113 protein-coding genes (1 of these 113 running past the window's edge) are annotated in these 115343 nt (G+C 39.4%); 72 read left to right on the top strand and 41 right to left on the bottom strand.

Annotated elements, in window-relative coordinates; translation table 11 throughout:
- The 21 genes from der to RMB06_RS11845 form a co-directional block, all read left to right on the top strand.
- On the top strand, window positions 1-466 hold the final stretch of the coding sequence (gene der, locus RMB06_RS11945) for a ribosome biogenesis GTPase Der (protein ID WP_199997429.1). 944 nt of this gene lie to the left of the window's left edge; only the last 466 of its 1410 coding nucleotides appear in the window; its start codon lies off the left edge, out of view; its stop codon occupies window positions 464-466.
- Between the two features lie 196 nt (window positions 467-662).
- A complete protein-coding gene (locus RMB06_RS11940) occupies window positions 663-1277 on the top strand; it encodes a beta-ketoacyl synthase chain length factor (protein ID WP_311079628.1) in 615 nt (204 codons plus the stop codon).
- Window positions 1262-2065, top strand: coding sequence for a lysophospholipid acyltransferase family protein (locus tag RMB06_RS11935; protein ID WP_311079626.1), 804 nt, complete (start codon window positions 1262-1264; stop codon window positions 2063-2065). The genes RMB06_RS11940 and RMB06_RS11935 overlap by 16 nt, the downstream gene beginning before the upstream one ends.
- A gap of 1 nt (window position 2066) precedes the next feature.
- Window positions 2067-2327: a phosphopantetheine-binding protein gene (locus tag RMB06_RS11930; protein WP_000067033.1), complete on the top strand. Its 261-nt coding sequence runs from the start codon at window positions 2067-2069 to the stop codon at window positions 2325-2327.
- A 5-nt stretch (window positions 2328-2332) separates the two neighbouring features.
- Window positions 2333-2587 carry an acyl carrier protein gene (locus RMB06_RS11925; protein ID WP_001987856.1) on the top strand — a complete coding sequence of 85 codons (255 nt, stop codon included), beginning with the start codon at window positions 2333-2335 and terminating at the stop codon, window positions 2585-2587.
- Window positions 2584-3138 (top strand): septation protein IspZ, encoded by a 555-nt coding sequence (locus tag RMB06_RS11920; protein ID WP_000668777.1) that lies wholly within the window; start codon window positions 2584-2586, stop codon window positions 3136-3138. Before RMB06_RS11925 ends, RMB06_RS11920 begins: the two co-directional genes overlap by 4 nt.
- Before the next feature lie 9 nt (window positions 3139-3147).
- Window positions 3148-4806 carry an AMP-binding protein gene (locus RMB06_RS11915; RefSeq protein ID WP_311079624.1) on the top strand — a complete coding sequence of 553 codons (1659 nt, stop codon included), beginning with the start codon at window positions 3148-3150 and terminating at the stop codon, window positions 4804-4806.
- 2 nt (window positions 4807-4808) lie between these two features.
- On the top strand, window positions 4809-5549 hold the full coding sequence (locus RMB06_RS11910; protein WP_304396406.1) for a glycosyltransferase family 2 protein: 741 nt from the start codon (window positions 4809-4811) through the stop codon (window positions 5547-5549).
- Between the two features lie 2 nt (window positions 5550-5551).
- The gene (locus RMB06_RS11905; RefSeq protein WP_033849417.1) at window positions 5552-6478 is read left to right on the top strand and encodes an acyltransferase; all 927 of its coding nucleotides are present in this window, start codon (window positions 5552-5554) and stop codon (window positions 6476-6478) included.
- A gap of 1 nt (window position 6479) precedes the next feature.
- Window positions 6480-8015: a histidine ammonia-lyase gene (hutH, locus tag RMB06_RS11900; RefSeq protein ID WP_033849416.1), complete on the top strand. Its 1536-nt coding sequence runs from the start codon at window positions 6480-6482 to the stop codon at window positions 8013-8015.
- 9 nt (window positions 8016-8024) lie between these two features.
- On the top strand, window positions 8025-8453 hold the full coding sequence (locus RMB06_RS11895; protein ID WP_000542808.1) for a thioesterase family protein: 429 nt from the start codon (window positions 8025-8027) through the stop codon (window positions 8451-8453).
- Window positions 8453-9082 carry an outer membrane lipoprotein carrier protein LolA gene (locus tag RMB06_RS11890; protein ID WP_311079623.1) on the top strand — a complete coding sequence of 210 codons (630 nt, stop codon included), beginning with the start codon at window positions 8453-8455 and terminating at the stop codon, window positions 9080-9082. Before RMB06_RS11895 ends, RMB06_RS11890 begins: the two co-directional genes overlap by 1 nt.
- Entirely contained in the window at window positions 9057-11372 is a 2316-nt protein-coding gene (locus RMB06_RS11885; protein WP_311079622.1) for a hypothetical protein, read from the top strand. Before RMB06_RS11890 ends, RMB06_RS11885 begins: the two co-directional genes overlap by 26 nt.
- 29 nt (window positions 11373-11401) lie before the next feature.
- Window positions 11402-12697, top strand: a complete 1296-nt coding sequence (locus tag RMB06_RS11880; protein WP_276124328.1) for an NAD(P)/FAD-dependent oxidoreductase — start codon at window positions 11402-11404, stop codon at window positions 12695-12697.
- Window positions 12698-12699: 2 nt separating this feature from the next.
- Complete coding sequence (locus tag RMB06_RS11875) at window positions 12700-13245, top strand: DUF3261 domain-containing protein (protein WP_064785509.1); 546 nt, start codon at window positions 12700-12702, stop codon at window positions 13243-13245.
- Window positions 13242-14444 carry a beta-ketoacyl-[acyl-carrier-protein] synthase family protein gene (locus tag RMB06_RS11870; protein WP_311079621.1) on the top strand — a complete coding sequence of 401 codons (1203 nt, stop codon included), beginning with the start codon at window positions 13242-13244 and terminating at the stop codon, window positions 14442-14444. The genes RMB06_RS11875 and RMB06_RS11870 overlap by 4 nt, the downstream gene beginning before the upstream one ends.
- Window positions 14444-14869 (top strand): 3-hydroxylacyl-ACP dehydratase, encoded by a 426-nt coding sequence (locus RMB06_RS11865; protein ID WP_039764348.1) that lies wholly within the window; start codon window positions 14444-14446, stop codon window positions 14867-14869. The genes RMB06_RS11870 and RMB06_RS11865 overlap by 1 nt, the downstream gene beginning before the upstream one ends.
- Window positions 14870-14892: 23 nt before the next feature.
- Window positions 14893-15618, top strand: coding sequence for a 3-ketoacyl-ACP reductase FabG2 (locus RMB06_RS11860; protein WP_014208360.1), 726 nt, complete (start codon window positions 14893-14895; stop codon window positions 15616-15618).
- Window positions 15618-16844, top strand: a complete 1227-nt coding sequence (locus tag RMB06_RS11855; RefSeq protein WP_311079618.1) for a beta-ketoacyl-ACP synthase — start codon at window positions 15618-15620, stop codon at window positions 16842-16844. The genes RMB06_RS11860 and RMB06_RS11855 overlap by 1 nt, the downstream gene beginning before the upstream one ends.
- Window positions 16845-16855: 11 nt before the next feature.
- Window positions 16856-17290, top strand: coding sequence for a hypothetical protein (locus tag RMB06_RS11850; RefSeq protein WP_044101216.1), 435 nt, complete (start codon window positions 16856-16858; stop codon window positions 17288-17290).
- Between the two features lie 23 nt (window positions 17291-17313).
- On the top strand, window positions 17314-17970 hold the full coding sequence (locus tag RMB06_RS11845; protein ID WP_311079616.1) for a 4'-phosphopantetheinyl transferase superfamily protein: 657 nt from the start codon (window positions 17314-17316) through the stop codon (window positions 17968-17970).
- Window positions 17971-18041: 71 nt separating this feature from the next.
- Here RMB06_RS11845 and secB read toward each other — a convergent pair whose 3' ends face one another.
- From secB to rsgA, 4 genes are all read right to left on the bottom strand, one after another.
- A complete protein-coding gene (gene secB / locus RMB06_RS11840) occupies window positions 18042-18500 on the bottom strand; it encodes a protein-export chaperone SecB (RefSeq protein ID WP_002115005.1) in 459 nt (152 codons plus the stop codon).
- A gap of 27 nt (window positions 18501-18527) precedes the next feature.
- Window positions 18528-18785 carry a glutaredoxin 3 gene (gene grxC, locus RMB06_RS11835; protein ID WP_002114715.1) on the bottom strand — a complete coding sequence of 86 codons (258 nt, stop codon included), beginning with the start codon at window positions 18783-18785 and terminating at the stop codon, window positions 18528-18530.
- A gap of 11 nt (window positions 18786-18796) precedes the next feature.
- Entirely contained in the window at window positions 18797-19213 is a 417-nt protein-coding gene (locus tag RMB06_RS11830; protein WP_000443006.1) for a rhodanese-like domain-containing protein, read from the bottom strand.
- Between the two features lie 98 nt (window positions 19214-19311).
- Window positions 19312-20373, bottom strand: coding sequence for a ribosome small subunit-dependent GTPase A (gene rsgA / locus RMB06_RS11825; protein ID WP_005066188.1), 1062 nt, complete (start codon window positions 20371-20373; stop codon window positions 19312-19314).
- A gap of 125 nt (window positions 20374-20498) precedes the next feature.
- Between rsgA and orn the strand changes: the two genes are divergently transcribed.
- The 3 genes from orn (at window position 20499) to RMB06_RS11810 (ending at window position 22892) form a co-directional block, all read left to right on the top strand.
- Window positions 20499-21065 (top strand): oligoribonuclease, encoded by a 567-nt coding sequence (gene orn, locus RMB06_RS11820; protein ID WP_000099436.1) that lies wholly within the window; start codon window positions 20499-20501, stop codon window positions 21063-21065.
- Between the two features lie 154 nt (window positions 21066-21219).
- The gene (locus RMB06_RS11815) at window positions 21220-21951 is read left to right on the top strand and encodes a Bax inhibitor-1/YccA family protein (protein ID WP_206261216.1); all 732 of its coding nucleotides are present in this window, start codon (window positions 21220-21222) and stop codon (window positions 21949-21951) included.
- A 137-nt stretch (window positions 21952-22088) separates the two neighbouring features.
- A complete protein-coding gene (locus RMB06_RS11810) occupies window positions 22089-22892 on the top strand; it encodes an enoyl-ACP reductase (protein ID WP_023274323.1) in 804 nt (267 codons plus the stop codon).
- Between the two features lie 68 nt (window positions 22893-22960).
- Here the strand turns inward: RMB06_RS11810 and RMB06_RS11805 are convergent, their stop codons facing one another.
- The 6 genes from RMB06_RS11805 to leuS form a co-directional block, all read right to left on the bottom strand.
- Window positions 22961-24355 carry an efflux transporter outer membrane subunit gene (locus tag RMB06_RS11805; RefSeq protein WP_080631010.1) on the bottom strand — a complete coding sequence of 465 codons (1395 nt, stop codon included), beginning with the start codon at window positions 24353-24355 and terminating at the stop codon, window positions 22961-22963.
- 22 nt (window positions 24356-24377) lie between these two features.
- On the bottom strand, window positions 24378-26372 hold the full coding sequence (locus RMB06_RS11800; RefSeq protein ID WP_311079610.1) for a MacB family efflux pump subunit: 1995 nt from the start codon (window positions 26370-26372) through the stop codon (window positions 24378-24380).
- A gap of 2 nt (window positions 26373-26374) precedes the next feature.
- Complete coding sequence (locus tag RMB06_RS11795) at window positions 26375-27715, bottom strand: MacA family efflux pump subunit (RefSeq protein WP_017482042.1); 1341 nt, start codon at window positions 27713-27715, stop codon at window positions 26375-26377.
- A 107-nt stretch (window positions 27716-27822) separates the two neighbouring features.
- Window positions 27823-28812 (bottom strand): DNA polymerase III subunit delta, encoded by a 990-nt coding sequence (holA, locus tag RMB06_RS11790; protein ID WP_002114918.1) that lies wholly within the window; start codon window positions 28810-28812, stop codon window positions 27823-27825.
- Between the two features lie 18 nt (window positions 28813-28830).
- On the bottom strand, window positions 28831-29340 hold the full coding sequence (lptE, locus tag RMB06_RS11785; protein ID WP_002115142.1) for an LPS assembly lipoprotein LptE: 510 nt from the start codon (window positions 29338-29340) through the stop codon (window positions 28831-28833).
- Window positions 29341-29367: 27 nt separating this feature from the next.
- The gene (gene leuS, locus RMB06_RS11780; protein ID WP_311079606.1) at window positions 29368-31992 is read right to left on the bottom strand and encodes a leucine--tRNA ligase; all 2625 of its coding nucleotides are present in this window, start codon (window positions 31990-31992) and stop codon (window positions 29368-29370) included.
- A gap of 534 nt (window positions 31993-32526) precedes the next feature.
- Between leuS and RMB06_RS11775 the strand changes: the two genes are divergently transcribed.
- The 4 genes from RMB06_RS11775 (at window position 32527) to RMB06_RS11760 (ending at window position 38171) form a co-directional block, all read left to right on the top strand.
- Window positions 32527-34251: an acetolactate synthase 3 large subunit gene (locus RMB06_RS11775; RefSeq protein ID WP_002115026.1), complete on the top strand. Its 1725-nt coding sequence runs from the start codon at window positions 32527-32529 to the stop codon at window positions 34249-34251.
- On the top strand, window positions 34251-34742 hold the full coding sequence (ilvN, locus tag RMB06_RS11770) for an acetolactate synthase small subunit (protein WP_002114824.1): 492 nt from the start codon (window positions 34251-34253) through the stop codon (window positions 34740-34742). Before RMB06_RS11775 ends, ilvN begins: the two co-directional genes overlap by 1 nt.
- 31 nt (window positions 34743-34773) lie before the next feature.
- The gene (ilvC, locus tag RMB06_RS11765; RefSeq protein WP_002115094.1) at window positions 34774-35790 is read left to right on the top strand and encodes a ketol-acid reductoisomerase; all 1017 of its coding nucleotides are present in this window, start codon (window positions 34774-34776) and stop codon (window positions 35788-35790) included.
- 326 nt (window positions 35791-36116) lie between these two features.
- Window positions 36117-38171: an EAL domain-containing protein gene (locus RMB06_RS11760; RefSeq protein WP_005066201.1), complete on the top strand. Its 2055-nt coding sequence runs from the start codon at window positions 36117-36119 to the stop codon at window positions 38169-38171.
- A gap of 438 nt (window positions 38172-38609) precedes the next feature.
- Here the strand turns inward: RMB06_RS11760 and RMB06_RS11755 are convergent, their stop codons facing one another.
- Window positions 38610-39182 carry a TetR/AcrR family transcriptional regulator gene (locus RMB06_RS11755; protein ID WP_311079605.1) on the bottom strand — a complete coding sequence of 191 codons (573 nt, stop codon included), beginning with the start codon at window positions 39180-39182 and terminating at the stop codon, window positions 38610-38612.
- A gap of 326 nt (window positions 39183-39508) precedes the next feature.
- Between RMB06_RS11755 and RMB06_RS11750 the strand changes: the two genes are divergently transcribed.
- From RMB06_RS11750 to RMB06_RS11720, 7 genes are all read left to right on the top strand, one after another.
- Window positions 39509-40372, top strand: coding sequence for a hypothetical protein (locus RMB06_RS11750; RefSeq protein ID WP_019767990.1), 864 nt, complete (start codon window positions 39509-39511; stop codon window positions 40370-40372).
- Window positions 40373-40604: 232 nt separating this feature from the next.
- Window positions 40605-42197 carry a peptide chain release factor 3 gene (locus RMB06_RS11745; RefSeq protein WP_005066204.1) on the top strand — a complete coding sequence of 531 codons (1593 nt, stop codon included), beginning with the start codon at window positions 40605-40607 and terminating at the stop codon, window positions 42195-42197.
- Window positions 42198-42266: 69 nt separating this feature from the next.
- Window positions 42267-43109 (top strand): hypothetical protein, encoded by an 843-nt coding sequence (locus tag RMB06_RS11740; RefSeq protein WP_005066206.1) that lies wholly within the window; start codon window positions 42267-42269, stop codon window positions 43107-43109.
- Between the two features lie 90 nt (window positions 43110-43199).
- Window positions 43200-44141: an RsiV family protein gene (locus RMB06_RS11735; RefSeq protein ID WP_081320320.1), complete on the top strand. Its 942-nt coding sequence runs from the start codon at window positions 43200-43202 to the stop codon at window positions 44139-44141.
- A complete protein-coding gene (locus RMB06_RS11730; RefSeq protein ID WP_069141781.1) occupies window positions 44141-44953 on the top strand; it encodes a TatD family hydrolase in 813 nt (270 codons plus the stop codon). The genes RMB06_RS11735 and RMB06_RS11730 overlap by 1 nt, the downstream gene beginning before the upstream one ends.
- 124 nt (window positions 44954-45077) lie before the next feature.
- Window positions 45078-47834, top strand: coding sequence for an aconitate hydratase AcnA (gene acnA, locus RMB06_RS11725; protein ID WP_311079604.1), 2757 nt, complete (start codon window positions 45078-45080; stop codon window positions 47832-47834).
- 332 nt (window positions 47835-48166) lie between these two features.
- Window positions 48167-48928 carry a ThiF family adenylyltransferase gene (locus RMB06_RS11720; RefSeq protein ID WP_068565093.1) on the top strand — a complete coding sequence of 254 codons (762 nt, stop codon included), beginning with the start codon at window positions 48167-48169 and terminating at the stop codon, window positions 48926-48928.
- A 63-nt stretch (window positions 48929-48991) separates the two neighbouring features.
- Here the strand turns inward: RMB06_RS11720 and RMB06_RS11715 are convergent, their stop codons facing one another.
- Window positions 48992-49114, bottom strand: coding sequence for a hypothetical protein (locus RMB06_RS11715; RefSeq protein WP_081320321.1), 123 nt, complete (start codon window positions 49112-49114; stop codon window positions 48992-48994).
- A gap of 96 nt (window positions 49115-49210) precedes the next feature.
- Between RMB06_RS11715 and RMB06_RS11710 the strand changes: the two genes are divergently transcribed.
- Window positions 49211-50110, top strand: coding sequence for a LysR family transcriptional regulator (locus tag RMB06_RS11710; RefSeq protein ID WP_081320322.1), 900 nt, complete (start codon window positions 49211-49213; stop codon window positions 50108-50110).
- 10 nt (window positions 50111-50120) lie between these two features.
- Here the strand turns inward: RMB06_RS11710 and RMB06_RS11705 are convergent, their stop codons facing one another.
- From RMB06_RS11705 to RMB06_RS11680, 6 genes are all read right to left on the bottom strand, one after another.
- On the bottom strand, window positions 50121-50516 hold the full coding sequence (locus tag RMB06_RS11705) for a hypothetical protein (protein ID WP_311079751.1): 396 nt from the start codon (window positions 50514-50516) through the stop codon (window positions 50121-50123).
- A 169-nt stretch (window positions 50517-50685) separates the two neighbouring features.
- Window positions 50686-51204 (bottom strand): hypothetical protein, encoded by a 519-nt coding sequence (locus RMB06_RS11700; RefSeq protein ID WP_032005238.1) that lies wholly within the window; start codon window positions 51202-51204, stop codon window positions 50686-50688.
- Window positions 51205-51539: 335 nt separating this feature from the next.
- Complete coding sequence (dusA, locus tag RMB06_RS11695; protein ID WP_069141786.1) at window positions 51540-52544, bottom strand: tRNA dihydrouridine(20/20a) synthase DusA; 1005 nt, start codon at window positions 52542-52544, stop codon at window positions 51540-51542.
- Between the two features lie 142 nt (window positions 52545-52686).
- Window positions 52687-53877 carry an MFS transporter gene (locus RMB06_RS11690; protein ID WP_017387602.1) on the bottom strand — a complete coding sequence of 397 codons (1191 nt, stop codon included), beginning with the start codon at window positions 53875-53877 and terminating at the stop codon, window positions 52687-52689.
- A gap of 15 nt (window positions 53878-53892) precedes the next feature.
- Window positions 53893-54303 carry a RidA family protein gene (locus tag RMB06_RS11685; protein ID WP_069141787.1) on the bottom strand — a complete coding sequence of 137 codons (411 nt, stop codon included), beginning with the start codon at window positions 54301-54303 and terminating at the stop codon, window positions 53893-53895.
- 68 nt (window positions 54304-54371) lie between these two features.
- Entirely contained in the window at window positions 54372-55298 is a 927-nt protein-coding gene (locus RMB06_RS11680; protein WP_017387604.1) for a DMT family transporter, read from the bottom strand.
- Between the two features lie 238 nt (window positions 55299-55536).
- On the opposite strand from RMB06_RS11680, the gene RMB06_RS11675 reads away from it, so the two are divergent.
- The 3 genes from RMB06_RS11675 to RMB06_RS11665 are packed head-to-tail and all read left to right on the top strand — an operon-like array spanning window position 55537 to window position 58457.
- Window positions 55537-56664: a Re/Si-specific NAD(P)(+) transhydrogenase subunit alpha gene (locus RMB06_RS11675; RefSeq protein WP_069141788.1), complete on the top strand. Its 1128-nt coding sequence runs from the start codon at window positions 55537-55539 to the stop codon at window positions 56662-56664.
- Between the two features lie 11 nt (window positions 56665-56675).
- Window positions 56676-56990 (top strand): proton-translocating transhydrogenase family protein, encoded by a 315-nt coding sequence (locus tag RMB06_RS11670; RefSeq protein ID WP_000230434.1) that lies wholly within the window; start codon window positions 56676-56678, stop codon window positions 56988-56990.
- A gap of 12 nt (window positions 56991-57002) precedes the next feature.
- Window positions 57003-58457 (top strand): NAD(P)(+) transhydrogenase (Re/Si-specific) subunit beta, encoded by a 1455-nt coding sequence (locus RMB06_RS11665; protein ID WP_005079030.1) that lies wholly within the window; start codon window positions 57003-57005, stop codon window positions 58455-58457.
- A gap of 55 nt (window positions 58458-58512) precedes the next feature.
- Here RMB06_RS11665 and RMB06_RS11660 read toward each other — a convergent pair whose 3' ends face one another.
- The 6 genes from RMB06_RS11660 to RMB06_RS11635 all read right to left on the bottom strand — a co-directional run bounded on the left by RMB06_RS11660 (window position 58513) and on the right by RMB06_RS11635 (window position 65405).
- A complete protein-coding gene (locus RMB06_RS11660; protein WP_069141789.1) occupies window positions 58513-59334 on the bottom strand; it encodes an SDR family NAD(P)-dependent oxidoreductase in 822 nt (273 codons plus the stop codon).
- A 207-nt stretch (window positions 59335-59541) separates the two neighbouring features.
- Complete coding sequence (gene rsfS / locus RMB06_RS11655; RefSeq protein WP_001047580.1) at window positions 59542-59943, bottom strand: ribosome silencing factor; 402 nt, start codon at window positions 59941-59943, stop codon at window positions 59542-59544.
- An 81-nt stretch (window positions 59944-60024) separates the two neighbouring features.
- Window positions 60025-60819 (bottom strand): TIM barrel protein, encoded by a 795-nt coding sequence (locus RMB06_RS11650; protein WP_311079593.1) that lies wholly within the window; start codon window positions 60817-60819, stop codon window positions 60025-60027.
- Between the two features lie 16 nt (window positions 60820-60835).
- Complete coding sequence (locus tag RMB06_RS11645; RefSeq protein ID WP_311079591.1) at window positions 60836-61702, bottom strand: NAD(P)-dependent oxidoreductase; 867 nt, start codon at window positions 61700-61702, stop codon at window positions 60836-60838.
- Between the two features lie 12 nt (window positions 61703-61714).
- Window positions 61715-62503, bottom strand: a complete 789-nt coding sequence (locus RMB06_RS11640) for a crotonase/enoyl-CoA hydratase family protein (RefSeq protein WP_019767978.1) — start codon at window positions 62501-62503, stop codon at window positions 61715-61717.
- Window positions 62504-62597: 94 nt separating this feature from the next.
- Window positions 62598-65405 carry an ATP-binding protein gene (locus RMB06_RS11635; protein WP_311079588.1) on the bottom strand — a complete coding sequence of 936 codons (2808 nt, stop codon included), beginning with the start codon at window positions 65403-65405 and terminating at the stop codon, window positions 62598-62600.
- A 172-nt stretch (window positions 65406-65577) separates the two neighbouring features.
- Here RMB06_RS11635 and cysM point away from each other — a divergent pair, with 172 nt between their 5' ends.
- The 4 genes from cysM to RMB06_RS11615 are packed head-to-tail and all read left to right on the top strand — an operon-like array spanning window position 65578 to window position 71079.
- Window positions 65578-66510: a cysteine synthase CysM gene (gene cysM / locus RMB06_RS11630; RefSeq protein ID WP_057077550.1), complete on the top strand. Its 933-nt coding sequence runs from the start codon at window positions 65578-65580 to the stop codon at window positions 66508-66510.
- 12 nt (window positions 66511-66522) lie between these two features.
- Complete coding sequence (locus tag RMB06_RS11625; protein WP_039764269.1) at window positions 66523-67341, top strand: 3'-5' exonuclease; 819 nt, start codon at window positions 66523-66525, stop codon at window positions 67339-67341.
- 9 nt (window positions 67342-67350) lie between these two features.
- Complete coding sequence (gene rlmD / locus RMB06_RS11620; RefSeq protein WP_311079583.1) at window positions 67351-68742, top strand: 23S rRNA (uracil(1939)-C(5))-methyltransferase RlmD; 1392 nt, start codon at window positions 67351-67353, stop codon at window positions 68740-68742.
- 30 nt (window positions 68743-68772) lie between these two features.
- Complete coding sequence (locus RMB06_RS11615) at window positions 68773-71079, top strand: bifunctional (p)ppGpp synthetase/guanosine-3',5'-bis(diphosphate) 3'-pyrophosphohydrolase (RefSeq protein WP_002117181.1); 2307 nt, start codon at window positions 68773-68775, stop codon at window positions 71077-71079.
- Between the two features lie 46 nt (window positions 71080-71125).
- Here the strand turns inward: RMB06_RS11615 and RMB06_RS11610 are convergent, their stop codons facing one another.
- Window positions 71126-71899 carry an SDR family oxidoreductase gene (locus RMB06_RS11610; RefSeq protein WP_017399923.1) on the bottom strand — a complete coding sequence of 258 codons (774 nt, stop codon included), beginning with the start codon at window positions 71897-71899 and terminating at the stop codon, window positions 71126-71128.
- A 112-nt stretch (window positions 71900-72011) separates the two neighbouring features.
- Here RMB06_RS11610 and mazG point away from each other — a divergent pair, with 112 nt between their 5' ends.
- The 9 genes from mazG to yjgA all read left to right on the top strand — a co-directional run bounded on the left by mazG (window position 72012) and on the right by yjgA (window position 78646).
- Entirely contained in the window at window positions 72012-72818 is an 807-nt protein-coding gene (gene mazG / locus RMB06_RS11605) for a nucleoside triphosphate pyrophosphohydrolase (RefSeq protein WP_068565060.1), read from the top strand.
- A complete protein-coding gene (locus tag RMB06_RS11600) occupies window positions 72787-73191 on the top strand; it encodes a ComEA family DNA-binding protein (protein WP_311079579.1) in 405 nt (134 codons plus the stop codon). Before mazG ends, RMB06_RS11600 begins: the two co-directional genes overlap by 32 nt.
- A gap of 125 nt (window positions 73192-73316) precedes the next feature.
- Window positions 73317-74780: a polynucleotide adenylyltransferase PcnB gene (gene pcnB / locus RMB06_RS11595; RefSeq protein ID WP_311079577.1), complete on the top strand. Its 1464-nt coding sequence runs from the start codon at window positions 73317-73319 to the stop codon at window positions 74778-74780.
- Window positions 74777-75259, top strand: a complete 483-nt coding sequence (folK, locus tag RMB06_RS11590) for a 2-amino-4-hydroxy-6-hydroxymethyldihydropteridine diphosphokinase (RefSeq protein WP_014208398.1) — start codon at window positions 74777-74779, stop codon at window positions 75257-75259. Before pcnB ends, folK begins: the two co-directional genes overlap by 4 nt.
- 45 nt (window positions 75260-75304) lie before the next feature.
- The gene (panB, locus tag RMB06_RS11585) at window positions 75305-76114 is read left to right on the top strand and encodes a 3-methyl-2-oxobutanoate hydroxymethyltransferase (protein ID WP_002117298.1); all 810 of its coding nucleotides are present in this window, start codon (window positions 75305-75307) and stop codon (window positions 76112-76114) included.
- Between the two features lie 3 nt (window positions 76115-76117).
- On the top strand, window positions 76118-76966 hold the full coding sequence (gene panC, locus RMB06_RS11580) for a pantoate--beta-alanine ligase (RefSeq protein ID WP_002117191.1): 849 nt from the start codon (window positions 76118-76120) through the stop codon (window positions 76964-76966).
- A gap of 23 nt (window positions 76967-76989) precedes the next feature.
- Entirely contained in the window at window positions 76990-77841 is an 852-nt protein-coding gene (gene rapZ, locus RMB06_RS11575; RefSeq protein ID WP_005066272.1) for an RNase adapter RapZ, read from the top strand.
- Complete coding sequence (locus RMB06_RS11570) at window positions 77838-78107, top strand: HPr family phosphocarrier protein (protein ID WP_000567533.1); 270 nt, start codon at window positions 77838-77840, stop codon at window positions 78105-78107. The genes rapZ and RMB06_RS11570 overlap by 4 nt, the downstream gene beginning before the upstream one ends.
- 2 nt (window positions 78108-78109) lie before the next feature.
- On the top strand, window positions 78110-78646 hold the full coding sequence (yjgA, locus tag RMB06_RS11565; protein ID WP_002117241.1) for a ribosome biogenesis factor YjgA: 537 nt from the start codon (window positions 78110-78112) through the stop codon (window positions 78644-78646).
- Window positions 78647-78690: 44 nt separating this feature from the next.
- Here yjgA and RMB06_RS11560 read toward each other — a convergent pair whose 3' ends face one another.
- Window positions 78691-80328 carry an acyl-CoA synthetase gene (locus RMB06_RS11560; protein WP_057069913.1) on the bottom strand — a complete coding sequence of 546 codons (1638 nt, stop codon included), beginning with the start codon at window positions 80326-80328 and terminating at the stop codon, window positions 78691-78693.
- A gap of 393 nt (window positions 80329-80721) precedes the next feature.
- Here RMB06_RS11560 and thrS point away from each other — a divergent pair, with 393 nt between their 5' ends.
- The 4 genes from thrS to RMB06_RS11540 all read left to right on the top strand — a co-directional run bounded on the left by thrS (window position 80722) and on the right by RMB06_RS11540 (window position 84533).
- Window positions 80722-82644: a threonine--tRNA ligase gene (gene thrS / locus RMB06_RS11555; RefSeq protein ID WP_002117224.1), complete on the top strand. Its 1923-nt coding sequence runs from the start codon at window positions 80722-80724 to the stop codon at window positions 82642-82644.
- A 5-nt stretch (window positions 82645-82649) separates the two neighbouring features.
- Window positions 82650-83201: a translation initiation factor IF-3 gene (infC, locus tag RMB06_RS11550; RefSeq protein WP_075383312.1), complete on the top strand. Its 552-nt coding sequence runs from the start codon at window positions 82650-82652 to the stop codon at window positions 83199-83201.
- Window positions 83202-83430: 229 nt separating this feature from the next.
- Window positions 83431-84051: a glutathione S-transferase N-terminal domain-containing protein gene (locus RMB06_RS11545; protein ID WP_002117212.1), complete on the top strand. Its 621-nt coding sequence runs from the start codon at window positions 83431-83433 to the stop codon at window positions 84049-84051.
- Between the two features lie 53 nt (window positions 84052-84104).
- On the top strand, window positions 84105-84533 hold the full coding sequence (locus RMB06_RS11540) for a YqaA family protein (RefSeq protein ID WP_068565056.1): 429 nt from the start codon (window positions 84105-84107) through the stop codon (window positions 84531-84533).
- A 40-nt stretch (window positions 84534-84573) separates the two neighbouring features.
- Here RMB06_RS11540 and nreB read toward each other — a convergent pair whose 3' ends face one another.
- Window positions 84574-85824, bottom strand: a complete 1251-nt coding sequence (nreB, locus tag RMB06_RS11535; RefSeq protein WP_130119452.1) for a nickel resistance MFS transporter NreB — start codon at window positions 85822-85824, stop codon at window positions 84574-84576.
- Between the two features lie 38 nt (window positions 85825-85862).
- Here nreB and RMB06_RS11530 point away from each other — a divergent pair, with 38 nt between their 5' ends.
- The 5 genes from RMB06_RS11530 to RMB06_RS11510 all read left to right on the top strand — a co-directional run bounded on the left by RMB06_RS11530 (window position 85863) and on the right by RMB06_RS11510 (window position 87838).
- Window positions 85863-86075, top strand: a complete 213-nt coding sequence (locus RMB06_RS11530; protein WP_174725073.1) for a hypothetical protein — start codon at window positions 85863-85865, stop codon at window positions 86073-86075.
- Complete coding sequence (rpmI, locus tag RMB06_RS11525; RefSeq protein WP_002054552.1) at window positions 86063-86257, top strand: 50S ribosomal protein L35; 195 nt, start codon at window positions 86063-86065, stop codon at window positions 86255-86257. The genes RMB06_RS11530 and rpmI overlap by 13 nt, the downstream gene beginning before the upstream one ends.
- A gap of 11 nt (window positions 86258-86268) precedes the next feature.
- Complete coding sequence (gene rplT / locus RMB06_RS11520; RefSeq protein ID WP_000124858.1) at window positions 86269-86628, top strand: 50S ribosomal protein L20; 360 nt, start codon at window positions 86269-86271, stop codon at window positions 86626-86628.
- Window positions 86629-86719: 91 nt separating this feature from the next.
- Window positions 86720-87277: an NADAR family protein gene (locus RMB06_RS11515; protein ID WP_311079566.1), complete on the top strand. Its 558-nt coding sequence runs from the start codon at window positions 86720-86722 to the stop codon at window positions 87275-87277.
- A gap of 57 nt (window positions 87278-87334) precedes the next feature.
- Window positions 87335-87838 carry a GNAT family N-acetyltransferase gene (locus tag RMB06_RS11510; protein WP_276124900.1) on the top strand — a complete coding sequence of 168 codons (504 nt, stop codon included), beginning with the start codon at window positions 87335-87337 and terminating at the stop codon, window positions 87836-87838.
- Window positions 87839-87841: 3 nt separating this feature from the next.
- Here the strand turns inward: RMB06_RS11510 and RMB06_RS11505 are convergent, their stop codons facing one another.
- Window positions 87842-88834: a hypothetical protein gene (locus tag RMB06_RS11505; protein WP_311079564.1), complete on the bottom strand. Its 993-nt coding sequence runs from the start codon at window positions 88832-88834 to the stop codon at window positions 87842-87844.
- 158 nt (window positions 88835-88992) lie between these two features.
- Between RMB06_RS11505 and pheS the strand changes: the two genes are divergently transcribed.
- Genes pheS through RMB06_RS11490 form a run of 3 tightly spaced genes read left to right on the top strand, consistent with a single transcriptional unit; the run spans window position 88993 to window position 92680 of the window.
- Complete coding sequence (gene pheS, locus RMB06_RS11500) at window positions 88993-89973, top strand: phenylalanine--tRNA ligase subunit alpha (protein ID WP_002117277.1); 981 nt, start codon at window positions 88993-88995, stop codon at window positions 89971-89973.
- Window positions 89974-90005: 32 nt separating this feature from the next.
- The gene (pheT, locus tag RMB06_RS11495; protein WP_311079562.1) at window positions 90006-92387 is read left to right on the top strand and encodes a phenylalanine--tRNA ligase subunit beta; all 2382 of its coding nucleotides are present in this window, start codon (window positions 90006-90008) and stop codon (window positions 92385-92387) included.
- The gene (locus RMB06_RS11490) at window positions 92384-92680 is read left to right on the top strand and encodes an integration host factor subunit alpha (RefSeq protein ID WP_000126166.1); all 297 of its coding nucleotides are present in this window, start codon (window positions 92384-92386) and stop codon (window positions 92678-92680) included. Before pheT ends, RMB06_RS11490 begins: the two co-directional genes overlap by 4 nt.
- Window positions 92681-92821: 141 nt before the next feature.
- Here RMB06_RS11490 and RMB06_RS11485 read toward each other — a convergent pair whose 3' ends face one another.
- Window positions 92822-93055, bottom strand: a complete 234-nt coding sequence (locus RMB06_RS11485) for a hypothetical protein (protein WP_262457009.1) — start codon at window positions 93053-93055, stop codon at window positions 92822-92824.
- A gap of 94 nt (window positions 93056-93149) precedes the next feature.
- Between RMB06_RS11485 and RMB06_RS11480 the strand changes: the two genes are divergently transcribed.
- Window positions 93150-93275: a hypothetical protein gene (locus RMB06_RS11480; protein ID WP_002117184.1), complete on the top strand. Its 126-nt coding sequence runs from the start codon at window positions 93150-93152 to the stop codon at window positions 93273-93275.
- Window positions 93276-93466: 191 nt separating this feature from the next.
- Here RMB06_RS11480 and rho read toward each other — a convergent pair whose 3' ends face one another.
- Both rho and trxA read right to left on the bottom strand, forming a co-directional pair.
- Complete coding sequence (gene rho / locus RMB06_RS11475; RefSeq protein ID WP_002117304.1) at window positions 93467-94735, bottom strand: transcription termination factor Rho; 1269 nt, start codon at window positions 94733-94735, stop codon at window positions 93467-93469.
- Between the two features lie 322 nt (window positions 94736-95057).
- Window positions 95058-95384 (bottom strand): thioredoxin, encoded by a 327-nt coding sequence (gene trxA, locus RMB06_RS11470; protein ID WP_002054512.1) that lies wholly within the window; start codon window positions 95382-95384, stop codon window positions 95058-95060.
- A gap of 275 nt (window positions 95385-95659) precedes the next feature.
- On the opposite strand from trxA, the gene ppx reads away from it, so the two are divergent.
- Genes ppx through RMB06_RS11445 form a run of 5 tightly spaced genes read left to right on the top strand, consistent with a single transcriptional unit; the run spans window position 95660 to window position 100759 of the window.
- Window positions 95660-97180: an exopolyphosphatase gene (ppx, locus tag RMB06_RS11465; RefSeq protein WP_032005308.1), complete on the top strand. Its 1521-nt coding sequence runs from the start codon at window positions 95660-95662 to the stop codon at window positions 97178-97180.
- 18 nt (window positions 97181-97198) lie between these two features.
- A complete protein-coding gene (locus RMB06_RS11460; RefSeq protein WP_005066304.1) occupies window positions 97199-98020 on the top strand; it encodes an acetyl-CoA carboxylase carboxyltransferase subunit alpha in 822 nt (273 codons plus the stop codon).
- Window positions 97957-99357: a tRNA lysidine(34) synthetase TilS gene (tilS, locus tag RMB06_RS11455; RefSeq protein WP_262451842.1), complete on the top strand. Its 1401-nt coding sequence runs from the start codon at window positions 97957-97959 to the stop codon at window positions 99355-99357. The genes RMB06_RS11460 and tilS overlap by 64 nt, the downstream gene beginning before the upstream one ends.
- A complete protein-coding gene (gene proC / locus RMB06_RS11450) occupies window positions 99332-100168 on the top strand; it encodes a pyrroline-5-carboxylate reductase (RefSeq protein WP_080591745.1) in 837 nt (278 codons plus the stop codon). Before tilS ends, proC begins: the two co-directional genes overlap by 26 nt.
- A gap of 21 nt (window positions 100169-100189) precedes the next feature.
- Window positions 100190-100759, top strand: a complete 570-nt coding sequence (locus RMB06_RS11445; RefSeq protein ID WP_000501183.1) for a YggT family protein — start codon at window positions 100190-100192, stop codon at window positions 100757-100759.
- Window positions 100760-100809: 50 nt separating this feature from the next.
- Here the strand turns inward: RMB06_RS11445 and polA are convergent, their stop codons facing one another.
- Window positions 100810-103581: a DNA polymerase I gene (gene polA, locus RMB06_RS11440; protein ID WP_311079553.1), complete on the bottom strand. Its 2772-nt coding sequence runs from the start codon at window positions 103579-103581 to the stop codon at window positions 100810-100812.
- A gap of 154 nt (window positions 103582-103735) precedes the next feature.
- Between polA and RMB06_RS11435 the strand changes: the two genes are divergently transcribed.
- Entirely contained in the window at window positions 103736-106540 is a 2805-nt protein-coding gene (locus RMB06_RS11435) for a DUF2339 domain-containing protein (RefSeq protein WP_262451838.1), read from the top strand.
- On the opposite strand, the gene RMB06_RS11430 is transcribed toward RMB06_RS11435, so the two are convergent.
- Both RMB06_RS11430 and RMB06_RS11425 read right to left on the bottom strand, forming a co-directional pair.
- On the bottom strand, window positions 106530-107447 hold the full coding sequence (locus RMB06_RS11430) for a mechanosensitive ion channel family protein (protein ID WP_005066312.1): 918 nt from the start codon (window positions 107445-107447) through the stop codon (window positions 106530-106532). The two genes, RMB06_RS11435 and RMB06_RS11430, sit on opposite strands and share 11 nt — an antisense overlap.
- A gap of 9 nt (window positions 107448-107456) precedes the next feature.
- Window positions 107457-108278, bottom strand: coding sequence for a hypothetical protein (locus tag RMB06_RS11425; protein WP_002117309.1), 822 nt, complete (start codon window positions 108276-108278; stop codon window positions 107457-107459).
- Window positions 108279-108374: 96 nt separating this feature from the next.
- On the opposite strand from RMB06_RS11425, the gene gspE reads away from it, so the two are divergent.
- Window positions 108375-109865, top strand: coding sequence for a type II secretion system ATPase GspE (gene gspE, locus RMB06_RS11420; RefSeq protein WP_005066314.1), 1491 nt, complete (start codon window positions 108375-108377; stop codon window positions 109863-109865).
- Window positions 109866-109921: 56 nt separating this feature from the next.
- On the opposite strand, the gene RMB06_RS11415 is transcribed toward gspE, so the two are convergent.
- From RMB06_RS11415 to RMB06_RS11385, 7 genes are all read right to left on the bottom strand, one after another.
- The gene (locus tag RMB06_RS11415) at window positions 109922-110353 is read right to left on the bottom strand and encodes an organic hydroperoxide resistance protein (RefSeq protein WP_002117290.1); all 432 of its coding nucleotides are present in this window, start codon (window positions 110351-110353) and stop codon (window positions 109922-109924) included.
- A gap of 88 nt (window positions 110354-110441) precedes the next feature.
- Window positions 110442-110879, bottom strand: a complete 438-nt coding sequence (locus RMB06_RS11410) for a MarR family winged helix-turn-helix transcriptional regulator (protein ID WP_016803111.1) — start codon at window positions 110877-110879, stop codon at window positions 110442-110444.
- 165 nt (window positions 110880-111044) lie between these two features.
- Window positions 111045-111419: a DUF4951 domain-containing protein gene (locus RMB06_RS11405; RefSeq protein ID WP_005804300.1), complete on the bottom strand. Its 375-nt coding sequence runs from the start codon at window positions 111417-111419 to the stop codon at window positions 111045-111047.
- Between the two features lie 14 nt (window positions 111420-111433).
- A complete protein-coding gene (locus RMB06_RS11400) occupies window positions 111434-112258 on the bottom strand; it encodes a carbon-nitrogen hydrolase family protein (protein ID WP_311079551.1) in 825 nt (274 codons plus the stop codon).
- Window positions 112259-112284: 26 nt separating this feature from the next.
- Window positions 112285-112806: an anti-anti-sigma factor GigB gene (gigB, locus tag RMB06_RS11395; RefSeq protein WP_311079550.1), complete on the bottom strand. Its 522-nt coding sequence runs from the start codon at window positions 112804-112806 to the stop codon at window positions 112285-112287.
- A 102-nt stretch (window positions 112807-112908) separates the two neighbouring features.
- A complete protein-coding gene (gene gigA, locus RMB06_RS11390) occupies window positions 112909-113877 on the bottom strand; it encodes an RsbU family protein phosphatase GigA (RefSeq protein ID WP_311079549.1) in 969 nt (322 codons plus the stop codon).
- 111 nt (window positions 113878-113988) lie between these two features.
- On the bottom strand, window positions 113989-114867 hold the full coding sequence (locus tag RMB06_RS11385; protein ID WP_016803114.1) for a VacJ family lipoprotein: 879 nt from the start codon (window positions 114865-114867) through the stop codon (window positions 113989-113991).
- Between the last annotated feature and the right edge of the window lie 476 nt (window positions 114868-115343).

Genomic DNA, 115343 nt, shown 5'->3' with positions numbered 1-115343 from the left:
TTTTGACTTTATTCCATGGGCAAAAATCCATTTAATTTCTGCTTTACATGGAACCGGGGTAGGTGATTTATATCCTTCTATCCACCGTGCTTATGAGTCTGCGAACTTAAAGGTATCACCAGCTAAATTGACTCAAATTTTGAGTGATGCGACAGAAGCTCATCAACCACCAATGATTAGCGGTCGTCGTATTAAAATGCGTTATGCGCATATGGGTGGACAGAACCCACCGACTATTGTGATCCATGGTAATAAGGTTGATAAGACACCTGCCGATTATCGCCGTTATTTAGAAAATGTGTTCCGTAAAGTGTATAAACTCGAAGGTACACCAGTTCGTATTGACTTTAAAACTTCTGAAAACCCGTTTGAAGGTCGTAAGAGTCAGGTTGATGAACGTACTGCTGCACGTCGCCGTCGTTATATTCAGAAATTTAAGAAAGCAGAGAAAAAATTTAACCGTTAAGTTTTTTACTGTTCAAAAACCCAAAGTTTTCTTTGGGTTTTTTTTGCAAATAAATGAGCTACTCCGAAGAGTTGTGAAAAAGTGTGAGTGATAAACGTAATTTTTTGTAAATTTTATAACGAATGCTATAATCAGCATCTTTATAAAATAATTTATATTTCGACAGAATAACGCGGCTTAGGGTTCATTTTTTAGCATGGTAACATTACATCTTGCTCAGCTTATATTTACACATGCTCAGCCCTCCTATACTGCGCTCGACTGCATCCCAGCTATGCAGCGTAGACGTTTATCACCATTGGCTAAACTTGCTTTAAATAGTGCGATCGGCGCATTAGAAGGTAATAAGGCCGATTATATTGTTTGGGTATCAAAATATGGTGATGAGGCCAAAACATTAAATATCTTGCAAGATGTTTTAAATGATCAAACCCCATCGCCAACACAATTTTCAACGTCTGTTCATAATGCAATTTCTGGCCTCTATTCAATTTTATGTCAGGATGATACTCCCTCTACCAGCTTAAGCTGTTCATGGACTGAAGGTTTGATTGAGGCTTATGCACTTTTAAAGTCAATGCCTGAGATTAACCGGGTCTTAGTCATCGCTTATGATGAGCCATTACCTAATATTTATGCTGAGGCAATCAATTTTCCTGCCTATGCGATGGCTGCTGTCGTTACTTTAGAGCAACCTAATTTACAAATTACTGCGTGGACGCATATAGATGAAGCAGATGCTCCTGCTTTTGCACATTTTTGGCAGGATGCTGACCAGTTAACATCTGCATTTGGGTGGAACAAATGCTAAATCTTAAAAATCTCAAGCAAAAAAGTAATTATTGCTGGCGTGTGGCTGCTACTGGCTTTAGTTTTGCCAGTTTTGGGCTGGGTGGTATGGCAATTGCCTCAGTGATTGCACCCGTACTCAATGCAACCACTTCTGTTCCGCAAAAGCGACAGCAACGTGCGCAAAATGTGATTAAACATAGTTTTAAAGGCTTTACCGACATGATGGTCAAACTCGGCATCATGACTTATTCGGTAGAGGGGCTGGAAAAACTACAAAATAGTCGCCAAGAGCTGGTGATTGCCAATCATCCGACTTTGATTGATGTTGTAGTACTAATTGGTATGATGCAGCAGGCTAATTGTGTTGTGAAGCAGTCTCTTTGGTCGAACCCATTTACCAAAGGACCCGTACAAAGCGCAGGCTATATTTTAAATGCAGGTTCTCAGCAGTTTGTTGAAGACTGTGTAAAGCGTCTAAAAGAAAATAATGCGGCTTCTCTTTTAATTTTTCCGGAAGGAACGCGCACTGAAAAAGGGATGACCCTAAACGAGTTTCAGCGAGGCGCAGCCAATATTGCCATTCGTGCAAATGTACCAATTCGCCCAGTAATTATTACTTGTACACCATCAACTTTAACCAAGAATGAAAAATGGTACCACGTACCATCTCAACCATTTCATATCGAGGTCAAGGTATTAGATGCTGTGCAAGTATCAGATCTGTTAGATGATTTAACAGTAGGACCTAAACAAGTTCGTCAGTTAAGTCGTAGTTTTTATAAAATTTTTGATGAAGAGTTATCTTGAAATGAGCAATCTTGCTGATGAACTAAAGCAAATGATTATTGATGTTCTAGCACTAGAAGATATTACTATTGCCGATATTGATACAGAAGCTCCATTATTTGGAGAAGGTTTAGGATTAGACTCGATTGATGCACTTGAGTTGGGACTGGCTTTGAAAAAGCGTTACAACATTCATTTAAATGCAGAATCGGATGAAACCAAACAGCATTTTAAGTCAATCCAGAGCTTGGTTGCTTTAGTTGAAGCACAACAGAAGTCATAAGGAGCATGATGATGTTATCTCAAGAGCAAGTACTAACTAAACTCCGCGAATGGATGGAAGATTTGTTTGAAATTGAACCGGAGACTGTTCAACTCGATTCGAACCTTTATTCAGACCTTGATGTCGACAGTATTGATGCGGTTGATTTAGTTGTAAAAATTAAAGAGTTAACAGGTAAGCAAGTAAAGCCTGAAGACTTTAAAAATGTGAGAACCGTACTTGATGTGGTGACGGTTATTCAAAACATGACTGCTGAATGAAGTTTATTCTTAAAGGGATAATGACGGCACTTTTTGTGCTATATCCCTTTATTGTGGGTTGGAGTTTGAGTCACGGCCAATTTGTCTGGGTGAGTGCTTTACTCATCGGGTTGGGTGTCATCAGACTTTTTAGCAAAGGCAACTCGTTATTATGGCCATTAACGGGTTTTGCCATCGTTTGCGGTAGCCTTAGTTTATTGTCACATGATCATGCTTGGCTAAAGCTATATCCAGTGGGTATGAGTTTAGGTGCATTAATTATTTTTGCGCTGACGCTCATTAAGCCGCCGTCTATGATTGAGCGCTTTGCCCGACTCGTTGAACCTGATTTACCTGCTTCTGGCGTACAGTGGACCAGACAGGTCACTAAAGTTTGGTGTGTTTTCTTTTTTTGTAATGCACTGATTGCTTTAAGCACTGTGCTTTTTACCTCAACTCAGGTTTGGGTCATTTATAATGGCTTTATTTCTTATGTGCTGATGGGCATCTTGTTCCTTGGTGAATTTATTTTACGTAAGCGACATCAGCGTTTACATTCTTCAAATCATTAATTAAAAACTATGTATTGCCATTTTCAGAAATTCATCGATTCATCTCAGCCACTTTGTATAGACGGTACTCTAAACTCGACCAGTTTTAATCAATTTTGGCAAGATGTGGCGGTACAAGCTGCTGCAATTGCTCAAATGGAAAATCTAACTTGGGCTTTATGGGAAGCAGATAGTTATGAATTTCTGGTTTTATTCTTTGCTGCTTTGTTAGCGAAAAAGCAAATACTTTTGCCATCCAATCGAGTGCGTGAATTAGAACAGGATTTTTCAGCACAGCAGATCTATTTTTTAAAGCGTCAAGAAATTGGAGAGGTTGTTCCTTTATCTTTAATGTTAGACGATACTTTTTTAGAGCAGGCTCAACTCTATTTTTATACTTCGGGTTCAACTGGGGAACCTAAAAAAATTCCAAGAACACTTAGACAATTACTTAACGAAGTCCAAGGGTTGAGTCAGAGTTTTAGCTTTGATGAACATGCAACTGCGATTGCAACAGTTAGTCATCAACATATTTATGGATTACTGTTTAAATTACTACTACCACTTGCTACAGGTCGAAGTTTTTATAATCCTCAAATGGCATTCCCTGAAGATGTGGTACAAGCCCAAAAACAATTAGAAACAATGGGATTAAGCAATTATTTGATCTCAAGTCCTGCTTTATTAAAACGCTGGACAACCGATGTTATTTTACAACACTGCCAGATGGTCTTTAGTTCCGGGGGCAAGCTAGAAAGTGGTGTTCGCCCTTTACTAAATCGTCCGATTATTGAAGTTTTGGGAAGTTCGGAAACTGGTGGTATTGCCCATCGCGCTAAAGATGAAGATGCTTGGACTGCATTTAGTAATGTGGCTATTCGTATTGAAGATCAACAGCTTATGGTCAAGAGTAATCATGCCTTCGAGAATGATTGGATTACCACAGGTGACGGTGCGGCATGGACAGATGCAACATGTCAGATCTTTAAGCTGCTGGGGCGTACAGATCGAATTGTAAAACTTGAAGAAAAGCGTTTAAGTCTAGATGCGATCGAGCAAAGTATCCAAGCTTTAGATGTCGTAAAGCAATGCCATGTATTGGTATTTGAACATGAGCAACGCCAAATGTTGGGTTGTATTGTCGTTCTAACAGAACAAGCTCATGAACAATTACAGCAACAGGGTAAGTCCGCTTTTGTCAGCCATTTAAAACAACAGTTAAAAGACAGCTTGGAAACGATCGCAATTCCTCGTCAATGGCGTTTCCTCAGTCAGTTACCACAAAATACTCAGTCCAAACTCAATAAAAACTATTTGAAAACTCTATTTAAGCCTATGTTACAACCCGTGGTGCTGTCACAGTCTCAAAATTCAGATAATCACATTTGGGAGTTAGAATTTCCACCTGAGTTGGCTTGTTTTAAAGGGCATTTCCCAACACAGCCCATTTATCCTGGGGTTGGGCAAATAGGGTTTTTACAACAATTTGCTAAATCAATTTGGTCTGATTTGAGCTGGTGTCAGGGGTATGAGCAGTTAAAATTTCAAAACCTAATTCGTCCGTATGCCGTGGTACAACTCAAGCTTGCTCGAAAAGAGCATAAAGTGAGTTTTGAACTACGTGTTTCAGAACAGATTCTGGCTTCAGGCCGATTATTATTTGCCTTGCAAATAGAGGTAGAGGATTAAAAATGCAGTCCAATTACGGCTTTGTTGTTCCGGTTTATAATCATCCACATTATTTAGCAGATTTAATTTCTTATCTGGACAGTTTTGATCTACCGATTGTGTTGGTCAATGATGGAAGTGATGATGCTTGTAGCCAAATTTTAAAAGCATTGGCAGAGCAATATTCTCAAATTCATCTTATTGAACATGAGGTGAATAAGGGTAAGGGACAAGCCGTAATGACTGGTTTACGTGCAGCCTATGAGCTTGGTTTAAGCCATGCATTACAACTCGATTCAGATGGTCAACACTGCTGGGATGACATTCCAAAATTTATTGAGCAGTCTCGACAACATCCAGATGCGATGGTAATTGGTCAGCCATACTTTGATGCCTCTATTCCTAAAAAGCGCTTATATGGCCGTTACATCACCCATTTTTGGGTCTGGTTAAACAGTTTGTCTTTTGAAATTAAAGACAGCATGTGCGGGTTTCGCGTGTATCCGCTTGAGAGCACAATAAATGTTTTAAATAGTGCTAAATTTCAGCCACGTATGGGCTTTGATAGTGAAATTTTAGTACGTTTAAAATGGGAAAATACTCCTTTCATTAATGTACCAACACCTGTGGTTTATCCAGAGCAGGGTATTTCTCATTTTCATGCTTGGCGAGATAACTTAGGGCTAAGTAAAGCGCATGCAACCTTGTTTATGGGGATGCTGGTTCGCTTACCAAAGCTATTAAAACAAAAGCTGCAAGGTTAATTATGACAAATTCAGCTTCACCAAAATGGAACGACATTAAAGAGCGAGGCGGTATGTTGCCCCTCATGCTGATGTTGTGGTTTTACCGTTTTGGTGGACGTTGGTTATGCAAGTTTGTGATGTACTTCGTCATCATGTGGTACTGGTTATTTGCTGTCGCAGCAAGACAGGCCTCCTTACTTTATTTACAAAAACTGCATCATTTTGCTGGATCGCAGTCTCCCTTTAGCCTCCAACCAAATTGGACAAATAGCTATGCGCATTTCATGCAATTTGGCGAATGTATTTTAGATAAGATTGAGGGCTGGCTAGGTAATATTCCCGAACAGGAACTGCAAGTTTTTGGACATGAAAACTTCTCTCAGCATTATCAAAAAGGTGCTCTGATTATTGTCTCTCACTTTGGCAATATTGAGTTGCTTCGAGCTATTAAGTCAGAGCATCCGCAGAAAATTAATGTGTTGGTTTACCAAAAGCACGCGACAAAATTTAATGAGTTTTTGAAAAAGATAAATGATAAGGCAGATGTCTGTCTTTTATCAGTTGATGAGCTGGGTATTGAAACTGCAATGCTGCTGCAAGACAAAATGCAGCAAGGTGAGTGGGTCATTGTGGCGGCAGATCGAGTACCTGTGCAGTCAGATCGTGTACAGCATGTTGATTTTTTAGGGGAGTCAGCAGCTTTCCCACAAGGTGCATGGATTTTAGCAAATTTACTCAAAGTGCCTGTTATTGCGGTATTTTGCTATCGAGTACAGCAGCAGTTTCAAGTGCATATTCACTCAATTGCTGAGCAGATAAATTTACCTCGTGCTAACCGTATTGAAAGTATGCAAACCATCACTAAAACATACGTTGCCGTACTAGAACAGCATTGTCTGCGTGCCCCTTATCAATGGTTTAATTTTTATAATTTTTGGACGAAATAACATGCGTGTGTTAACCGTAGGTGAACAGCCACTGAGTATTGAAGATGTTGTTTCTGTAGCCAGAGGCGAATGTCAGGTTGCTTTACCTGAAACGTCTGAGTGGCGTGAACTAATTCAGAAAGGCGCTGATTTTCTCGATCAACTCCTTGAAGAAGAAGGCGTGATCTACGGTGTGACTACGGGTTATGGTGACTCATGTTTGGTTGAAGTGCCATTGCATCAGGTTAATGAATTACCGCTGCATCTTTCACGTTTTCATGGTTGTGGTTTAGGTGAAAATTTAGATGTCATCACTGCTCGTGCAGTAGTTGTGACGCGTCTATGTTCATTGGCTCGTGGTTATTCTGGTGTGTCGATAGCACTACTTGAACGTTTGGTTTGGTTGCTGAACGAAAATGTAATTCCAGTCATTCCCTCTGAAGGTTCAGTCGGGGCAAGCGGGGACTTAACGCCTTTGTCTTACATTGCGGGAACTTTAGTCGGTGAGCGTGATGTGTATGTTGATGGGAATATTGTTCCAGTTGCTCAGGTGTATGCTGAAAAAGGCTTGCAGCCTTTAACGCTCAGACCAAAAGAAGGTTTGGCGCTTATGAACGGCACTGCGGTGATGACAGCAATTGCGTGCTTAAACTATAAAAAAGCAGAGCAGATTGCTCTTGCAAGTACCTTAATTACCGCGCTGAACGTGTTGGCTTTGGAAGGAAATCCAAGTCATTTTGATGAAGTGCTATTTGCCCAAAAACCACATCCGGGGCAGCAACAGATCGCCAAGCAATTACGTGAATGGCTGAACAGTGAAGTACAAACAGCACATCAAAGCCCACGTTTGCAAGACCGTTATTCGCTTCGTTGTGCACCGCATATTATTGGTGTGTTTGAAGACTCAAAAGTATGGTTGCGTCAGTTTATTGAAAATGAGCTGAATTCAAGTAATGACAATCCACTGATTGATCCAGTCGGTATGCGTGTATTACATGGCGGTCATTTTTACGGTGGGCACATTGCACAAGCAATGGATAGCTTAAAAATTATGATCGCTAATATTGCTGACTTGATGGATAGACAGATTGCACAGCTAGTCGACCATAAAATGAATCATGGTTTACCGCGTAATTTAACAGGTGCAACGGCTGAACGTTTGCCGCTAAATCATGGTTTTAAAGCGGTACAAATCGGAGTATCAGCGTGGACAGCTGAAGCTTTGAAAAATACTTTAGCAGCTTCAATTTTTTCACGTTCAACCGAATGTCATAACCAAGACAAAGTGAGTATGGGTACCATTGCTGCGCGTGATGCGAGCCGTGTGATTACCTTGACACAGCAAGTCATTGCAGCACTTTGCTGCGCGAGTGTGCAGGCGATTCATTTAAAAGGTTTAACGGCACAGTTAAGTCCAACATTGCAAACGTTTATGCAATGGACCTTACAAAGCTTTGCATTTGTCGAAGAAGACCGACCATTACAAACCGAATTACAACAGATTGTTGATCGTTTAGACCAACTTGAATTGTTTAATCAACCAGAATTTATGGGATAAGGTGAGCCAATGCATGCAGATGTAATCATTGAAATTCCATTTCATGATGTCGATACCATGAATGTGGTTTGGCATGGACACTATTTAAAATATTTTGAGATTGCGCGCTGCAAATTGCTCGATCAATTTCATTACAACTATATGCAGATGAAAGAATCAGGCTATGCATGGCCTGTGATTGAAAGCCATGTTCGCTATGCATACGGTATTGAGTTTGAACAAAAGATTCGGGTTCGGGCCATTTTAAAAGAATGGGAAAACCGTTTGAAAATTGATTATTTGATTTTTGATGCTGAGTCAGGAAAACGTTTAACCAAGGGTTATACCACACAGGTGGCGGTGAATATTGAAGCTCGTGAAATGTGTTTTCAATCGCCACAGGTTTTGTTTGATCGTTTAAATGCATGGTCTGAGTTTCAACCGAAGAGGAATGCGTGATGTCTCAATTCATCAAAACTTTAGGTTTAGGTGCTGCTGTTTGGATGAGCAGTTTAAGTGCGGTCTATGCAGCGCCAACACAGATCACTCAAATTTTTCAGCAATTGTCACAATCTCCTACGGTTCGTGCTGATTTCGAACAGCAAAAAAAATTGCCATCGTTGAATAAAACTTTTGTATCGAACGGCTCTTTGTTGTTCTCAAAATCTTATGGTGTAGCGTGGCAAATCAAACGACCTGTGCAAGCAGATTTGATCGTTACCCCAACCAAATTGGTACAGAAAACTCAGCGTACATTTAGCCAAATACAAGTTGATCAATCGCCATATAGTTCGGTCGCGACTTTATTCTTACAGCTCATGTCTGGTAATGAACAGGCTTTGGCAAAGAATTTTAATGTAGTAAGTGCGAATTATAGTCCAGCGGGTTGGAGCATGAGCTTAACTCCGAAAAGTAACTTGTTTAAAAAGTTATTTGTGCGTGTTGATGCTCAAGGGCAACAGTACGTCAGCCAAATCGTGATTACCGAAAAAGCGAATAATTTAACGACTATTCGTTTTAGTCACCAGACTTCTCAACCGACGACTCTAACGGCTGCTGAGCATGCGCTTTTCCAACTGGCAAAATAAGTTCACTGTACTTTGGTTAATTGCTCTGCTGCTGATTGCTGTGGGGCTTGGCGTAACGTGGCTGAATAAAGATATTCATATTCAGACCAATATTTTTGCGTTATTGCCTAAGGTTCAGCAAGACCTAGAACTTGCAAGTACTCAGCAGTACATGAATGAGCAACTCAACAATAAAGTATTTGTGGTGATAGATGCCAAAGATGAAGCTGCGATACAACAAGCGACTCATTTCTTAACAGCGCAGGCCAAGCAAAGCCAGTTGTGGCAACCGCTGAAGCCACAACTTGATTTTGATCATTTTGCAAAACAGTTGTATCAACATCGAGCAGGTTTGTTGAGTGCTCAAGATCAAGCCTTATTGCAAAAAAAGGACTATGCTGCGCTGACTGAACAAAGCCTGATGCAGATGATGAGTCCAGGCATGCCTGTCACTGCTGAATCACTTAAGCAAGACCCGCTATTATTGTTCCCTCGTTATGCCATGCAGTTGGCAAACCCGTCACAACAAGATATTGAAATGGAGCAGGGCTTTGCCACGATTCATCATGAACAAGGTATCTCTCGGCTTTTCGTATTACAGTTGACGCAAAGTCCATACAATATTGATTACCAAGAACAGACCTCTACTTGGATTGAACAAACTAAGCAAAAACTAGCGGCAATGGGATTAAAATCTCATTGGACTGGAACTATTTTATTTTCAAATTTTGGTACGCAATCGGCCAAACAGGAAATCTCAACCATTGGTGTTGGCTCGACACTGGGCTTAATTTTTCTGGTTTGGTTCGGCTTTCGCTCACTGCGACCTTTGGCAACCGAGTTTATTGCAGTTTCGACTGGAAGCTTTGTGGCGTTTGCAGTCACACATTGGGTGTTTGGTGAAATTCACCTGATGACATTGGTATTCGGTGCGAGTCTGATTGGTGTCTGTGTCGACTTTTCATTTTATTTTATGGCGATGCAATCGCAGCATAGAAAGCTTGGTGGTTTTCAAATTTTAAAACCGCTATTACCAAGTTTGTTTATGGGCTTAATGACCACATTAGTTGCATACATCTTTTTGAGTTTTACCCCATTCCCAGGATTTAAGCAGATTGCGGTCTTTTCAATTGTGGGATTAACTGCGGCGTGGATCAGTAGTGTACTACTATTACCAAGATTACCTGCACTCAATGCCCAGCCAGCAATAAAAGCTTTATCGTGGATTGGACAAGCACGCTTATGGTTTCAACAGCGTGCTAAGATACGTTATGGCTTGATTGTAGTCATTTTAGCAGTAGGTACAGTGAGTCTTTTCTATCTTAAAAGTAACGATGATATTCGTAACTTACAAGGTATGGACGCGAGCTTAAAACAGCAGGACCAAGCAGTTCGTGAGCAATTTGGTCAGCAGCAAAGTAGTGATTACTTTGTGGTGCGTGCAGCATCTGCAAATGAAATGCAGCAACAAGAGCAGCAACTGATTGGGCAATTACAACAGTTGCAAACAAACGGAAAAATCAGTGCATTTCAAGCTTTAGGTCAATGGATTCCACCATTGGCAGACCAGCAAAATAATCTACAACTATTAAGAAATATTCCAAAAGTGACTTTGCAGCAATATGCACAAAGCATGGGCCTAAATGTTAATGATATTTTACAGTGGCAACAGCAACTGGCGACACAACCGTTATTAGATTTTTCTGTATTTAAAGATCACCCTCTAGCTTTTTTACAGCCTCAAACCAATGAACGATTAGTCATGGTGACAGGGGTGAAGCAACCTAACGTGTTAAGGCAGCTTCAGAATGAGCATATACATTTTCAGCAACCGATTACCGAAATGTCGCAAATGTTTGCTGAACATCGAGTACAGGCTCAACATCTTCTGATTTATGCCTTAATTGGTCTGGCAGTTGGTTTGGCGCTTATTTATGGATTAAGTTCGATTGTGCCTTTGATCCTGCCAGTCAGCTTGGCTTTACTAAGCACTTTTGCTGTTCAGGCATGGTTAGGTGTCGAGATTAACCTGTTTAGTATTATGGCGACTTTTCTGATTATCGGAATTGGAGTCGACTATGCAATTTTCTACCGACATGGACATGATCACCCGCAAGTAGTTGGAATGGCGTTATTTTTATGTATGATGTCGACCTTACTCGGCTTTGGATTACTTTCATTTAGCCATACTTATGCAATTCATTGTTTTGGTTTAACGGTTTTATTCGGGGTTATTTTCTCGTTTATCTATGCGACTTTGTTAACCCCTGCAGATGAAAAACATATTGTAAATTTACAAGACCATTCATAATTTGAATAAATTAAAAAGGAAGTTGTGCTATGAGCACTATAGAAAAAATTGACGTCGTGATTATTGGGGCTGGGCCATCAGGTAGTTCTGCTGCTGCACTTCTTCGAAAAAAGGGCTATACCGTTACGGTCATTGAAAAACAGTATTTCCCTCGTTTTTCGATTGGTGAGTCATTGTTACCGCAGTCTATGGCGTTTTTAGAAGAGGCTGGTTTATTAGAAACAGTCCGTGAGCATGTTGAGCAATACGCTTTTCAATTTAAAAACGGGGCGGCTTTTTTACGCGGCAAACAGCGTAGCTTCTATGACTTTACAGAAAAATTTACCGATGGTCCGGGAACAACTTGGCAAGTTCGCCGTGCAGATTTTGACAATTTGCTAGCAAAGCAGGCTCAAGTTTATGGCGCAGATATACGCTTTGGACATGAAGTCTTAGATGTTGATGTTGCATCTGAACAGCCTGTACTTACAGTAATCGATGAAGAACAACAGCGTTATCAGATTCAAACTAAATTTTTGTTAGATGCGAGCGGCTTTGGGAGAATTTTGCCAAAATTACTTGATTTGGAAAGCCCATCAAATTTTCCGGTACGATGTGCGCTGTTTACCCATATTCAAGATGGAATTACAGATGACCCAGAGTTTGATCGTAATAAAATTTTAATTACTGTCCATGAAAAAGATCACCGTGCATGGTATTGGTTAATTCCATTTGCTGATGGGCGTGCTTCTTTCGGTGTCGTTGCAGAACAAGAATTTTTTGACAAATACACGGTCGAAAATGCTGAAGATAATGAACCAGAGGCAATGTTTAAGCGTATTTTGGCTGATGAATCAAGCTTGTCACATGTCTTGCGTCATGCAAAGTTTGATACACCAGTGCGTACTTTGGTGGGCTACTCAGCGAATGTAAAACACTTGGCAGACCGCAACTATGCGTTATTAGGTAATGCGGGTGAGTTTCTTGATCCTGTCTTTTCATCAGGTGTAACGATTGCTCTTAAATCTTCAAGTTTGGCTGTTCCTTTAGTTGAACGAGTTTTACAAGGTGAACAAGTCGACTGGTTAGAAGAATATGAAAAACCATTACGTCGCGGCATTCAGGTATTTCGTGCCTATGTTGAGTCATGGTACGAAGGCGAGTTCCAAGATGTGGTGTTTTCGCAAAATCAGAATGAAGGCATTCGCCGTATGATTTCTTCATTATTGGCTGGTTATGCATGGGATGAAAAAAATCCAATCCATAAAAATGCCAAACGTAGACTCAGCACTTTGGCAGAATATTGTCGTGAAGGCTTGGCGCAAGAACAGGTACTTGAGGGATAACCATGCAACGCAAATGGGCAACGATATTACTCAGTAGCTTTATATTTTTAAATGGTTGTCAGGTTATGCCACATGCTAAAGGGCTGCAAAGTCCACTGTGGCAAGCTCAGACTTATCAAAGGCAAGATCAGGTTGAGGTTCAGTGGAAGCAGCAAAGTTTTAGCTTCTTGCTATATCAACAGCAAAAGGGTGCTGTACTAGATATGGTTGCTTTGAGCCTGACAGGTCAACAATTATTTAAGTTACAGTTTGATGGGCATCGGGTTCATGTTGAGCAGCGTATTGATCAAATGCGTTTATTGCCTTTTGAGTTTGTGGTACGTGATCTTTTGTTTGCGACATATCCTCAGTTTTCACAGTTAGGGCAGCAAGCCGTAGAGATGAAACAACAAGCTGGCATGCAGGTTATTTATATCGAAAAGCAGCCTGTGTTACAGCTTAAACAGGGACAAGGAAGCATTGAATTGATTAATGAACAAGTCCCTTATACCATGACGCTGAGTTCGATTGAGAACACCTTACAGACAGAAGAAAGCCCTACGCCATGAAACAGTTACCTTCAGAAAATGCAGTTCCAATGGCAGTAGGCATACAATTTAGTGTTGGTTTATCTGCATTAGGCTGCGAACTTAATCAAATTAAACAGGCATTACAAGAGCCGCAGCAAACCTTAACTTTGCGAGATGATTTAATCGCTGATCGTGATGTTTGGGTGGGGCAATATACGCACCCATTATGTTCGAGCGTACCTGATACCTTGCAGTCTGTAGATTCACGTAATCTACGTTTTGCCTTAACCGCATTATCTAAAATCGAAACAGAGTTAAAAGCTTATACAGCATCCTTTGAAAATAAACGTTTAGCCATTGTGGTAGGCACCTCTACTTCTGGTATTGCAGATAATGAATTATTACTTAAGCAATATTTTCAAGGGCAAATCGATCTATCGATATCACACTATCCTCAAGAAATGAGCTGTTTAGCGAAAGCATTACAGCAGTACTTAGGATGGGAAGGGCCTGCATATACGATTTCAACAGCTTGTTCTTCAAGCGCTAAAGCATTAGCCGCAGGGCAGAGATTACTTCACGCAGACTTAGCAGATGTTGTGCTGGTGGGTGGCGTCGATACCTTGTGTAAATTGACTATAAATGGATTTAATAGTCTAGAAAGTTTATCTGCACATATTTGCCAACCCTGCGGCATAAGCCGTGATGGTATTAATATTGGTGAAGCCGCTGCGTTTTTTGTACTAAGTAAAGAACAAGCACCAGTCATGTTAATGGGGACGGGTGAGTCCATGGATGCATGGCACATTTCCGCCCCGCATCCTGAAGGCAAAGGTGCTGCTTTAGCTATGCAACGTGCATTAGATATGGCACGTATTTCAGCTCAAGAGGTGGGTTATATTAACTTGCACGGAACAGCAACTCCACAAAATGACGCAATGGAAATTAAGGCTGTAAGACAAGTTTTTGGTGATTACCAAGTTGCTTTAAGTAGTACAAAACATAAAACTGGACATTGTCTCGGTGCAGCGGGTGCCATAGAAGCTTTCATTTGTGAACAGGTTCTAAAGGATCAAAGCTGGTTGCCTTTACATCAAAATGTTGAGATTGATCCAGATTTGGCTGACCAAAACTATGTGCAAGAAGCTGAACTAAAACAATCCATTCGCTATGTCATGAGTAATTCTTTCGCTTTTGGGGGAAGTAATATTAGTCTTGTTTTTGGAGTGAAGCCCTAATGAAACTGGATGCAATTCAATATATTCCTCATGAGCAACCGATGGTATTTATTGACCATTTAACGGATGTTGCTGAAGGGCGGGCACAAGCAGAACTCACGATTACACCAGAGCTCATGTTTTGTGAAGCGGAAGGATTGCCGACATGGGCAAGCATTGAAATTATGGCACAAACAATTAGTGCTTATTCAGGCTGGCAAGGTCAGCAGTCAAAACAAGCACCAAAAGTCGGTTTTTTATTGGGAACACGTAAATTAAATTTACCCATCCCTTATTTCTCCTTAGGTTCACGATTGATTATCCAAATAGAGCAACAATATTTTCATGAAGGACTTGGGCAATTTTCCTGTGAAATTCAATATGCTGAGCACTGCATTCAGGCAACGTTAAGTGTATTTGAACCTACAGAAACACCATTTGAATAACCACAAAGAATTAGGAATACATCGTGACAAGACGAATTTTAGTAACGGGTTCAAGCCGAGGAATTGGGAAAGCGATTGCATTACAGCTGGCAAAGGCTGGTTTTGATGTAACTGTACATGCACGTTCTCGTCAGGCAGAGGCTGAGCAAGTCGTACAAGAGATTCAAGCCTTAGGTCAAAATAGCCATTATTTAATGTTTGATGTAAATGAGCGCCAGACGGTTCAACAAATTCTAGAACAAGACGTAGAGCAGCATGGCGCTTTTTATGGGGTTGTATTAAATGCAGGTCTTACTCATGATGGTGCTTTTCCTGCGTTAACAGATCAAGATTGGGATGAAGTAATTTCGACTTCCTTAGACGGTTTCTATAATGTTTTAAAACCACTTATCATGCCAATGATTCACTTACGCAAAGGTGGCCGTATTGTCACTTTATCTTCTGTGTCTGGAATTATGGGTAATCGTGGACAGGTCAACTACAGTGCTGCAAAAGCAGGTCTAATTGGTGCGACCAAGGCTTTGGCACTCGAATTGGCGAAGCGAAAAATTACTGTGAACTGTGTAGCCCCTGGACTGATTGAAACCGAAATGGTGACAGATGAAGTCAAAGAACATGCGCTTAAAATGATTCCGTTGCAACGCATGGGACAGGTTGATGAAGTGGCGAGCGTAGTGAAATTCTTGTGCTCAGATGAAGCCTCGTATGTAACCCGACAGGTGATCTCTGTAAATGGAGGACTCATCTGATGAAACGTGTAGTTGTGACAGGAATGGCAGGCATTACCTCTTTAGGTGAAACTGCCGATGACATCTTTGCGCGATTTGAAGCTGCTAAAAGCGGTATTCGCTACATGCCGGAGTGGGAGCAATATGTTGACCTTCGGACCAAGCTTGCTGGGCCTGTTGAAACATTTCATGTTCCAAAACATTTTAACCGTAAGGTTACCCGTGGGATGGGGCGTGTAGCGCTCATGTCTGTGGTTTGTGCCGAAACTGCTTTACAAAATGCTGGGTTGCTTGGGCATGAAATTTTATCTAGTGGCGAAGCGGGTGTTGCCTTTGGTTCTTCTGCGGGTAGCATAGACGCCGTGGGTGAGTTTGCAAGTATGTTGCTTCACCAGAGCATGAGTAAGATTAATGCCACCACTTATATTCGTATGATGGCCCACACCAGTGCAGTGAACATGACCGTATATTTTGGCCTAAAAGGATTAACTTTACCTACCTCAAGTGCATGTACCTCTGGTTCCATGGCAATTGGGCAAGCGTATGAAGCAATCAAATATGGCAAACAACAGGTCATGATTGCGGGTGGTGCAGAGGAACTCAGTGCGGCAGGTGCGGCAGTTTTTGATGTATTGTTCGCGACCAGTGGAATGAATGATCAACCTGAAAAAACACCACGTCCTTTTGATGCTAAACGAGATGGATTGGTGATTGGTGAAGGGGCAGGGTGTTTAATTCTCGAAGAATATGAACATGCCAAAGCCCGAGGTGCTCATATTTATGCAGAAGTGATTGGCTATGGTAGCAATACCGATGGTCAACATGTAACTCGTCCTGAGTCAGAAATGATGGGACGCTGTATGGAGTTAGCGCTTAAAGATGCATCTGTAGAGGCTAAAGACATTGCTTATGTGAATGCGCATGGTACCTCAACTGATCAGGGGGATGTGGCGGAGAGCCAAGCCACTGCAAAAGTTTTAGGCTATAAACCAATCAGCTCTTTAAAGAGTTATTTTGGACATACGCTGGGGGCGTGTGGGGCTATTGAAGCTTGGTTAAGCATCGAAATGATGAATCGTGGCCGTTTTATTCCAACTTTAAATCTAGATGAAATCGACCCACTATGTGGTGAACTGGATTATATCGTTCAGCAGCCGAGAAATTTGGATGCTGACATTATTATGAGCAATAACTTTGCTTTTGGCGGAATTAATACTTCGCTTATTTTTAAACGTGTTAAACAATAAGGAACACAACAATGTTAAATAAAAAACTTTTATTTGTAGCAATGCTAAGTGCGGGTTTTACTGCCACTGTTCAGGCTGGAGATGAAGTATATCAGTTAAATTTTAAAGAAGCTGTAGACCGTGCAGTTGCCGATGGGACTTTGGATGGTTCGGTAAAGTTTTATTTAAAGGGGACAAAATCTGGTGGTAAAGTTATTCAAAAAGATGCGGTGACGAATAAAAAGACCAATGGTTTTGGTAAGTCGGCAGCAACGTCTTGTGACTGGGTTTTGCGTTCAGCACTGATCCAAATGCAAAACAATGCTAAAGCACAAGGGGCAAACGCCGTTACCAATATTGTGAGCTATTTTAAAGCCAATGAAACAACGAGTACGACAACTTACGATTGCTATAAAGGCACCATGATGGCGGGTGTTGCTTTAAAAGGCGATGTCGTTAAATTTTAATAATTTCTAGTAAGGTTGAGATAATGTCTAAGCGCAAAATTGAAGTCTATACACAGGCATTATCTCAGCTTCTTTTAAAGTCTAAACAAGATTTTCCAGACTTCCGTTCATTTAATCATTATAAAAAACAACAAATACAGAGTGTCAGAAATCGACTGATTGCAGAGAAACTACAATTCAATTCAATGGAATTGGAGTTTGCCAAGCATGAACATGGTAAACCTTATTTATTGAATCACACTTTGCATTTTAATCACTCACATAGCCAACAATATTATGCTTTAGCGCTGAGTGAGCGAATTAAAGATATTGGTGTGGATGTTGAGGAACTGGATCGAAATGTACGCTTAGACGCTTTAGCAAAACATGCATTTCATCCCGATGAATATGAAACATGGCTAAGCTTAGAACAAAATAGAGAATATTGGTTCAAAGTCTGGACCACTAAAGAAGCCGTTTTAAAAGCTTCAGGATTAGGCATACGTTTAGATTTAAATACGTTAAATACTCAGGCACATCCTACCGATCATGGTGGAGTCTGTTCTCACCCACTTAATGGGACATTTGCTTATCAGAATTTTATTGTTGGTAATATGATATTAACTGTTGCATGGCGTTCAGAGTTATCTTGCCGTGGCTTCCAGTTTCCGTCTATTCAGCTTCATTCACTTGATCTTTAAGAATCTAAATAGCACATATAAAAAAAACCGCGTAATACGCGGTTTTTTTATTAAAACGAGAAGCTAAAAAATTAAGCTTGACCTTCAACAGCAGCAGCTTGAGCACGTTGCATGTTAGCTTCAAACTCGGCATCAAAGTTGATTGGAGTAAGAAGTAACTGTGGGAAGCTACCTTTAGTTACTAAATCATTTACAGCTTCACGTAAGAACGGGAACAAAATATTTGGGCAGTATGCGCCTAAAATATAAGGTAAACGCTCTTCTTCAATGTTGTCGATCAAGAAAATACCTGATTGAGTTACATCTACAATGAACGCTGTTTCGTTATCGTTATCGGCTTGAACCACAACTTTTAAAGAAACTTCAAAGTGAGTCGGGTCAATCTTTTCTGCAGCAGAAGAAAGATTGATATTAAGTTCAGGTTGCCATTGTTTAGTAAAAACCTGCGCCCCAGGAACCTCAAAAGAAATATCTTTTGTATAAATACGCTCTAAAGCTAATTGTGGTTGAACTTGTTGTTCTTCGCTCATTGTTTTTTCCTTAATATGGATGCGATGTTAAGCCAATAATTCGTCGAGTTTACCTTCACGCTCTAAAGCATAAAGTTGGTCAAAACCACCGATAAACTGATCGTTAATGAAAATTTGTGGGACAGTACGATGATTTGTGCGTTGCATTAATTCAACACGTACTTCTGGTGCTTCAACAGAAAGATTTACTTCTTTATAAGCAACACCTTTACGCTCAAGTAACTGTTTAGCACGAACACAATACGGGCATACAGAAGTTGAGTAAACAATGACATTTGCAGCCATGATAATTCTCCTTAAGCTTTTGGTTTGCTTTTAACAAGAGGTAAGCCTTGTGCTTTCCAGTTACTGATACCACCATCAAGACGATAGCTATCGTGGTGAGCAACTTTTTGCAAAGCACTTCCAGCAACTTGCCCCAAGTTGCAAATAAATACCAGTGGACGGTCACTTGCTTTTAATTCGTCAGCATGACTTGCGATTTGGCTATACGGAATATTGCGACTGCCACTAATGTGACCTTCGCGGAAATCTTTGCTATCGCGTAAGTCAATCAAAAGAGCATTTTTCGCTTTCACTAAAATACCAAGCGACTGTGGAGAAATTTTACGACCATTACGTTGACCTTCAAAAATGAAGAACAACACGATCAAGACTCCGAGCGTACCAAACAAAATGGGGTGATTCCCCATAAACTCTAACCAGCGTTCCACAAGTCACCTAAAAAAATTAAAAAACAAAATTGACCTAGAGTATAGCGTATATAGATGGTGATCAAAATCACCACTTCAAGGGCAAATAGGGCAGAAAATCAGTTTTTTTGCTGCGCTTCTTGAATCTCATCGATTAAACGCAAAAAGCTATCTAAACGTCGTGGCAAAATTTCACCCGCTTCAACGGCCTGTTTTAGCCCACAATTCTTTTCATGAGTATGTGTGCAATTACGGAATTGGCAAGATCCTAGATGTGCGGCAATGTCAGGAAAGCCCATACGAATTTTTTCTAAATCGAGATGCCAAAGCCCAAACTCACGAATTCCCGGAGAATCAATTAAGGCACCATTTTTACCGAAGTTGATTAAGCGCGTAGAGGTTGTCGTGTGTTGTCCAAGTGCAGAGTTTTCAGAAATAACATTGGTTTTTTGCTCTGCATCTGGAATGAGCACATTAATTAAAGAACTTTTTCCTACGCCTGATTGCCCTACAAATGCTACGGTTTCACCATCTAAACGCTCAGATAAAGCCGAGATATCTCCCTTCTTCGACTGACAAATCATCACCTCATAACCCAAGGTTTTATATTCTTCTAATAGGGTGAGAATTGGGTCATTTTCAGTGAGTAAATCAGACTTATTGAGGACCAAAAGAGCAGGAATATTTGCATCCGCACAAGCAACTAAATACCGATCGATTAGCGTTGGAGCTGGTTCAGGAAGCGGTGAAAATACAATCACAATCAAACTGATATTCGCGGCTACTGGTTTAACTTTGTGATAGCGGTCAGGGCGGGTAAGTAAAGATGTACGTGGGTGAATGGCTGTAATAATGCCTAAACCCGTATTTGGGTCTGCCTGCCATTTAACACGATCACCAGTTACAAGTAACTCAAGATTAGTTCGAGTATGGCAACGCCAAACACTATTAAGTTCGATCGGCTTCCAGAATGGTTCTGGTTCTCCTTCGGCAACTTGTGGTTTTTCTGGGTGATGCTCAGGTACAGAGAGAGCTTGTACTTCAAGTTGACGCCCATAATGTTGTACAACGAGTCCATCTAGATCCTGTGAAGTATCGATCTCTTCTTGGCGAGTTTTATGCTGTTTTTCAATACGACGTTGCTGTTGTTCAGTTAAACGACGCTTACGAATTAAAGCCATTCATATCCCAAAAAAACCATTGTTTGAAGACCGCAAAAATAGCATGAAGCAGCTATAGAATTACAGCGCGGAAGCAAGAAATTTGCTACTATTGATGTTTTTACGGCATTTTAGAACGTACATTCATGAGCAGTACTTTAAATACACGATTAATTTGGATTGATCTGGAAATGACCGGATTAGATACCGATAATGATCAAATTATTGAAATCGCAACAATTATTACAGATGATCATTTAAATGTACTTGCCGAAGGCCCAGTTTTGGCTATTCATCAACCTGATCGTATTTTAAATGCAATGGATGAATGGAACACTCGTCAACATGGGCAGTCTGGTCTGATTGAACGAGTTCGTCGCAGTAAATTAACAGCTCGTGATGCTGAGTTACAAACTTTAGAGTTCCTAAAAAAATGGGTAAATCCAAAAGTTTCACCAATGTGCGGCAACTCAATCTGTCAGGATCGCCGTTTCTTACACCGTCTTATGCCTGAACTTGAGCAGTATTTCCATTATCGTAATCTTGATGTATCTACGGTAAAAGAACTTTCAAAACGCTGGCGCCCTGAAATTATGAGTGGTCTGAAAAAAAATGCATCACATTTGGCAATGGATGATATTCGTGACTCAATTTCAGAGTTGAAATATTACCGCGAATATTTCTTTATCATGAATACAGATGGTAAAGATTGATTACGTTGTAGACGTGATATGAAAAGGAGGCTTATGCCTCCTTTTTTATTGTATAAAGGACATTGTTACAATAATGCCAATTGCTTAATTTGGCTTTCATATTCATTTTGCTTAAAATGATGTTTTAAATTTTTATTATAAAAAGAGAGCATTTATGCAAAGTAATAACCCGATACTGACTCGTGTTGAAACGGTCAGTGACTATAGTCAACCGATGACTGTGCAAGGTGCGATTCAAAAATCTGTTATGTTGACGGTCATTGCAGCTGCGGTGGGTGTCGCTTTATTTTTCTATGCAGCCTTTACTGCAAATGTTGGTATTGCTTACGCAGCTTCAATTGTGGGTGCAATTGGTGGTTTGGTTTTAGCTTTAATTACAACGTTTAAACCAACGACTGCGCCAACATTGGCAATTCCGTATGCCTTATTTGAAGGGGCTTTTTTAGGTGGTATTTCGTTTACTTTCCAGTTGAAATACCCAGGTGTTCCACTTCAGGCTTTATTAGCAACTTTCGTTACGACTTTGGTGATGTTTGGTTTATATAAATTCCAAATTATCCGCGCAACTGAAAAGTTTAAGTCAGTTGTAATCTCTGCATCTTTGGCGATCTTTATTGTATTTATCGTGCAGATGGTCATGCGTTTAGCTTTTGGTTCAAGCATTCCTTATATTTTTGAAAGTAACTGGTTAGGTATTGGTTTTGCTGCATTTATCGCTGTCATTGCTTCACTTAACCTGATTTTAGATTTTGATTTAATCGAAACTAATGCAGCTTATCGTGCACCAAAATTCATGGAATGGTTGTGTGGTATCGCATTACTTGCAACTTTAGTATGGATGTATATTTCTTTCCTACGCTTACTGGGCTTATTGTCTGACGACTAAGATTGAATTCATCTAGAAGTCGCTCCTCATCAGGAGCGATTTTTTTTCGTGCGATTTTTGAAAAAAGATGCATTATGCAATTTCGAAAACTTCTGAATATTGGCATTATGCTTGAAATTGTTTTGAGTGAGATCGGCATGACACAAGGACTTTTAGCAGGTAAGCGCTTTTTGATTGCAGGCGTTGCTAGTAAATTATCAATTGCTTTTGGTATTGCCCAAGCATTACACCGTGAAGGTGCAGAGCTTGCGTTTACTTATCCAAACGAAAAATTAAAAAAACGTGTGGATGAATTTGCTGAGCAATTCGGTTCTAAGCTTGTGTTTCCATGTGATGTTGCTGTTGATGCTGAAATTGATAATGCATTTGCAGAACTTGCAAAACATTGGGATGGTGTAGACGGTGTTGTACACTCAATTGGCTTTGCACCTGCACACACGCTTGATGGTGACTTCACTGACGTGACTGACCGTGACGGTTTTAAAGTTGCTCATGACATCAGTGCATACAGCTTTATTGCAATGGCTCGTGCTGCAAAACCTTTATTACAAGCTCGCCAAGGTTGTTTATTGACTTTGACTTACCAAGGTTCTGAGCGCGTTATGCCTAACTATAACGTTATGGGTATGGCAAAAGCTTCTTTAGAAGCTGGTGTTCGCTATTTAGCATCAAGCCTTGGTGTTGATGGTATCCGTGTAAACGCGATTTCTGCGGGCCCAATCCGTACTTTAGCTGCTTCTGGTATTAAATCTTTCCGTAAAATGTTAGATGCCAATGAAAAAGTTGCGCCATTAAAACGTAACGTAACGATTGAAGAAGTTGGTAACGCCGCATTATTCCTATGCTCACCTTGGGCTTCAGGTATTACTGGTGAAATTCTATATGTAGATGCTGGTTTCAATACTGTAGGTATGAGCCAATCTATGATGGATGATGAATAAGTTTTAAAATTTATTTAGCCATAAAAAAGCCGTAGTTGAAGGACTACGGCTTTTTTAATTGGTGCAAGTTATTGCGGTAGTTCTTTTACAGGGGAGCCACCTAGAGCTTGCATGAGGGTGACATAAGCATTGTATTGGCTTTGCTTGGTTTCAACGAGACTTAGACGTGCAGTACGTGTGGTTTGCTGAGCATCGAGAAGTGTTTTTAATGCAACAGCACCATAACGGTAACGAACTTCGGTTAGACGTTCAGTTTTTTCTGCAAGTTCAACATTACGCTCTTGTAATGCTACTTGTTTGTCGAGTTCGGTACGACTCGATAAAGCATTTTCGACATCAGCAAAAGCCTGATATAGCGTTTGACGATATTGAATAATCGCTTTTTCATAATCCAGATTGCTAATCGCAATATCTTTTTTCATATCGTTATATTGTAAAAACGGTAAGCTTAAACTTGCACCAAGCGTGAGAGCAGGGTTGCGTAACAACTCTGTTAACGATGTGCTGCTTGAGCCCAAACTACTGGTCAAGCTAATCGAAGGGTAGTAGCTCGCCTTAGTAGCATCTTTAGTTGCTAATGCTTTTCTTAAGCGGAGCTCACTTGCTTGCAAATCAGGTCGGCGCGATAAAATGTCGGCAGGTAAGCCAGCACCAATTGCAGGTAGAGCAGTGCGTGGTAAACGCTTTGGCTCTTGAATATTTAATTGCTGCAATGGTTCATGCAATAACACCGCAATGGCTGTGCGAGTTTCAACCAGTTGTTGTTCAATCTGGCTTAAACTCGCTTTCTGGCTTTGTACTGATTGTTCTGCTTGAGTCAGATCTACACCTGAAACGGCACCAGCTTTATATTGAATCTGAACCAAGTCATAAAGCTTTTGAGAGGTTGCTAGACTTTGCTGTGCGGTTGTATAACGCTCATTTAAATAACCCAGTTGCCAATAAAGTTTGGCAGTAGTTGCAATTAAACTTTGCCCAGTGGCTTGTAAGTCTTGTTCTGTCGCTAAGGCTTCCCATTTACTTGCTTCGGTTTGGCGTGCAAGCTTGCCAAATAAATCAAGCTCATAGCTTACGCCAGCGCTCATTGAAAGACCTTTAGCGCTGTCATCTCCCGAATTTAAATCGAAAGAATGCCCTGTAGAAACACTTGAACTGGTTCGTAAGCCTTGTTTGTTAGCGGTTAAGTCAGCTTGTAGACGGGCTTGCTTTAGAGCAATACCTGCAACTGCTAAATCACTATTACGTTCTAATACATTACTTACAAGTTGATTGAGCTGTGCATCGTTAAAGAGTGTCCACCAACGGTCAGAATATTGATTGGCAGACATGGTTTTTGTTTTTGCTGTGTCATACTGAAAACTACCCGGAACTTGTACTGCAGGTGTTTCATAAGGTGTTTTTACTACAGCTGCACATCCGACAAGAGAACCTGTGAGAAGAAGTGCTGTGCTGAGTTTAGTCATAGAGAAAGACATGCAATTTTCCTTATTCTCGAGATAGTGCGGCAACAGGGTCAAGTTTCGCGGCATTCTTGGCTGGTAAAAAACCAAAAACGACCCCAATCAGTGTTGAACAGACAAAGGCTGCAATAATTGAGGTGCTTGAATAAGCCACACTAAAGTTACCACCAGCAAATTTATTAATAAGTTGCCCAAGGCCAAGCGACAGTAAGACGCCAAGCACACCACCAATTAAACACACCAAAATTGCTTCAATCAGGAATTGCTGCAAAATATCACTTTGACGCGCACCTACGGCCATACGTACACCAATTTCCTGAGTACGTTCAGTCACTGAAACCAACATAATATTCATTACCCCGATACCACCAACCACCAGTGAAATTACGGCAATTGCTGAAACCAGAAGGGTCATTGTACTGGTTGTTTTCTCAATGGTTTGACGGATACTGTCACTGTTCATGGTGAAAATATCTTGTGCACCATGGCGCTGGGTTAATAAATTTACAATCGCATTTTCAGCTGCGGCAGTTGAATATTTGTCATTAATACGAACTACGATATTGCGAACATGGGTTTGCCCCAACATACGGCTCATCACGGTTGTATAAGGCATATAGACATTTAGCGTGTCATCTGAGCCCATACCGCTTGTTTGCGGTTCTACAATGCCAATAATACGGGCAGGTACACTACCGAGTAATACTACTTGACCGATAGGGTTGGTACCGTCACTAAAGAACTGTTTTTGAGTATTGGTATCAATGACTACATCCTGTGAGCGATCACGAACACTACGTTGATCAAAAGTTTGTCCATCTTTAAAGACCAAACCTTTCACATCGAAATAATCGTTACTCACACCATTAATGGTCGCGTTAGCTTCATTTTGTTGATAACGCATGGTTTTGGATGTACTAACGATGGGGCTAACTGCACTGACATACGGTTGAGTCATTAACGCATCGGCATCGGCAGGTACCAAGGTTTTAAAGTTTGCAGTTTTAGAGTTATCACCAAAACCGCGGCCCTGAAATATCGTAATCGTATTTGTTCCCAGACTGCTAATATTGCTTAAAATTTGCTGTTGAGAGCCTTTACCTAGCGCGACAACCGTAACAACCGATGCAATACCAATAATGATCCCAAGCATGGTTAAAAAAGTACGCATGCGGTGGGCATTCATAGACAGTAAAGCCATTTGAAAGGCTTCAGATAAACGGTCTAAAGTAGAACGCCATGCAGAAATACTTTTGCCTTTCTTCTGTTTACCTTGTAAAGCAGGAGCCGCATCAGGATCAGTCTTGATTGGTTCGGCTGCTTGATCTGGAACATTAGGGCGGTCACTAATAATTTCTCCGTCACTAATCTCAATAATACGAGTCGCATTTTTTGCAACTTGCATATCGTGGGTGACTAAAATAATAGTGTGACCTGCAGCATTGAGTTCACGCAAGATACGCATCACCTCAACACCACTATGAGAGTCGAGTGCCCCCGTCGGTTCATCTGCCAGAATAACGTCACCCCCATTCATCAGCGCACGGGCAATAGAAACACGTTGCTGCTGACCACCAGAAAGTTGGCTTGGTCTATTAAGTGTTTTAGTGCCTAAACCTAATTCAGTCAGTAGAGCTGTTGCGCGTTGTTTACGCTCAGAAGGTGTAACACCTGCATAAACAGCTGGAACTTCTACGTTACCTTCGGCAGATAAGTCACCCAGTAAGTGATAGCGCTGGAAAATAAAACCAAAATATTCACGGCGTAGTCGAGCCAGCTGATCTGGCTCAAGTTTACCTGTTTCTTGTCCATTAACCTTATAACTACCACTCGTAGGTCGGTCCAAACAACCCAGAATATTCATGAGGGTCGATTTACCAGAACCAGATTGACCGACAATGGCAACCAGTTCACCTTCATAAATGGTCAGATCAATGCCTTTTAAAATTTGTATCGTGCTTTCGCCAGCAGGGAATTCCCGGACTAGATTGCTGACTTCAAGCAAAGCTTGTTTTGTCATGCTTACATTCCCATTGGGCCACTACGGCGACGGTTATTACTACTATTTGCTGATGCAGCAGAAGTATCTGCACTATCAGCAATGACAACTTGATCACCTTGTTTTAAGCCCGCAAGAACTTGCGCATTTACACGGTTATTAATACCCACCAAAATTTGAGTTGGTTTAGTTGTGCCATCAGCTTGTAATACACGTACAACACTTAATGTTAATTTACCTTGTTCAACGAGTTGTTTTTGTTCAGCAGTCAAGTTTAGGCGTTGTAGACGAGCTCCGTTTCCTTGAGATTTTTTAGCTGCTTCAGGTGAAGAACTTGATTTATCAGATGATTGGCCTGATTTTCTTTGACCTGAAAATTGTTTAGAACTCAGTGCTGATGAAGGAACGAGTAGAGCATTTTTAGCTGAATTTAATACGATATAAACTTGTGCGGTCATATCAATACGCAATTTACCATCGGTATTTGGCACATCGAATAAAGCATTATAATAAACAGCCGAGCTTGTTGTTGAGCTTGTCGTACTTGTTGATTCGCTAGAAATTGAGTCGGGAGCAGGCTCAATTTGACGTAAAGTTGCGTAGCGTTTAGTTTCATCACCTAAGGTTGTAAAGTAAACCTGTTGTCCTTTTTCAACTTTCATAATGTCAGCTTCACTGACTTGCGCCTTAATCGTCATGTTTTGTAATTTTGCAATTTTGACAATTGTTGGCGCGCTTTGGTTCGCGTTTACGGTTTGACCTTCTTCAGTCACAATCGCGACAACCGTACCATCAGTTGGAGCAACAATACGTGTGTAACCAATATTGGTTTGTGCCGTAGATTTTGTGACTTTTGCAGATTCGATCTGTGCATCTAATGCTTTAATTTGTGCCTGAGCTGTTTTATAGCTTGCCTCAGCCGATTCTAAATCTGCACGTGGCGTTGCGTCTTGCGCATACATTTGTTGCTGACGACGGTATTCAAGTTGCTTTTCATTTAAGGAAGCAACTTGTTGAAGACGCTGTGCTTCTAAATTTTTAATGTTTGCATCAGAGGTCTTTAAGCTATTTTCTTGGGTGGTTGAGTCAATTTGCGCAATGAGTTGACCTTGTTTAACCTGATCACCCAACTGTACATACATCTTTTTAACCTGACCAGATACCTGCGCACCCACACTAATCAGTTTGGTTGCATCCAGTGTACCTGTCGCAAGTACATTATTTTCAATATCCCCACGTGTTACCTCAGCAGTAATATATTGAGGTTGCTGCTCTTTAGGCTTTAAAAACTTCCAAGCTAATACAGCAATAACTGCTATACAGAGGATAATAATAACAAGTTTGATTGGCTTTATTTTTGGCATGGTGAGAGGTCGAAAAGTTTAAAATTTAATTTAGTATAAAAGCGAAATGAGGATAAAACGTGAATTTTTATTATATTTCAAGAATGAAGAAAAATGATTCCGCCGAATTATTGTATAAATAGCGTTTTACCACATAATTCAGCAATGGCCTGCTGCATCAAATGTTGGGCATTTTCATTCGACATTCCTTTAATTGCTGCATCAACTTGCAATAGAAGGGTGGACCAGCCTAGAAATTGTTGAGGATTTAATCTTCTTAACGCTTGTTGATATAAACTGACTTTAGTTTTCCAGATACCAAGTTGTAATGCATTATGAGGCTGTTCAAATAATTGCATCAGTAAACGCATTTCTTTGCTTAGTGTCCATAAAATCAGACTTTCTGGTTCGCCAGCAGCAATTAAATATTGAAAAATTTTAATAGATTGAGCGAGATTACCTTCTAATAAAGCATCGCTTAAATCGTAAGTGGTGTAACGAGATTGATCTTGTAAACAAGCATACAACTGTTCAATTTGAATCAGTTGTTGGTCTGGAAAAGTATCTCTTACACGCATCAAGCTATTCTTAGCTGCGAGCAGATTATGCTCATGATGCTGCATGAGCCACTGCCATGCGTCATTATCGAGTTGAATTTCGAGTTTCTCTGCTTCGGCAGATAAAATTCTTTGGCGGTCTTGCGGATAGTTTGCCGTAAGGGCAACAACAACACCATTTGCTTCCACAACTTGGAAAAAAGCAGACTTTAAGCTACTACTATCTTGCTTAGGTAGAACAATTAAAAGCAGGTTAGTTTCATTATGCTGAATATAGCTTTTAAGTTGTTTTAGCCCATTTGCGTCAGGCTTTATATTGCCATGTACTTCAATGGCAAGCTGCTGAGAAAATAAAGATAAGCTGTTAAGAGCGTTAAAAACATTTTTCCAGTCGCTTACACTACTAATATCGTAGCGCTGTCTTTCAACTTCTTGTTGTTGCCAACTTTTACGAAAAGCATCTAATAAATTTTGTTCCAGCAAAGGTTCTTGGCCATGTAAAATCCACGCACCCCGTGCTTCCGGAATGCGTTTTAAGGCTTGTAAATAGTCAATTTTCATTGCTGGTAAAAATAAAGATTAAGGCTGAGCTTTTGGTAAACGATTTGCTGAAATCTGACGAGTAATTTGCTGTGCAATGTCATCGATCACAATACGTTGCAAATAAGATTCTTGCTGATTTTCGGTGTTAACCGTTGCAAGATCATATTGGTAACTACGAGATGCAGTTAATGAACGTGGTTCAGTAATTTTATTACCCTGACGGTCTTCAATCTGGAAGGTTACGGTTAAGCGTAATAATACTTCCGTTAGTTTTCCATTTAAAAGCTGACGACGTGGTGTGTACTCTAAAACACGGAGTACGTAGGCATCATTATCATTGCTGAATTGAACACCATTTGCAGCTAAATAAACTTTTAACTGGGTTTCTAAATCATCAGTTTTAGCTGGTAACTCAAGGCTTAATTTTTTATAAACCAGCGGAGTTGCAGTCGGGTTGGTTCCTTTTAAATGAAATCCACACCCGACTAAGCCTGCACTAAGGCCTAAGGTCAAAACAACAGCGGCTAAACGTTTGGCAAAGTGCATGCTTGATCCTCTCATTAATAACTTTAATTAAACCACGAGGTTAACTAATTTATTTGGAACCACAATTTCTTTCTTTGTTGGTCCTGTTAAGAATTGTTGAACTTCTGGAAGAGCTTTAGCTTGAGCTAATAGATCTTCTTTAGAAATATCAACCGAAACTTCAAGTTTACCGCGAAGTTTACCGTTAACCTGTACAACAATCGTTTGTGTATTACGAGTTAATGCAGAAGCATCGACTTCAGGGAATGTCGCTTCTGTTACATCTGTACCAAACTGAGCCAATAATGTTTGACTTAAATGTGGTGCAAATGGAGCAAGTAAAGTTAACAGTGTGGTGATCGCTTCACGTTCTACAGCAACGTCATTATCATCTTTTGCTTCAAACTTGTTGCTCGCATTTAACAATTCCATCAAAGCAGCAATCGCAGTATTGAATGCATGACGACGTTCGATATCATCACTTACTTTTTGAATAGTTTCGTGTGTTTTGCGACGTAAATCTTGAGCGTCTTTAGACAAGTTAGCTGCATCAATCGTAGAAGCTTGGTTGCCCTTTTCAAGGAAGCTCGCTACAAGGCGCCACACACGTTTTAAGAAACGGTTTGCACCTTCAACACCTGCATCAGACCATTCTAAAGATTGATCTGGTGGAGCAGCGAACATCATAAATACACGTGCTGTATCTGCGCCGTATTGATCAATAATCGCTTGTGGGTCGATACCATTGTTTTTCGACTTAGACATTTTTTCTTGTCCGCCGATCACAACTTCTTGACCGTCACCTGAATATTTTGCAGAAAGAATACGACCTTTTTCATCGCGTTCTAATTCGATATCAGCAGGGTTAAACCAAGTTTTCTTACCATTTTCTGCTTCACGATAGAATGTATCAGCAAGCACCATGCCTTGAGTTAACAAGTTGGTAAATGGCTCATTACCTTGTACTACACCTTCATCACGCATTAATTTGTGGAAGAAACGTGCATAAAGTAAGTGAAGAATCGCGTGTTCAACACCACCAATATATTGGTTTACAGGAAGCCAGTTTTGAGCTGCTTCAGGTTTAACCATACCGCCAGTAAAGTCTGGAGATGCATAGCGTGCATAGTACCAAGATGACTCAACGAATGTATCCAATGTATCTGTTTCACGGCGTGCATCGCCACCACAACAAGGACATTTAGTTTCATAGAATTCAGGCATTTTATTAAGCGGGTTACCTGAACCATCTGGAACAACGTCAGTTGGTAATACAACTGGAAGCTGGTCTTCTGGAACTGTGACTTGACCACAAGTATCACAGTTAATCATTGGAATTGGACAACCCCAGTAACGTTGACGAGAAACACCCCAGTCACGTAAACGGAATTGAACTTTAGAGTTTGCTAAACCTTGTGGTTCTAATTTTGCAAGGAATGCATCAAATGCAGCTTGGAATTCTAAACCATCAAACTCACCAGAGTTAACAAGTTTACCTTCTTTAGAACCGTACCATTCTTGCCACTCAGTTGCAGAGTAGTCTGCATCGTCAGCGCCTTTGGCATCAATTACTTGCTTAATAGGCAAGTTGAACTTGTTAGCAAATTCGAAGTCACGTTCGTCATGCGCTGGTACAGCCATCACTGCGCCAGAACCGTAAGACATTAATACGTAGTTTGCGATCCAGACAGGAAGCTCTTCACCAGTTACAGGATGCTTTACAAACAAACCTGTCGCCATGCCTTTTTTCTCGGCTGTTGCCAAGTCTGCTTCTGCAACTGAACCCATGCGGCACTCTTCAATGAATGCAGCCAATTCAGGGTTGTTTTCAGCAGCTTTAAGCGCAAGAGGGTGTTCTGCTGCAACGGCAACATATGTCACGCCCATAAGCGTGTCAGCACGTGTTGTATAAACAGTTAAGCCATCAGCATAAATTTCGGTATTGGCAGATGGGAAAGTAATTTCCATGCCTGTAGAGCGACCGAGCCAGTTACGCTGCATGGTCAACACTTGTTGAGGCCAGCCGTCTTGTAGAGTGTCTAGGTCGTCTAATAATTCTTGTGCATAGTCAGTAATACGGAAGTAGTACATTGGAATATCGCGTTTTTCAACCAATGCACCAGAACGCCATCCGCGACCATTTTCAACTTGTTCGTTTGCTAAAACAGTTTGGTCAACTGGATCCCAGTTTACTGTTGAAAGTTTACGGTAGATCAGACCTTTTTTATAAAGCTGAACAAATAACCATTGTTCCCAGTGATAATATTCTGGTGTACAAGTTGCGAATTCGCGATCCCAGTCTACAGATAGACCTAATTTTTTTAATTGGTCACGCATGTACGCAATGTTTTCAAATGTCCATTTTGCTGGAGCAACTTTATGGGCAATTGCTGCGTTTTCCGCAGGTAAACCGAATGCATCCCAACCCATAGGTTGTAATACAGTTTCACCTTTTAAACGGTAAAAACGGCTAATCACATCGCCAATTGTATAGTTACGCACATGCCCCATATGCAGCTTGCCGCTTGGGTAAGGAAACATTGACAGGATGTAACGATGTTTACCTTCGACAGTGTCGGCAACTTTAAAGACTTTACGATTTTCCCAATCTTGTTGAACTGATGGTTCAATCGTGTTTGCTTGATATTCGGGGTCAATGTGAGAAATAGTCATAGACGTAAGCTATACAACAAAAATTGATATTAAAGATTGTTGCACAGCATAGCGCAAAATCGACAAAAATGCAGTTTTGGGATGGATTTATTTTCCGTTAAAAATTAAACAAGAATAAACCTGAAAAAAGTTGGGTAATCATAAAAAAAGAAAAGTGGAAAAATCAAATAAGATGAAAAAATAGTCAGTTAAAAAATAATCATAGAAAAGTGTTTCTTTAATCTTGACTTTAGTGAATTAAACAACAAAAATGCTTCCTTTAGTTTTATATGCGATTATTTGATCACCCTTCGAATAACCGTCATGTTTTGTAATAGACATTCTCTCTAGCCGAGAGATTGATTTTACTTAAAGTATGTATATCCAGACATGCTTTATTAATGTTAAAAAAGCTTATACGGCTGAAAAACAGAAATTTTTCTATTGCAACGAAAACTAGACAATATGTGTGCTATAACAGTGCAGACAATTCAATGAATGAAACACTATTTGTGCCTTCCATAAATAGTGATAAAGATTTTAGGGTGAATCACGTTGGAACTTTTATCTGGTGGTGAAATGCTCGTTCGTGCTCTTGCGGACGAAGGCGTTGAACATGTTTTTGGTTATCCAGGCGGCGCTGTATTACATATTTATGATGCGCTATTTCAACAAGACAAAATCAATCATTACCTCGTACGTCATGAGCAAGCTGCTGGTCATATGGCAGATGCTTACTCGCGTGCTACAGGTAAGACTGGCGTAGTACTGGTCACTTCTGGACCTGGCGCAACTAATACTGTGACTCCAATTGCAACAGCTTATATGGACTCAATCCCAATGGTGATTTTGTCTGGCCAGGTTGCATCACATCTTATTGGTGAAGACGCTTTCCAAGAAACTGATATGGTAGGTATTTCACGTCCAATCGTGAAACACAGCTTCCAAGTTCGTCATGCAAGCGAAATTCCTGCAATTATCAAAAAAGCATTTTATATCGCAGCAAGTGGTCGCCCTGGTCCAGTTGTAGTCGATATTCCTAAAGATGCGACAAATCCTGCAGAAAAATTTGCGTACGAATATCCTGAAAAAGTGAAGATGCGTTCTTATCAGCCACCTTCACGTGGTCATTCTGGCCAAATTCGTAAAGCGATTGATGAGCTTTTAAGTGCAAAACGCCCTGTAATTTATACGGGTGGTGGTGTTGTTCAAGGTAATGCATCGGCATTATTGACTGAACTCGCGCATTTACTAGGTTATCCAGTAACTAACACACTTATGGGCCTTGGTGGCTTCCCTGGCGATGATCCACAATTTGTGGGCATGTTAGGTATGCACGGTACTTATGAAGCAAATATGGCGATGCATAATGCTGATGTCATTCTTGCAATTGGTGCGCGTTTTGATGACCGAGTGACCAATAACCCAGCAAAATTCTGTGTGAATGCTAAAGTTATTCATATTGATATTGATCCGGCGAGCATTTCAAAAACAATTATGGCGCACATTCCGATTGTAGGGGCGGTTGAGCCTGTACTTCAGGAAATGTTGACGCAATTGAAACAATTGAATGTGTCTAAGCCAAACCCTGAAGCAATTGCTGCGTGGTGGGATCAAATTAATGAATGGCGTAAAGTTCATGGCTTAAAGTTTGAAACCCCGACTGATGGCACAATGAAGCCACAGCAAGTTGTTGAAGCTTTATATAAAGCGACCAATGGTGATGCCATCATCACTTCAGATGTGGGCCAACACCAAATGTTTGGTGCGTTGTATTACAAATACAAACGTCCACGTCAATGGATTAACTCAGGCGGATTGGGCACCATGGGCGTAGGTTTACCTTATGCAATGGCTGCGAAGCTCGCTTTCCCAGATCAACAAGTTGTTTGTATTACTGGTGAAGCTTCAATTCAAATGTGTATTCAAGAGCTTTCAACGTGTAAGCAATATGGCATGAATGTGAAGATCTTGTGCTTGAATAACCGTGCTTTAGGTATGGTGAAGCAGTGGCAAGATATGAACTATGAGGGCCGTCACTCAAGCTCATACGTTGAATCATTGCCTGATTTTGGCAAGTTAATGGAAGCTTATGGTCACGTTGGTATCCAGATTGATCATGCCGATGAACTAGAGTCGAAGCTTGCTGAAGCAATGGCGATTAATGATAAATGTGTATTCATTAATGTCATGGTTGATCGCACGGAACATGTTTATCCAATGCTGATCGCAGGTCAGTCTATGAAGGATATGTGGTTAGGTAAAGGGGAGCGTACATAATGAGACATATTATTTCTGTACTCGTTGAAAACGAAGCTGGTGCGCTTTCTCGCCTTGTTGGTTTATTTAGCCAACGTGGATATAACATTGAAACACTAAATGTTGCGCCAACCGAAGACCCAACTTTGTCACGCTTAACATTAACAACTTATGGTGATGACCATAAGATTGAACAGATTACAAAGCAGCTCAATAAACTTGTTGAAGTTGTAAAAGTAGTTGATTTATCAGAAGGTTCACATATTGAGCGTGAACTGATGTTGATTAAAGTAAAAGCGTTAGGTGCTTCACGTGCTGAAATTAAGCGAACAGCGGATATTTTCCGTGCGCAGATTGTAGACGTGACACCAACTACCTATACCATTCAAATAGCAGGGACAACTGAAAAATTAGATGGTTTTATCGATGCGCTTGCAGAAAACACTATTCTAGAAGTCGTTCGTTCAGGTGTATCTGGTATCGCCCGTGGCGAAAAAGTATTAGCCATTTAATTTTTTAAAAGTATTTTAGCGGAGAACACAAATGCAAATTTTTTACGATAAAGACTGTGACTTATCAATCATCCAAGGCAAGAAAGTAGCGATTATTGGTTACGGTTCTCAAGGTCATGCTCATGCACTTAACCTTAAAGACTCAGGCGTAGATGTAACTGTAGGTTTACGTGCAGATTCAGCTTCTTGGAAGAAAGCTGAAAATGCAGGTCTTAAAGTTGCAGAAGTTCCTGCTGCTGTTAAGCAAGCTGACCTCGTAATGATTTTGACTCCAGATGAATTTCAATCACAACTTTACCGTGACGTGATTGAGCCAAACATCAAAGAAGGCGCGACTCTTGCATTTGCTCATGGTTTCTCTGTTCTTTACAACCAAGTTGTTCCTCGTAAAGATTTAGACGTAATCATGGTTGCTCCAAAAGCACCTGGTCACACTGTACGTTCAGAGTTCCAACGTGGTTCAGGTGTTCCTGACCTAATCGCAATTCACCAAGATGCTTCTGGTAATGCACGTAATGTTGCTCTTTCTTATGCTTCTGGCGTAGGCGGCGGCCGTACAGGTATTATCGAAACTTCATTCCGTGAAGAAACTGAAACTGACTTATTCGGTGAGCAAGCGGTTCTTTGTGGTGGTGCGGTTGAATTAGTGAAAATGGGCTTCGAAACTTTAGTTGAAGCTGGTTATGCACCAGAAATGGCTTACTTCGAATGTTTACACGAACTTAAATTGATCGTTGACTTAATGTTCGAGGGCGGTATCGCTGACATGAACTACTCAGTATCTAACAATGCTGAGTACGGCGAATATGTAACTGGTGTTGAAGTAATCAACGAACAATCTCGTGAAGCAATGCGTAATGCATTGAAACGTATTCAATCTGGTGAGTACGCTAAGATGTTCATTCAAGAAGGTGCGTTAAACTACCCATCTATGACTGCTCGTCGTCGTCAAAATGCTGCACATGGTATTGAAGTAACTGGTAATAAGTTGCGTGCAATGATGCCATGGATTCAAGCAAACAAAATCGTAGACAAAGAAAAGAACTAATTTTCTTTATCTAACGTTTTAAAAGAACCCTGCTTTAAGCAGGGTTCTTTATTTATACTATTTTATTTGAATATGAAAATTGCGATTAGGTCAACTTGACTAGATTAAATAAATTCTATATTTTTCATATAATTGGCTGCTTAATTTTTATTTACTTTATTGATTTATAAAGTAAAAAATACTTGACCAAAAGATAGATAATGTTATTGTTTATAACTGACTGAATAAGTCAAATTTACTAAAATTTCTTTAACATGTTTAATTGTATTTTGGGCAATGAGTTGAACAAAATAAAAAAAAGTATTGAATAATCATGGAAGTCCAATATGGGTCATGTTGATTACGATAGCACATTGATCGTCGGCTCTTTTATTGCAGCTGGCTTCATTTGTTATATTGTAATTTCCATGGAGCAGCTAATATTCAAGCAAGTCTATAAGAAATTTGAGTCCTTAATTTTATTTATTAATGGACTGCTACTCGCCTTAGCAATTAGCATCGTCCATATTGTTGGTATACAAGCTTATCATCTGTTTGATACAGCTCACTCTAATATTCCTTTAATTGCAATATCTTATGCTATTAGTGCATTGTTATCTTGCATTGCGATGTGGTTGACTTCGCGTTTTACACTCCCTTTATTTAGACTCATTTTGAGCTCGATTATTATGGGAATCGGAATTTCAGCTTCATATTACATTAGCATGCTGGGCTGGAATATTAATGTTTATAAAAAAGATTACACTTCGTTTTTACTTTTATTTTCTGTATTAATTGCGATGAGTGGTTCAGGGCTAGCGTTTTTACTCGCCTATAAATTAAAAGACACTGAACGATATCGCTTAACTTTAAAAATCGCATTTTCGGTTATGATGACCTTAAGTATTATGGGGATGCACTACACAGCGCTTATTGCGACGAATATTACTGATAAATTTATTAGCCAATATCAGGCTGAACATGACTTATTATTATTTACAATTATTCTAGTCACCTGTTTGGTACTCGTAGCAAGTTTTATTGTTGCAATGTTAGAGCAACGCCTTACTCAACAGAATTTAGAGCTGCGCAAAGCAAATAAAGAATTAGCTAATCTATCTATACAAGACAATTTAACCAAATTACCTAACCGCCTTTATTTGGTGGATTATGCTGAAGTATTACTTTCAGATCATCGATACAAAGACCAGAAAATTGCTTTCTTATACATTGATTTAGATCGATTTAAATCGGTGAATGATGCATTTGGACATCATGTGGGTGATCAATTACTTATTCAGATGGCGAACCGCTTACATTGGCAACTCAATGAGAAGTGTAAACTGCTTAGAATTGGCGGTGATGAGTTTTTGCTTATTGCCGAAAATACAAATGCCGATGAAGCAGTTATTTTGGCTGAGAAAGTTTTACAGCTGATTCAAGAGAGTTATCAGATTTCTGGTAAAGAAATTAATATCTCTGCAAGCTTAGGAGTGGCACTATTTCCTGAGCACGGACAAAATGTTCAGGACTTACTCATGAACGCTGATGCCGCGATGCTCATGTCTAAAGAACAAGGCCGAAATACTTATACCATCTTTAGTTATTCAACCCATCAACAAGAAACGAGAAGTCAGTCAAAACTGATCAATGATCTTTATAAGGCCGTAGAAGAAAAGCAGTTCATCCTATATTACCAACCAAAATTTAATACGAACCTTGAGGTCTGTGGCGTTGAAGCATTAATCCGTTGGAATCATCCAGCTTTAGGAATACTCACACCGCATATGTTTATAGAAGGTGCAGAAAAAACGGGTTTGATCATTCCAATGGGATATTGGGCACTTGAGCAAGCTTGCCTGCAAATTCAAGAGTGGGAACGCAGTAACACCCCATTTTATCCAGTCGCAGTAAACCTATCTGCACTACAGTTCGAAAATAAAAAATTATTTAGTACACTCGAAGCATTATTGAAAAAATATCAAATTCAACCTCATCACTTAATTGTTGAGATTACTGAATCAACAGCAATGCGACATATCGATTTAAGTATTCGAGCTTGTGAGCGACTACGTGATATGGGCATTCGAGTCGCAATTGATGATTTTGGAACAGGTCATTCAAGCTTTTTATATTTAAAAGATTTACCTGTAGATGAATTGAAAATTGATCGCGGCTTTATTGTCGATTTAAAGCCAGGTTCTAAAGAAGAAGTTATATTAGAAAGTATAATACATTTAGCTAAAAAGTTAGGTTTAACCGTAACAGCGGAAGGGGTGGAAACTCAACAGCAAGTTGAGATTTTAACCCGTTTAGGTTGTCAGCAATTTCAGGGTTATTTATTAGGAATGCCTGTTCACGTCGATCAACTGATTGAATCTCAAGGCGCTCACTTCGCTTAATCTTTTCTATATCGATTTTTAAAACTAACATTTCCTTTTTATTTTTTTTCTTTAAAGAACAATTAATTAAAATAAATCTATCTTCTAAAACACACCTATATATTTGTAATAGTGGATAGTATTAGTTTCTCAGTTAGTTGAGTATTTAATATATAATAATTTATAAATTTATACTGTAAGTATAAAGTAATTCTAATAAATTGATGTTTGTATTTTATAAAATATAACGAGTTAAAAGGGTTATTATAAAATATTGTGAAGTTTATATAATAATTAGAATTAATGAAGATAGAACTAAATAAAAATATTAATTTTTATAAAATATAAATATATTAATTTTAGGGGTTGAATAGATTTTGGGTGGAGTTGGAGAGTAGACTCCACCGAACAAAAAACTTCTATCTTTATTAAAATATAAAAACTTAATTAATTTATAAATTAAATACTTGCATACTCTTGAACTGTTTCTAATTCAATAATTTTGTTTATATAAGACCACGTTTGTTCTGGATTAATCTTTCCTTTATTTATAGTGCCATCAATAATGATTCCATCTACAATGTTAAGAAAGAGCCCTGTTAGGATTTTTGTGTTTTCTACTTCTAACTCTGAAAGAGCTGAGAAAACTAATGAGTAAATCCACTCCCGATACTCATTAATTTGATGCTTAATAGAAGGGTACAATTGCATGACTTCGATGGTCGCTTTTTTAAATAAGCAGCCATTAAAGTCATCTGTATTAATCCAATCGATATACCAATTAAATATCTTTTTTAATTTAATCAAAGGGTTGTTGGTATTCTTTATTTTTTCCAATATTGAATATTGGATCTCTAAATTTCTTTTATAAAGACATTCTTCAATTAAGGCTTCTTTAGAAGAAAAGTATTTATAAAAAGTCATTTTTGCAACATTTGACTCAGCAATAATGCGATCAACACCAATAGAAGTATAGCTTTTTTGGTTAAAGAGGGATGTTGCTGTTGTTATAATAGTTTCTCTTTTTGTCATCGGGTTCCCCGTTGCGGATATTTTTTGATTAACTTTGCTATTGTAAAGTGTATAAGCTTAAATAAAACTTATTTTATAGTATTTAAAAAATTATATTTATTCAATAGCTTGGTTAATTTAAAAAACAACATATTATATATTTAATTGGCAATAGTTTACTTTTTTAAATATTATTAATTAATCCGTTGATTTGTTGAGATAATACACATAGTATCAACTTGTTAAGTATGGGTGTGCGGAATTTATTTTAGCAATTGAATGCAAAATTGTAATAAAGAGAGAGCCTATAACTTAACTATAAGAAAAACTTTTTACAGAGAATCATTATGTTAAAAAAATTTGAAGACTTTAATAATCCAAGAGAAAAAGCATTGCAGGGGATGAGAAATAGTATTCCTGCAAAACAATGGGATGAAAATTTACAATTTCTTAAACAGTTAAGAAAAACAATTGCAGAGTTACCAGTTTGTAATCATCCTGCTATTGAGCTGTTAAACGGTGGATATCTTGATAAACAACGTTTGACTCTTATCCATTTAGAATATCGTCATGCGATTGTACAAATTTTTACGGACGCTCTATTAAAGGCTCAATTTTTAACAAAACAATTGGAACCTAAACTCCACTCTGGAGCGAAGATGTATCCACGGGTATTATTAAGTTTAAATATACTTGATGAGTTTGGCTTTCGCCCTGGTTTAGACAAAGATAATTACTATCTGGGTAACCCTGAATATGCTCATTATCCTTTATATGAAGATTTACTTAATGATTATGGTTTAACGGAACTTGACCGTCGTAATTATAAACCATCAAAATTTGCAGATCAGGTTAGATCATTTTTAGAATCTTCTTATGATAGTTATATTAATGTCGTGGCATTATTGGCTGTTGCAGAAGAGGAAGTCATTCTTTTTAGTCCACCATTACGTCAAGCAACCAAATTCGTAAATATCGATGTTGAAGGTGGTGGTTACTACCATGTACATGGTGTATCTACGGATGAAACATCTGAGGCTGCTGATGACGATCATGAAGATGACTTGTGGTTTGCATTAGCACAAGCAATTACAAAAGATGATTATGAAAGCTTAACTAAGCTATGTATTGATTACTGTGCTTTATGGAATGAGTTCTGGGATGCACAAATTGCAGATGTTCAATTCATTGAAGAAAAGAAATTGGCATAACGATTCTGTTAAGTCTTAACTAAGCCCCATCTATAAACAGGTGGGCTTTTTTAATTGTAAAATTTCTAAGAAGTTAAACTACATACTCAGAAAAGATCTAAAAAGTTTGTGAATAACTCATGGCTTATCAACAATCATTAAACAGTTCTATAAATCTGCTACAATTACGCCAATTTTTATTTTGATCGACTTTAGGTCTTTGGCACTGCAATCTCCGCAGTAGGTGTATTTCATGAGTTTTAAAGATGAGTTAGCGGCACAGGTTGCTCAACGCCGCACATTTGCCATCATTTCCCACCCCGATGCCGGTAAAACCACCATGACAGAGAAATTACTGTTATGGGGTAAAGCAATTCAGGTTGCAGGGATGGTAAAAAGCCGTAAATCTGACCGCGCAGCTACATCTGACTGGATGGAAATGGAAAAAGAGCGTGGAATTTCCATTACTACTTCTGTTATGCAGTTCCCTTATAAAGGTCACACTATTAACTTACTTGATACACCGGGGCATGAAGACTTCTCTGAAGATACTTATCGTACCCTAACTGCAGTTGACTCTGCATTAATGGTGATTGATGGTGCAAAAGGTGTCGAAGAACGTACCATCAAATTGATGGAAGTTTGTCGTATGCGTGACACTCCGATCATTTCATTTGTAAACAAGATGGACCGTGAGATTCGTGAACCACTTGAGTTGCTGGATGAAATTGAGAATGTCCTCAATATTCGCTGTGTACCAATTACATGGCCATTAGGGATGGGGCGTGATTTTGCTGGTGTATACAATATTCTTGAAAACAAATTGTATGTCTACAAAGCAGGCTTTGGTTCAACTATTACAGATATTGAAGTACGCGATGGCTATGATCATGCAGATATTCGTGAAAAAGTAGGTGAGTTGGCTTGGGCGTCTTTTGAAGAGTCACTTGAGCTCGTACAAATGGCGAATGAGCCTTTGGACCGCGAATTATTTTTACAAGGTAAACAAACTCCAGTTCTATTTGGTACAGCATTAGGTAACTTTGGTGTTGACCACGTGTTAGATGCATTTATGAATTGGGCACCAGAACCTAAAGCACATCCAACACAAGAGCGTGTTGTCGATGCTAAAGAAGAAGGTTTTTCTGGTTTCGTCTTTAAAATTCAAGCCAACATGGATCCGAAACACCGTGACCGTATTGCCTTTATGCGTATTTGCTCAGGTAAATATGAAAAAGGTTTGAAGATGAATCATGTACGTATTGGTAAAGATGTACGTATTAGTGATGCATTGACATTCCTTGCGGGTGAGCGTGAACATCTAGAAGAAGCGTGGCCAGGTGATATTATTGGTTTGCATAACCACGGCACAATTCAAATTGGTGATACTTTCACAAGTGGTGAAAATCTACATTTCACAGGTATTCCTCACTTCGCACCAGAGATGTTCCGTCGAGTGCGTTTGAAAGATCCATTAAAGTCAAAACAATTGCAAAAAGGTTTGAAAGAGTTGTCTGAAGAAGGCGCAACTCAGGTATTTATGCCACAAATTAGCAATGACTTGATTGTGGGCGCAGTTGGTGTGCTTCAGTTTGATGTGGTTGCTTACCGTCTGAAAGAAGAATATAAAGTTGACTGCGTGTATGAGCCTGTAAGTGTTAATACGGTTCGTTGGATTCATTGTGATGATGATAAGATTCTCAATGAATTTAAGAAAAAAGCACATGATCAGCTTTCTATCGATGGTGGCGGTCACTTAACTTATCTTGCGCCAAGTCGTGTCAACTTGCAGATTATGCAAGAGCGTTGGCCTGATATTCAGTTCCGTAACACGCGTGAACACTAATCTTTAAGATTTGACAGACAGCTTCGAACAGAAGCTGTTTTGTTTTGAAAAATAAGAAAGGATGATGAAATGAATTTGAATAGAAAGACAGTTATTGCACTTTTAGTTGCGGTAATCATATTACTTTTAGCTATTTGCCTTTTTGTCTGGAAAAGCTTTCAACCTTCATCATCTTCTCAAATGAAATCGGCTTCTACCCAAAATCAAAATATAGAGAAAGCGGAAGTATTACCATTTCTAAACTTACAACAAGTAAAAGCTGATTATGCTTTGCCATTTTGTGAGAAGAAAAATTGTATTGATGTCGATATTCAAACAATAAAGACTCAAGATGCATGGCTAAATGAATGGATCGCGAAAAGTCAGGCTAAGGTAATTCAAGATCAAATTGATTTGAAAAAAGACTTAAGTTTGCAGCAAGCCATTAATGCTTATGTTAAAAAGTCTGATGAATGGCAAGATAAATATTCAAAGAATCGGGCTTACGAATTGCATCTTCATACACGTATTGCATCGCAGCGTAACCAATATGTTTTATTACAATTAGGACTTGATACCAAGCAGGAAGAGCTCACGATTAAAGACCGTTATTACTTTTTTGTGGCCGACCGCAAACTGCATAAGAGCTTAACTTTGTTAGATGTTTTGAAAAAAGATCAACAAACTACTGTGCATCAAATGGTGCAGGTGGCCTATCAAGACTGGTTAAAAAAGCAGACTGCTGACATAAAGAAAGAAGCACCAAAAACTTTATATTGGGGGCAGGCAGATTGGTTCTTTGATGGTGAAGGGGTTGGCTTACATTATCAGGCAAACCAGATTACTAAAGAAGCTCCACAGCTCGATATTTATTTATCTAAAGAACAGACCAAAAAAATATTACAACCCGAGGTTTATGAACAAATGTTTTAAGATGGTAGCAGAATTTGCAACCTCTATTTATATGCGCTAATTTCTTAGAAAGGCATAGCGTAATCTCCTTAGAATAAAAGGCAAAATATGATGTTATCTTCTAAAGCTTCACTGCGATTAACTTTGCTTGCTTCTGCTATATTTCTGGCAGCATGCCAACCTAAAGCTGATCCTAAGGATTCTCAAGAGCAGCAGAAATCAACTGTTCAAGAACAAAAGCCAGTAGAGTTGACTTTGAAGGGTGAAACAATTCCTAGTAAGGTGGTTTTACCTGATTGTGATGGTAAAACTTGTCCAGAATTTACGGTAGAGCGCTTACAGAGTAATTTTCCTTTTATTGACAAAATTATAGATCAACAAATCTTAAGTACACTAAATCAAATTTTAGAAATTGCTGAACCTGATGCTAAGGGCACGCAAGCGGAACAAAAAGCAGAAGCTTCAGCAGTTGCGGGTGCAGAGCAAAAAAATAGCTTTGATGCACAGGTGCAACGCTATGCAAATTCATTTATTGATTTAGATAATGAGTTAAAAGCTTTAAGTAGTAATCATCAGATTAATCTTTTAGTTAAACCTAAGATTTTGCAGGCTCAAGGTAAAGTTGTAACTGTAGTGCTTAATAGTAGTAGTTATTTAGGTGGGGCTCATGGCTCTGCTGCACAGCATTATTATAATTTTGATTTAAAAGAGCAAAAGCAAATTAAGCTTGAAGATTTATTACGTCCTCAGCAAAAAGCAGCTTTAGAGAAGTTAGCCCATGAAGCCTTTAAGACATGGGTGACGGATTCTAAATTGGCTGATAATGTTGCTGACTATGAACAAGCATGGCCATTTAAATTATCTAATAACTTCTTGTTGGGTGAGCAAGGTTTAATCCTTCAATACGGTGAGTATGAAATTGGCCCATACGTGGTTGGACTCCCTCGATTAGTCATTCCTTATGACCAATTGCAAGATGTGTTGAAAGAAGAATATTTGCCACAGCCTAAAGCTAAATCAGCTTCGGCACCAGTTGCAAAAAGTGCTGGCTAATGCATTTGTTCGATACCCATACCCATTTTGATGTTGCCGATTTTGATGAAGATCGGCAGCAACTAGCACTCGAGGCTAAAAAAGTGGGTGTAGATGCTTTGGTTTTAATTGGCTTTCTACAGTCACGTTTTGATGAGTTGGTGCAGACTCATCATCAGTTAAAAAGTTGGGAAAATGTGCCTACTTCTTATTTAGCACCAGGCTTACACCCGTTTTATATTGAACAGCATCAACCAGAGCATCTGACTCATCTTGAACACATCTTGCAGCAAGAAAACTGCGTGGCTGTAGGTGAAATTGGCTTAGATACTTTCTTAAAAGAACATAAGCAGCCAGATGTATATGCAAAGCAAAAACAATATCTTGCAGATCAGTTAGAGCTTGCAACCCAATACCAAAAACCAGTGTTACTCCACATTCGAAAAGCGCATGGTGATGTGCTTGCTATATTAAAAGCTCAAAAATTTAAATTGGGTGGTATTGCTCATGCCTTTAGTGGTGGGGTAGAAGAGGCAAAGGGTCTTATTAAGTTAGGTTTTAAAATTGGTGTGACGGGGCAGATTACCAATCCGAATGCAAAAAAACTTCATACTGTTGTGCAGGCTATAGGTGCAGAGCACTTGGTGATTGAAACAGATTGTCCAGATATGACACCGCTTTGCTGTCAAACCTCAACAGAACAGCGGACTCGTAATACCCCTGTTAATTTGCATTATGTTCTACAAAGTTTGGCTGAAAATTTAAATATGCCAGAGCCAGATTTGGCTAAGTTGCTGTGGAAAAACTCTCTTACTGCATTGAAATTATCGTAATAAAAATCAAAGATTAGAAATAGTAACTAAAACAAAACACAGCGATTAAAAAAGAAGCTTAAAGTAAGAAAACAACATGTAAAAACGTGAAAAATAACATTGCCAGACGTGGGAGGATAACCCAATGGCTAAGTATAGCAATATCAATAGTTTTAATGCTTTACAGACGCTAACAGTAGGTTCCAGCAATTATCAGATTTTTAGCTTAGCCCAAGCAGAGAAAACGCTAGGGGATATTGCCAAACTGCCGAAATCTTTAAAAGTATTATTGGAAAACTTATTACGGTTTGAAGATCAGCATAGCGTTAAAACCGAACACATCCATGCTTTAGCAGAATGGCTAAAAACCCGCACCTCAGATCAAGAAATTCAATATCGACCTGCACGGGTTTTAATGCAAGATTTTACGGGTGTACCAGCAGTTGTTGATTTAGCTGCAATGCGAGCAGCGATGGCGCAAGCGGGTGGCGACCCTGAAAAAATTAATCCCTTATCTCCTGTAGACTTAGTCATTGATCACTCTGTCATGGTCGACTATTTTGCCGATGATCAAGCTTTCGAAGAAAACGTACAAATCGAGATGCAGCGTAATGGTGAGCGATATCAATTTTTACGTTGGGGACAGTCTGCATTTAATAACTTTAGTGTAGTGCCACCGGGGACGGGAATTTGTCATCAGGTTAATTTAGAATATTTGGCTCAAGCGGTTTGGTTAGGTGAGGACAACGGACAAACCTTTGCTTTTCCAGATACTTTAGTCGGTACAGACTCACATACCACCATGATTAATGGTTTAGGTGTATTGGGTTGGGGTGTAGGGGGAATTGAGGCTGAAGCTGCTATGCTGGGCCAACCTATCTCAATGCTCATTCCTGAAGTCATTGGTTTTAAATTGACAGGAAAACTACCAGAAGGGATTACGGCAACTGATTTGGTGCTGACTATTACTCAAATGCTCCGTCAAAAAGGAGTTGTGGGGAAATTTGTAGAGTTCTATGGAGATGGTTTAGCCGATTTACCACTGGCTGACCGAGCGACCATTGCCAACATGGCACCAGAGTATGGTGCGACTTGTGGTTTCTTCCCGATTGATGAAGTGACTTTGGGTTATTTGAAATTAACTGGTCGTCAAAGTGATCGTATTGAACTAGTCGAAGCGTATAGCAAAGCACAAGGCTTATGGCGTAATGCGGGGGATGAACCTGTTTTCACCGATACTTTAAGTCTTGATATGAGTACTGTTCAGGCAAGTCTAGCTGGCCCAAAACGTCCACAAGATCGAGTGCTTTTATCAGAGGTGCCGAAAACCTTTAATGCGCTGATGGAGTTAACTTTAAAACCAGCCAAAGAAGCTAAAGAGCGTTTAGAAAATGAAGGTGGTGGCGGTACTGCTGTCGAGGCAAAAAAAGCAAATATCCAACATGAAAGTCCTTCTTGCGTGATTGAAGGAAAAACTTATCCATTAAATCATGGTGATGTTGTTATTTCGGCAATCACCTCTTGTACCAATACTTCTAACCCAAGTGTAATGCTAGCAGCAGGTTTACTTGCTAAAAAAGCGATTGAAAAAGGTTTGCAGCGTAAACCGTGGGTGAAAAGCTCTCTTGCACCAGGTTCTAAAGTCGTGACTGACTATTTGCTGGCTGCTGGACTTACGCCGTATTTAGATGAGTTGGGCTATAACTTGGTGGGATATGGTTGTACAACTTGTATTGGTAACTCAGGTCCACTACCGGAGCCAGTGGAAGATGCAATTCAATGCCATGACTTGAATGTTGCATCAGTACTTTCTGGTAACCGTAACTTTGAAGGACGTGTACATCCATTAGTTAAAACAAACTGGCTTGCTTCGCCACCTTTGGTAGTGGCATATGGTTTAGTTGGTAATATTCGTACCGATTTGACTACGCAACCTATTGGGCAAGGTAAAGATGGACAACCTGTCTATTTAAAAGATATCTGGCCAAGTCAGGCAGAAATTGATGCTGTCTTACAGAAAGTAAATACAGAGATGTTCCATAAAGAATATGCTGCGGTGTTTGATGGTGATGAAAGCTGGCAATCCATTCAGATTCCGAAAAGTAAAACTTATGAATGGGCGGATGATTCGACTTATATCCGCCATCCGCCGTTCTTTGAAGGTATTGGTGAGCCTCCCAAACCAATTAAAAATATTGAACAGGCACGTATTTTGGCAGTGCTTGGTGACTCGGTAACAACTGACCATATTTCACCGGCAGGTAATATCAAAAAAGACAGCCCAGCAGGTCGATATTTGCAAGAGCAAGCTGTTGAACCAAAAGACTTTAACTCCTATGGTTCTCGACGCGGTAATCATGAAGTCATGATGCGAGGTACCTTTGCCAACATTCGTATTAAAAACGAGATGTTAGGCGGTGAGGAGGGTGGTAATACGATTCATGTGCCAAGTGGTGAAAAGCTCGCTATTTATGATGCTGCAATGCGTTATCAACAAGAACATACACCGCTTGTGATTATTGCTGGTAAAGAATACGGAACAGGTTCTTCACGTGACTGGGCTGCCAAAGGAACGAACTTGTTAGGTGTAAAAGCAGTCATTGCTGAAAGTTTTGAACGTATTCATCGTTCAAACTTGGTGGGTATGGGCGTGTTGCCATTACAGTTTGTTGATGGGCAAACTCGACAATCTCTCAACTTAACTGGTCATGAGGTGATATCAATTCGAGGTTTGTCTGATGGCGTTCAGCCTCATCAAATTCTTGAAGTTGATGTAAAAGGGCCGAATGGAGTCGCCAGCCACTTTAATGTATTGTGCCGAATTGATACGTTAAATGAGGTTGAGTACTTTAAGGCAGGTGGTATTTTGCATTATGTACTTCGGAATTTGATTGCTGGTTAATTTGGCTAAGTTTGCATAGCCTTGTAATGAGGGTGCTTTGGCTAATGTTGGGTATATAGCCATATCCTTACTTTTTAAGGATAAAAAGTAACAAAAATCCTTTGTCGGGCTGACGGTATGTCCTTATACCGCAGCCCAACTGAGCGGCATCCATGCCGCCTGCCACACTAGTAATCAATAGTTTAAATCTTAAGCCGTATAATTTGATTAATAATCATAAGACTTGTCGTGAGTTTAAATATTACAGTCTCAAGTTTTCTTTGATCTAAAATACACTTTCTTCTGAAAAGCAGTAAAATACTCTCCGTGTTTTATATCCCCACAGAGTAGCAATGACCGATATCCAACAAGATGAATATGACCGCCGTTTTGCAGGTGTAGCCAAAGTTTATGGTGATTCATCGTTCCAGCACTATGAAAAAAGTCATGTGATGGTGATTGGTATTGGTGGTGTCGGTAGTTGGGCAGTAGAAGCTTTAGCACGTACGGGTATTGGCGAAATTACATTGGTCGATATGGACGTGGTTGCAGCATCAAATGTAAACCGTCAGCTACCTGCAATGACCTCAACATTAGGCTGTGAAAAAGTTGAGATTATGGCAGAGCGTTGTCGCCAAATTAATCCACATATTAAAGTAAATATTATTGATGACTTCTTAACGCCTGAAAATGTCCCAGAGCTTTTAAACCCTGTACCAGACATTGTTTTGGACTGCATCGATGACGTTAAAGCTAAACTGGCTTTAATGCTGCATTGTCGTTTTAATAAAATTCCTTTGATTGTTTCAGGCGGAGCAGGTGGTAAGCTCGATCCACTTAAAATCCGCGTAGCTGATTTATCAAAAACAGAACAAGATCCGATGTTAGCGAAGCTACGTAGTCAACTTCGTGCTCGAGGCATCTGTAAAAAGCCAAAAGAGAAATTTGGTATTACCTGTATTTACTCAATCGATAACCCATTTTCTAGTGCAGATGTTTGCCCATCGGCGGGATTACGTTGTGGTGGCTATGGTTCAGCGGTAGTGGTGACTTCAAGCTTTGCTATGATTGCTGTGGCTGAAGTTTTGAAAAAGCTTGATTTAAAGAAAGCCTAATTTAAATATTGAAAAGGCATGAGCTTATGTGAGTGCATGCCTTTTATTTTTGAGAGAAACTATTTAATCATACAGCTCTATGTTGTCTTGCTGGGATTGTGTGGGTAGCTGCTGATCATAAAATTTAAAGCACCATAAAATTAGAACAACAACGGTGAAGATGGTGAGCCCTTTTAAATACTTCATGAATAATTCAATCAAGTGAACAGTCTTGATAAAATTCTAGCGAAGGCTATCTATCTAATCTAATATATAAAATAGACCTAATAATCTAATTTTGAGATGATTATGCTCACATTAAAACAATTCCAATATTTTATAAAAATTGTTGAAGAAGGGAGCTTTACCGCGGCTTCAGAGAAACTATTCATTGCTCAGTCTGCTTTAAGTCGGCAAATGAAGTTATTAGAGGAAGAAATTGATTTTCAGCTATTTGATCGTACTGATAAGAAAGTAAAACTCACGGCGGCAGGAGAGGTCTTCTATAAAAAAATTAAAGATAATATGCATTATTTAAATGAGATCATTGGAGTTTCTAAGAATATTGCAGAAGGAAAAAATCGTCAGATTAAAATTGCTCATTCGAGCAGTATTATTATGGATGATAAAAAGATCCAGATATTAAAAGAAATTAGCTTAACGCAACAAATCAATTTTGAGATAAATACCTTGTCATCTGAGCATCAGATTTTGGCTTTACTGAATGGGGAAATTGATATTGGTTTGATTAGACCGCCAGTTCTGCATACCCTTGAAGAAATAACGACCTTGAAACTATATGAGCAGCCATTATTTGCAGCTGTTTATATTGATCACCCTAAATTTAAAGAAACACAAAGTATCCAGATAAAAGATTTAAAAGATGAATATTTTGTTTCGACTCCACATCCTAAGCGGGGAGGTTTGAGTTATTTAGTTTCAAACTTGTGTATAGGGGCTGGCTTCTGGCCTAAAGCAGCGACGATCCAATCACGTAAGCTAAACCAATTACAGTTAGTTGCTGCAAACTTGGGTATTAGCATTGTTCCCCAAGAGTTTGAGCAAATATTACCCCAAAATGTAAAGTTGATTCCTCTAGAAAATAAGAATCTTTTATCTGAAGTGGTTTTAGCTTACAGAACTAACCAGAGTGATCTGATTCAACCTTATGTTGAGCAGATCTACCATCTGCTGGAAGTGTGAGCTGAAATAATTATTGTGGCCCAATATGTTCACTAATAGAAAATGTATATTCCGTATCACCTTGTAATTGACGTTCCTGAGATAGGATGTCCATTTTGGGATGTTTATGCTGGTAGAATTCTAAATTGATACAACCACTATTGTTAACCTCATAGCGAATATAGTAACGATCCGGCTCTAGATAAAATATTGCTTCTTCAAATGAGTGCAAAGATAGAATTTTCTTCTTGTCGTGATAAATCACAGAAGGACAGTCTAATATTCCATTTAAATATTGTTTTCGTATCACATGGATTCGAGCTTGAGGAGTCGTCCCTTTTAATAAATATTGAGGTTGGTAAATCCGTTTTTCGGGTACTTTTTTAAAAACCTCTATAATGTTTGTATCAGAGGCGGCATAAGTCATGCTAAACGATGTCAGTAAGTAAAAGCTCAGCAGTATTCTTTTCATAAAGTTCCATCATTATTTTTGATAATTACAATATGAAAATAAAGCAAAAAAGAAGCCAAGCTGGGTTTAAAACACTCGTTTGATCAGTTGTTTGAAACAATTAAAGCAATTGAACATCTAGTTCTTAGGTAGACTGCCCTAGTCGATAATAGGTATACGTTACGCTGTCATCTTTATAGACGTCATAGCTATTTTGTTTGAAGTCAGAGACCCATTCACTTCCGGTGTATCCTGCGATGTGTCCATAAACGTGGTTGCGGGTTCTGTGAATGATGTAAATGTCACCTTCTTGAGGTTCGTCGAAGGCTGGATCAATTTGTTTATAGCCAATCTTTTTGAGGGTATCGCCCCAATCTGAAGCTGCGATTGGGTGGTTTTCAACATTAGCACCAGCAGATTCGAGTGCAAGACGGATACTACGTGCGCATCTAGCTTTACTGCGTCTAGAAGTTACGCTTTCTAATTTTTCTACAAACTTTTCTACATCGATCGGTGGGTTGGTTGAAGTTTGAGTTTGATGATTATTGGGTTTCATGGTGAAAGGATAAGGGAGGCTTGGTGCACTGTGCGATACAACAATGGCTGCCTGATTTGAATCCTGATACATGTAATTATCAGCTACTTGTCCGTCATAAATAATCATCGTGAAATCTCTACCGTGCTACCCATATCCATATTAAAAAAATCACCACCTACCTGTGGCGTTCAGAGATACTAATAGGCGTATCTTAAAAGTTTTGTGTATGTTATGTAATAACGTATCTTTTTTCCAGAGGTGCCTGCCTTGGAGCGAAAATATACTTATCAAAAGAAGTGGTCAAAAATAGTGAAATTTAAATTATTGATATCATTGTAAATAAATAACTAATCAGAGCTTAAATTTGAATATTTTTTTCCAACATTTGCGAATATACTCAAAATCTAAGTCTCTGATTTAAAATGCCACATTTTCTTACAATTTAAGAAGTCGTTGTCAACTTAAACCTGCTGCTCTTTTACATACTCTTCAGTGCGAATCATAGCTGCTCGCATGTTCTGAATTGCATTTTCAACATCAGCTAAAGTTTTTGCGTTTCCGCCACTTAGCGCCTGACGCCATTTACGAGCACCCGGTAAGTTTTGGAATAAACCTAAAATATGACGTGTAATGATTGAAAGGGGAGCACCTTCAGCCATGCGTTGCTCAATATAAGGTAGCATTTGTTCCATAATATCGAATCGATCTGGTGCTTCTAAATTCCAAAGTTGGCCGAGCTCAGCAAGTAGGTAAGGGTTATGGTAGGCTTCACGGCCAATCATGACACCATCAACGTGCTGTAAATGAGCTTGAGTTTCGGCAAAGGTTTTAATTCCGCCGTTAATTTCAATAGTCAGATGGGGGCGTTCTTGCTTTAAGCGGTATACATCTTCGTAGCGTAAAGGAGGGACTTCTCGGTTTTCTTTTGGAGACAAACCTTTCAAAATAGCAATACGGGCATGCACAATAAAATAAGTACAACCTGTTGCAGCGACAGTATCTACGAAATTTAGCATTTCTTCGTAAGATTGCATGTCATCAATACCGATACGGTGCTTTACTGTTACAGGAATCTTTACTGCTTTTTGCATATTGTGAATGCATTCAGCAACCAAGTCTGGCTCTGCCATTAAACATGCACCGATTTTATTGTTCTGTACGCGGTCACTTGGGCAGCCTACGTTGAGGTTGACTTCATCGTAACCCCAGTCTTCGGCCATTTTTGTGCAGGTTGCAAGCTCTTGTGGGTTTGATCCGCCAAGTTGCAATACGATCGGGTGTTCTTGAGCACTATAGTCTAAATGACGTTTTGCATCGCCAAAGAGAATCGCGCCTGTAGTCACCATTTCTGTATAGAGCACAACGTTTGGGTTAAACAAGCGTGCAAAGAATCGGTAGTCCTTTGTAGTCCAGTCCATCATAGGTGCGACAGAAATACGAGGTTGTAACGATTGAAGTGATTGCATAGCCAATAGACCCAAAAGTCGCTAAATTAATGAAAGGGCAGCATTATACGGGGTTTAGCCCTGAATCGACAGTGGCATTTAACCGAGTAATTTATAATCACCCTTATGTTGAATATAGAAAGATGATTTATAACAATTTACTTCATGAGTGAGCGAGCTGCTTTTTTTGTAAGAAAGCATCAATGACACTAAATAAAATACAAAGCAGAACAAGAGCTACACCTGCAACACATGTCATAGTCCACCCGCCATGATTCCAAGCAAAAATCCCTAAGGCAGAGCCACCAGCTCCTCCAATAAAATAAGTTGTCATATAGATGGCATTAATACGAGATTTAGCATCTGGACGTAAACGGAAAATAATGCTCTGGTTGCTGGTATGAACGAGCGCGAGTGCTAATTGAATTAAAGCAAAGCCAATAACATAACTAGAAAGGAGGGTTTGTCCGAAATAGAAACAAAGCCAGCTCACCAAAAACAGTCCACAACCCATCCAAGTGAGTAATCGTGTGTAGCCTTGGTCGGCATATTTACCAATATAGCGTGTTGATAATGCCCCAAAGATACCGACTAGTGGGACCAGTCCGATAAATAGATCGGGCAAATGGTGTGCCGAAGTCAAAAGTAAGGCGATGGTAGAATATAAAATACTTACTGCGGCAAAGGCGAAAGCGCCTGTAAGCGCTCTTAATAATAGTCGCTTTTCCTCTTTTAAGAGTTGAGCCATGGAAACAAATATTTGTCCATAGTTCATTTTCATACGTAAGACATAAGGTAGGCGGCTTTTTAAGGTAAATGCCAATAGAAGCATTAATACGCCGCTGACGACATACACTACTTTCCAGTGGAAAAGGTTGGAAAATAAGCCAGCTAGACTGGTAGAGAGTAAAATCCCGACCAATAAGCCACTCATTAAAAAACCAATGATCTCGCCAGTTTTTTCGGGTTTTACGGTCATTGTGGCAAGTGGGATCAGGACTTGGGCAGCAACAGAAAACAATCCCGCTAAAATTGTACCAATCCACAACATGGGTAAGTTCACCGCAAAAGCAGATGTAAATAGACCAACTGCGCAAAGCACCATCAAAAACGGAATAGCTTTGGCTTTATTGACAATATCACCCAATGGGACAATAAAGAGTAAACCGAGGGCATAAGACACCTGAGCAAATGTCACTGTTAAAGCGGCTTGTGCTTGAGTTACAGCAAACTCTTGCTGAATAGAGTGAATTAGAGGCTGACAATAATAATTCACACCTGCACATAAACCGCATGCTGCTGCCATCAACCAAAGCAAAGGTTTATTTTGACTGATATCTTCAGGGGTAGACATGACGTTCTCTCAGTTTTATTGGGTGTATGCCGTTGCTTCAACTTCAATAAGCATGTGTTCTAGTGCAAGGCGCGGCACAGGAATAAGTGTACAGGCAGGAAAAAGATGATTTTTCCATAAATTTTGCATAATTTTAATCAAAATTTGATGTTTTTCGACCGAGTGGTCAACAACTAAAACTCTCAATACAGCAATATTGCTAAGCTCTGCATTGGTTGCTTCTAAAGCATGTTGAATATTATCAAAAACTTGGTTCGCTTGTTCTTCAAAACTTGGGCTTAATTCACCTTGGGAATTTTCGCCTCCTTGACCTGCTACATGAATAATATTCTTAAAGCTTTCCACTACAGCAACATGACTATAAGCGTTTGGCGTTGGATTATATAAAGTTGATGGATTTATGATTTTAAAAGTTTCTTGACTCATTGGAACTCAACCGTTTATTAAAATTTAGATGAGTATCCAACCTCAACTTAAGTTGAGGTCAAGAGAATTTAATGTTTTAGTCTTTTCTTTCTAAGTGTAATCATCATGACGCCGACAATATTAAGAAGGCAGCCAACCCATTGCCACATATTGAGATGTTCATTTAAAAAAGCAACAGCAAGCAAAATCGTTAAAACTGGTCCAATTGATGCGATCATCGCAGATTGAGAGGCGCCTAATCGCTCAATACTTTGCATGAGCATAACGGTGGGTAACACGGTAACTAAAAAGCCTAAGCCAATGCCATACCAAATTACACTAGAAGGGAGTTGTAATAGAAGTTGAATCGGATGAGGTGTACTTAGTGCGTAATGAGTTAATGTACCGATACAAGCCACAGTTAAGGCTAACCCTGTGAAATTCCAAGAGCCAAATTTCTTAATGAGAGGTGGTGTCAGCAACAAATAGCCGGCGAAAGCCACGGCACTTGCAAATACGAAACTTGTCCCTAACCAGAAGTTGCCCTGAATTGGTGCGTTGTTGTGCTCCTGAAGCATAACCAGCACGGTTCCACCATAACTAAGAAAAATGGCAAAGAAACTTTTTACATCTAATTTTTGTTTGTACAGTAAGCTTGATACAATGACTGTAAGCGTGGGATATAAAAATAGAATAATTCGTTCTAAAGAGGCGCTAATAAACATGAGGCCCATGAAATCGAGCCAACTTGCAAAATAGTAGCCTAATAGACCGGCAAAAATTAAAATTAGCCAATCCTTCTTTTTTATGCCCTGATTATGATGCCTGTTAAACCAGCAAATTAATAGAAAGAACGGTAAAGCGCTTAACATACGTAAAGCCATCAGGACCGTACCGTCTACTAATGGAGAAAGGGCATAAGTCTGTTTAATAAAGATTGCTTTGGTACTGAATAGAAACGCAGAGCAAAGAGCAAAAAAAGACCCGATTTGAAACGAAGATAAAGAAATTTTCATATACAGGACTGTATAAGAGAGACTATTGTCTGCAAAAAAAGAAAAATCCTCCTATGTTACACCTCTAAATAAATATCGTGAATCATCAGTTCAAAATATGGGTATTTATTAAATAAATAGTGGGTGGTATTTTAAAAAAGTTCAATTAGAATCCAAATTCTGTACAAAGAATACACATGGGGGAAACATTGCAGCTTGCAATGTTTTTGACAATGAGAAATTAGCTTGAGGAACGCTCATGCAGATCGGAATCCCAACCGAAACTGTCGTCGGTGAAAATCGTGTAGCTGCTACGCCAGAGACAGTAAAGAAGTTGATTAGCGCTGGTCATAGCGTTGTGATTGAACGTGGTGCTGGTGTAAAGGCTGCGTACATTGACAGTGCTTATGAACAGGTCGGTGCAACCATTACGGATGATGCCTATACGGGTAGTCAAATTATTTTGAAAGTTCGCGCACCACAGGGCACGGAAATTCAGAAACTTGCAGCAAATACCGCTGTTGTAGCAATGTTTGATCCTTATCGTAACACCGAGCTAGATCAGTTTGCGAATCAACAAGTGTCTGCTTTTGCTTTAGAACTGCTTCCTCGTACGCTTTCTCGTGCACAAAACATGGATGTGTTGTCTTCTCAAGCAAACTTAGCTGGTTATAAGTCGGTTTTACTTGCTGCTGCTGAATATCAACGCATGTTCCCAATGCTTATGACTGCTGCGGGTACTGTAAAGCCTGCGCGTGTTGTGATCATGGGTGTTGGGGTTGCTGGTCTTCAAGCGATTGCAACTGCAAAACGTTTAGGTGCAATTGTTGAAGCGACAGACTTACGTCCTACGGCTAAAGATCAAGTTGAGTCTTTAGGTGGTAAGTGGTTAGACGTCCCAATGTCTGAAGAAGAGCAACAACGTGCAGCAGATGCCGCTAAAAATGGTTATGGATGGATGCCGGGTGAGCAATACATCAAAGACCAAGCTGCGATTGTAGATAAAGCTGTTTCTAATGCTGATATCGTGATTACTACTGCATTGTTACCAGGTCGTGATGCGCCGCGTCTGATTAAAGCTGAAACTGTTGCCAAGATGAAACCGGGCTCTGTCATTTTAGATATGGCTGTTGAAACTGGTGGTAACGTTGAAGGCTCTAAAGTTGGTGAGACTGTGTTTACAGAAAATGGCGTGAAAATTTTGGGTATTCCAAATATTCCGGCAACTGTAGCAACAGAAGCTTCTGCATTGTATGCGCGTAACGTTTTTAATTTCGTAGAGACCTTATTCGACAAAGAGAAAAACTTTGCGATTAATCAGGAAGACGAAATCCAAAAAGCCCTATTGGTCACTCATGGCGGTCAAGTACTGCTTAAGCGTGGTTAAGGAGATTTCTCATGGTTGAAACTATTACAATTTTCGTCCTTGCCATCTTCGTAGGTTATTACGTGGTTTGGGGTGTTACGCCAGCTTTGCATACACCACTTATGGCGGTAACCAATGCTTTGTCATCTATTATTGTGGTAGGTGCGATGTTGCAAACTGTAGGTCTGCCAGTTTTAGGTGTAGATGCTAACGTTGCATTTCAAAGTGTGAATGTGGTGAGCGTACTCGGTGCGATTGCAGTATTTTTGGCAAGCATTAATATTTTCGGTGGCTTTGCAGTAACTGCACGCATGCTGGAAATGTTCAAGCCTAAGCAAAAGAAATAAGAGGGCTTTGACATGGAATTTATTCAAGCAAATGCAAACTGGTTGTACCTTGTTGGCGCAATCCTCTTTATCTTGACGCTTCGTGGCTTATCTGGCCCTAAAACAGCAATTCAAGGTAACCGTTACGGTATGATCGCAATGGCGATTGCAGTTGTAACAACCTTCTTTGTTGCGAATAACCCAGTTATTTGGATGATCGTTGGGGCAATGGTGTTAGGTGCAATCGTGGGTATTGCGCGTGCACGTACAGTGCCAATGACTCAAATGCCGGAAACTGTTGCGCTTATGCACTCATTGGTGGGTTTGGCTGCGGTATTAATTGCGATTGCTGCAATTTTACATAACAACCAACTTACTGAACTATTCGCTCAAAATGAGGCGGCTTTAACAGCAGCTGGCGTGCAGCATGCACACATGAGTAAGGTTCATTTATTTGAATTGTTTGTTGGTTGTTTCGTTGGTGCGATTACCTTTACTGCATCTGTGTTTGCGTATGGTAAATTGGCTGCGAAAAAATGGGCTAAAACAATTTCTGGTGCATGGGTTAAACCTGTTCAAGCACTTATCTTTGTTGCGATGTTGGCTTGTGGTTTCTACTTCTTTACAACTGGCAACATGACTGCTTTCTGGGCAATGACAGCACTTGCACTTGCATTTGGTTGGGTTTGGATTGCACCGGTCGGTGGTGGTGATATGCCTGTAGTGGTATCGCTTCTTAACTCATTCTCTGGTTGGGCAGCGGCAGGTATTGGTTTTACTCTTGAAAACAACATGTTGATCGTTGCAGGTTCGCTTGTAGGTTCATCTGGTGCGATTCTGTCGTACATCATGTGTAAAGCAATGAACCGTTCGATCATCAATGTATTGTTTGGTGGAGCAATGGGTGGTGCAGCAGTTGCATCTGCAGATAAAGGTGAACAAGTTCAACGTAACTACCGTTCAGGTTCTGCTGATGATGCTGGCTTCTTAATGTCAAATGCGGACAGCGTTGTGATTGTACCGGGTTATGGTATGGCGCAAGGTCGTGCTCAAAATGCGGTAAAAGAGTTGTGTGAACTTTTGAAAGAACAGGGTGTAACGGTTCGCTTTGCAATCCATCCGGTTGCAGGTCGTATGCCTGGTCATATGAACGTACTACTTGCTGAAGCGGACGTAGCATATGAAGACATTTTGGAAATGGATGAGATCAACTCAGACTTCCCTGCAACTGACGTAGTACTTGTAATTGGTGCAAACGACGTTGTAAACCCAGCTGCAAAAGATGATCCAAGCTCACCAATTTATGGTATGCCGATTCTTGAAGCTCATAAAGCGCGTACAATCATGGTGATTAAGCGTTCTATGGCAACTGGTTATGCTGGTCTAGACAACGATTTGTTCTATAACGAAAAAACAATGATGATCTTTGGTGATGCCAAGAAAGTTGTTGAAGATATGACAAAAGCAATTAACGGTACAGGCCACTAATTTGCTTTGAAATAAAAAAACCACCTTCGGGTGGTTTTTTATTTGAGCTGGTTTTTTAAAGAAATTTTTCTACAAGATCCATAGATTGTTGATACAGGTCACGTGCCAGTTGCTGGTTTTTAGCGTGTGATGATTTCCAGTCTGGCATATGTGCACTCACATATTCACCATTACGGTTCTGCCATGCATCTCCAGTTGCCATTTCTGTAATGAGTTTTGCTGGAACTGAGGTTGGGACTAAGCCTAATTTCATCGCCGCATAGACAGGTTTGGGTAAGTCGCGATAAATATCAGAAGCGACACCGCCCGGATGTAATGCATTATTGGTAATTGAACTTCCGGCTAACTGTTCTGCTAATGCATTGCTGAATAGCAAATTCGCAAGCTTTGATTGACCATAATAGAACAGGGGATTGTAAAAGCCTTCTGCGCGAAATTTATTGGGTTTAATTGAACCAACCCAGTGAGCAATAGATGCAAGATGGATAATGCGCGCTTTAGGAGATTGTTGTAAAACTGGGAGTAGTTTTTGAGTTAATAAAAAATGACCTAAATAATTAACCCCAAATTGTTGCTCAAAGCCTTCACTGGTCAACTGTTTGGTTTTGGCAAATAAGCCTGCATTATTAATGAGTACGTCAAGGTTGCCATAGCGATCAGCAATTTCGTAGGCAGCTTTTCTGGTTAATTCAAGACTGTTTAGATCAAGAGAAACAATATCGACTTGTCCTTGGTTGAGTGGGCGTAGTTTGTTTTGTGCCTCTTGCGCTTTTTGAGGATTTCGACACGCCAAAATCACATGTTGCCCTTGTTTTACAAGTTGTTCTGCTGTGGCGAAACCTATGCCCGTATTAGCGCCTGTAATTAATATCTTCACTTTCTGTACTCCAGTTATGCTATTTATTGGTGGGGACTTCAAGAATTTGTATAGTGCTGCAAATTTGACAATTTGTCATGTCAAATTTAGATATATGTGATGATTGGTGTTTTGGGGAATAGGTGCGGGTATTTGAAATTAATTAAAGTTGCTGTTATATAAATAAAAAAAGCGGCTCAAAAGAGCCGCTTTTTTTAAAGCAAAATTTTAAGCAACCGACTCTGGAGCGGTACGCCATAAGCTTTCTAAATCATAGAATTTACGAGCTGTTGGTAGCATTACGTGTACTACAACAAAACCGAGATCAATTAAGATCCATTCTGCATCTCGTTCGCCTTCAACGCCAATCGGGCGGAAACCGGCTTTTCGAGCTTCTTCTGCAACATTGTCAGCAAGTGCTTTGACATGGCGAGTAGAAGTGCCACTTGCAATTACAATAGCATCAGCGACATTGCTAATTGAGCTAACATCTAACTGGAGAATATCTTTTGCTTTTACATCAACTAAAGCGTCGTGGACGACTTTGAGACAAGCTTGTACGTCTTTATTTGAGGTGTTCATTGCGAAATCGTGAGAATTAGACACGCTGGGCGATGGTTCTAAATTCATATAGGGTATATTTTCCTGACAATTACTCACTATCTAATATAGTGGTTTTCGCACTAAATTTCAAACAGAAGTCGTAACAGTTTATATATTTACATCATCAGAAAAGTATTTTTTCTTCCATGTAAACGACTGATTTGAACCATTTTCAGGTTTATATTCCGCTGCAATATAGTTCTGATATGAACTTTGCTTTAACCAAGAAAAAATTTGTTCATAAGGAATTTGAGCTGTATCAGGCTCATGGCGGCCCGGACAGTCTGCAAATTGAATATGTCCAATTAAGTTAATATTCTCTTGCAAACCCTCAAGTACATCTTCACCCATCATGGCCATGTGATAGCAGTCATATTGCATTTTGAGGGCAGGGTGATTGACTGCTTCTAGCATTTCTTGGCCCTGCGCAATGTTCTGCACCAAAAAGCGAGGCATATCCGTGCCATTAATCATTTCAAAAACGGGTTCTATATCATGTTCACTGAGTAAGTTGCAGGCAAGTTTTAAATTGGCTGCTAGTGTTTTTAAACAAGGAAGCAAGTCTGCATCTAGCGGTTGTTTACCCGCTAAAATATTAACACGAGGAACTTTTAAAGCAGTGGCATAGCTAATAGCCAATTCTAAGGCTTCATGAAAAGCTATCTCTTGGCCGGGAATGCCTGCTAAACCGTTTCCGCCTTGCATAAGATCACCAGCAGGCACATTGATTAGACAGAGATTGAGGTTGTAACGTTCAAGTTGGTCTTGAATCTCGGAAATGGTAAGTTCGTATGGGAATTGGATTTCTACATGTTCAAAGCCCTCTGCATGGGCTAATGCGAAGCGTTCAATTAAAGAAACTTCGGTAAAAATCATGGATAAGTTAACGGCAAGACGACCCATACAAAAACTCCGTTTATTATTGCTCTACTACTTGAATCATAGTAGCTAAATCTTTCTCAGCAAAGCCATTTTTTTGGTGAGTTTGTAGCTGTAATAGAGCTTTTTGTGCAACAGGGATATCTAAATTAACATTGTTAGCCAATGTTACCGCGTTGTTAAGATCTTTAGATAATGTTTGAACTTTCCACTGAACAGGCTCGAATGTATGAGTTGCCATGCGTGGTGCAAGTATTTGAAATGGCTTTGAGTCGGCAAATCCACCAGCTAGAGCTGGAGCGAGTAATGTGGTGTCTACACCAGCTCGGTCCGCTAGTGCTACAGCTTCAGCGATAAGAGCGCTATTTGCTGCCACAATCAATTGATTACAAATTTTAGTGGCTTGACCCGTACCTATATCCCCCATTCGTGTTACACGTTGAGATAAGACATTAAAAATAGGAGCTAATTCCGTAATCGTTTGAGCATCGCCACCTGCAAAAATAACAAGTGTGCCTTGTTCTGCACCAGCTGTTCCACCTGATACCGGTGAATCAATCCATGTAACGTCATGCGTGGCAGCAGCTTGAGCAAGCGTTTTTGTTGCAGCAACAGATAAGCTTGAGAAATCCACAATAACTTGCTTAGCTTTTAAGTTGGGCTGAATTTTTTCAAATACTGCCTCTACGGCTTTGTCATCTGCTAGACAGATTAAAATAACAGGATATTCGCCAATATTTATAAGATCTAGAGACTGTGCACCGATATCAATCAGTTCTTCACATGCAGAAGGGGTTCGATTCCAAACCGCAACATGAAAACCTGCCTGAATAAGGCGGGTTGCCATGCGGCTCCCCATCAATCCTATACCTAAAAAAGCAATAGGGGTATTACGATCAAAATTCATAATCTAAGCTCTTTATTTATATTGGCGTGGTAAAAAATTAACTTCTGGATGTTTGTCTTTTTTACGAGCAAGTTTGCTATTTTTACCAAGTAATAATTTAAGTTGCCAGATTTTTTCTAGACGTAATGACTTTTCAGGTTGGTGTTCCATTGCATCAAGTACACGTTTTGCAGCAGTGAGAGCATCAGGTGAGCGTTGTAACATTTCAGCAGCTATTTCATTGGCTTTTTCTAGTGGAGAGTTGCTTAAATGAGTCACAAGACCAATTTCTTTTGCATAATTCCCATCAAAAACACGAGCGGTTAAGGTAAGTTCTTTTGCAAGATCAACGCCAATTAAGCCTTTTAATGAACGAGTAAGTCCCATGTCTGGCACTAAGCCCCAACGGCTTTCCATAATCGACATTTTAGTGTCTGGATGAGAGATTCGAATATCAGCTGCTAAGGCAAGTTGCATTCCGGCACCAAAACAATATCCTTCAAGTGCCGCAATTACAGGTACAGGTAAATTTTGCCAAATAAGAAATGCTTTCTGGAAGAGACTTTGGCCAGGTTTAACAAGCTCCCAAATGGCAAAAGCGGAGTTTTTCGGATTATTCAGGTCAGATAAATCAATTCCGGCACTAAAAACTTGTGCTTCACCTGTCAAAATCACACAGCGGATATCTCTATCTTTTTTAATGGCTTTTGCTGTTGAAACGAGTTCTTTTAATAAGGCAAAACTCATGGCGTTACGTTTATCAGGACGGTTTAGATAAACTGTTGCAATGCCATTATTCTTTTCAATACGTAAAAGTGCCATGAAATTCCCGCTTATTTTTTTATCGATAAGCGGAGCATAACATGGCTGTAATTTGGAAACATGACAACTCAGTCATGCCTATTTAGTCGGTCTGTTAGTCAGGGATTACTAAGATTTGATGAGCAGCACTTTCTACTTCTTTCACTACAAGTCCTAACTCATCAAAGCGTCTCATAACTTCTTCAATAAAGCTTTCATCTGCTATACGGCGTTCTTTGCGTAGTGTTGAAATAAATTGCTCAAAATCACCTGTCACTTGTTGTAGTTTTGGAGTACCTACATAGCGGGTAGCACCATAAAGACGATGTAAAACATGCTCAAGTTGAGGGAAGTCTTCAAGCTCGATGAGCTGCTGCATTTCGTCTAGCTCAGTTGGGAAACTATCAACTAACATTTTAAGTAAATCTTGAGCAAGATCTTCTTTGTTTGCTGCAAGCTGCAAGCTTTGTTGCCAGTTTAGAATTTCTGGGTCTAATGCTTCTGCAACGACATGATGGTCTTTATCTGGAGCTTTTGCTGTAAAGTTGTTTTTAGTCCATTGCGTTAAAATCTGAATAATTTGTTCCATTTGAATTGGCTTGGTGACGTAGTCATTCATGCCGACTTTGAGAAGTTTTTGTTTTTCATCGGCAAGGGCATGGGCTGTTAATGCAATAATTGGAAGCTGCATTTCACCATCTAAAGTCGACTCTAATGAGCGAATAGCACGCGTGGTATCAATACCTGACATAACAGGCATTTGAATATCCATAAATACCAAATCAAATGGTTTGAGTTTCTGATCGATTCGCTCTTGAATTAGATTGAGTGCTTCTTGACCACTGATTGCTTTAGTTGTTCTAACGTTAAGTTCACCCAGTAGAGCTTCTAAAACAATTAAGTTAGGTAAATGGTCATCCACTGCCAGAATGTGTAAACCCTGACCATTGAAATCTTGTTGTTCCTCTTCAAAAATAGGTTGATCATTTAATAATTGAATGAGTCCGCTTCGGCTGAGCGGTTGATAGAGAGGGCGAGCACGATATTCATTGAGCATGTTTGGCTCAAGCGTCATTTGATAGCCATAAACTGCCAAATTACCTTGATAACGACTACGAATTTCTTTTAATAACGCTTCAGTATCGCCACTATGGTCAACAATGAGCCATGTATTATCTTTCTGATCAAGATGTTTTAAACGACTAAACAAGTCCAGAATCGATTGTGTCTCGATGTGAGGAACATGATAGTTTTCAAGGTAATAACGTAAAACACTTGCGGTAGCAGGGTGCGCAAGATAAGACACCACTTGTAAATGTTCAAAGTGTGGGTGTTCGATCTCGTAATCTTCATCTACTACAAATTGTGCGGTAAACCAGAAGGTTGAGCCTTTTTCTGTTGGAGCACGTTCCTGATTATCTTCAAAGCCAATTTGACCATGCATGAGATGGACAAGCTGTTTAGAAATAGCTAAACCTAAACCTGTACCGCCAAATTGGCGTGTAACAGATGCATCACCTTGCGAGAATGATTCAAATAATTTTTTACGATCTGTGCCGCTTAAACCAATACCACTGTCTTGAACACTAAAATGAAGTAGGCATTGTCCGATATCATCATGTTCCATACGAACACGAACAATAATTTCGCCATCTGGAGTGAATTTAATCGCATTTGAAATCAAGTTAGTTAGAATTTGTTTAAAGCGTAAAGCATCACCAATCACTTGTTGTGGAATATTGTCCGCATAATAAAAAGCCATTGCGATATGCTTTTGAGCAGCCAGTGGAGACAGCATATCCATGACATCAAAGACAGCTTCTTCTAAATCAAATGGTGCTGTTTCGAGCTCTAATTTACCCGCATCAATTTTGGAGAAATCTAATACATCATTAATTAACGCTAATAAATGAGCAGATGACTTGCGAATGGTTTGTAGGTAAAGGTTTTGTTCGTTATTTAGATTTTGCTGACGAAGTAATAAATGAATAAAGCCATCAATACTGTTTAAAGGTGTTCGAAGCTCGTGACTAATATTAGCAAGGAAAACTGATTTGGCTTGGTTTGAAGAAATCGCTTGGTCACGTGCTTGACGATAGGTAATGTTTTGAACTTCTAAGGTATCCAGCGTTCTGCGTAAGTCTTCTTCGGTTTGTTCGGTGTGTTCTTTTAACTCTAAAAAGCTAAAGTGCAATCGTTTAACAACGTTTGCAATATCACGCTGTAATAAGCGCAATTCACCCGTACTGTTAATGACCATATGCTGGTCCAACGTGTCTGCATTTAAACGTTGCAACTGCATGCGAATTTCGTACATCGGCGCAATCCAGCGACGCGAATAAAAATTCAAGCAAAGTAAAAGTAACAGTAAGGTCATTAAGCCAGTAATGACGAGGGCAATCAAAATACGGTAACGTGCCAATTCTAGTGGCTGATTATCCATTTCAATCACAAGCCAGACAGGTGCTTTTCCGGGTGTGTCGCTAATCCGCTGTCCATAAATATTGTTGTGGTTATAAGAGATTGGACCAAAAAAATTATTTTTTTCAGTAAAGTTTGGCCAGTAACGATTGTCTCGATAACCGATACTTAAATAAGTCTGACCATTACTATCAATTAAAGCAGCACGCTTTAGATTTTTTTCATTAAACATGCTTTGCATGATGTGCTGAGCATGGTCATATTCATCGGGCTGTAGTTCAACTAGGTGGTATAAATCTAGTGCGATTTGATTATAGCGAGCTAAAATTGCTGAGGCATGATGTAGCTGTTGTTGTTTTACTGAATGCGAGGTTTCAGTTAAAACCAGAAAAGCACCAACACACGTTAAAATCATAATGGGCACAAAAATAAGAGCAATCAATTGCCCATATGCATGATTCAGACGTAAGCGTTTCGATAAGGTTTTATTGAAATTAGACATGGCTACATCAGATTTATCTCTCTGTACGGCATCTTATCACGCTTTATTTTAAAACAGACGGCATTTTATAAATGACCGAGCTTTAATCGCTTTCATGAAAAAGCATATTGAAATGGGTGCAGTACCGAGCATTTTTTCATACAATAGGCCCACCTCGATATAGGTGTTGATCATGAGTAATACACAACCTGATTTTTTAGCTGACGAATTTTTGTTAGATCACTATGTAGGTAAGACTCCTCTAGTTCGTTTGCAGCGATTAGCTTCTCATACGCAAGCGTTAGTTTTAGCAAAATTGGAAGGTAATAATCCGGCAGGTTCTGTAAAAGACCGTCCTGCATATAACATGATTATGCAGGCAGAAAAACGTGGTCAAATTAAACCGGGTGATACATTAATTGAAGCAACCAGCGGTAATACAGGTATTGCGTTGGCTATGGTTGCGGCAATGCGCGGCTATAAAATGAAACTTATTATGCCGAACAATATGAGCCAAGAGCGTAAAGATGCGATGCTGGCTTATGGCGCAGAGCTGATTGAAGTAACACCGCAGCAAGGTATGGAAGGCGCACGTGATTTAGCCTTGCAAATGGAAAAGGAAGGTAAAGGTCACGTTTTAAATCAATTTGGTAATCCTGATAATGTTGAAGCTCATTATTTAACGACTGGTCCTGAAATCTGGAAACAAACAGGCGGTAAAATTACCCATTTTGTGAGTTCAATGGGCACAACCGGTACCATTATGGGTGTTTCTAAATATTTAAAAGAACAAAACCCAGATATTCAAATTGTTGGTTTACAGCCTGCAGACGGATCAAGTATTGCCGGTATTCGCCGTTGGCCAAAAGAATATTTGCCTACTATTTTTGATAGTAGCCGTGTGGATCGTATTATTGATATTCCACAAATTGAAGCTGAAAAAACTATGCGTAAATTAGCACGTATGGAAGGTGTTAGTGCTGGTACATCTTCAGGTGGTGCAGTTTGGGCATCAATCAAAATTGCAGAAGAAAATCCGGATGCTGTTATTGTTTGCATTATCTGTGACCGTGGCGATCGCTACTTGTCTACAGGTCTGTTTTCAGTACAGGACGATAACTCATAATTGAGAGAAATAATGCGTTTCCCTACCTTGGTTTTTGATATTGAAACTTTAACTGATTTAAAAGCGGGTGCGCATTTATATCATCTTGATTTACCTGAGGCCGATGTAGAGCAAGCATTGACGAAAATCCGTCGCCAAGAATCTGGTATGGATTTTCAGCGTTTGCCTTTACATGAAATTGTTTGTATTTCTGGCTTATGGATCGATGAGTCTGGTTTTCGATTATTCTCTTTCAGTCGAGAACAATATTCTGAAGCAGAAATTTTGCAGAAATTTCTATCTATTTTTGATAAGCGCCATCCGACTCTAGTAAGTTGGAATGGTTCGCAATTTGATTTACCAGTTATCCTTTTTCGCGCTATGTATCATGGGCTCTCTGCACCCGGTCTGTTTGATCAAGGTGAGATTGATAGCCAAAAGCGTTTTAATAATTACCAAAACCGTTATCACCATCGCCATATAGATTTAATGGACGTGATGGCAATGTTTAATGGTCGTAATTTTCAAAAGCTTGATGATATTGCCTGTATTTTAGGTTTGCCGGGTAAGCGTGGTGAGTCGGGTTATCATGTGCCTGAATATGTTCGTAATCAACAGTGGCTAAAATTGACGAGCTATTGTGAAGGGGATGTGCTCAATACGTGGTTTATTTATTTGCGTTGGTTGGTACTAAAAGGTCAATTAAATTCAGATGAGCATAACCACTGGATTAGTTCGAGTATTGAATATTTACAGACTATGCCACAGCAAGCCGATTTCCTTGAAGTATGGGAACGTACTTCGAAACATACCGAATTTACTTCTCACTATTTTAATTCTTCAGATTTTTAGGTTCATTCTTTGAAACAACAAGCCAAATCTCGCAACCTCCAACAACCTGAATATATTTTTCAGGTTGAAACACTTTCTCATGAGGGGCGTGGAATTGCGCATTATGGTTCTCATCCTGAGCACCCTGCAGATAAGCATGGCAAAAAAGTTTTTATTCGTTATGCATTGCCAGGAGAAACTGTAAAAGCTCGGATTACCCATCAAACGAAGCGTCTTGAAGAAGCTGAAATGTTGCAGTTGTTAGGAGAACCTTCAGCACATCGTATCGAGGCAATTTGTCCTCATTATGGTATCTGTGGTGGATGTAGCATGCAGCATATTCATCCTGATGAACAAATCCGTTTAAAACAAAATGTACTCCAGTCACATTTACAGCATTTTGCAGGTATTCAACCTGAACTGTGGCTAGAACCAATTCGATCTTTACAAAGCGATTATCGCCGTCGTGCTCGAATAGGCGTGCGCTATTTGCCAAAACCAGATCGCTTAATCATGGGTTTTCGTGAACATCATAGTAATCGTCTAACTTCGATTCATAGCTGTAGTGTTTTGGATAAAAACTTATCAAATAGTCTGCCTGAGTTACGCACTTTACTCCAAAGTCTAAAAGGCAAAGCGCACATTGGTCATGTAGAATTAGCAAAAGGTGATAATGAAATTTCTTTATTGGTTCGTCATGTAGAAAAATTAAACAATTCTGATGTCAACCAATTAAAGCAATTTGCGTTACACAAAGGGTGGCAGTTGTATTTGCAACCTAAAGGTCCTGAAAGCATTCGTCGTATTGATGATGAACAAGGTGCTTTACGTTTACACTATGCCTTAGAAAGGTTTAATGTAAATTTTGCTTTTTCGCCATTGGATTTTACTCAGGTCAATGCCACAGTAAATGAACAGATGGTTCAATTGGCATGTGAATTGCTTCAGTTGCAACCAGGTGAAAAGGTACTTGATCTATTTTGCGGTTTGGGCAATTTCTCACTCCCGTTAGCACGATGTGTTGGTGAGAGTGGTCAGGTTGTCGGTGTTGAAGGGAGTGAAGAAATGGTGCAGCGAGCAACAGCTAATGCGAAATGCAATAGTTTGGTGCAAGCAACCTTCTTTTCACAAGATTTAACAAAAGATTTTTCGCATCATTCTTGGGCAAATCAAGGATTTGATGCATTATTGATTGATCCTCCTCGTGCTGGTGCATATGAAATTATGCAGTATGTATCAAATTTTGGAGCAAAAAGAATCGTTTATGTATCATGTAATCCAGCTACACTGGCAAGGGATGCGGGTGTTTTGGTCCAATATGGTTACCAGTTAAAAAAAGCAGCAGTGATGGACATGTTTACGCATACCGAACATGTTGAATCCATTGCACTATTTGAAAAAATTCAAGAGATAAACGATTAAAAACATGAGTTACATATTGAGGAGAATGGTATGGTCACAGTACGTGAACAGTTACCTGAACAACTAACCGAGTTGTCAGAGGAAACGACTGTAGAGCATGCCGCCGAAACGCAAATCGGTTTAGCCTCATGGTTGGATCGGGTGCGTGAAATATTAGATGGGGCGGAGCTTGAACAACTTGAAAAAGTCGCTCATTTAACCCTGCAAAAAGAGTTAGATTCAACGGTTAATCATCGCTCCAATACTTTTGCTACAGGCGTTGGAATGGCCGACATTCTGGCACATCTCCATGTAGATGAAGATACTTTATCAGCAGCAATGCTTTATCGTAGTGTGCGTGAAGGCATTACCGATATAGAAGAAGTAAAACAGAAATTCGGGGAGCAAGTTTACAACCTTGTCAAAGGTACTTTGGCAATGGGTAAACTCTCAGAACTTATTGAAAAAAATAAACGTTTAGAAGATCACTTTAATAATAATCAACGAGAACATTTAAGCGGCATTTATAAAATGCTGATTTCGGTGACCGAAGATGTTCGTGTTGTTTTAATTAAACTTGCTGAACGTACTTATTCTTTGCGAGAGCTTGCAAATTCCTCTCGTGAACGCCAAGAACGTGTAGCGCGTGAAATTCTTACTATTTATTCGCCGTTGGCACATCGACTTGGTATTGCTCAGCTTAAATGGGAACTTGAAGATCTAGCGTTTCGCTATTTGGCTCCAGATCGCTATAAAGAGATTGCTTCATTACTCAATGAAAAGCGTTTAGAGCGTGAGCATTACATTCAGTTCGTCATTGACCGTTTGAAAAATGAGTTAGCGTCTTACGGCATTGAAGCTGAAATTACAGGGCGTGCAAAACACATTTATTCGATTTATCGAAAAATGAAGAGCAAAAATCTGAGCTTCGACCAACTTTATGACATTCGTGCTTTGCGTGTGTTGGTCAATAGTGTGCCAGAGTGTTACCACTCTTTAGGTATCGTACATCAAATCTGGCGCCATATTCCGCATCAGTTTGATGACTATATTACCAACCCGAAAGCCAATGGTTATCGTTCTTTGCATACAGCTGTAATTGCTGAAAACAAATCTCTTGAAGTGCAAATTCGTACTCATGAGATGCATGATGAAGCAGAGTTAGGCGTATGTTCACACTTTAACTATAAAGAAGGGTCAAAGAATACCGACCATTCCTTTAACCATCGTTTGCATTCATTGCGTGCCGTTTTAGAACATTATCAAGAGCGTAATGAAACGACGGTACACCAAAACGAAGATGAAACAGAAGGCTTTGAACAGTTACAAGACTTTGAAGGCTTTGAGAAGATTTATGTTTTCAGTCGTGATGGTGATATTAAGGAATTGCCGCGTGGCTCAACAGTTTTAGATTTTGCCTATCATGTGCATACAGAAGTAGGGAATAAGTGTTATGCAGCGCGGGTCAACCAGCGTTATGTGCCACTTACCTATACTTTAAAAACGGGTGAACAGGTTGAAATTTTAACTAAAAAAGATCGTGAACCAAACCGTGACTGGTTGGTGAACTCTCTGGGTTATATTAAAACCTCTCGTGCACGTGACAAGCTGCGTCATTGGTTTAGACAGCAAGACCGTAGTAAGAATCTTGAAGTAGGCCGAGAACTGCTTAATAAAGAGTTAGCTCGTCTTGCGATTCACCCAAAAAGTATCGACCTAAACGATTATTCATCACATTTTAATGTGAAGACTGGCGACGACATTTTGGTGAATCTGGTCAGTGGCGATATTAGCTTACATGCCCTGATTAATCAGGTGAATCGCCAAATGCATCTAGATCAGGATGAGCCTGAACTAGTACTTAAACCAACATTAAATCCACGTGCCAGCCATACGCTATCAGCACATGGCATTTTAATTGATGGTTTAGATAATGTAGAACTGCATATCGCTCAGTGCTGTCAGCCGGTGCATGGTGAATCAATCGCTGGATATATTACTTTGAACCGTGGTGTCAGCATCCATAAAGTCATTTGCTCTGACTATCAGCGTATGATTAAGCAAGAGCCAGAGCGTGCTGTTGAAGCTGATTGGGAAATGCAGCCAACACGTGGTCAAAGCGTTCAGATTGTGGTGGAAGCTTATGATCGTCGTGGTCTGCTTAAAGACTTAACTCAAGTGATTTTCTCTGACCAAATCAATATTCGTCAGGTTAATACAATTTCTGAGGCAGATGGTATTGCTAATATGAAGTTGCTCATTGAGGTTAAAGGTTTAGCGCAGCTTTCTCGCTTATTGGCTCGCCTAGAGCAACAACCGGGAATTATTAGTGCTCGACGCATGATTCAAGGCGTTTAATAAATTAAGTAAAAAGGCTGTCAAATGACAGTCTTTTTATTGCAAATTACTTTCTAGATAAATAAATATTAGTGAGTCGATTTAGAAACTGAGGGCTCAACGTTGATAGTTGATAAAGCAGTTTGGTTTTTATACCCACTGGAGTGTGGGTAGGTGTCCAAAAATGAGCCTTTTTCTCTACAAGCGTAAGCACCTGCTGAGCAATATCATTTGGGGTTAAATCTATCCCCATATTCTGAATGGTGCCTGCATCCATATTGTTAACCATTGCAGTTTGGACAAATAGCGGCATCACATCTAAAACACGGATACCATATTTTTTCCATTCCACATCTAAACCTTCAGTAATTCCACGAACTGCAAATTTACTAGCAGAATAAGAAATCAAATCAGCTTGCCCATAAATTGCAGAAGCCGAAGAGAGGTTGATAACACGTGCAAAAGACGCTTGCTTTAAGTAAGGGAGAGCAGCGTGACAGCCATTGATTACGCCGTTTACATTAATATTTATTGTTCTTTGATGAGCTTTAATATCAGTCGTTTCAAACGCGCCAGAATATAAAATACCTGCATTATTTACCAAAATATTAAGTTCACCAGCCCATTCGGTAAATTCTTTTAATATGTGTTGCCACTGGCTGTAGTCACTTACATCTAGATAGCCGGCACGGGCATTTGGCCCTAAGTCATTTGCTAGTTCCTGAGCAAGCGATTCATTAATATCATAAATGCCTACTTTATATCCTTGTTTGTAGAATACGCGTGCAATTTCAGCCCCAATACCTTGAGCGGCACCACTAATCAGAATACTGTATCTCATCTTTTTTCTCTTTGTCAGTACAATAGTGCGACTGATTTAATCGCTTTGATTTTGATCATAACAAATTAAAATCTTAGTTTGACTGACCGACTTTTTAAACTTGAGGGTTACCATGGATAAATTGCTTAAAATCATGCAAGAGTTACGTGAAAAATGTCCGTGGGATCAACAACAAACCCCAATGTCACTGACTAAATATGCGATTGAAGAAGCATATGAAGTCGAGGCGGCCATCCGCCATGGCGATATTAATGAAATTAGAAATGAACTAGGCGATTTGTTATTACAAGTTGTGTTTCAATCACAAATGTTTAGTGAGCAAGGCGCTTTTAACTTTCAAGATGTTGTTGAGGCAATAAGTGAAAAGTTAATACGCCGCCATCCACATGTTTTTCAGGCAGATCAATTTAATAATTTAAGCCCAGAACAAGTAAGTGAGCTTTGGAAACAAATTAAACAACAAGAAAAACAAGGCAAGCCGCAATCAAGATTAGATGAAATAAAGCATGGGCCAGCATTGTTACAGGCACAAGAAATTCAAACAAATGTAGCTAAGGTTGGGTTTGATTTCGAAACGGTAGAAGATGCCTATGAAAAACTAGAAGAAGAGTTGGATGAGTTTAAGCAGGCCCTAAAAAATCAAAATATTGATGAAATTCAAGACGAATTTGGAGATTGCCTGTTTTCATTAGTCAATGTTGGACGTAAACTTGCGATTTCAAGTGAAACATCACTTTTATCGACAATACATAAATTTAGAAGCCGTTTTGCTTTTATTGAAGATCAAGCGCAAAAACAGCAAAGAACATTAGAGGACATGACCTTGTCTGAAATGGATGAATTGTGGAATCAGGCAAAGCGGCAGTTAAAGTTAGGGGAAAAAACACATGCAGCTCAGCATGAATCTTTGGAAGAATAAGCACAACATTTTCATTGTTTTATTTTGGAGCCTGATCTCATCAACGCTAGTTCAGGCTCAATCTTTTGACCAAAATTTTAAGGAGTGGAAGGCTAAACAGCAGAGGTATGATCAGAAGTTGAGCATGCAGCGCTCCGCTCATTCTAACAGTCCAAAAAATTCAGTTATGACTGATTCGTCAGGGCAAATTCACTTGAATCAAGCCAATATTGATGAGCTCCAAAAGCTAAAAGGTATTGGTGAGAAAAAGGCTCAGGCAATTGTGGAATACCGTCAAAAGAATGGTGGCTTTAAAAATATTGATGAATTTAAAAACGTAAAGGGCATTGGTCCAGCCATTTTTGAAAAGAATAAAACGCGTTTGACTTTATAAATCATCTGTCTGTCAATTATCATTTCATGCGCAAACTACAGAGAATCAAATTGCCCTTTGTGTGCGTTAGAGCTATGATTAGCGACAACTTGTTATTTACGTCCTGACGTAGGAGACAGCGTCTTTTGCAAACCTTGCGAGCGTCAAAATGTGGTTTGTCCACAGCCCAACTTCCTTCTTCGATTTTAGATGTGATCGATAGCCTGACTAAAGCTGGCTATGAAGCTTATATTGTTGGGGGTGGTGTCCGTGATTTAATGCTAGGGCTTAATCCTAAAGATTTCGATGCAGTCACTAATGCAACACCTTCCCAGATTAAAGAAGTTTTTGGTCGACGCTGTCGAATCATTGGCCGTCGATTTGAATTAGCACATGTCTATTCAGGGCGTGAGCTTATTGAAGTTGCAACTTTCCGTGCTCCTCCAAAAAAAGCAGTCACTAGTGCTTCAGGCATGATTTTACGTGACAATAACTGGGGAACCATCGAACAAGACTTTGCTCGCCGTGACTTTTCAATCAATACGCTATATTACCAACCGCGTAAGAGTATTGTGCTTGATTTCTGCAAAGCAATTGACGATGTAAAAAATAAAACCCTACGTTTATTGGGCGATCCGGCACAGCGCTTCGAAGAAGACCCTGTGCGTATGCTACGAACTTTACGTTTTGCAGCCAAGTTAAATTTCAAAATTGATTCAGATATTCTCGATATATTTGATGTAGAGATGACGCAACTATTGCGTGATGTTTCTCCGCATCGTTTATATGATGAATCTCAGAAGCTCTTTACAATGGGACATTTGGCGCGTGTTTTGCCAATGTTGATTGAGTTTGGTGTTTGGAAACAGCTCTTTGCCGATATTCAGCCTAACCTCACTCCATTTATTCTAAGAGCAGCAAAGAATACAGATCAGCGTATTCAAGTGGGTAAAACAATTAACCCTGCATTTTTCTATGCAGTCTTATTGTGGCAACCATTTTTAGAGCGTTGTGAATTTTATTTATCTAAAGGTGTGGTACCAGCTGAAGCGCGTGCACAAGCTGGTTTAGATGTCTTAAAACGTCAGGCAACACGCACTGTGATTCCTCGTTTTGCAGAAACTTTTATTCGTGAAGTTTGGGAAATGCAGACCCGTTTGCTTAATCCGAAACCACAGCAAATTGAAGCATTAGCTGGACACGCGCGTTTCCGTGCTGGTTTTGACTTCTTGTTACTTCGTGAAAAGTCAGGTGATGACACCACGCAAGGAATGGGAAGCTGGTGGGAAGCCTACCAAGAAATGTCGAATGACGAAAAAGAAGCTGCGATTAGCCAGTACAATCGTCAGAAGGCTAGAAACCGTCGTAAAGCTGTTGCTGAACCTGTTGAAAACAATAAAGTTGAGACGGAAATCGAACCTTTGGTTGATATTCCTGAACCACGCAGCCGTCGTGGGAAAAAAGAACGTGCTCGACAAGAACAATCGATGGGTCGTTTCGTTGAAAAAGCCTCTGCTTCAGAAGCTGGGGTGATGAGCGACCATCCGATTTTGAAGCGTAAGCGAGTACAACGCGATTTAAGCCAAGTTATTTTTGGGCCAACGCAATGACAACGAAGACCTATATTGGTTTAGGAAGTAATTTGGGTGATTCGCGCCAAATCTTATCTGAAGCCATTGCTAAGCTTAAAACTTTAGGTGGAGTGAAAGTTTCTAAACTTTATCAAAGTCCACCTATGGGACCTCAAGATCAACCAAATTATTTAAATGCAGTTGCAGAGCTAAATACGGATCTCATGCCTTTAGATTTGTTAGACCAGTTACAGCGATTTGAGCAAGAAGCTGGTCGTGTACGCCTTCGTCGTTGGGGAGAGCGTACCTTAGATCTGGATTTGCTTATATACGGTGATGAAAAAATTCAAAATGAGCGCTTAACTGTGCCACACATTGGAATTCTAGAGCGAGATTTCGTTGTAATTCCTTTATTAGATTTAGACGCTGATTTACATATTAATGATCAGCCACTTAAAAATTTAGAACTCATACAGCAGCCCACGCTGACTGTACTTGCTGATGAGTCTTGGGCTTAAAACCTGACTTATTACGTTCTGCAAACTCCTGTAGAGGATACCATCATGATTAGTCTAAGTGACTTAAGAAAATTTAAAGCCGAAGGACGTAAGTTCTCTTGTCTAACTTGTTACGATGCGAGTATGGCAAAAGCAATGGAACTTGCTGAAATTGATACAATCTTAATTGGTGATTCTCTTGGAATGGCAATTCAAGGTCGTGACTCAACTTTACCTGTAACTGTTGAGGACATGGCTTATCATACGGCGGCGGTGCGTCGTGGTAACCAGCATGCTTTGATTATGACTGACTTACCATTTATGAGTTATGCCACCTTAAATGATGCTTTGCAAAACGCAAGAACAGTTATGCAAGCTGGTGCCCAGATGATCAAAATCGAAGGCGGCGCTTGGCTAAGTGAAACTGTACAAGTGTTAACTCGTAATGGTGTCCCTGTGTGCGTACATTTAGGTTTAACTCCTCAATCTGTACACGTATTTGGCGGTTACAAATTACAAGCTAAAACACGTGAAGCAGCTGATCAACTTATTGCTGACTGTACGGCAGTGGTTGAAGCAGGTGCGGCAGTTCTATTGCTTGAATGTGTTCCTGCTCAGTTGGGACAAGAAATTGCTGAACTATTTCCAAATACACCTGTGATTGGTATTGGTGCGGGTAATGCGACTGATGGTCAGGTACTTGTAGTACAGGACATGCTTGGTTTAACTTTTGGTCGAGTTGCGCGTTTTGTCCGTAACTTTATGAAAGAACAATCTGGTGAAACTGCCATTTTAGACGCTTTTAAAGCTTTTCATGCTGCTGTGCAGGACCAGTCATTTCCAGCCAAAGAACATACTTTCCACGTTGAGCTGTAATTCATGAAAACAGAAACCACCATACAAGGTCTTGCAGCATCTTTAAATCCTGCTAGAGCTGCGCGTAAAATTATTGGTTTTGTCCCAACAATGGGAAATCTACATGAAGGCCATCTCACACTTGTTCGTGAAGCGAAAAAGTTATGTGATGTTGTGGTTGTTAGTATCTTCGTAAATCCAACCCAATTTGGACCGGGTGAAGATTTTGATAACTATCCTCGTACTTTAGAACAAGATAGTCGTCTATTAGCCGATGTTGGTTGTGACATTATTTTTGCACCATCAGTTGAGCAAATGTATGGTACTCAGCCACGTTTAACCAATATAAGTGTCAGTCAAATTACTGATGCTTTATGTGGTAGTTCACGTCCTGGGCATTTTGATGGCGTAGCTTTGGTGGTTACTAAACTCTTTAATATTGTGCAACCCAACTATGCTTTCTTTGGTCAAAAAGATTACCAGCAGTTAGCAGTGATTCGTCAGTTTGTACAAGACTTAAATATCCCTCTAGAAGTAATTGGTGTGCCAATTGTTCGTGCAGCAGATGGCTTAGCTCTTAGTTCAAGAAATGGTTATTTAAGTCCAGAGCAACGCCAGGTCGCTCCGGTTATTTATCAAAGTTTAAAGCAAGCTGAGCAGCAGTTACATCAAGGCAAAGATCTACAACAAGTTTTAGAAGATATCAAAACTCAGTTGACAGATAATGGGTTTGTTGTGGATTATGTCGAAGCTCGTCAGTCAAATCTGTTACCTGCTACTCAGTTTGATCGTGATATTGTGTTGTTCATCGCGGCAAAATTAGGTGCAACTCGTTTGATTGATAATTTAGAAGTTGCCTTTACACCCCAATAAACAGATCAAAGGACAGCCATGCCATGAAGCGTATACTTATCGTGACAGGACAGTCTGGTTCAGGAAAATCTTCGGCTCTCCAAGTGTTAGAAGATTTGGGCTATTACTGTATTGATAATTTGCCTTTGGCATTGCTGCCCGAAATTGTGGCAAAGCTAGATCATGAAAATAATCTAGAGCAGTTGGCATTAGGTGTGGATGTTCGAAGCACTCGTGCAGATATGCAAGAGTTCGACCATGTTTTTGAGCAACTACAAAAACATGGCACAGTTGATGTGATTTATTTGACTACGCAAGATCAGGATTTGATTGCACGTTTTAGTGCATCGCGTCGTCCCCATCCATTGGCCAATCGTTTTAAAAGTCTGTTGCAATGTATTCATGAAGAAAAGCAGTTACTGCTGCCAATTCAGTTCCGCGCTACGGTTCATATTGATACAACGGATAAAAGTGTTCATGATTTAAAGCATATTTTACTGTCTAAATTGGGGCAGTCGGATAAGCTTATCGTGATATTGCAGTCATTTGGATATAAACATGGCATTCCTTTAGATGCTGATTATGTTTTTGATGTACGGCATTTACCAAATCCGCATTGGGATTTAGAATTGAGACGTTTTTCTGGTTTGGATGAGCCAGTAAGACAATTTTTAGAAGCAAGTCCGCAAGCAAACGAAATGTTTGATGATATTCTTCACTTCTTAAAAAAATGGCTTCCAGCATTTGCTGAAGGACATCGTCACTATATGACGATTTCTATTGGTTGTACTGGCGGTCAACATCGTTCCGTTTATATCGTAGATAGACTAAAACAAGCACTTGAGGCAGAATGGTCTGTTCAGGTCTTACACAGAGAAATGAAGCACTGGTCATGATAGACACAACTGTTGATGTAATTAATAAACTCGGTTTACATGCTCGTGCATCAGGAAAACTGATAGAGGTCACTACAAAATTTCGTTCGTCGATCCAAATTGGAAAAGGCGATCATTTAGTAGATGCAAAAAATATTATGTCTTTGCTGATGTTAGGTGCAGGTAAAGGGACCACTTTGCGATTGGTCATTGATGGTACCGACGAAGAGCAGGCATTAAATGAAGTACAGGCGTTATTCGCCGCAAAATTTTATGAGGCAGATTAATCGTGGCACGTCGTCCCCAACGTTATACTGAAGAAGATTTTGGCTCTTTAGAAGGACGTGCAAGTAAAACAGAACAGAAAAAAGCAGTTCAACGTATGGCTGCTTTAGGTGAGCAATTAGCACAACTTTCTGTTAAACAGATTCAAAAACTCCCAGTTGATGAACGTTTAATTGATGCGTTAATGGAAGTACAGAACATTAGTTCTTTTGAAGCTCGTCGTCGTCAGTTTCAACGTATTGGTAAATTATTGCGTAATGAAGATGAGACCGTTATTTTGTCTTATTTAACTCCGCAGCAAGGTGCAAAAAAGCAGGCTCAATTGATGCGTTGGGTTGATCGTATGATCGAACAAGGTGACCCTGCAATTAATGAATTTAGTAAAATTTATAATGCATCGGAGCGTCACACCTTGCGTCAGCATGTGTTGAGAATCAACCGTGATAAGAGTCAACAAGTGAGTGAAGCAGAGCTTGAGGCATCAAAAGGTAAATTTGTAAACTATGTACAGCAAATTGCTTTATTGTCTGATCAAGGCTAAATACTCTTCCATAAAAAGCGACGCTCAAGGCGTCGCTTTTTTATTTATACATTTTCAGCCCGTTCTTTTGCCCATTCACGCAAAATGAATTTCTGTAATTTACCTGTCGATGTTTTTGGAATTTCTGTAATAACCACATCTTTAGGCACTTTAAAGCGCGCTAATTCTTTTTGGCAGTGTGCAATAATTTCTTCAGGTGTTGCTGTAGTACCCATCTTTAATTCAATAAACGCGCATGGTACTTCTTGCCAACGTGCATCGGGTTTAGCGACTACCGCAGCGGTTAATACAGCAGGATGTTTATACAACACATCTTCTACTTCTAAAGATGAAATGTTTTCTCCACCAGAAATAATAATGTCTTTCGAACGATCAGTAATTTTTGCATAACCATCTGGGTGGCAAACGGCTAGGTCACCTGTGTGAAACCATCCGCCAGCAAAGGCTTCTTGAGTTGCTTTAGGGTTCTTTAAATAGCCTTTCATGACAATATTGCCACGGAACATGATTTCTCCCATGGTTTGACCATCATTAGGCACAGGTTCCATAGTCTCGGGATCTAACACACGCATGCTGTCTTGCAACGGGTAGGGTACACCTTGACGGGAATGAAGTTGGGCTTGTTCAGCAATTGATAGTTCATTCCATCCAGATTGAGAAGCACATAGGGCAGAAGGCCCATAAGTTTCTGTTAAGCCATATACATGGTTTACGTTAATCCCCATGTTTCGCATCCCTTCAATAATGGCAACAGGTGGAGCTGCCCCAGCAACCATGACTTCAACATGATGATCAAAGCTGGTTTGTTTTTCTTTAGGTAAGTTAAGAATCATTGAAAGAACAATAGGCGCACCACAGAAATAATCAACTTTATGGGCTGCAATCAATTGCATGACTAATTCTGGATCGACTTTGCGTAAACAAATATTGGTTCCACCACTTGCTGCTATGCTCCACGCAAAACACCAGCCATTACAATGAAAGAGGGGTAGTGTCCATAAATACACAGCACGCGGTTTCATTCCACAAGCCAAGATATTGCTTGCAGCATTAAGATAAGCCCCACGATGATGATAGACCACACCTTTAGGATTACCTGTAGTTCCAGATGTGTAATTTAAGCTAATCGCATCCCATTCATCTTCTGGTAAATGCCAAGAGAAGTTAATGTCGCCTTGAGCGATCCATTCTTCATATTCAAAAGAACCTAAAAACTGATTTTCACCTTCATATTCTGTATCGGCTACATCAATTACAATAATGTGCTGGTTAGGAATAAGTGAGAGGGCTTCTCTTGCCAAATTCACAAATTCAGGGTCAACCAACAGCACTTTACTTTCTGCATGTTCCAACATGAAAGCGATTGTTTTTGCATCTAAACGTGTATTGAGAGTATTGAGTACCGCACCAGCCATAGGAACTGCAAAATGTGCTTCAATCATGGCTGGAATATTTGGCAATAAGACTGATACCGTATCATTTTTCTCAATTCCCAGTTGCTTGAGCTGAGATGCAAATTGACAGCAGCGTTGATAAGTTTCTTTCCATGAAATTTGGCGCTTACCATGAATAATCGAAGCTTGATCTGGGTAAATATAAGCCGCACGCTCTAGGTAGCGTAGAGGTGATAACGCAACAAAGTTTGCGGGTGTGCGTGGTAACTCATCATAAGCACTAACCATGTGAAACAACTCCGTGTTCTATTTTTAATTCATTCTTTGAACATATGATTTAATATTAATCAAAGCATCTATGCTTTAGTCTTAAAGAGCGATACCCTCCAGTCAAAAAATGAGCAGAAATGCTATTTTCTTCATCTTAAACCACTTGTGTTAAACATGTTTAAAAATCATCTCAATATATTTTTTAAGTCATTTATTGCTGTTTACGCGATAAGCAAAATGTATTTATGATTTTATGGACTCAAAGGTTTTCACATTGCTTGAACAAGTGTAAAATCTTTCAGGTTTTTTAACTTTGATTTACACCGTTTTTATATTTTGAGGTTCGCCTCGATCATAATCTCGCGGTGAAATGCTCCTTCGTATAGGGCATCACTCCTTAAGGATTTTTTTATGCCAATTATCACATTGCCAAATGGCGATCAAAAGAGTTTTGATCACGCTGTATCTGTTATGGAAGTTGCCCAAAGTATTGGGCCTGGTCTAGCAAAAAATACTGTTGCTGGCCGTGTAAATGATCGCTTAGTTGATGCATGTGACTTAATTACCGAAGATTCGACCTTACAAATTATCACTCCAAAAGATGAGGAAGGTCTTGAAATTATTCGCCACTCTTGTGCACACCTTGTAGGGCATGCTGTTAAACAGCTTTTCCCGGAAGCCAAGATGGTGATTGGTCCAGTCATTGAAGAAGGTTTTTACTACGACATCTGGATGCCACGTCCTTTTACTTTGGATGATATGGCAGCTATCGAAGAGCGCATGAAAAAGCTCATCGATCAAGATTATGATGTCGTTAAAAAAATGACACCACGTGATGAAGTTATTGCTGAATTTACTGCGCGTGGCGAAGAATATAAATTACGCTTGATTGCAGACATGCCTGAAGAAACACAAATGGGCTTGTACTACCATCAAGATTATTTGGATATGTGTCGTGGTCCACACGTACCGAATACCAAATTCTTAAAATCGTTCAAGCTCACTAAAATCTCTGGTGCATACTGGCGTGGTGATGCGAAGAACGAACAGCTTCAACGTATTTATGGTACAGCTTGGGCAGACAAAAAACAGCTCGCTGCATATATCAAACGTATCGAAGAAGCTGAAAAGCGTGACCATCGTAAAATTGGTAAAGCTTTAGATTTGTTCCATATGCAAGAAGAAGCACCGGGTATGGTGTTCTGGCATCCAAATGGCTGGACTATTTACCAAGTACTTGAACAATACATGCGTAAAGTTCAGCAAGACAACGGTTACCTTGAGATTAAAACACCACAAATTGTAGACTTTACATTGTGGGAAAAATCAGGACATGCGGCGAACTATGCTGACAACATGTTTACGACTCATTCTGAGAATCGTAACTATGCAGTTAAGCCAATGAACTGCCCATGTCACGTGCAAGTTTTCAACCAAGGTTTGAAGTCTTACCGTGATCTACCGATTCGTTTAGCAGAGTTTGGTTCTTGTCATCGTAACGAACCATCAGGTTCTTTACACGGCATTATGCGTGTACGTGGCTTTACACAAGATGATGCACATATTTTCTGTACTAAAGAACAGATCGGCCAGGAAGTCGCAGACTTTATTAAGCTGACTTTAGAAGTTTATAAAGATTTTGGCTTTGAAGAAGTGCAAATGAAACTTTCTACACGTCCAGAAAAACGTGTAGGTGATGATGCGCTTTGGGATATGGCTGAAAAATCTTTAGCAGATGCTTTAGATGCAGCGGGTCTCGAATGGGAATTACAACCTGGTGAAGGCGCGTTCTACGGTCCGAAAATTGAATTCTCATTGAAAGACTGTCTCGGACGTGTATGGCAGTGTGGTACTATTCAGTGTGACTTTAACTTACCAGAACGTTTAGATGCGTCTTATGTGACTGAAGACAATGATCGTGATCAGCCTGTAATGTTGCATCGTGCAATTCTTGGCAGTTTTGAGCGTTTTATTGGTATACTAATTGAACACTACGCTGGTTTCATGCCACCTTGGTTGTCGCCGTTACAAGCATGTGTCATGAATATTACGGACTCTCAAGCTGAAGCTTGTGAGAAAGTCGTAGCAAAACTCAAAGAAAATGGCCTTCGTGCTATTTCTGACTTGAGAAATGAAAAAATCGGATTTAAGATTCGTGAGCGTACTCTAGAGCGTATTCCTTACCTATTAGTTCTTGGTGATCGAGAAGTTGAAGAAGGTACAGTGAATGTGCGTACCCGCTCAGGAAAAAATTTAGGTACTATGTCAGTAGATGCATTCATTGACTTAGTGAAGTCTGCCGTCGCCGAACGTGGCCGGTATATTGTGGAGTAAGAAAGATTAAACAGCCTGACCGTAACCAACAACAAGGTGCAAAAAGCAACCGTCCAGCAATTAACGACGAGATCCGTGCAAAAGAAGTACGCCTCGTTGGTGCTGATGGTGAGCAAAAAGGAATTGTTTCATTAAATGAAGCACTGCGCGCTGCTGAAGAGGCAGATCTTGACCTAGTTGAGATCGTTGCAAACGCCGAGCCGCCTGTTTGTAAAATTATGGATTACAACAAGCACTTGTTTGACCTTAAGCAGAAGCAAAAAGATGCGAAGAAAAAACAGCATCAAGTGCAAGTGAAGGAAATCAAACTGCGCCCTGCAACTGATGTTGGTGATTATCAAGTTAAGCTTCGTGCTATTTTGAAATTCCTTGAAGAAGGAAACAAAGTGAAAATCACTTTACGTTTCCGTGGTCGTGAAATGGCTCACCAACAACTTGGCTTAGCTCAATTACAAAAGATTGAAGCTGATGTTGCTGAGTTTGGGGTTGTGGAACAAGCACCTAAAATGGAAGGCCGTCAAATGGGTATGTTACTTGGACCTAAAAAGAAAAAGTAATACTCAAAAAAAGCACTGCAAAAGCAGTGCTTTTTTATATCCTTATCATAATAAAAAAAGATGATTTAATTTTCTCTGTTCAGTTTTATTTAAGACAATTGCTATATCTTTTAAAAGAAATTCAATTCTTGAATTTTATGTATTTTTTAGTGTTGGAAATCTCATCGTCCCTCTTAAAACATGCTATAACGCAAGACGCAGTCATGATAACGATGAATAGGAAAATAGAATGATTGATCTATATTATTGGGGAACTCCCAATGGACATAAAATCACAATTGCCTTAGAAGAAATGGGACTGGACTACACTCTTTACCCAATAAATATTTTAGAAAATGATCAATTTCAACCAGACTTTCTGAGAATTTCTCCAAATAATAAAATTCCGGCAATTGTTGACCAAGATGGACCTCGTGGTGAGCCAATTTCAATATTTGAATCAGGTGCGATCCTGCAATATCTAGGTCGAAAAACTGGATTATTTTATCCAACTGATGAGCAAGAGCGAGTTGAAGTTGAACAATGGCTCATGTGGCAAATGGGTGGGCTAGGGCCTATGCTAGGGCAGAATCATCATTTTAATCGCTTTGCACCAGAAAAAATTCCATACGCTATAGACCGTTATGTAAATGAGACTAAGCGCTTATATGGTGTGCTGAATAAGCAGCTCATTGGCCAGAAGTTTGTTGCAGGTGAATACTCGATTGCTGATATGGCAATTTTACCTTGGATTTTGCGCTATGAATGGCAGGGTATTCAACTAGAGGATTATCCTTATGTGCAAGAATATATTGTCCGCTTGACGGCACGACCTGCGGTACAAAAAGCACTATCAATTAAAGTTATTTAAATTTTATTGGTAGCGTAATGAATAAAGTGAAAGGTGATTTGGTCTAATTTAATATGCTAAGTTACTTTTTACTTTTTTTGAGCGCGTTTGGGGCGGCTACATTATTACCATTACAATCAGAGGCTGTGCTCGCCACTTTATTATTAAAAAAAGAATATTCTGCTTTCCTTCTAATTTCTATCGCTACTTTGGGAAATGTACTGGGCTCGTGTGTGAACTGGTGGCTTGGTTTAAAAATAGAGCAGTTTAAACACAAAAAGTGGTTCCCAGTTTCTGAAAAACGTTTAGAACAAGCTCAGCGTTTTTATCATAAATATGGATTTTATTCGCTGCTTCTAAGTTGGACACCTGTGATTGGTGACCCAATTACTTTAGTTGCGGGTTTATTTAAAGAAAATTTTTGGCGCTTTTTAATTATCGTTTTGATTGCTAAAGCAGGACGCTATATTTTTATTTATTGGGTGATTACAGGTTTTATTTAAAATAAAAGCATCCGAAGATGCTTTTATTAAAATGGTTTAACTAGTCTTCTGAGCTTTTTGTAATATCGACTTTAAATAGGTCATTGGTTTTTAGCCAACAGAAGGTGACCACTGTAAGTGTCATACAACCACCAAAAATAGTCGCGGCAATCGTTCCTAAATATTTGGCTGCTAAACCTGACTCAAATGCACCAAGCTCATTACTTGATGAAACGAACATGCCATTTACGGCAGCAACACGACCACGCATATTTTCTGGTGGAAAAATTTGCAAAATGGTTTGTCTAACCACAACTGAAATACTGTCACAAGCGCCTGTCATAGCCAACGCAAATAGTGATAACCACATGTTATTTGAGAAAGCGAAAAGAATCGTGAAAACACCAAATCCTGCAACAGCAAGTAGCATGTTACGCCATGCATGCTGAGTTGGTGGAAAGCGAGTTAGAGCAATCATAGTGACAAGCGCTCCAATAGATGGCGCCGCACGCAAATATCCCAGTCCTTCTGGACCGACCTTTAAGATGTCTTCTGCAAAAATGGGTAATAATGCGATGACTCCACCAAATAAAACAGAAGCTAAATCAAGAGAAATTGCCCAAAGAACAATTTTAGTTTTCCAGATAAAACGGAAACCATCTCCTAAACTTTCTAAAACATTAGCAGTTTCAATTTTAGGAAAAGTACGCTTATGCAATAGGTTAATTAAGATGAAACAAATACCAAGTAAAACCGCAACACTAAATAGACTTGTTTCTCGGCCTAAATAGGCAAGCATGAAACCACCAAGCATTGGCCCGATAATTACACCACTTTGCCAACCGATCGTCGTCCATGTTGCACCATTTGCATACAGTTCACGAGGTATCAAAAATGGTTTTAAAGATGTTGCAGAAGGATTGTAAAAACCACGAATTGTACCTAAGCCAAAAATAACCGCATAAATACCCCAAGAAAGGAAATTTACGCTGATATGACCTAAACCATGCAGATGGAACAACGACCACAGCACTAAAGGAAGAGGAACCGAAAAAAATAAACAGATCTTCATAATAATCTGTTTATTAAATCTATCTGCAAAATAGCCACCCCAAAGAGAAAGAGCAATAAAAGGAATGGCTTCTGCGAGTCCAATTAAACCTAGAGTCAGAGGGTCTTTGGTGATTTGATAGAGTGAGTAGGCAACAATAATTTCTTGAATCAGAATTGCTAAAGTTAAGCAAAATTGATTAATCGTAACAATTGAGAAATCTCTGTAGCGTAAGGCAGCAAATGCATCATGTTTCTGCATTAGGAATATCGTATGTTGATAATTTGATCGTATTATAAATGGAAAAAAGCACAGGCGCTTTATTTATTATTGATATTGCTGACACGGTTGAATTTGGAAAAGTCTTTCTTGCAACCATAAAAACAGTAACTAATAGTTTTAATTTTGCTCAGGTTGCTATAAAATACGCGCTTCCTTACCTGCAGGTCGATTTTGCAATGGTGCGATCGTGCCGAACAGGTACCCAAAAGAGGTTACTATGGCTAAGTTAAAAACTCGCCGTGGTGCAGCTAAACGCTTCAAAGCGACTGCAAACGGTTTTAAGCGCAAACAAGCATTCAAGCGCCACATTTTGACCAAAAAATCTGCTAAACGTATCCGTCAATTACGCGGCTGTGTAATGGTTCATGTTTCTGACATGAATTCAGTTCGTCGTATGTGCCCATACATCTAAGGAGATTATAAATGGCTCGTGTAAAACGTGGTGTAGTGGCTCATCGTCGTCACAAAAAAATTCTTGCTCGCGCTAAAGGTTACTACGGTGCTCGTTCACGCGTTTACCGCGTAGCGTTCCAAGCGGTAATCAAAGCTGGTCAATACGCTTACCGTGACCGCCGTCAAAAGAAACGTCAATTCCGTGCTCTATGGATTGCGCGTATCAATGCTGGTGCTCGTCAAAACGGTTTGTCTTACAGCCGTATGATCGATGGCTTGAAAAAAGCTCAAGTGATCATCGACCGTCGCGTATTAGCTGACATCGCTATGCATGATGCAGTAGCATTTGCTGCTTTAGCTGAAAAAGCTAAAGGTGCATTAGCTGCATAAGCTTAGAGATTCAAAGAAAGACCGCTTTTTAGCGGTCTTTTTTATTTTTAGCGGTTCTATTTTAAAAAGAGATAACAATCAGAGATAAAAGATGAAAGACGAAAAATTTCTTAATGATTTAATTCAAAAAGTACAGCAAGGTCACCAGTTCAAATATCTATATTTCTGGGGACATACTCCTAAGAAAGTTGATATTGTTGATAAAAGCTGTTTTAGCCAGTGGTTTCCTGCGCAATTTGAAATTGAGGGTGTTGAGTACTTTACTGCTGAGCACTATATGATGGCACAAAAAGCAAAAATATTTAATGATGAAGAAATTTTTGCACGGATTTTGCAAGTTAAACATCCTAATGAGGCGAAACAGCTAGGTCGCAAAGTACGTAATTATGAGGAACAGATATGGCAAGGAAAACGATTTGATATTGTCGTACAGGCGAACTTTGCTAAATTCTCTCAGCATCCTGAATTGAAAAAATTCTTATTAGCAACGAAAGACCGTATTTTAGTTGAAGCATCTCCAGTCGATAAAATTTGGGGAATTGGTATGGCGCAAGACCATCCACATATTCAAGACCCATCTCTATGGCAAGGACTAAATTTGTTGGGTTTTGCTTTAATGCATGTTCGAGAGCTACTTTTAACTGAGTAGGTTGGTGTGAGACCAATCAATGCTTCACTTTAAAAGTAGTGACGTGAGGGAAGTAAATTGAAATCATTAAATGACATGGATATTCGTATAGCATCACTTAAGGATGCATTATCTATTGCAGAAGTACATGTACAGGGGTGGAAAGAAACCTATACAGGTATAATTAAGCAAGAAATATTAGATGAGCTTAAAATCCTAGATAAGGAGTTATTATGGAAAGAAATAGCAAAAAGCCCTGATCATAAGTTATTTGTCTATACTGAAAATGGGGCAGTGAAAGGCTTTCTCGATGGTTATTTAAACCCAGAAAATAATATTGCTGAAATTATGGCTTTTTATCTTTTAAAAGAAGTTCAAAAGCAAGGCATGGGACGTGAGTTATTTCAAAAGTTCTACCAATGCGCTTTAAATCAAGGATACAGTTTTATTCGCTTAGAAGTTTTTAATAAAAATCCAAGTCGTTTCTTCTACGAAAAAATGGGAGCTAAATTAATTGGGGAAGCCGAACTACCTGAGTTCGGCCCCGAAATAACAGAGTTATTTTATCAATGGGAACTCTAATCTTTAAAGCCCAAAATAATAAGCTAAAGCACAAATAATAATCGTTAGAATAACCAGTTTAATAACGCCTGAACCAGTGCCTTTATGGTGCTGAGACTTGAGATGCTGTGGATTTTCATTTGATTGCTCAAATGGAGATGCTTTAACTACAGGTACCATCTGAGCTGTCTGATAATGGTTGGCAACTTTCACAATAAGCTTGGCAAACAAATCATCAGTTTTTTGTGTAAAGTTTCTTAAATTGATGAGTTGCTCCTGGTCTAGTTCTTCTCCCAAAGGATCATTTGCAATACGTTTCTTTTGTTCTAAATAGTCAGCTAATGCTTGAGTACGAGATAAAAGCTGATGGGCATAATCTGCGGGATAATTCTCTGGAATTAATGCAAGTTTTGGCTCTAAGCTTTTAATGTTCGTACCATCAAAAAGAGCATTTTGAAGTTCTGGTTCCTCAAAGCCTGCTGCATATTTACTACGAAATAATTCACTATCCATGAAGTCAGCTATTTCTTGCCATGGCGGATTTTTTAAATCAGCTTCAATTTTTTTTGATAATTTTTCATTGAGTTCAAAACGCCAGAAAGTTTCTAAACGAAGCTCACAGGTTTGTGAGGCAGGGGCTTCAAACTCATTATCATTGTTATACCATTCGGCAAGCTCATGGCCAAAAATCCAAGCAAATTTCTTATCATTTTGATGACTCACAATAAAATGAGTATAAGGTAAGAGCTCAACGTTGCTGTTTGGATTTTGCTCTTCATTTAGAAGGCTTGATAAATGTAAACTGAGCTGAGTGGTGCCTTGTTTTTTTAGCGCTTCTAGCCAAACTTGGAAGTGTTGAGCGAGTAAATGCTGAGAAGCTAAGTCACGAAACTGAAAACTATGATGGTCGAAAATATGATGTTGTCGCCATTGGTTAAAGCTTAAATTCTGACGGAGGTATTCATTACCATATGTCACAAGCGTAAGTTGTTGTTTCCAAATCTGATTAAGCGCCATAATAGTTGATCTCATTGACGATACTATTATCTTATACGTTTTATCTTTTTGTTGCCTAATACATTTTTCATGATGGATAAACTTCATCAATTCGATGAAAAACTGTTAGAATGCAGTGTTTTATTATATTTTTTAAATTTGTTGCTTTGAGAGTTAATATGTCACTGGAAGCCCTGACCACAGAAGCGCTTGCTGCCATTGCAGCAGCTCAAGACCTTGTTGCACTTGATCAGGTGCGTGTGCAATTTACAGGGAAAAAAAGCCAGCTTGCAGAACAATCGAAAGCATTAGGGAAAATGGACCCTGAAGAACGCAAAGTACAAGGTGCTGCGATTCATGCTGTTCGAGAAACAATTAATACTGCATTAACAGAGCGTCAAGCGGCACTACAACAGGCAGCACTTGCACAAAAGCTAGCAAGTGAAACGATTGATATTACATTGCCGGGCCGTGGTCAACGTATTGGTACGGTTCATCCTGTTACTCAGGTACAGGAGCGAATTTGTCAGTTCTTCACTAAAGCTGGTTTTACAGTTGCAACTGGTCCAGAAGTTGAAGATGACTATCACAATTTCGAAGCATTAAATATTCCTGGTCACCATCCAGCACGTGCTATGCACGATACTTTCTACTTTGATGCTACTCACCTACTACGTACGCATACCTCTGGGGTACAGATCCGTACAATGGAAACGAGTGAGCCGCCAATTCGTATCGTGTGCCCTGGCCGTGTTTACCGTTGTGATTCGGATCAAACGCATTCGCCAATGTTCCATCAGATCGAAGGTTTATATGTTGCTGAGAACACAAGCTTTGCTGAATTAAAAGGTTTATTGATTAACCTACTGAATGAATTTTTTGAGAAAGATTTAAAAGTACGTTTCCGCCCTTCATATTTCCCATTTACAGAGCCTAGTGCAGAAGTAGATATCATGGATGAGCGTGGACGTTGGTTAGAAGTATTAGGCTGTGGCATGGTACATCCAAATGTATTGCGTGCTGCGGGTATTGATCCTGATAAATACAAAGGCTTTGCTTTTGGTTTAGGGGTAGAGCGTTTTGCAATGTTGCGTTATGGCATTAATGATTTGCGTATGTTCTATCAAAATGATGTGCGTTTCTTGCGCCAATTTGCCTAACAATTTTTCAGGATTAAAAAAGGTTTATAAAGATGAAGATTAGTGAAAATTGGTTACGCACATGGGTTAACCCAGCAATTGATAGTGAGATATTGTCTGATCAGTTAACGATGCTTGGTCTTGAAGTTGATGAACTTGCACCTGTTGCCAAGCCATTTACTGGCGTCGTGGTCGGCGAAGTTTTAACAGTTGAACAACACCCTGATGCAGACCGTCTGCGTGTAACGACAGTTAATATTGGTTCGGGCGAGCCTTTACAAATTGTTTGTGGGGCACCGAATGTTCGTGCTGGCATGAAAGCTCCAGTTGCAACGATTGGTGCTGTATTACCGGGTGATTTCAAAATCAAAAAAGGTAAACTTCGTGGAGTTGAGTCACAAGGCATGCTTTGTGGTGCTTCTGAAATTGATCTTGAAGATAAAATCGATGGTTTGCTTGAGTTACCTACCGATGCTCCAGTAGGGGTAAACATCCGTGAATATCTAAAACTTGATGATAACGTCATCGATATCAGTATTACACCAAACCGTGGTGACTGTTTCAGTATCCGTGGTATCGCACGTGAAATTGCAGTAATTAACCAACTGCAAATGAATGAACCTGAAATCAAATCAGTTGATGCGACAATTGCTGATGAGAAGAAAGTAGTGATCAGCACTGAAGGTGCTCCACGCTACTTAGGACGTGTAATTAAAAACGTTAATGTAAAAGCTGCTACTCCTGAGTGGATGGAGCAGGCTTTAGCTCGTTCAGGAATTCGCACGCACAGTATTTTGGTTGATGTGACGAACTATGTCCTTATGGAACTGGGTCAGCCAATGCATGCTTTCGATTTAGCTAAAATTGAAGGAACTGTACATGTGCGTCAAGCTCAGCCACAAGAAAAACTACAACTTCTTAATGATCAAGAAGTTGAGTTGCAAGAAGATATAATGGTGATTGCTGATGATCAGAAAGCTTTGGCAATTGCCGGAATTATGGGTGGTTTAGCATCAAGCGTAACTGATGACACAACTGACATTTTCCTAGAAAGTGCATTCTTCGCGCCACTTGCTATTGCTGGACGTGCTCGTCGTTTTGGCTTGCATACTGATTCTTCACAGCGTTATGAACGTGGTGTGGATTTTGAGTTGCCATTAATTGCGATGAACCGTGCTTCGCAGCTTATTCAAGAGTTAGCAGGTGGTGAATTTGGTCCAATTACTGTAGCAGAAAAAACTGAAATTTTACCAAAGCGTGAAGAAATTGAACTGAAACAAGCTCAGGTAGACCAATTGTTGGGATATCAAGTGACGGCTGATTTCATTGCAGATGCTTTAACTCGACTAGGATGTGAAGTAACTGTTAAAGCTGAAGGTGAGTGGAATGTAGTACCTCCATCACATCGCTATGACATGGCTATTTATCAAGACTTAATTGAAGAAGTGGCACGTATTGATGGTTATGACAATATCCAAATTAGCTTACCAAGCATGGATGTTCAATTAGCTAAATATCAAGACCGATTTGAAATTGCAGAGTTACGCCAAACTATCGTGACTTTAGGCTATCAAGAAGCAATTAGTTTTAGCTTTGCTGATGCAAAACTTGAAAAACAATTGAACCCGCAAGTAAACCCGTTAATGCTAGCAAATCCAATTTCAAGTGATTTGGCTGCAATGCGTAGTACTCTGCTTTCAAGTTTAATCCCGTGCGTACAATATAATCTCAACCGTCAACAAAGTCGTGTTCGTTTCTTTGAATTAGGACTTCGTTTTGATTATCAAGATGCTAAGAGTATTGAAGATCTAAAACAGATTCCAACTTTAGCTCTAGTGGCCGTTGGCTCGCAACAACCGGAATCTTGGCATGTGAAGCCTCAACCAATGGATTTCTTCGACTTCAAAGGAGAGATTGAAGAGATTTTAGCTGCTGGTCGTGTCAAAGTTGAATATGTACGTTCAGAGCGTGCATGGTTGCATCCAGGGCAGTCTGCTGAAATTTTAGTTGATGGACAATCAATTGGTTACTTAGGTCGTCTACACCCATCTTTAGAAAATGAGCTAGATTTAAGCACAACTTGGGTTGCTGAACTTGATCAAGCAGCCGTTTTGCAATCTTATGTATCTAATTTTACAGAATTATCACGTTTTCCTTCGATTAGACGTGATATTGCGCTTTTAATCTCTGATAATATAAATGTTAGAGATATTCAGCAGTTAATCGAAAAAACTGGTGGAGAGCTTTTAGACTCTACATGGTTATTCGATGTGTATACGGGGCAGGGTGTCGAAGAAGGTAAGCGCTCATTAGCGTTTGCATTATTATGGCAACATCCTTCACGTACGCTTGAAGATGCTGAAATTAAATCTGGTATGGACAATATAATCCAAGTGTTGGAAAACACTTATCAAGCGACATTGAGGGCCTCATGACAGCATTAACTAAAGCAGACATGGCTGATCATTTAAGTGAGTTAACCAGCTTAAATCGCCGTGAAGCAAAACAAATGGTCGAGTTGTTCTTCGACGAGATTAGCCAAGCGCTTATTGCAGGGGAGCAGGTTAAGCTTTCTGGTTTTGGTAATTTCGAGTTAAGAGATAAACGCGAACGCCCAGGACGTAACCCTAAGACAGGCGAGGAAATTCCAATTTCTGCGCGCCGTGTAGTTACGTTCAGAGCTGGTCAGAAGTTTAGACAGCGCGTTGGAAATGAGCAGATCGATTGATCTGCTTTTTTTTATATTTTAAATAGCTTTATATAGTTTCTTGGGCAGCAATATAGGACCGCTTAATCTTAGAAAACCAAAATTTAGATATAAAAAAAAGAGGACAAAATGTCCTCTTTTTTATCTAATCTAGAATATAGATTAGTGTGCAGCAGAAGCTTCAGAAGCAGCAGCAGCAACGTCAGAAGCAGCAGCAGCAACGTCAGAAGCAGCAGCGTCAACAGCTACAGCAGCTTCAGAAGCAGCAGCAGTAGCTTCAGAAGCAGCAGCTACAGCTTCAGAAGCAGCAGCAGGAGCTTCTTCTTTCTTAGAACAACCAACGAAAGCTAAAGTAGCAGCAACAGCAGCAGCAACAGCGAATTTTTTGAATAACATGGCATCACTCTCACAAAAAAGATTTGAGATTAAAAAAACCTAAGTTGGACTGTTTTGCTTTTATTATTCCTAAAACGTAGCTAGGTAACAACGCATGGAGCAGTCTAACTGGTCTGCCGCTATGCTATCACTGCAAATGCTGAAATACTACTGTCGTCTGTCAAAAAAACGTATGAAAAAGAGAAAAACAGACTGTTTTTTAACAGAAAAAAACAATTAATCAGCTCGTATATATTGGAAAAGGTAGGGGTAAACTACTAAAAAAATTAAGCTTTTTTATGCAAAAATATTTATTATCAAAAACTTATAAATAATTTTACATAAAAATCAGCGAAATGTATTTTTGTGTAAAGCTTGTCAACCAAATAAAAAACCACTCAAAAGAGTGGCTTTTTATTAAGGTTTAAGCAATTAAGTTGAAGCTTTACGTTTCATTTGATCAAAGAAATCATCGTTTGTTTTCGTTTCTTTCATACGGTCAAGTAAGAATTCCATTGCTGCCAATTCATCCATAGGGTGAAGTAGCTTACGAAGAATCCATACTTTACGTAATTTATCTTCATCCATTAAACGCTCTTCACGACGTGTGCCAGATTTTTTGATATTCATAGCAGGGAAGACACGTTTTTCAGCAATACGGCGATCAAGAGTAATCTCTTGGTTACCTGTACCTTTGAATTCTTCATAAATTACATCATCCATTTTACTGCCTGTTTCAATCAAAGCAGTAGAGATGATCGTAAGTGAACCACCTTCTTCGATATTACGTGCTGCACCGAAGAAACGTTTAGGGCGCTCTAATGCATGAGCGTCTACACCGCCAGTTAACACTTTGCCTGATGATGGGATTACTGTGTTGTAAGCACGTGCAAGGCGGGTAATAGAGTCAAGAAGAATCACAACATCTTTTTTATGCTCAACAAGACGTTTAGCTTTTTCAATTACCATTTCTGCAACTTGTACATGGCGAGCTGGTGCTTCATCAAATGTTGACGCAATAACTTCACCTCGAACAGTACGCTCCATTTCGGTTACTTCTTCTGGACGTTCGTCAATTAATAGAACGATCAAGAATACTTCTGGATTGTTTCTAACAATCGATTGAGCAATATTTTGAAGTAACATTGTTTTACCCGCTTTCGGCGGTGCAACAATAATAGAACGTTGGCCTTTACCAATTGGCGCAACTAAATCAACGACACGAGCAGTTAAGTCTTCTGTCGTACCATTACCTAATTCCATAACCAATTGTTCGGTCGGGAAAAGGGGAGTTAAGTTTTCAAATAAAATTTTATTTCGAGAATTTTCTGGCGTGTCATAGTTAATCTGGTTAACTTTGAGCAACGCAAAATAACGCTCACCTTCTTTTGGAGGGCGAATAGTACCTGTGATGGTATCACCTGTACGCAAGTTAAAGCGTCGGATCTGTGAAGGACTCACATAAATATCATCCGGACCTGCTAAATACGAACCTGCGGCAGAACGCAAAAAACCAAAACCATCAGAGAGAATTTCGAGAACGCCATCACCAAAAATTTCTTCGCCATTCATCGCATGGCGTTTCAAAATGGCAAAAATAATATCTTGCTTTCTGTTACGAGCCATACCTTCCAGGCCCATAAATTCAGCAATTTTAATTAGTTCGCCGATTGGTTTTTTCTTGAGTTCAGTTAAATTCATAAGGGTCAGAATTAGGAAAGAGTAGAGTGTGGTTTAAAAAGGAGAAAAATCGCTCGCATACAAAAAAGATTATCGCAATTGTATTTACACAATAACAATTCAGAAGTCTGATTAATTGTTTCGAAGAGAAATGTGAAAAAACAATTTCTGTTGCCGAGTGGCGATCTTTATGTTTGTGTCTTGTAAGAAGCCGGACGAAGATGATTCCCTTCAGTGCCTCTTGAGCATGCAATATAAGCCAGCCTAGCAAATTTGTCAATTTATAGGCGAAAAAAATACGCTATAAAAAAGTATAGCGTATTTTCTTTTTTAGCATTTTGACTTAAACGTTTTCATCAATAAAGCTAACAAGTTTAGAGCGAGGTACAGCACCAATTTGTTGAGCTACAACTTCACCATTTTTGAAAAGTAGTAAAGCAGGAATGTTACGGATGTTGTATTTCACTGCTGTATCTTCGCAAGAAGTCACATCAACTTTAACAATTTTTACTTTACCAGCATATTCACTTGATAGGTCTTCAAGAACAGGTGCGATTGCTTTACAAGGTGCACACCATCCTGCCCAGAAGTCAACAAGTACAGGGGTTTCAGCATCTAAAACATCTGCTTGGAAGTTATCATCAGTTGTATTTACAATAGTCGCAGACATGGTACGGCTCCAATTTTTAGAAAAAAGTGCTATTACAGGAGAAATTATCTCTATCAGTATTACATAGCTACTTAGTTCAATGTAAGGGTTTGATGCTATTATTCAAGGCTTAACTAAATTTGTCTAATGGATGCTCACGATATTCATCATCGACTTGTACAATCAACTTATAAATAGAAAAATTTAAATCACAGCTAATTGTTGATGAAAATGGCTTTTCAATTGCATTCTTGTGAATTACTCTAGGCGTGAATTGTTATGGGTTTAGTTCAATAATGTCTGATTTTCTGATTGATGAAGAATTACTTGCCGCCATTGATATGGGGTCGAACAGTTTTCACCTTGCAATTGCACGGGTAGACCATGGCGAAGTTAAAAAAGTTGCTTCGATGTCAGAAAAAGTACAGCTTGCAGCTGGTTTAGATGAGAATAAAAACCTAACAGAAGCCGCTCAGCAACGAGGCTTAGCCTGCTTGGCTCGTTTTGTTGGAAGATTAAGTTCTGTTCAACCAAATCGTTTAAGAATTGTGGCGACCAATGCCTTGCGTCAGGCAAAAAATGGTCATGAATTTATCCAAAAAGCAGCAGAAATTTTGCCTAAACCTATTGAAATTATTGCTGGGCGAGAAGAAGCGCGTCTGATTTATCTTGGCGTATCGCATACCATGGCAAATGGTGGTCGACGTTTAGTTGTAGATATTGGTGGTGGTTCTACTGAGTTCATTATTGGTGAAGAGTTTGAGCCTATTTATACAGAGTCATTGCAAATGGGATGTGTGGCTTATACAAAAGCCTACTTTGCCGATGGCGAAATCACACAAAAAGCCTTTGATAAAGCAGTAGTTGCTGCCCGTAAAGAACTTTCAGCTATTGCAACAACATATAAAATGGAAGGTTGGGATACTGTCGTTGGTTCTAGTGGAACGATTAAAGCTTGCCGCCAAATTATGGTGAATATGGGCTTGAGTGACGAGCAAGAAAACGTCACTCGAGAAGGCTTATATAAACTTAAAGATAAATTACTTAAGTTTAAAAATATTTCTGAAATTGATTTTGAAGGGTTAAGAGAAGACCGACGAGCAGTTTTGCCAGCCGGATTGGCAATTTTGTACGCAGTTTTCGAAGTTTTAGAAATTGATCGTTTGGCATATTCTGATGGTGCATTACGTGAAGGAGTCATGTATGACCTGTTAGGTCGTTTTAAACATGAAGATATCCGTGATCGTAGTGTACAGGCCTTAATGGGGCGTTATAACGCAGATCCAAAACAAGCAGAAAGAGTTGTAAATACAGCACAGCAATTATTTGATGGTGTTGCAGAACCTCTTAATTTAACGAGTGAAGACAGTGACTTACTGCGTCGAGCTGCCTATTTGCATGAAATTGGTTTAGCGATTAGTCATGGTGGGTATCACCGTCATGGTGCTTATTTATTGCAGCATTCTGATATTCCGGGCTTCTCACAAATTGATCAAAATCACCTTTCACATTTGGTTGCTCACCACCGTCGTAAATTGCGAAATGATGTAAAAAATGAAATTTTGAAGGCTGGCGGTAATAAATTACTTTATCTATGTTTATTACTTCGCCTAGCAGTTTTACTCAACCATAGTCGAAGTGATCAGATGCTTCCTGCCATTGAACTGACCATCATAAATGATCAACAATGGCAACTTAGTGTTTCTGGTGATGCCAAACAATGGCCATTGTTAGTTGCCGACTTGCATGATGAGCAAGAGCAGTTTAAGCATTGGGACATTGAATTGAATATTCAGTCGGAAAAATTTATCGATTAAAGGGATAATATTCGACCTATGAAAAAAGCTACTCAGTCCAAAGCGTGGACAACGGTTCAAATTGCACGTCATCCTGATCGTCCGCAGTTTCTAGATTATGTCGGTGAAATCTTTACAGAGTTTGATGCCTTGCATGGTGATCGTTTGTTTGGTGACGATGGTGCGATGGTAGGTGGTCTTGCTCGTTTTGATGGTCAGCCTGTGATGGTTATTGGCCAACACCGTGGTCGTAGTACCCGTGAAAAATTAAAGCACAACTTCGGTATGGCTAACCCAGAAGGTTACCGTAAATCTCAACGCCTATTAGATATGGCAGAGCGCTTTAACCTTCCGGTCTTCACATTTATTGATACTATGGGTGCTTACCCAGGTGTTGGTGCTGAAGAGCGTGGACAAGCTGAAGCAATTGCAACTAGCCTTGCTCAACTTTCAAGTTTGAAAGTTCCTGTTGTAGCAACAGTACTTGGTGAAGGCGGTTCTGGTGGTGCTTTAGGTATTGGTGTTGCTGACCGAGTAATTATGTTGTCGCATAGTATTTATTCTGTGATTTCACCAGAAGGCTGTGCATCTATTTTATGGAAAACTGCTGAAAAAGCGGCTCAAGCAAGTGAAGCTTTAGGTTTGACAGCAGATAAATTACAATCTCTAGGTATTGTTGAATATGTAGTAGATGAAGGCGAAGGGGCTCATTTAGACCCTGAGCAAGTCATGCAAAACCTAAAAGTAGTTTTGAAGCAAGCTTTGGATGAGTTGCTACCAATGGATGCAAATGAACGATGCGAAGCACGTTATCAACGTTTAATGAAGTTTGGCAGCGAAAATTTAGGCATTGCGTCTTAAAACAGGCTCAAGAGTTTTCAGAAAATAGTACTTTTCTTATTGGATGTAGTGGTGGCATGGATTCAATGCTGCTACTACATTTGATGTCTCAAATTTTCCCTCATAAGATCCGAATAATTTACATAGATCATCAACTGCAATCAAAAAGCGCAGAGTGGGGCGAACTCGTTGCTAAACAAGCGACTCATTTAAATATTCCTTATACCATTCAAAAAGTTCAAGTTACTGACGGTAATTTGGAAGCTCAAGCACGTCAGGCGCGTTATCACGCTTATCTACAACATTTGCAAGCCAATGAAATTTTAGTGCTCGCTCATCATCAGCAAGATCAGGCTGAAACGGTAATATTGCGTTTATTGTCGGGTGCAGGTGTTGATGGGCTTGCTGCTATGCAGTCTATTGATCATCGTGTTGATATGACAATTTGGCGCCCTTTTTTGGATTTAACCCGTGAGCAGATTGCCGAGTGGACTACTCAACTTGAGATTGAGTATGTAGATGATCCTACAAATTACGATATCCATTATGATCGGGCATGGTCGCGTGAAGAACTTTGGCCCTTCTTACAAAACCGATTTCCAAAAATGCAGCAAGCTCTTAGTCGTACTAGCTATTTGATGCAAGATGCTTCTGAAATTTTAGAAGAAGTTTTAAAAGTTGATTTGCAAAATTGTGGTACGGACGAATGTTTGGATTTAACTCGGCTATTAAAACTATCTTCTGCTCGACAGCGCCAATTGCTTTCAGTTTGGATGAAAGGTGATGGGCAATACCGACCTGCATTTGAAATGGTTGAGCGGTTAAAAAATGAAGTAATTAATTCGAAGTCTGATGCACAAGCGGCATTACACTGGAACCAGTTTTATTATGTTCGTTATCAACATCATCTTTATAGGTTGAGTCGACAAGTTTTTCTTGCTGAAAAATTAAACCCAGTTGAAACCGAGACAGAGCATCATTTTCAACTAGGGGAAGTAGTGGATTGCGCTTCAGGAAATTTTCAAATTACTCAAAAAAATATGGGTTTGTCTGCATCTTTATTAAATAAAAAATTAAAAATTATTCGACGCCAAGGTGGTGAAAAGGTCCATTTATATGGTCGTGTTGGACAATGGCCATTAAAAAAAGCAATTCAAGAAGCACATATTTTGCCTTGGCTTCGTCATACAATTCAAATATTAGTCATAGATAATGTTATGCTTGGGGTTTTTACACCGAAAGGATTTTGGTTGGCTCAGTCTCCGTATTGTGAGCAAGGAGGATGGCAACCAGATTTAATTTCTTATTCTTGTAATCTGGTAAATGGCGAAGATGGTTATGACAAGTGCAGTAAATAGTAATATCTGTTTTATTGGTGGTGGTAATATGGCCCAAGCTTTGATTGGTGGGCTCATTTCAAGAGGTTTACCGCCAACACGTATTACCGTTTCAGATCCTGTTGAGCAAATCCGCCAATTATTGCAAGAAAAAGAAGTCCATGTGACACAAGATAATGTAGCTGCAATTAAAAATGCTGATGTCGTTGTACTGGCAGTAAAACCACAAGTTTTGGCGACTGTTTTACGTCCTTTAAAAGGACTGTTATCAGATAAATTGGTTATTTCAATTATTGCTGGTGCTGAAATCCAAACGATATCAAACTTAATTGATAGCAATCGAATTGTTCGAGTTATGCCAAATACGCCAGCTCTAGTTCAGACGGGTGCACATGGTATCTATGCAAATGATGTAGTAGGTTCTTCGGATCGTGAATTAACAAGTCAGATTTTAGCAGCCACAGGCTTAACAATTTGGGTAAACTCCGAAGCTCAAATTGATGCGGTAACAGCGGTTTCTGGCTCAGGTCCTGCATATTTCTTCTATCTCATGGAAAGTATGATCCGTGCGGGTAAAAATTTAGGACTTGATGAAAAAGTTGCAACTGCGTTGACTCTTCAAACGGCATTAGGTGCAGCTCAAATGGCAATTACGAGTTCAAATACTCCTTCTGAACTTCGTAAGAATGTGACATCGCCAAATGGCACAACTCAAGCTGCACTTGAAGTTTTTGACCGTGCACAAATCTCCCAAAATATTCAATCTGCATTGGCTGCTGCACAGAAGCGTAGTCAAGAATTGGCTCAAGAATTGAGTGACAGTGCGAAATAGCTTAAATAGGATAAGACAACTATGGGTGCAAATTCTGCGCTAATTTTTGGAATTTTAATTAATGTCGCGATTTTATTGGTCTTTTTCCGTTTTTTAATGCAATTGGCGGCAGTAAGTCCTTATAATCCTGTGGTTTTATCGACCGTAAAGGCGACTAAAATTGTTGATATTTTTGGCCGAATTTTTCCGACGGTCGCAAAAGGCCGATTTAATTTGGCTGCGTTGGTTCTTTTAATTATTTTATATTTGCTGAAAATTTTTGGCGTGATGTATCTTTCTGGTTCTATGCCAAATAGTCCGGTTCACTTAGTGATTCTGACATTTGTGACGATGATTCAGGACCTGATCCGTTTCTGCCGTTATTTAATTTTCGCGACAATTATTTTGAGTTGGGTGGTTATGTTCACTCAATCGCGTTCACCTTATATTGAAGTGATTCAAGATTTAGCTGAACCATTACTCGCACCATTCCGTCGTTTATTGCCTAATATGGGAATGATTGACTTATCTCCAATTTTGGCGTTTTTGGCGCTTTATATTGCCGAGATCTTAATGAATGAAGTTGCAAAAGTTCTTTTAACAGGACTTTAAGTTAACGCAATAAAAAAGGGCTGTTAATACAGCCCTTTTTTTATTTCTACTTAATGGGCATCATCCCAGTTTTGGCCTTGCCCAACTTCAATAACTAAAGGCACAGAAATTTTTACTACAGATTCCATGACAGTCGCGATTTGCTTAGAGAGCTCCTCGGCAATGTTTTGATCTGCTTCAAATACTAATTCATCGTGTACTTGAAGAAGTAACTTGGCTTGATCTTTTGGTAAGATTTTATCGACTTCAATCATTGCGAGTTTAATGATATCAGCGGCACTACCTTGTAACGGTGCATTAATTGCAGCACGTTCGGCAGCCTTACGTACCATTACATTTCGTGCATCAATATCTGGTGTATAAAGACGACGACCTAAAATAGTTTCAACAAAACCTTGCTCTGATGCAACTTGACGTGTGCGTTGCATATATTCATAGATGCCAGGATAGCGTTGGAAATATTGCTTAATATAGTTTTGCGATTCTTGACGTGTAAAGCCTAATTGACGAATCAAACCAAACTCAGACATACCATAAAGTAGGCCAAAGTTAACTGCTTTCGCTTGACGGCGTTGGTCATTGGTCACATCTTCGATAGCAATACCCAATACTTCTGCAGCAGTACGGCGGTGAACATCTTGTCCGTGCTGGAACGCATGTACTAAAGCATCATCTTGAGAAAAATGAGCCATTAAACGTAATTCAATTTGCGAGTAATCGGCAGCCAATAATACTCGACCTTCTGGCGCAATGAATGCTTTACGAATTTGGCGCCCAATTTGTCTACGAATTGGAATATTTTGTAAGTTAGGATCTGAAGAGGAGAGGCGACCTGTTGCTGTAAGTGCTTGGTGATAACTTGTATGTACACGATGCGTGTCGTTATGAGATTGCTCAACTAGACGATCAGTATAGGTACTTTTTAGCTTTGCTAAACCGCGATGCTCTAGAATAATTTCCGCTAAAGGATGTTCAATTTTTTCTAAAACACTTTCACTGGTGCTGTATTGTCCAGTTGCAGTTTTTTTACCGCCTTTGATTCCTAATTTATCAAATAGGATTTCACCTACTTGTTTAGGAGATGCAATATTAAAAGTTTCATCTGCAATTTCCATCGCCTGATTTTCAAGCCCTTCCATTGTTTTTGCAAATTCAACGCTTAATTTATCTAAGAAGGCATGATCTAGACGAATTCCATCTTCTTCCATACCCGATAAAATACGGGCAACTGGCATTTCGATGTTATATAAAATATTTTCTAGCTCAGGGAATGGCTTAAGTTTGTTTGAAAGCACTTCATATAAACGATAAGTCACATGAGCATCTTCTGCAGCATAGTGAGCAGCAACTTCAATCTCAATTTGATTGAAAGTCTTTTGTTTAGCACCCTTACCAGCAATTTGTTCAAAAGTGGTGGTTAAGTGGCTTAAGTAGACACGAGCTACGTCATCCATGCCGTGACGAGTGGCTGCTGCATTCAATACATAAGATGCAAGCATGCTATCGAAATACCAGCCTTTAAGTTCTATGCCATGATTGGCAAAGATATGGGCATCATATTTAAGGTGATGCCCAATTTTTCTAACTGCTTCATTTTCTAGCACAGGCTTAATTTGAACCAGAATTTGATCACGATCTAATTGCTGCGGCGCATTTTCATAATTATGCGCTAATGGAACATAGTAGGCATCTTTCGCATCAAATGCGATTGAAAAACCAACCATCTCTGCAATACGGTAATCAAGGCTTGTAGTTTCTGTATCAATAGCAAAATGATCGGCATTTTGCATGCGTTGCCAGAGCTGATCCCATGCTTCTTGGGTTAAAACAGTGTGATAATTTGCAGTTCCAAGCTGGTCATCTTGACTAGTTAAGCTTGCTTGATCTTCGGTTTCTATAGATTCAGTAGGTTTAACTTCATTTTGAACAATAGTCTGTGAAGCTTGTTGTTTATAAATAGAACTGTTTGGATTGTTTGGATGATCAAGTGACTGTAACTGATTTCTAAACTCAAGCTCAGTATAAAGATTACGTAAAGTCTCTACATTTGGATCAGTAAGCTTTAACTCATGCCAATCGAGTTCTAAAGGAAGATCACAGACAATGCTAGCTAACTGGTGGTCAAGCTTAATATTGTCTAAGTTATCTTTAATATTTTGGCTAAGTTTGCCTTTAAGTTGGTCTGCATTGGCAATAATATTGTCTAAAGTGCCATATTCAGTTAGTAACTTAGCTGCTGTTTTTGCACCTACGCCAGGTACACCCATGATGCCATCAGACGCATCGCCCATAAGGGTTAAGTAATCGATAATTTGATTTGGCCAAACACCAAATTTTTCAAATACCCCGTCGGTATCCATGACGCGATCTTTAAAGCTATCTTCAAGTTTTACATGATCATTGACGAGCTGAGCCATGTCTTTATCTCCAGTTGAGATAAGTACATGATGGCCTTCGAGTACGGCGCGTTTAGCGAGTGTACCGATAATGTCATCTGCCTCTGCACCTGGAAGACTATATAAAGGAATCCCTTGAGCTTTAATCAATGCATGCAAATATGGAATCTGTTGAGATAACTCTTCCGGCATGGTTGGGCGATCACCTTTATAAATAGGTGAAAGCTTGTGACGAAAAGTTGGTTCAGGCGTATCAAAAATGACGGCCATATGTGTCGGTTGCATACGGCGCATTAATTTTTGAATGGCAGAAATTGCCCCACGTATTGCATTGGTATGTAACCCTGTAGAGGTCGTCAATGGTGGTAATGCATGATATGCACGAAATAAAAAATAGGACCCATCAACCAAGACAAATGGTGGCATTGAACAATTCCTTAATCTGAATTACGAGTATTTTACGTGAAAACGGCTATGAATGCAGGTTTATGATTTTTGCAGTATTTTGTATGTATAAATATACGCTTGTATTGGCTTGAAGTAAGATGACCTGTAATGAAGGTGTCATATTGCTAAGCCCATGTATAAAAAAGACAAACAGGGAATGATCATTGTTTTGATCGCTTTGACTTTGTTTTTAGCCATTTCAATTGGTTTTAAATTTCAGAGTGCTGTTATTGCTTTATCTATTGCACTTACTGTCATTCTAGTTCAATTACTGTCAAATCTGCATGAGCGTTTAACTCATTTAGAACAGCAGTTTTCTCGGCAGAAAACGCCACTTTATTCTATTCACATGCAAAGAACAGTGATTTATGCAGCAGCCTTGGTTGCATTAGTTGCTTATATCAATCATTGGATGTGGATTGCTGGTGGGGCTTTACTGGTTTTATTGCTATGTTTGATTCAAACCATCAGTGCATTTCATACTCGACTATTATACCTCGAGTCAGCAAAACAAACTGTTCATGTAAATGAGACCATACAAACAGAAGTTATAAATCCTGTAATAGAACAAGTTAGTTCCAATAATACAGACACGCTAGTCCCAGCGGGAACGGCACCTTTAAATCAAACAGAACAATCAGCACATGTTCAGACCGCATGGTGGCAACCAGCCGTAGATTGGATGATTCATGGTAATCCAATCTTAAGAGTTGCTGTTGCTGTGCTTATGGTTGGGGTCGTGTTGCTATTACGTTTTGCAAGCGAGCATTGGCAACTTAGTTTAGGTGTGAAACTTGGATTTATTGCGATTGCTGGAGGTGTGTTAACGGCATTTGGGTATACATTGCAAAAGAAAAATCAGCTTTTTGCTGTGGCATTGCAAGGTGTCGGGCTGGCTGTTGTATTCCTGACACTTGTGTTCTCACATCATTTTGGTGTAATTGCCAACCTAACTACAGCGAGTATTCTGTTTACGATTTTATTAGCTATTACGGTATTCCTGAGCTTAAAACAAAAAGCTATTTATTTGGCAATATTAGCACTTGGTATGGCTTATGCGGCTCCTTTAGTTATTCCGCAATATCGCCCTGATGTAACTTTCTTATTTAGCTACTACTTAGTAATTAACTTAGCAGTTGCTGCGGTTAATTTTATTCAGCCTTGGAAAATCTTAAATCAAATAGCTTTTTTTGCCACAATGTTTATTGGTGGTAGTGCAATCGCATTTTATGCAGAACCCGCAAAATTTAATACATTAGACTGGATTTTGTGGTGCCATATCGCACTGTTTATTTGGCTTAGTGTTCGTTATAGCCAAAATATATCTCGGACGTCAGCAAGTGAAAAACAAGAAGGGATTCGTTTACCTCCGCTCTTAGATGTTGGTCTTATTTTTAGTGTGCCAGTACTGGGCTTTACCCTTCATGCCTACTTAGTACATGAGTCTACACAAGCATTGACGATTGGTGCAGCCGTCTTGGCAGGTACCTATGCAGTATTAACTTTCTGGATTAAAAAAACTCATCCACAGCTTTCGGTCCTTGCAAAAAGCTTTTTCATTCTCGCGGTTGCGTTTTTTGCCTTAATTTTCCCGCTTGCAAAAGGAGCACATTGGACAGCAATTGGTTGGGTTGCTCAAGGTACGGCTTTAATTGTGTGGGGAGTAACTGAGCGCTACCGTTTAAGCCGATATATTGGTGTAGTTTTAGTTTTACTTAGCTCTATTGCACTGTTTTATCAGGTGTGGGCAAATGAAGAGTTCCCAACGCTAAGCACAAGCATCTATGCAATTGCCCAATTTATTTCTGCCTTTTATTTATTGCAATACAACAGTAAAGAGCAACGCTATTTTAGCGCAAGCATGTTTAGTGGCATTTTCTTGTGTTTAGGAATGTATGCGGGTGCTGTAGCTGGTGTAGAAATCATGGCATGGCATCATCATGCTTTGAGTCCATATTTGATGTTCGCTGTAGTTCTAATCGCAATATTTAGCGCAGTTGTTCACTATAAACTTCGTGTGCAATGGCAAAGTTTGCAGTTAATTTTAATTAGCCTGTTACTGTTGTTAGTTTTGGGTGAAGCGTTTGCGAGTCAAATGTTTACGTTGTTTAAATGGGTAGACTCATTACAACAAACTACTTTCTTAGTCGCTACCATTATTCTTGGCAGCTTATTTATTATGGCTCAACCGCAGTCGGATGAGTCTGGGTACTTAAATGTCTGGGCTGGTTTAAGCTGGTTGGCGTTAGCAGTAGTTGGTTTGGCGATCTTTCCAAAAATGCCAGTTGTTGCTCTGGCTTTTATCCCTGTAGTTTATTCGCTTTGGGCGTATAAGGCTCATAAAACTGCATTGTTGCATCAAATTCCGGTTTGGTGTTTAAGCTTAATTTGGTTGCTAGTTGTGAGCGTTGATCGCCACTCTGCTGAGTACCTTTATTTTGTTCCTTTATTTAACTTAACTGATTTTCTTTCTATTGTAGTATTTGCAGGTCTGCTCTTTATTATTTATCAACATGCTTTTGATCAAGATAAATCACTGGAGTGGACTTTTAAAATTACAACAATTTTAGCTGGGTTGTTGGTATTCAGTAGTGTGGTTGTTAGGGGCTTACATCATTACTGGGGAACACCACTATGGAGCTTAGCAATTTGGACGAATGGTGAAGTGCAGTTAAGTTTGACATTACTTTGGGTTATTTTGGCATTTGTATTAACTACATTCTCAAGCCGTAAAATGATTCGTCAACTTTGGTTTGTAGGTGCTGCACTTTTAGGTATTGTGGTATTAAAGTTGATTTTGCTTGATCTATCACAAAGTGCGACATTAACTCGAGTCATTTCGTTTATTGGAGCAGGTGGAGTAATGTTAATTATTGCTTATCTTGCGCCATTACCCCCGTCATCTAACGCACAGAAGAATCAAGAGCCTAAGCTTTAGGCTCTCGTTTTAATTCTTTTTGATTGCTATATTGATCGATATCGTCTTCAGCAAAACCGGTAGACGGTCGATCAATCAAGCCCATTTTAGGAACAGGAATTTCAATTCGGTTATCTAAGAATCCATTTCGGATTCGTTCTTGCATTTCATCCCGAACTTTTAAAGAGTTCTCTTGTCGACACCACATCGTGAATAAAAGCTCAATTGATGATTCCCTGAATGCGGTAACCGTAACCGCAGGTTTGGGATCATCCAGTACAAGTGGATAATGAGCTGCTACATTCAGTAGAACTTCACGTACTTTAATAATATCTTCGTGAAAGTTAATTGCTAAAGTAATTGGAATACGTCGTATCGGATATTTAGATAAGTTGTGTACAGGCGCACGAATGAGTTGTTCGTTCGGTAAACGAATATAGACATTGTCGAGTGTAAGTAATTTTACCGAAAGCAAATCAATTGAGATGACTTCACCTTCAATTGTATTACCACGAATGAGAGTAATTTGGATCGTATCACCGACTTCAAATGAACCTTCACCAATCAAAAATAAACCACTAATCAAGTTACTGGCAGATGTTTGCGATGCAAAACCGAGTGCTACAGTTAAAATCCCTGCTGCACCGAGGAATACACTAAGTTTGAACCCAGCTTCTTTCAAACTCGTCATGATGAAGAGTAAAAAAATAAAATAAAAAATACCACGGCGCCATACAAGGCGTTGGTGAGCATTAAAACGTGAGCCAATGGTTCTAATAAACGTATTCGAAATAATACGAGCAAGAACAAAGCCAATGAAACACAGTACAACAGCGACTAAAATTTCACTAATACGTTCGGTATTGATATTGGTAAATATGCTTTTGAGGCTATCAGCGATATCTTTTGGAATATTTGAATCAGCCATATAAACCTCTTAAAAGAATGAATCAAACATATTGAATAATGCTCCACCAGGTGAACGTGGTGGGTGAACATAGGTCACTTCACCAGCAAGCGGGGGCGTACGGTTTTCAATACGAATACGTGCCGGACGATCAGAACCCTCATAATAAACTTTAATTTGAGAAGTCCATAAACGACCAGTACTTTCACTATAAAAAAGAGGTAGAGCAGTAACTGGCACATTCATACGATCAAAGCGTAATTGATGATTACTTGTGTTGTGAAAGTCGATTGGAGTAACAGCACGGAAAGCGCGTGGTGTTAATAGATTCAAATCAGTACGGCCATCCACGGAAGTGGCATAACAGATTTCTCCTTGCTGCGCATTAGGACCAAACCACGTATCTTTAGGCTGAATCACAGGAATCTCAAACAAAGGTTCATGCTGACTTTCAACTAAGCCTGCAATCCATAATGGTGTGCTGATATATAGAGTCCCACGTTGACCTGCTGGAATGTAAATAGGATCAACAGGTTTAATGACCACAGAACGATCTGCCAGACGTGGCATCAGTAAAAATTCTGGATTGGTCTTTCGAAACATGTAACGTTCTACTTGAACCGTATGCGGAAAGGCAAAATGTGGATCGGCAATTGGGTGCCAATCTTGTTCATTATCATCTTGGAGAGATGGACGATAATATTCGATGCGCCATTCTTTTATGCCACGTGTTAAACGAAAGAGCATTGAACCGAATTGCCATGCTTTGGACTGGTTAATTTCAAAGTGCTGTTCACCCCACCATTTTAAAGAATTCTGGGGGCGAGGCTGATATTCATTATTTTCAAACAAGACGCAAAATTCCTCTACCGAGTTGTTAAACAGACTTCACGCTGTAATCTGCTTAGAGTACACTCAAAATCATCTTACTCATCATTATAAATTGTGATGCAAATATTGAAACAAATACAAGTTCCATATAGTTTTGCCAAGCGTCATGGTGTTTTATTTCGTTATGACGGTGATCAGGTATTTATTATTAGACGTCAAAACACTGAAAAAATTGCATTACAGGAAGCAAGACGCATCTTGGGTAAGCCAGCTCATTATCAATTATGTACTGAACAAGAATTTAATACGCTCTTAAGTACGAGTTACGCAGGTGATACAGGGGAATCACAACAAGTTGCAGCTGGTTTAGAAGATCATCCGGACTTATTGAGTTTGGCCGACCAGGTTCCCGAAACAGAAGATTTGATGGACCAAGAAGATGACGCACCTATTGTTCGTCTGATCAATGCACTTCTCTCTGAAGCAATTCGAGTAGGGGCTTCTGATATTCATATTGAAGCTTTTGAAAAGAAACTATCTGTACGATTACGTGTAGATGGACAATTACGTGAGATTGTACAACCACGCCGTGAGTTGGCGCCTTTACTTGTTTCGCGTATTAAAGTTATGGCGAAGCTTGATATTGCTGAAAAACGTGTACCACAAGATGGACGTATTTCTTTACGTCTTGCTGGCCGTGAAGTGGATGTGCGTGTTTCAACTTTGCCATCGTCACATGGGGAAAGGGTCGTTATGCGTTTGCTTGATAAACAAGCAGGCCGACTCAACATGACTCACTTGGGTTTAATGGCTAATGACTATGAGCGTTTAACTCAGTTAGTCCATCGTCCCCACGGTATTATTTTGGTCACAGGCCCTACAGGTTCGGGGAAAACAACCACCTTATACGCAGCCTTGTCTGATCTAAACGACAATACCCGTAATATCTTAACTGCTGAAGATCCAATCGAATATCAACTCGAAGGCATTGGTCAAACTCAAGTAAATACCAAAGTGGATATGACATTTGCTCGTGCTTTAAAAGCAATGTTACGTCAAGATCCTGATGTTGTAATGGTGGGGGAGATCCGTGATCTGGAAACTGCTGAAATTGCGGTTCAAGCATCTTTAACAGGCCATTTGGTTTTATCAACACTACATACCAATACAGCTATTGGTGCAGTTACTCGTCTTAAAGATATGGGGATTGAACCCTTCTTGTTATCAAGCTCTTTAATTGGGGTGATTGCTCAACGTTTGGTTCGTACTTTATGTCCACATTGTATGACATGGCGTGAAGCCGATACTTTTGAGAAACAGGTTTTTCAACATATTAATAATGAACCATTATTGCAGTTACCTGAAGCCAAAGGGTGCGATCATTGTTCACATTTAGGTTTTAATGGGCGTACAGCGATTTATGAAATCGTACCAGTTGATGAACCCATGCGCCGTCTGATTCATGGTAACGCAGCTGAATATGAATTAGAAAATCATGCTCGTGAGTATTCAGGTTCTATTCGTGACGATGGTTTGCGCAAAGTACTTACAGGTAAAACTACACTCGAAGAAGTGCTTCGCGTAACCAATGAGGCAAGTGAAGCATAATATTTAAGATGTAAAAAATGCCCGATTTGATTTGGGCATTTTTTAAATATCAAAACTTATTCAGTCACAATATTAAACGTCACATCAATATTATTGCGAGTTGCATTTGAATATGGGCAAACAATATGAGCTGCTGCAACTAACTTTTCAGCTTCTTCACGATCCATACCCACTAAGTAAACATTTAAAGTCACTTCGATGCTAAAACCTGTAGGAATTGGACCAATACCTACTTCACCTTCTACATAAGCGTCTTTGCTAATGTTAAATTTATCGCGGTTTGCAACAAATTTTAAAGCACCTAAAAAGCATGCTGAATAACCAGCTGCGAATAGTTGCTCTGGATTTGTTACAGCACCACCTGCGCCACCCATTTCTTTAGGTACACCAAGCTGTACATCTAATACACCGTCTGATGAAGTCGCACGGCCATCACGACCACCGGTTGCTTTAGCTTTTGCACGATAAACAACTTTTTCTAATGACATCGTTTTTATTCCTAAAATAAATTGAATACAAATATATCGTACACGACTTAATTATTTTGACAAGTATATTTTTTAAAAAAATTGCTGTTTATTTGACTAAGTTTGTACGGAGTTTAGTAAGTTGATCTTTAAGGCCGAGTAGTGTTGTCATATCACACGAACTTGCTTCTAATACGCCTGCTGGAATATGGATTGCTTGATCTTTTAATTTTTTTCCTTCATCACTCAGCGTAATAATCACTTGTCTCTCATCTTGAGTTGAACGAGTACGATGAAGTAAATGCGAGGCTTCTAACTTTTTCAAGATAGGAGTGAGGGTAGATGATTCTAAAAAAAGTTTAGCTCCAATTTCGGAAACAGTCACTTCATCCTGTTCCCACAACACTAACATAACTAAATATTGGGGATAGGTAATGCCCAAAGGTGCTAGAAGTTTTCTGTAGAGTTGATTAAGCGCTAAATTCGTTGAATAAATGAGGAAACATAATTGATTCTCAAGCTTTAAGTTTTGACAGTCTTGGTCCATATCTTCCTCAAAGAAACTAATATTGCTTTTGTAGTATATCGCGTTCTATTCAGTTTCTTAAATGTTCATAAGAATAGGTTATGAATAAAGTAAATTAAGGGATATAAAAAATGGAATAATTACATCAACTATTCCATAAGATAAAAATATTCTAGATGAAAGTGTTTACCACAAATCTGCAATTTTTTTCATTAAACGTGCACGATACTTCGCAGTAGGATTATTTGCATTGCGTTGCTGCTCTTGTTCATAAAAATCTTGCCATGCAGTAATCATTTCAAGCGTGGTTCCTTGTTTTTTAATCACAGAAACATCTGCTGGCTGAATATTTTCTAAACGTTGTCTTGCACCTTCTGCGCCTGTACCCCAGCCAATAATTCTTTGGCCAAAAGCGGGCAAGGGGATATTTTTAGGAGTTGCTGGAAGAATATCTGAGTTGAGCTGTGCAGCAGGTGAAACAAAATGGTTTGTTGTACCAAACTCTGCATAACAATGAATATTTGCCCCCAAGCAAAAAATGCTAAATAAGTATTTCCACATGAATAATTAAACTTTTAATAATGAATCAATTTACGGTGAGTCATGAGAGGCATTGAAGAGCGGACGAGTTCTTGTGCTGTTAAATCAAAGGGTACAGTGATTAAACCACTCCCTTCATATCCAATCATACTTAAAATTTGGCCACGACTATCTATTGCCCCAGAGTGTCCCCAGGTTTGTCGTTTTTCACCATGCCAGCCCTGTTGTGCTGCGCCTAAAACATAACATTGGCTATCCATTGCCCGAGCTTGTAGCAAAAGCTGCCAGTGCATTTGTCCAGTTGTATAAGTAAATGCAGCAGGAGCAGTAAGAATATGAGCGCCTTGTTGTCTCAGAGTTAGAGCAAGCTCTGGAAAACGTAAGTCATAACATACCATTAAGCCAATATTGCCAAAAGGGGTAGATGTGACTACTACGTCTGTTCCAGGTTCAAAGAAACGAGACTCTTGATAACCACCGACAGCATCACCCACTTGTACATCAAATAAATGGATCTTGTCATAACGTGCTTCTGTACGCTCAGGGCTAATACAAAGACTAACCGTCCGGACTCGACCATCTTGAATGGTAGATCCATCTGGACGAAATGGACATGGTAAGGTACCGGCCACAATCCAGATTTGATATTGATGTGCTAGTTTCTCAAGCCGTTGTTGAATAGACTCAAATTGCTCAGCTGTTTCGCGTTGTTTTCCAGCTGCAAAACATACAAAGTTTTCGGGGAAAACAATCAGGCTAGCATTTTGCGCCTTACTTTGTTGAATCAACGACTCAATGACTTGAAAATTATTTTCAATATCATCTTGAGAGTTCATTTGAGCAACAGAAATAAGGGTCATATTCTAATCCGGCTTAATGTTTAAAGTCAGGCATTTTGCTTATCTGATACCTGTTCAAGCGTATCTTGTTCTTTCTGTAACTGCTTCACAAGTGGCTCAAACATATTCTGATTGTTTGCATTGAGTTTCATCAATGTCTTATGTGCATCCAGAACTGTTCTTAGCATTGCATTATGAGTGATCTGTTCATCAGTTAACGTTAATGTGCAAACGTTAGGATCGCCACAGTAATTCAAAATGACAAAAACCTGCCCTAGCCCCATACTGTTGGCTAAGGTTGTGATATCTGGATTGGTAGATAGCATCACAGCTTGAATATGATGAATTTGTTTAAGCTTTAAACCTAGCTTAGCTAGGATGCCTAACACCGTACTATCAATAAATGTTGTTTGGGTTAAATCAACGATTGCACCAACAACATTCTCTTGCTGTTCAATTCTGTTTAAAAGTTTGTCTAGACTTATACAAGAATGGGCTCGCACTTCACCAATAAGTTTGAAAATATGCGTTCCATTTAAACTTGCATATTCAACATGACCTGTTGACATATAAATGCCATTTTCAGAGAAGGATAGAAAAATTATCACATAGTGCCATCGCAGACTCAAGAGTCCTTAAGTCGTATATTATGTAATTAATTGATTCGTAAATTAATTCATTCGACAAAGACTGAAGATGGCAATGTCATCAGCCACATGATCAGGTGCTTGGAATGATTGATTTTGCAAATGATGAACCAATTGTTGGAACTGATCATTTAACCCGCCATCAAAAGGTTCAAGTGCTCCATCTGAGCAAACAATGAAGCGTGCTTGGTGATTTAATGTACAAACATGTTCTTCAACTTCGAGTTCATCAGTCAAGCCTAATGGGAAGCTACTTGTTGTTAGAATTTTTGGAGCTTGATTGGGTTCAAAAATGATAGGAGGAGGGTAGTGCCCAGCACTTGACCAACGAAGTGTATGTGTTTCAAGGTTTAAAATACCCACCACAATCGTAATGTGCTTTTCAATATTCTCTTGAACCAACATTCCATTTAATTTTTTTATTAATTGTCTTGGGGTTTTAGAGCGGCCATGGAAAGCTGCCATCCAAGAGGTTAATAAACTACTAGTTACACCATGTCCTGAAACATCGGCAAGATAAAATAAAACTTCCTTATCATTTAATTTCCAGTAGTCATACCAATCACCAGAAAGATAAGCTGAAGGCTGAAAGAAAGTTTCGACTTGATAATTTAATAAATCAATTGGATTAGGTAATAGTCTTTTTTGTAGTTCAGCAGCCGAAGGTAAATCGCGGCTATCTTGGTTACGTTTATATTGGGCATCGATTCTTGATAATGCTCTATTTAAATCGTTAGGTAGTTGATTCCATACCCAACCTGCAAGAGCACCCGCTTCCCAAGCTTGAGCTAAAGCGCTGCCTTCATGTTCAAAAGCAATGACAATGGTGGGTAAATTCCATTTATATGTCAGGAAATCTTGTACATCTGCTATTGCAATGATGGTTGGATCATATAAATCTAAATCATCTATGTTAATGACTTGTAAGCCTGGCAATTTATCCAAAGCTTGCTCTAAATAAGGGATAGAGCGTGTCGGTTTAATAAAATACATAGAAGAGATGGTAGTCCTTTTATATGATCACTTTATTCATCATAGAGTATGTTTGATCAAAATCAAGGTATTGCCCAACTCTTAATCCAAGCAATACCTCGATTTCATCTTTTAAGGGTTTTGGTTCTCATCTGGTGTATCTTCTGAGTCATCATCAATGAAAGATACATCAGCTGAGTCGCCCTTTTTCTCTGCAATTTGGAATGCTTTACGTTGCAGATATAAATCTCGAATCATGGCATATTGATCACCTTGTAAGGTCTGATCTAGGTCTAGATATTGAGCGCGTGTATCAACCGCTTGTAACATATTACTTGACCAATAAAGACCCTCTTGATCATCCATAACATATTTCTGTGGACGTGCTTGGGCGTCTACTGCTAAACCAAAACCATCACGTAAGGTACTTGGCCCGAAAAAAGGCAACATCAGGAATGGGCCAGAAGGAACACCATAGTAACCAAGAGTTACACCAAAATTCTCTTCTTCAGTCGGTAAACCTAAACGGCTGGCAGGGTCAGCTAAACCAAGAGTCGTTAATGTATTAATTGTAAAGCGACCTAGGGTTTTTGCCGCACGACCAGGGCGACCTTGAATAAGCTGGTTAACAGCATTCCAAGGTTCTCCAAGATTTTTACGGAACTGACGATAAGAACCACGGACATCTTCTGGAGTCTTTTCTCTATATTGCACAGCAACTGGGCGTAAAAAATTTCGATCCAACATGTCGTTAAATGAGTAAATTGGACGATTTAATGATTGTAATGGGTCTTTTACAGGATCTGGTTGTGCTGCATTCGCATTAATTTTTAAATCTTTAACTTTAATATTTTTTAAATCTTTAATAATTTGTGAGCGCGTATGAGTCGGTGCTGTTTCTTCTAATGAGCTAGCATCAGAAGATTCACTTATCGTATTTTCTTGAGCATATAGAGAGGTACAAACACCTACAGATAATACGCTTAGTAAAATTAAATTAGAATAATTCATATAATTCCTTAACCGCCAGCCAGGCTAATACTTAAATGTGCAGTTGGGTGGAGATATGTTTTAATACAAAATTGATAACCTATTATCAATGTAAAATTGATCAAATAATATAGATAAAATGCTAAAAAGCTTAAAAAGTATCCAGTTGATGATATTGATTTAAAAAAAGGGTTGCAAAGGGGATGAGATGGTCTATAATGCACATCCATCGGCGGTGATGCAGATAGAAACTTGTTGAAAAACAGTTACTTGTGATTAGGTTGATTGCTTTAAGTGATGAATTTGATGATAAGTTGGTTTTGAGAATGAGTTTTAAAAATATCGAAATTACCTGTTGACTTTTAAGAGATTAAGAGTAATATAGCCGACCTAGCTTGCTGGTGACGAACCGGGAAGAAGATCATTAAGAGAATTGAAGAACAACTTGTGTGGATTTTTACTGATTGATTAATCGAAATAATTTTCATTGATTAATT

Origin of the sequence: Acinetobacter sp. V104_13, assembly GCF_031798995.1 — a bacterium.
GTDB lineage: Bacteria > Pseudomonadota > Gammaproteobacteria > Pseudomonadales > Moraxellaceae > Acinetobacter > Acinetobacter pittii.
The sequence above is the reverse complement of the archived record's forward strand: the minus strand, read 5'-3'. Positions and strand labels throughout refer to the sequence as shown.

What these genes read in the sequence shown, in the direction of transcription:
- secB (WP_002115005.1), bottom strand. Translation starts at nt 18,500, where the DNA reads ATGAGCGAAGAACAACAAGTTCAACCACAATTAGCTTTAGAGCGTATT.
- RMB06_RS11930 (WP_000067033.1), top strand. Translation starts at nt 2,067, where the DNA reads ATGAGCAATCTTGCTGATGAACTAAAGCAAATGATTATTGATGTTCTA.
- RMB06_RS11815 (WP_206261216.1), top strand. Translation starts at nt 21,220, where the DNA reads ATGCAAAGTAATAACCCGATACTGACTCGTGTTGAAACGGTCAGTGAC.
- RMB06_RS11755 (WP_311079605.1), bottom strand. Translation starts at nt 39,182, where the DNA reads ATGACAAAAAGAGAAACTATTATAACAACAGCAACATCCCTCTTTAAC.
- RMB06_RS11545 (WP_002117212.1), top strand. Translation starts at nt 83,431, where the DNA reads ATGATTGATCTATATTATTGGGGAACTCCCAATGGACATAAAATCACA.
- RMB06_RS11615 (WP_002117181.1), top strand. Translation starts at nt 68,773, where the DNA reads ATGGTCACAGTACGTGAACAGTTACCTGAACAACTAACCGAGTTGTCA.
- ilvN (WP_002114824.1), top strand. Translation starts at nt 34,251, where the DNA reads ATGAGACATATTATTTCTGTACTCGTTGAAAACGAAGCTGGTGCGCTT.
- rsfS (WP_001047580.1), bottom strand. Translation starts at nt 59,943, where the DNA reads ATGAATTTAGAACCATCGCCCAGCGTGTCTAATTCTCACGATTTCGCA.
- tilS (WP_262451842.1), top strand. Translation starts at nt 97,957, where the DNA reads ATGCGAAGCACGTTATCAACGTTTAATGAAGTTTGGCAGCGAAAATTT.
- RMB06_RS11490 (WP_000126166.1), top strand. Translation starts at nt 92,384, where the DNA reads ATGACAGCATTAACTAAAGCAGACATGGCTGATCATTTAAGTGAGTTA.
- pheS (WP_002117277.1), top strand. Translation starts at nt 88,993, where the DNA reads ATGTCACTGGAAGCCCTGACCACAGAAGCGCTTGCTGCCATTGCAGCA.
- RMB06_RS11560 (WP_057069913.1), bottom strand. Translation starts at nt 80,328, where the DNA reads ATGGTTAGTGCTTATGATGAGTTACCACGCACACCCGCAAACTTTGTT.
- RMB06_RS11700 (WP_032005238.1), bottom strand. Translation starts at nt 51,204, where the DNA reads ATGATTATTTATGACGGACAAGTAGCTGATAATTACATGTATCAGGAT.
- RMB06_RS11625 (WP_039764269.1), top strand. Translation starts at nt 66,523, where the DNA reads ATGCGTTTCCCTACCTTGGTTTTTGATATTGAAACTTTAACTGATTTA.
- RMB06_RS11855 (WP_311079618.1), top strand. Translation starts at nt 15,618, where the DNA reads ATGAAACGTGTAGTTGTGACAGGAATGGCAGGCATTACCTCTTTAGGT.
- RMB06_RS11400 (WP_311079551.1), bottom strand. Translation starts at nt 112,258, where the DNA reads ATGACCCTTATTTCTGTTGCTCAAATGAACTCTCAAGATGATATTGAA.
- RMB06_RS11385 (WP_016803114.1), bottom strand. Translation starts at nt 114,867, where the DNA reads ATGAATTATTCTAATTTAATTTTACTAAGCGTATTATCTGTAGGTGTT.
- leuS (WP_311079606.1), bottom strand. Translation starts at nt 31,992, where the DNA reads ATGACTATTTCTCACATTGACCCCGAATATCAAGCAAACACGATTGAA.
- folK (WP_014208398.1), top strand. Translation starts at nt 74,777, where the DNA reads ATGACAACGAAGACCTATATTGGTTTAGGAAGTAATTTGGGTGATTCG.
- RMB06_RS11880 (WP_276124328.1), top strand. Translation starts at nt 11,402, where the DNA reads ATGAGCACTATAGAAAAAATTGACGTCGTGATTATTGGGGCTGGGCCA.
- RMB06_RS11940 (WP_311079628.1), top strand. Translation starts at nt 663, where the DNA reads ATGGTAACATTACATCTTGCTCAGCTTATATTTACACATGCTCAGCCC.
- RMB06_RS11895 (WP_000542808.1), top strand. Translation starts at nt 8,025, where the DNA reads ATGCATGCAGATGTAATCATTGAAATTCCATTTCATGATGTCGATACC.
- RMB06_RS11805 (WP_080631010.1), bottom strand. Translation starts at nt 24,355, where the DNA reads ATGACTAAACTCAGCACAGCACTTCTTCTCACAGGTTCTCTTGTCGGA.
- orn (WP_000099436.1), top strand. Translation starts at nt 20,499, where the DNA reads ATGAGCAGTACTTTAAATACACGATTAATTTGGATTGATCTGGAAATG.
- RMB06_RS11530 (WP_174725073.1), top strand. Translation starts at nt 85,863, where the DNA reads ATGGAAAAAAGCACAGGCGCTTTATTTATTATTGATATTGCTGACACG.
- trxA (WP_002054512.1), bottom strand. Translation starts at nt 95,384, where the DNA reads ATGTCTGCGACTATTGTAAATACAACTGATGATAACTTCCAAGCAGAT.
- RMB06_RS11690 (WP_017387602.1), bottom strand. Translation starts at nt 53,877, where the DNA reads ATGTCTACCCCTGAAGATATCAGTCAAAATAAACCTTTGCTTTGGTTG.
- RMB06_RS11570 (WP_000567533.1), top strand. Translation starts at nt 77,838, where the DNA reads ATGATAGACACAACTGTTGATGTAATTAATAAACTCGGTTTACATGCT.
- rpmI (WP_002054552.1), top strand. Translation starts at nt 86,063, where the DNA reads ATGGCTAAGTTAAAAACTCGCCGTGGTGCAGCTAAACGCTTCAAAGCG.
- RMB06_RS11415 (WP_002117290.1), bottom strand. Translation starts at nt 110,353, where the DNA reads ATGTCATTAGAAAAAGTTGTTTATCGTGCAAAAGCTAAAGCAACCGGT.
- RMB06_RS11505 (WP_311079564.1), bottom strand. Translation starts at nt 88,834, where the DNA reads ATGGCGCTTAATCAGATTTGGAAACAACAACTTACGCTTGTGACATAT.
- rplT (WP_000124858.1), top strand. Translation starts at nt 86,269, where the DNA reads ATGGCTCGTGTAAAACGTGGTGTAGTGGCTCATCGTCGTCACAAAAAA.
- gigA (WP_311079549.1), bottom strand. Translation starts at nt 113,877, where the DNA reads ATGTATTTTATTAAACCGACACGCTCTATCCCTTATTTAGAGCAAGCT.
- RMB06_RS11710 (WP_081320322.1), top strand. Translation starts at nt 49,211, where the DNA reads ATGATTATGCTCACATTAAAACAATTCCAATATTTTATAAAAATTGTT.
- nreB (WP_130119452.1), bottom strand. Translation starts at nt 85,824, where the DNA reads ATGCAGAAACATGATGCATTTGCTGCCTTACGCTACAGAGATTTCTCA.
- RMB06_RS11650 (WP_311079593.1), bottom strand. Translation starts at nt 60,819, where the DNA reads ATGGGTCGTCTTGCCGTTAACTTATCCATGATTTTTACCGAAGTTTCT.
- dusA (WP_069141786.1), bottom strand. Translation starts at nt 52,544, where the DNA reads ATGCAATCACTTCAATCGTTACAACCTCGTATTTCTGTCGCACCTATG.
- RMB06_RS11865 (WP_039764348.1), top strand. Translation starts at nt 14,444, where the DNA reads ATGAAACTGGATGCAATTCAATATATTCCTCATGAGCAACCGATGGTA.
- RMB06_RS11810 (WP_023274323.1), top strand. Translation starts at nt 22,089, where the DNA reads ATGACACAAGGACTTTTAGCAGGTAAGCGCTTTTTGATTGCAGGCGTT.
- hutH (WP_033849416.1), top strand. Translation starts at nt 6,480, where the DNA reads ATGCGTGTGTTAACCGTAGGTGAACAGCCACTGAGTATTGAAGATGTT.
- RMB06_RS11905 (WP_033849417.1), top strand. Translation starts at nt 5,552, where the DNA reads ATGACAAATTCAGCTTCACCAAAATGGAACGACATTAAAGAGCGAGGC.
- RMB06_RS11635 (WP_311079588.1), bottom strand. Translation starts at nt 65,405, where the DNA reads ATGTCTAATTTCAATAAAACCTTATCGAAACGCTTACGTCTGAATCAT.
- RMB06_RS11540 (WP_068565056.1), top strand. Translation starts at nt 84,105, where the DNA reads ATGCTAAGTTACTTTTTACTTTTTTTGAGCGCGTTTGGGGCGGCTACA.
- RMB06_RS11925 (WP_001987856.1), top strand. Translation starts at nt 2,333, where the DNA reads ATGATGATGTTATCTCAAGAGCAAGTACTAACTAAACTCCGCGAATGG.
- panC (WP_002117191.1), top strand. Translation starts at nt 76,118, where the DNA reads ATGAAAACAGAAACCACCATACAAGGTCTTGCAGCATCTTTAAATCCT.
- RMB06_RS11720 (WP_068565093.1), top strand. Translation starts at nt 48,167, where the DNA reads ATGACCGATATCCAACAAGATGAATATGACCGCCGTTTTGCAGGTGTA.
- RMB06_RS11610 (WP_017399923.1), bottom strand. Translation starts at nt 71,899, where the DNA reads ATGAGATACAGTATTCTGATTAGTGGTGCCGCTCAAGGTATTGGGGCT.
- RMB06_RS11445 (WP_000501183.1), top strand. Translation starts at nt 100,190, where the DNA reads ATGGGTGCAAATTCTGCGCTAATTTTTGGAATTTTAATTAATGTCGCG.
- RMB06_RS11850 (WP_044101216.1), top strand. Translation starts at nt 16,856, where the DNA reads ATGTTAAATAAAAAACTTTTATTTGTAGCAATGCTAAGTGCGGGTTTT.
- RMB06_RS11675 (WP_069141788.1), top strand. Translation starts at nt 55,537, where the DNA reads ATGCAGATCGGAATCCCAACCGAAACTGTCGTCGGTGAAAATCGTGTA.
- grxC (WP_002114715.1), bottom strand. Translation starts at nt 18,785, where the DNA reads ATGGCTGCAAATGTCATTGTTTACTCAACTTCTGTATGCCCGTATTGT.
- RMB06_RS11885 (WP_311079622.1), top strand. Translation starts at nt 9,057, where the DNA reads ATGCGCTTTTCCAACTGGCAAAATAAGTTCACTGTACTTTGGTTAATT.
- RMB06_RS11920 (WP_000668777.1), top strand. Translation starts at nt 2,584, where the DNA reads ATGAAGTTTATTCTTAAAGGGATAATGACGGCACTTTTTGTGCTATAT.
- rsgA (WP_005066188.1), bottom strand. Translation starts at nt 20,373, where the DNA reads ATGGCTTTAATTCGTAAGCGTCGTTTAACTGAACAACAGCAACGTCGT.
- ilvC (WP_002115094.1), top strand. Translation starts at nt 34,774, where the DNA reads ATGCAAATTTTTTACGATAAAGACTGTGACTTATCAATCATCCAAGGC.
- gspE (WP_005066314.1), top strand. Translation starts at nt 108,375, where the DNA reads ATGCAAATATTGAAACAAATACAAGTTCCATATAGTTTTGCCAAGCGT.
- lptE (WP_002115142.1), bottom strand. Translation starts at nt 29,340, where the DNA reads ATGCACTTTGCCAAACGTTTAGCCGCTGTTGTTTTGACCTTAGGCCTT.
- RMB06_RS11915 (WP_311079624.1), top strand. Translation starts at nt 3,148, where the DNA reads ATGTATTGCCATTTTCAGAAATTCATCGATTCATCTCAGCCACTTTGT.
- RMB06_RS11890 (WP_311079623.1), top strand. Translation starts at nt 8,453, where the DNA reads ATGTCTCAATTCATCAAAACTTTAGGTTTAGGTGCTGCTGTTTGGATG.
- RMB06_RS11645 (WP_311079591.1), bottom strand. Translation starts at nt 61,702, where the DNA reads ATGAATTTTGATCGTAATACCCCTATTGCTTTTTTAGGTATAGGATTG.
- RMB06_RS11845 (WP_311079616.1), top strand. Translation starts at nt 17,314, where the DNA reads ATGTCTAAGCGCAAAATTGAAGTCTATACACAGGCATTATCTCAGCTT.
- RMB06_RS11795 (WP_017482042.1), bottom strand. Translation starts at nt 27,715, where the DNA reads ATGCCAAAAATAAAGCCAATCAAACTTGTTATTATTATCCTCTGTATA.
- RMB06_RS11715 (WP_081320321.1), bottom strand. Translation starts at nt 49,114, where the DNA reads ATGAAGTATTTAAAAGGGCTCACCATCTTCACCGTTGTTGTTCTAATT.
- RMB06_RS11870 (WP_311079621.1), top strand. Translation starts at nt 13,242, where the DNA reads ATGAAACAGTTACCTTCAGAAAATGCAGTTCCAATGGCAGTAGGCATA.
- RMB06_RS11480 (WP_002117184.1), top strand. Translation starts at nt 93,150, where the DNA reads ATGGAGCAGTCTAACTGGTCTGCCGCTATGCTATCACTGCAAATGCTG.
- RMB06_RS11685 (WP_069141787.1), bottom strand. Translation starts at nt 54,303, where the DNA reads ATGAGTCAAGAAACTTTTAAAATCATAAATCCATCAACTTTATATAAT.
- RMB06_RS11735 (WP_081320320.1), top strand. Translation starts at nt 43,200, where the DNA reads ATGTTATCTTCTAAAGCTTCACTGCGATTAACTTTGCTTGCTTCTGCT.
- rapZ (WP_005066272.1), top strand. Translation starts at nt 76,990, where the DNA reads ATGAAGCGTATACTTATCGTGACAGGACAGTCTGGTTCAGGAAAATCT.
- RMB06_RS11665 (WP_005079030.1), top strand. Translation starts at nt 57,003, where the DNA reads ATGGAATTTATTCAAGCAAATGCAAACTGGTTGTACCTTGTTGGCGCA.
- cysM (WP_057077550.1), top strand. Translation starts at nt 65,578, where the DNA reads ATGAGTAATACACAACCTGATTTTTTAGCTGACGAATTTTTGTTAGAT.
- polA (WP_311079553.1), bottom strand. Translation starts at nt 103,581, where the DNA reads ATGCCACCATTTGTCTTGGTTGATGGGTCCTATTTTTTATTTCGTGCA.
- acnA (WP_311079604.1), top strand. Translation starts at nt 45,078, where the DNA reads ATGGCTAAGTATAGCAATATCAATAGTTTTAATGCTTTACAGACGCTA.
- proC (WP_080591745.1), top strand. Translation starts at nt 99,332, where the DNA reads ATGGTTATGACAAGTGCAGTAAATAGTAATATCTGTTTTATTGGTGGT.
- RMB06_RS11730 (WP_069141781.1), top strand. Translation starts at nt 44,141, where the DNA reads ATGCATTTGTTCGATACCCATACCCATTTTGATGTTGCCGATTTTGAT.
- RMB06_RS11750 (WP_019767990.1), top strand. Translation starts at nt 39,509, where the DNA reads ATGTTAAAAAAATTTGAAGACTTTAATAATCCAAGAGAAAAAGCATTG.
- RMB06_RS11740 (WP_005066206.1), top strand. Translation starts at nt 42,267, where the DNA reads ATGAATTTGAATAGAAAGACAGTTATTGCACTTTTAGTTGCGGTAATC.
- RMB06_RS11600 (WP_311079579.1), top strand. Translation starts at nt 72,787, where the DNA reads ATGCAGCTCAGCATGAATCTTTGGAAGAATAAGCACAACATTTTCATT.
- rho (WP_002117304.1), bottom strand. Translation starts at nt 94,735, where the DNA reads ATGAATTTAACTGAACTCAAGAAAAAACCAATCGGCGAACTAATTAAA.
- thrS (WP_002117224.1), top strand. Translation starts at nt 80,722, where the DNA reads ATGCCAATTATCACATTGCCAAATGGCGATCAAAAGAGTTTTGATCAC.
- RMB06_RS11875 (WP_064785509.1), top strand. Translation starts at nt 12,700, where the DNA reads ATGCAACGCAAATGGGCAACGATATTACTCAGTAGCTTTATATTTTTA.
- RMB06_RS11760 (WP_005066201.1), top strand. Translation starts at nt 36,117, where the DNA reads ATGGGTCATGTTGATTACGATAGCACATTGATCGTCGGCTCTTTTATT.
- panB (WP_002117298.1), top strand. Translation starts at nt 75,305, where the DNA reads ATGATTAGTCTAAGTGACTTAAGAAAATTTAAAGCCGAAGGACGTAAG.
- RMB06_RS11460 (WP_005066304.1), top strand. Translation starts at nt 97,199, where the DNA reads ATGAAAAAAGCTACTCAGTCCAAAGCGTGGACAACGGTTCAAATTGCA.
- holA (WP_002114918.1), bottom strand. Translation starts at nt 28,812, where the DNA reads ATGAAAATTGACTATTTACAAGCCTTAAAACGCATTCCGGAAGCACGG.
- RMB06_RS11485 (WP_262457009.1), bottom strand. Translation starts at nt 93,055, where the DNA reads ATGTTATTCAAAAAATTCGCTGTTGCTGCTGCTGTTGCTGCTACTTTA.
- RMB06_RS11800 (WP_311079610.1), bottom strand. Translation starts at nt 26,372, where the DNA reads ATGACAAAACAAGCTTTGCTTGAAGTCAGCAATCTAGTCCGGGAATTC.
- RMB06_RS11745 (WP_005066204.1), top strand. Translation starts at nt 40,605, where the DNA reads ATGAGTTTTAAAGATGAGTTAGCGGCACAGGTTGCTCAACGCCGCACA.
- ppx (WP_032005308.1), top strand. Translation starts at nt 95,660, where the DNA reads ATGTCTGATTTTCTGATTGATGAAGAATTACTTGCCGCCATTGATATG.
- RMB06_RS11910 (WP_304396406.1), top strand. Translation starts at nt 4,809, where the DNA reads ATGCAGTCCAATTACGGCTTTGTTGTTCCGGTTTATAATCATCCACAT.
- pheT (WP_311079562.1), top strand. Translation starts at nt 90,006, where the DNA reads ATGAAGATTAGTGAAAATTGGTTACGCACATGGGTTAACCCAGCAATT.
- gigB (WP_311079550.1), bottom strand. Translation starts at nt 112,806, where the DNA reads ATGTCAACAGGTCATGTTGAATATGCAAGTTTAAATGGAACGCATATT.
- RMB06_RS11515 (WP_311079566.1), top strand. Translation starts at nt 86,720, where the DNA reads ATGAAAGACGAAAAATTTCTTAATGATTTAATTCAAAAAGTACAGCAA.
- RMB06_RS11705 (WP_311079751.1), bottom strand. Translation starts at nt 50,516, where the DNA reads ATGACTTATGCCGCCTCTGATACAAACATTATAGAGGTTTTTAAAAAA.
- RMB06_RS11680 (WP_017387604.1), bottom strand. Translation starts at nt 55,298, where the DNA reads ATGAAAATTTCTTTATCTTCGTTTCAAATCGGGTCTTTTTTTGCTCTT.
- RMB06_RS11670 (WP_000230434.1), top strand. Translation starts at nt 56,676, where the DNA reads ATGGTTGAAACTATTACAATTTTCGTCCTTGCCATCTTCGTAGGTTAT.
- RMB06_RS11430 (WP_005066312.1), bottom strand. Translation starts at nt 107,447, where the DNA reads ATGGCTGATTCAAATATTCCAAAAGATATCGCTGATAGCCTCAAAAGC.
- mazG (WP_068565060.1), top strand. Translation starts at nt 72,012, where the DNA reads ATGGATAAATTGCTTAAAATCATGCAAGAGTTACGTGAAAAATGTCCG.
- RMB06_RS11640 (WP_019767978.1), bottom strand. Translation starts at nt 62,503, where the DNA reads ATGGCACTTTTACGTATTGAAAAGAATAATGGCATTGCAACAGTTTAT.
- RMB06_RS11435 (WP_262451838.1), top strand. Translation starts at nt 103,736, where the DNA reads ATGTATAAAAAAGACAAACAGGGAATGATCATTGTTTTGATCGCTTTG.
- RMB06_RS11410 (WP_016803111.1), bottom strand. Translation starts at nt 110,879, where the DNA reads ATGGACCAAGACTGTCAAAACTTAAAGCTTGAGAATCAATTATGTTTC.
- RMB06_RS11405 (WP_005804300.1), bottom strand. Translation starts at nt 111,419, where the DNA reads ATGTGGAAATACTTATTTAGCATTTTTTGCTTGGGGGCAAATATTCAT.